Source organism: Methylorubrum salsuginis, from assembly GCF_900114375.1.
In the GTDB taxonomy this organism is placed as follows: Bacteria; Pseudomonadota; Alphaproteobacteria; order Rhizobiales; family Beijerinckiaceae; genus Methylobacterium; species Methylobacterium salsuginis.
On the sequence record NZ_FOSV01000005.1, the window covers coordinates 1 to 113,104 of the forward strand.

Annotated in this window: 103 protein-coding genes, 6 tRNA genes and 1 rRNA gene (1 of these 110 cut by a window edge); 44 read left to right on the top strand and 66 right to left on the bottom strand. The window is 69.1% G+C overall.

Features of this window, described 5'->3' with window-relative positions:
- A 16S ribosomal RNA gene (locus tag BM140_RS08030) occupies positions 1–132 on the bottom strand; the annotation flags it as partial.
- A gap of 521 nt (positions 133–653) precedes the next feature.
- Here BM140_RS08030 and BM140_RS08035 point away from each other — a divergent pair.
- Positions 654–1,103: a GNAT family N-acetyltransferase gene (locus tag BM140_RS08035; protein ID WP_091944466.1), complete on the top strand. Its 450-nt coding sequence runs from the start codon at positions 654–656 to the stop codon at positions 1,101–1,103.
- Positions 1,104–1,118: 15 nt separating this feature from the next.
- Here the strand turns inward: BM140_RS08035 and BM140_RS08040 are convergent, their stop codons facing one another.
- Both BM140_RS08040 and BM140_RS08045 read right to left on the bottom strand, forming a co-directional pair.
- Positions 1,119–1,481 carry a hypothetical protein gene (locus BM140_RS08040; protein ID WP_091943839.1) on the bottom strand — a complete coding sequence of 121 codons (363 nt, stop codon included), beginning with the start codon at positions 1,479–1,481 and terminating at the stop codon, positions 1,119–1,121.
- 17 nt (positions 1,482–1,498) lie between these two features.
- Complete coding sequence (locus BM140_RS08045) at positions 1,499–1,780, bottom strand: hypothetical protein (RefSeq protein WP_091943841.1); 282 nt, start codon at positions 1,778–1,780, stop codon at positions 1,499–1,501.
- A gap of 218 nt (positions 1,781–1,998) precedes the next feature.
- On the opposite strand from BM140_RS08045, the gene BM140_RS08050 reads away from it, so the two are divergent.
- From BM140_RS08050 to BM140_RS08060, 3 genes are all read left to right on the top strand, one after another.
- The gene (locus BM140_RS08050; protein ID WP_091943844.1) at positions 1,999–2,253 is read left to right on the top strand and encodes a PilZ domain-containing protein; all 255 of its coding nucleotides are present in this window, start codon (positions 1,999–2,001) and stop codon (positions 2,251–2,253) included.
- 708 nt (positions 2,254–2,961) lie between these two features.
- Entirely contained in the window at positions 2,962–4,602 is a 1,641-nt protein-coding gene (locus BM140_RS08055; protein ID WP_207549443.1) for an ATP-binding cassette domain-containing protein, read from the top strand.
- Positions 4,586–5,641, top strand: coding sequence for an efflux RND transporter periplasmic adaptor subunit (locus BM140_RS08060; protein WP_091943847.1), 1,056 nt, complete (start codon positions 4,586–4,588; stop codon positions 5,639–5,641). Before BM140_RS08055 ends, BM140_RS08060 begins: the two co-directional genes overlap by 17 nt.
- A 37-nt stretch (positions 5,642–5,678) precedes the next feature.
- On the opposite strand, the gene BM140_RS08065 is transcribed toward BM140_RS08060, so the two are convergent.
- The 5 genes from BM140_RS08065 to BM140_RS08085 all read right to left on the bottom strand — a co-directional run bounded on the left by BM140_RS08065 (position 5,679) and on the right by BM140_RS08085 (position 17,563).
- On the bottom strand, positions 5,679–7,709 hold the full coding sequence (locus BM140_RS08065) for an O-linked N-acetylglucosamine transferase, SPINDLY family protein (RefSeq protein ID WP_091943849.1): 2,031 nt from the start codon (positions 7,707–7,709) through the stop codon (positions 5,679–5,681).
- Between the two features lie 274 nt (positions 7,710–7,983).
- Positions 7,984–12,657, bottom strand: a complete 4,674-nt coding sequence (locus tag BM140_RS08070; RefSeq protein ID WP_091943851.1) for a beta strand repeat-containing protein — start codon at positions 12,655–12,657, stop codon at positions 7,984–7,986.
- 383 nt (positions 12,658–13,040) lie between these two features.
- Entirely contained in the window at positions 13,041–14,468 is a 1,428-nt protein-coding gene (locus tag BM140_RS08075; RefSeq protein WP_091943854.1) for an HlyD family type I secretion periplasmic adaptor subunit, read from the bottom strand.
- Positions 14,465–16,558 (bottom strand): peptidase domain-containing ABC transporter, encoded by a 2,094-nt coding sequence (locus BM140_RS08080; RefSeq protein ID WP_091944469.1) that lies wholly within the window; start codon positions 16,556–16,558, stop codon positions 14,465–14,467. Before BM140_RS08080 ends, BM140_RS08075 begins: the two co-directional genes overlap by 4 nt.
- A 132-nt stretch (positions 16,559–16,690) precedes the next feature.
- Positions 16,691–17,563 carry an FkbM family methyltransferase gene (locus BM140_RS08085; RefSeq protein WP_091943857.1) on the bottom strand — a complete coding sequence of 291 codons (873 nt, stop codon included), beginning with the start codon at positions 17,561–17,563 and terminating at the stop codon, positions 16,691–16,693.
- Positions 17,564–17,886: 323 nt separating this feature from the next.
- On the opposite strand from BM140_RS08085, the gene BM140_RS08090 reads away from it, so the two are divergent.
- From BM140_RS08090 to BM140_RS08100, 3 genes are read left to right on the top strand one after another with little or no spacing between them, the layout of a single operon-like run.
- A complete protein-coding gene (locus tag BM140_RS08090) occupies positions 17,887–19,770 on the top strand; it encodes an MHYT domain-containing protein (protein ID WP_091943859.1) in 1,884 nt (627 codons plus the stop codon).
- Positions 19,771–19,772: 2 nt separating this feature from the next.
- Positions 19,773–20,219, top strand: a complete 447-nt coding sequence (locus BM140_RS08095) for a response regulator (RefSeq protein WP_056245595.1) — start codon at positions 19,773–19,775, stop codon at positions 20,217–20,219.
- Positions 20,216–21,277, top strand: coding sequence for a sensor histidine kinase (locus BM140_RS08100; RefSeq protein WP_091943862.1), 1,062 nt, complete (start codon positions 20,216–20,218; stop codon positions 21,275–21,277). Before BM140_RS08095 ends, BM140_RS08100 begins: the two co-directional genes overlap by 4 nt.
- A 9-nt stretch (positions 21,278–21,286) precedes the next feature.
- Here BM140_RS08100 and BM140_RS08105 read toward each other — a convergent pair whose 3' ends face one another.
- The 6 genes from BM140_RS08105 to gltX all read right to left on the bottom strand — a co-directional run bounded on the left by BM140_RS08105 (position 21,287) and on the right by gltX (position 26,202).
- Complete coding sequence (locus BM140_RS08105) at positions 21,287–21,448, bottom strand: hypothetical protein (RefSeq protein WP_244535347.1); 162 nt, start codon at positions 21,446–21,448, stop codon at positions 21,287–21,289.
- A gap of 108 nt (positions 21,449–21,556) precedes the next feature.
- The gene (locus BM140_RS25790) at positions 21,557–21,697 is read right to left on the bottom strand and encodes a hypothetical protein (protein WP_165616420.1); all 141 of its coding nucleotides are present in this window, start codon (positions 21,695–21,697) and stop codon (positions 21,557–21,559) included.
- Entirely contained in the window at positions 21,694–22,167 is a 474-nt protein-coding gene (locus tag BM140_RS08110; RefSeq protein WP_244535348.1) for a DUF2243 domain-containing protein, read from the bottom strand. The genes BM140_RS25790 and BM140_RS08110 overlap by 4 nt, the downstream gene beginning before the upstream one ends.
- Before the next feature lie 17 nt (positions 22,168–22,184).
- Complete coding sequence (locus tag BM140_RS08115; RefSeq protein ID WP_091943870.1) at positions 22,185–23,084, bottom strand: MBL fold metallo-hydrolase; 900 nt, start codon at positions 23,082–23,084, stop codon at positions 22,185–22,187.
- A 189-nt stretch (positions 23,085–23,273) separates the two neighbouring features.
- Entirely contained in the window at positions 23,274–24,563 is a 1,290-nt protein-coding gene (gltA, locus tag BM140_RS08120) for a citrate synthase (protein WP_091943873.1), read from the bottom strand.
- Between the two features lie 214 nt (positions 24,564–24,777).
- Positions 24,778–26,202 (bottom strand): glutamate--tRNA ligase, encoded by a 1,425-nt coding sequence (gene gltX, locus BM140_RS08125; RefSeq protein WP_091943875.1) that lies wholly within the window; start codon positions 26,200–26,202, stop codon positions 24,778–24,780.
- A 148-nt stretch (positions 26,203–26,350) separates the two neighbouring features.
- Between gltX and BM140_RS08130 the strand changes: the two genes are divergently transcribed.
- On the top strand, positions 26,351–28,594 hold the full coding sequence (locus BM140_RS08130; RefSeq protein WP_091943878.1) for a ComEC/Rec2 family competence protein: 2,244 nt from the start codon (positions 26,351–26,353) through the stop codon (positions 28,592–28,594).
- Here BM140_RS08130 and lexA read toward each other — a convergent pair.
- Both lexA and BM140_RS26720 read right to left on the bottom strand, forming a co-directional pair.
- Positions 28,588–29,316, bottom strand: a complete 729-nt coding sequence (gene lexA / locus BM140_RS08135; protein ID WP_091943881.1) for a transcriptional repressor LexA — start codon at positions 29,314–29,316, stop codon at positions 28,588–28,590. The genes BM140_RS08130 and lexA overlap by 7 nt on opposite strands.
- Before the next feature lie 194 nt (positions 29,317–29,510).
- Positions 29,511–29,759: a DUF1236 domain-containing protein gene (locus tag BM140_RS26720; protein ID WP_483127899.1), complete on the bottom strand. Its 249-nt coding sequence runs from the start codon at positions 29,757–29,759 to the stop codon at positions 29,511–29,513.
- On the opposite strand from BM140_RS26720, the gene BM140_RS26725 reads away from it, so the two are divergent.
- Both BM140_RS26725 and BM140_RS26730 read left to right on the top strand, forming a co-directional pair.
- The gene (locus BM140_RS26725) at positions 29,727–30,437 is read left to right on the top strand and encodes a hypothetical protein (protein ID WP_483127900.1); all 711 of its coding nucleotides are present in this window, start codon (positions 29,727–29,729) and stop codon (positions 30,435–30,437) included. The two genes, BM140_RS26720 and BM140_RS26725, sit on opposite strands and share 33 nt — an antisense overlap.
- Positions 30,412–30,555 carry a hypothetical protein gene (locus BM140_RS26730; protein ID WP_483127898.1) on the top strand — a complete coding sequence of 48 codons (144 nt, stop codon included), beginning with the start codon at positions 30,412–30,414 and terminating at the stop codon, positions 30,553–30,555. Before BM140_RS26725 ends, BM140_RS26730 begins: the two co-directional genes overlap by 26 nt.
- A 397-nt stretch (positions 30,556–30,952) precedes the next feature.
- Here BM140_RS26730 and BM140_RS08145 read toward each other — a convergent pair whose 3' ends face one another.
- The 15 genes from BM140_RS08145 to BM140_RS08215 all read right to left on the bottom strand — a co-directional run bounded on the left by BM140_RS08145 (position 30,953) and on the right by BM140_RS08215 (position 47,798).
- Positions 30,953–31,777, bottom strand: coding sequence for a 3-oxoadipate:acetyl-CoA acetyltransferase (locus BM140_RS08145; RefSeq protein WP_091943889.1), 825 nt, complete (start codon positions 31,775–31,777; stop codon positions 30,953–30,955).
- An 11-nt stretch (positions 31,778–31,788) separates the two neighbouring features.
- The gene (locus BM140_RS08150; RefSeq protein ID WP_091943891.1) at positions 31,789–32,868 is read right to left on the bottom strand and encodes a tartrate dehydrogenase; all 1,080 of its coding nucleotides are present in this window, start codon (positions 32,866–32,868) and stop codon (positions 31,789–31,791) included.
- Positions 32,869–32,948: 80 nt separating this feature from the next.
- On the bottom strand, positions 32,949–33,386 hold the full coding sequence (locus BM140_RS08155) for a hypothetical protein (RefSeq protein WP_091943894.1): 438 nt from the start codon (positions 33,384–33,386) through the stop codon (positions 32,949–32,951).
- A gap of 121 nt (positions 33,387–33,507) precedes the next feature.
- Entirely contained in the window at positions 33,508–34,404 is an 897-nt protein-coding gene (locus tag BM140_RS08160) for an aldo/keto reductase (protein ID WP_091943897.1), read from the bottom strand.
- 93 nt (positions 34,405–34,497) lie between these two features.
- Positions 34,498–35,046, bottom strand: coding sequence for a hypothetical protein (locus BM140_RS25795; protein WP_091943900.1), 549 nt, complete (start codon positions 35,044–35,046; stop codon positions 34,498–34,500).
- A gap of 67 nt (positions 35,047–35,113) precedes the next feature.
- Positions 35,114–36,358, bottom strand: coding sequence for a hypothetical protein (locus BM140_RS08170; protein WP_091943903.1), 1,245 nt, complete (start codon positions 36,356–36,358; stop codon positions 35,114–35,116).
- A 17-nt stretch (positions 36,359–36,375) separates the two neighbouring features.
- The gene (locus BM140_RS08175) at positions 36,376–37,650 is read right to left on the bottom strand and encodes a hypothetical protein (protein WP_091943906.1); all 1,275 of its coding nucleotides are present in this window, start codon (positions 37,648–37,650) and stop codon (positions 36,376–36,378) included.
- 26 nt (positions 37,651–37,676) lie between these two features.
- A complete protein-coding gene (locus tag BM140_RS08180) occupies positions 37,677–38,687 on the bottom strand; it encodes an OmpA family protein (RefSeq protein ID WP_091943909.1) in 1,011 nt (336 codons plus the stop codon).
- 261 nt (positions 38,688–38,948) lie between these two features.
- On the bottom strand, positions 38,949–40,460 hold the full coding sequence (locus BM140_RS08185) for a Do family serine endopeptidase (RefSeq protein WP_091943912.1): 1,512 nt from the start codon (positions 40,458–40,460) through the stop codon (positions 38,949–38,951).
- Positions 40,461–40,582: 122 nt separating this feature from the next.
- A complete protein-coding gene (locus BM140_RS08190) occupies positions 40,583–41,314 on the bottom strand; it encodes a DUF2459 domain-containing protein (protein WP_091943916.1) in 732 nt (243 codons plus the stop codon).
- Complete coding sequence (locus BM140_RS08195) at positions 41,311–44,031, bottom strand: valine--tRNA ligase (protein ID WP_091943919.1); 2,721 nt, start codon at positions 44,029–44,031, stop codon at positions 41,311–41,313. The genes BM140_RS08190 and BM140_RS08195 overlap by 4 nt, the downstream gene beginning before the upstream one ends.
- Positions 44,032–44,178: 147 nt before the next feature.
- Entirely contained in the window at positions 44,179–44,811 is a 633-nt protein-coding gene (locus tag BM140_RS26565; protein WP_280142585.1) for a PopZ family protein, read from the bottom strand.
- Positions 44,812–44,940: 129 nt separating this feature from the next.
- Positions 44,941–46,365, bottom strand: a complete 1,425-nt coding sequence (locus BM140_RS08205) for a TolC family outer membrane protein (RefSeq protein ID WP_425287052.1) — start codon at positions 46,363–46,365, stop codon at positions 44,941–44,943.
- A gap of 553 nt (positions 46,366–46,918) precedes the next feature.
- Entirely contained in the window at positions 46,919–47,569 is a 651-nt protein-coding gene (locus tag BM140_RS08210; RefSeq protein ID WP_091943928.1) for a protein-L-isoaspartate O-methyltransferase family protein, read from the bottom strand.
- Positions 47,570–47,724: 155 nt separating this feature from the next.
- Positions 47,725–47,798 (bottom strand) — tRNA-Cys (locus BM140_RS08215).
- 234 nt (positions 47,799–48,032) lie between these two features.
- Between BM140_RS08215 and BM140_RS08220 the strand changes: the two genes are divergently transcribed.
- Positions 48,033–48,108, top strand: a tRNA-Asn gene (locus tag BM140_RS08220).
- A 489-nt stretch (positions 48,109–48,597) separates the two neighbouring features.
- Here the strand turns inward: BM140_RS08220 and BM140_RS08225 are convergent.
- From BM140_RS08225 to BM140_RS08235, 3 genes are all read right to left on the bottom strand, one after another.
- Positions 48,598–49,056 (bottom strand): nuclear transport factor 2 family protein, encoded by a 459-nt coding sequence (locus BM140_RS08225; RefSeq protein ID WP_091943931.1) that lies wholly within the window; start codon positions 49,054–49,056, stop codon positions 48,598–48,600.
- Between the two features lie 151 nt (positions 49,057–49,207).
- Positions 49,208–49,486, bottom strand: coding sequence for an adenylosuccinate synthase (locus BM140_RS08230; RefSeq protein WP_091943934.1), 279 nt, complete (start codon positions 49,484–49,486; stop codon positions 49,208–49,210).
- Positions 49,487–49,596: 110 nt separating this feature from the next.
- Positions 49,597–50,388: a TSUP family transporter gene (locus tag BM140_RS08235; protein WP_091943937.1), complete on the bottom strand. Its 792-nt coding sequence runs from the start codon at positions 50,386–50,388 to the stop codon at positions 49,597–49,599.
- Between the two features lie 214 nt (positions 50,389–50,602).
- Between BM140_RS08235 and BM140_RS08240 the strand changes: the two genes are divergently transcribed.
- Complete coding sequence (locus BM140_RS08240; protein WP_091943940.1) at positions 50,603–50,845, top strand: DUF6894 family protein; 243 nt, start codon at positions 50,603–50,605, stop codon at positions 50,843–50,845.
- 76 nt (positions 50,846–50,921) lie between these two features.
- On the top strand, positions 50,922–51,908 hold the full coding sequence (locus tag BM140_RS08245) for a DUF808 domain-containing protein (RefSeq protein ID WP_091943943.1): 987 nt from the start codon (positions 50,922–50,924) through the stop codon (positions 51,906–51,908).
- 106 nt (positions 51,909–52,014) lie between these two features.
- Here BM140_RS08245 and pyk read toward each other — a convergent pair whose 3' ends face one another.
- The 11 genes from pyk to uraH all read right to left on the bottom strand — a co-directional run bounded on the left by pyk (position 52,015) and on the right by uraH (position 66,135).
- Positions 52,015–53,427 (bottom strand): pyruvate kinase, encoded by a 1,413-nt coding sequence (gene pyk, locus BM140_RS08250; protein WP_091943948.1) that lies wholly within the window; start codon positions 53,425–53,427, stop codon positions 52,015–52,017.
- A 52-nt stretch (positions 53,428–53,479) separates the two neighbouring features.
- On the bottom strand, positions 53,480–54,472 hold the full coding sequence (locus BM140_RS08255; protein WP_091943951.1) for a hypothetical protein: 993 nt from the start codon (positions 54,470–54,472) through the stop codon (positions 53,480–53,482).
- 83 nt (positions 54,473–54,555) lie between these two features.
- The gene (locus BM140_RS08260; RefSeq protein WP_091943954.1) at positions 54,556–55,449 is read right to left on the bottom strand and encodes a 2-hydroxy-3-oxopropionate reductase; all 894 of its coding nucleotides are present in this window, start codon (positions 55,447–55,449) and stop codon (positions 54,556–54,558) included.
- A 118-nt stretch (positions 55,450–55,567) separates the two neighbouring features.
- On the bottom strand, positions 55,568–56,347 hold the full coding sequence (gene hyi / locus BM140_RS08265) for a hydroxypyruvate isomerase (protein ID WP_091943957.1): 780 nt from the start codon (positions 56,345–56,347) through the stop codon (positions 55,568–55,570).
- Between the two features lie 144 nt (positions 56,348–56,491).
- Positions 56,492–58,297, bottom strand: a complete 1,806-nt coding sequence (gcl, locus tag BM140_RS08270; protein WP_091943960.1) for a glyoxylate carboligase — start codon at positions 58,295–58,297, stop codon at positions 56,492–56,494.
- A gap of 34 nt (positions 58,298–58,331) precedes the next feature.
- The gene (locus BM140_RS08275) at positions 58,332–59,309 is read right to left on the bottom strand and encodes a LysR family transcriptional regulator (protein ID WP_091943962.1); all 978 of its coding nucleotides are present in this window, start codon (positions 59,307–59,309) and stop codon (positions 58,332–58,334) included.
- 220 nt (positions 59,310–59,529) lie between these two features.
- Entirely contained in the window at positions 59,530–60,834 is a 1,305-nt protein-coding gene (locus BM140_RS08285; protein WP_091943965.1) for a c-type cytochrome, read from the bottom strand.
- Between the two features lie 8 nt (positions 60,835–60,842).
- The gene (locus BM140_RS08290; RefSeq protein ID WP_091943968.1) at positions 60,843–61,388 is read right to left on the bottom strand and encodes a (2Fe-2S)-binding protein; all 546 of its coding nucleotides are present in this window, start codon (positions 61,386–61,388) and stop codon (positions 60,843–60,845) included.
- Positions 61,385–64,219: a xanthine dehydrogenase family protein molybdopterin-binding subunit gene (locus BM140_RS08295; RefSeq protein ID WP_091943971.1), complete on the bottom strand. Its 2,835-nt coding sequence runs from the start codon at positions 64,217–64,219 to the stop codon at positions 61,385–61,387. The genes BM140_RS08290 and BM140_RS08295 overlap by 4 nt, the downstream gene beginning before the upstream one ends.
- 11 nt (positions 64,220–64,230) lie before the next feature.
- Positions 64,231–65,640 carry a nucleobase:cation symporter-2 family protein gene (locus BM140_RS08300; protein WP_091943974.1) on the bottom strand — a complete coding sequence of 470 codons (1,410 nt, stop codon included), beginning with the start codon at positions 65,638–65,640 and terminating at the stop codon, positions 64,231–64,233.
- Between the two features lie 126 nt (positions 65,641–65,766).
- Positions 65,767–66,135, bottom strand: a complete 369-nt coding sequence (gene uraH, locus BM140_RS08305) for a hydroxyisourate hydrolase (protein WP_091943977.1) — start codon at positions 66,133–66,135, stop codon at positions 65,767–65,769.
- Positions 66,136–66,355: 220 nt separating this feature from the next.
- Between uraH and puuE the strand changes: the two genes are divergently transcribed.
- Together puuE and BM140_RS08315 are read left to right on the top strand one after the other, a co-directional pair.
- Positions 66,356–67,780, top strand: a complete 1,425-nt coding sequence (gene puuE, locus BM140_RS08310) for an allantoinase PuuE (protein ID WP_091943980.1) — start codon at positions 66,356–66,358, stop codon at positions 67,778–67,780.
- 271 nt (positions 67,781–68,051) lie between these two features.
- Positions 68,052–68,741, top strand: a complete 690-nt coding sequence (locus BM140_RS08315; RefSeq protein ID WP_091943983.1) for a glutathione S-transferase family protein — start codon at positions 68,052–68,054, stop codon at positions 68,739–68,741.
- A 121-nt stretch (positions 68,742–68,862) separates the two neighbouring features.
- Here BM140_RS08315 and BM140_RS08320 read toward each other — a convergent pair whose 3' ends face one another.
- Positions 68,863–69,795, bottom strand: coding sequence for a LysR family transcriptional regulator (locus BM140_RS08320; protein ID WP_091944472.1), 933 nt, complete (start codon positions 69,793–69,795; stop codon positions 68,863–68,865).
- A 173-nt stretch (positions 69,796–69,968) separates the two neighbouring features.
- Between BM140_RS08320 and BM140_RS08325 the strand changes: the two genes are divergently transcribed.
- The 5 genes from BM140_RS08325 to BM140_RS08345 all read left to right on the top strand — a co-directional run bounded on the left by BM140_RS08325 (position 69,969) and on the right by BM140_RS08345 (position 74,120).
- A complete protein-coding gene (locus tag BM140_RS08325; RefSeq protein WP_091943986.1) occupies positions 69,969–71,231 on the top strand; it encodes a urate hydroxylase PuuD in 1,263 nt (420 codons plus the stop codon).
- Positions 71,228–72,589 carry an 8-oxoguanine deaminase gene (locus tag BM140_RS08330; protein ID WP_091943989.1) on the top strand — a complete coding sequence of 454 codons (1,362 nt, stop codon included), beginning with the start codon at positions 71,228–71,230 and terminating at the stop codon, positions 72,587–72,589. Before BM140_RS08325 ends, BM140_RS08330 begins: the two co-directional genes overlap by 4 nt.
- A gap of 14 nt (positions 72,590–72,603) precedes the next feature.
- Complete coding sequence (locus BM140_RS08335) at positions 72,604–73,443, top strand: bifunctional allantoicase/(S)-ureidoglycine aminohydrolase (RefSeq protein WP_091943992.1); 840 nt, start codon at positions 72,604–72,606, stop codon at positions 73,441–73,443.
- Positions 73,440–73,946 (top strand): ureidoglycolate lyase, encoded by a 507-nt coding sequence (locus BM140_RS08340; protein WP_091943995.1) that lies wholly within the window; start codon positions 73,440–73,442, stop codon positions 73,944–73,946. Before BM140_RS08335 ends, BM140_RS08340 begins: the two co-directional genes overlap by 4 nt.
- 98 nt (positions 73,947–74,044) lie before the next feature.
- A tRNA-Thr gene (locus tag BM140_RS08345) sits at positions 74,045–74,120 on the top strand.
- Positions 74,121–74,181: 61 nt separating this feature from the next.
- On the opposite strand, the gene BM140_RS08350 is transcribed toward BM140_RS08345, so the two are convergent.
- The 4 genes from BM140_RS08350 to guaA all read right to left on the bottom strand — a co-directional run bounded on the left by BM140_RS08350 (position 74,182) and on the right by guaA (position 78,947).
- Entirely contained in the window at positions 74,182–75,297 is a 1,116-nt protein-coding gene (locus BM140_RS08350) for a hypothetical protein (RefSeq protein ID WP_091943998.1), read from the bottom strand.
- A 178-nt stretch (positions 75,298–75,475) separates the two neighbouring features.
- A complete protein-coding gene (locus BM140_RS08355) occupies positions 75,476–76,654 on the bottom strand; it encodes a S1C family serine protease (protein WP_091944001.1) in 1,179 nt (392 codons plus the stop codon).
- Between the two features lie 43 nt (positions 76,655–76,697).
- Positions 76,698–77,027: a hypothetical protein gene (locus tag BM140_RS08360; protein WP_091944003.1), complete on the bottom strand. Its 330-nt coding sequence runs from the start codon at positions 77,025–77,027 to the stop codon at positions 76,698–76,700.
- A gap of 339 nt (positions 77,028–77,366) precedes the next feature.
- A complete protein-coding gene (gene guaA, locus BM140_RS08365) occupies positions 77,367–78,947 on the bottom strand; it encodes a glutamine-hydrolyzing GMP synthase (RefSeq protein WP_091944007.1) in 1,581 nt (526 codons plus the stop codon).
- A 169-nt stretch (positions 78,948–79,116) separates the two neighbouring features.
- Between guaA and BM140_RS08370 the strand changes: the two genes are divergently transcribed.
- Entirely contained in the window at positions 79,117–79,359 is a 243-nt protein-coding gene (locus BM140_RS08370; protein WP_091944010.1) for a hypothetical protein, read from the top strand.
- Between the two features lie 33 nt (positions 79,360–79,392).
- Here BM140_RS08370 and BM140_RS08375 read toward each other — a convergent pair whose 3' ends face one another.
- Together BM140_RS08375 and BM140_RS08380 are read right to left on the bottom strand one after the other, a co-directional pair.
- A complete protein-coding gene (locus BM140_RS08375; RefSeq protein ID WP_091944013.1) occupies positions 79,393–80,409 on the bottom strand; it encodes an alpha/beta hydrolase in 1,017 nt (338 codons plus the stop codon).
- 115 nt (positions 80,410–80,524) lie between these two features.
- Positions 80,525–81,817 carry an RsmB/NOP family class I SAM-dependent RNA methyltransferase gene (locus BM140_RS08380; protein WP_091944475.1) on the bottom strand — a complete coding sequence of 431 codons (1,293 nt, stop codon included), beginning with the start codon at positions 81,815–81,817 and terminating at the stop codon, positions 80,525–80,527.
- A gap of 165 nt (positions 81,818–81,982) precedes the next feature.
- Here BM140_RS08380 and BM140_RS08385 point away from each other — a divergent pair, with 165 nt between their 5' ends.
- On the top strand, positions 81,983–82,165 hold the full coding sequence (locus tag BM140_RS08385) for a hypothetical protein (protein ID WP_091944478.1): 183 nt from the start codon (positions 81,983–81,985) through the stop codon (positions 82,163–82,165).
- Positions 82,166–82,208: 43 nt separating this feature from the next.
- Here BM140_RS08385 and panE read toward each other — a convergent pair whose 3' ends face one another.
- The gene (gene panE / locus BM140_RS08390) at positions 82,209–83,141 is read right to left on the bottom strand and encodes a 2-dehydropantoate 2-reductase (protein ID WP_091944016.1); all 933 of its coding nucleotides are present in this window, start codon (positions 83,139–83,141) and stop codon (positions 82,209–82,211) included.
- A 169-nt stretch (positions 83,142–83,310) separates the two neighbouring features.
- Between panE and BM140_RS08395 the strand changes: the two genes are divergently transcribed.
- From BM140_RS08395 to BM140_RS08415, 6 genes are all read left to right on the top strand, one after another.
- Positions 83,311–83,386, top strand: a tRNA-Glu gene (locus BM140_RS08395).
- Between the two features lie 49 nt (positions 83,387–83,435).
- Positions 83,436–83,861 carry a hypothetical protein gene (locus BM140_RS25350; protein WP_131803764.1) on the top strand — a complete coding sequence of 142 codons (426 nt, stop codon included), beginning with the start codon at positions 83,436–83,438 and terminating at the stop codon, positions 83,859–83,861.
- Positions 83,862–83,993: 132 nt separating this feature from the next.
- Positions 83,994–84,170 (top strand): helix-turn-helix domain-containing protein, encoded by a 177-nt coding sequence (locus tag BM140_RS08400; protein ID WP_165616421.1) that lies wholly within the window; start codon positions 83,994–83,996, stop codon positions 84,168–84,170.
- Between the two features lie 105 nt (positions 84,171–84,275).
- Positions 84,276–86,933 (top strand): DUF3987 domain-containing protein, encoded by a 2,658-nt coding sequence (locus tag BM140_RS08405; RefSeq protein ID WP_091944021.1) that lies wholly within the window; start codon positions 84,276–84,278, stop codon positions 86,931–86,933.
- A gap of 216 nt (positions 86,934–87,149) precedes the next feature.
- Entirely contained in the window at positions 87,150–88,019 is an 870-nt protein-coding gene (locus tag BM140_RS25355) for an HGGxSTG domain-containing protein (RefSeq protein ID WP_131803766.1), read from the top strand.
- 146 nt (positions 88,020–88,165) lie between these two features.
- Positions 88,166–88,729 (top strand): recombinase family protein, encoded by a 564-nt coding sequence (locus tag BM140_RS08415; RefSeq protein WP_091944025.1) that lies wholly within the window; start codon positions 88,166–88,168, stop codon positions 88,727–88,729.
- A gap of 30 nt (positions 88,730–88,759) precedes the next feature.
- Here the strand turns inward: BM140_RS08415 and BM140_RS08420 are convergent, their stop codons facing one another.
- Entirely contained in the window at positions 88,760–89,080 is a 321-nt protein-coding gene (locus BM140_RS08420) for a helix-turn-helix domain-containing protein (protein WP_091944027.1), read from the bottom strand.
- Positions 89,081–90,191: 1,111 nt separating this feature from the next.
- Here BM140_RS08420 and BM140_RS08430 point away from each other — a divergent pair.
- From BM140_RS08430 to BM140_RS08450, 5 genes are all read left to right on the top strand, one after another.
- Complete coding sequence (locus tag BM140_RS08430; protein ID WP_091944034.1) at positions 90,192–91,178, top strand: hypothetical protein; 987 nt, start codon at positions 90,192–90,194, stop codon at positions 91,176–91,178.
- A 9-nt stretch (positions 91,179–91,187) separates the two neighbouring features.
- A complete protein-coding gene (locus BM140_RS08435; protein WP_091944037.1) occupies positions 91,188–92,651 on the top strand; it encodes a hypothetical protein in 1,464 nt (487 codons plus the stop codon).
- Position 92,652: 1 nt separating this feature from the next.
- A complete protein-coding gene (locus BM140_RS08440) occupies positions 92,653–94,722 on the top strand; it encodes a hypothetical protein (RefSeq protein ID WP_091944042.1) in 2,070 nt (689 codons plus the stop codon).
- Positions 94,723–95,009: 287 nt separating this feature from the next.
- On the top strand, positions 95,010–95,762 hold the full coding sequence (locus BM140_RS08445) for a bacteriorhodopsin (protein WP_091944047.1): 753 nt from the start codon (positions 95,010–95,012) through the stop codon (positions 95,760–95,762).
- Between the two features lie 92 nt (positions 95,763–95,854).
- Entirely contained in the window at positions 95,855–96,712 is an 858-nt protein-coding gene (locus BM140_RS08450) for a Brp/Blh family beta-carotene 15,15'-dioxygenase (protein WP_244535349.1), read from the top strand.
- A gap of 37 nt (positions 96,713–96,749) precedes the next feature.
- On the opposite strand, the gene BM140_RS08455 is transcribed toward BM140_RS08450, so the two are convergent.
- Positions 96,750–97,010, bottom strand: a complete 261-nt coding sequence (locus BM140_RS08455; protein ID WP_091944053.1) for a DUF6894 family protein — start codon at positions 97,008–97,010, stop codon at positions 96,750–96,752.
- 122 nt (positions 97,011–97,132) lie between these two features.
- Here BM140_RS08455 and BM140_RS08460 point away from each other — a divergent pair, with 122 nt between their 5' ends.
- The 5 genes from BM140_RS08460 to BM140_RS26080 all read left to right on the top strand — a co-directional run bounded on the left by BM140_RS08460 (position 97,133) and on the right by BM140_RS26080 (position 100,181).
- Positions 97,133–97,381, top strand: coding sequence for a hypothetical protein (locus tag BM140_RS08460; protein ID WP_244535350.1), 249 nt, complete (start codon positions 97,133–97,135; stop codon positions 97,379–97,381).
- The gene (locus BM140_RS08465; RefSeq protein WP_091944058.1) at positions 97,378–97,842 is read left to right on the top strand and encodes a LexA family protein; all 465 of its coding nucleotides are present in this window, start codon (positions 97,378–97,380) and stop codon (positions 97,840–97,842) included. Before BM140_RS08460 ends, BM140_RS08465 begins: the two co-directional genes overlap by 4 nt.
- On the top strand, positions 97,839–99,170 hold the full coding sequence (locus BM140_RS08470; RefSeq protein ID WP_091944061.1) for a Y-family DNA polymerase: 1,332 nt from the start codon (positions 97,839–97,841) through the stop codon (positions 99,168–99,170). Before BM140_RS08465 ends, BM140_RS08470 begins: the two co-directional genes overlap by 4 nt.
- A 22-nt stretch (positions 99,171–99,192) precedes the next feature.
- Positions 99,193–99,837: an SOS response-associated peptidase gene (locus BM140_RS08475; protein WP_091944064.1), complete on the top strand. Its 645-nt coding sequence runs from the start codon at positions 99,193–99,195 to the stop codon at positions 99,835–99,837.
- Between the two features lie 170 nt (positions 99,838–100,007).
- Complete coding sequence (locus BM140_RS26080) at positions 100,008–100,181, top strand: hypothetical protein (protein WP_207549444.1); 174 nt, start codon at positions 100,008–100,010, stop codon at positions 100,179–100,181.
- Here the strand turns inward: BM140_RS26080 and darG are convergent.
- From darG to BM140_RS08495, 3 genes are all read right to left on the bottom strand, one after another.
- Entirely contained in the window at positions 100,178–101,257 is a 1,080-nt protein-coding gene (darG, locus tag BM140_RS08480; RefSeq protein WP_091944067.1) for a type II toxin-antitoxin system antitoxin DNA ADP-ribosyl glycohydrolase DarG, read from the bottom strand. The two genes, BM140_RS26080 and darG, sit on opposite strands and share 4 nt — an antisense overlap.
- The gene (darT, locus tag BM140_RS08485) at positions 101,254–101,898 is read right to left on the bottom strand and encodes a type II toxin-antitoxin system toxin DNA ADP-ribosyl transferase DarT (protein WP_091944070.1); all 645 of its coding nucleotides are present in this window, start codon (positions 101,896–101,898) and stop codon (positions 101,254–101,256) included. The genes darG and darT overlap by 4 nt, the downstream gene beginning before the upstream one ends.
- Positions 101,899–102,518: 620 nt before the next feature.
- The gene (locus tag BM140_RS08495) at positions 102,519–102,767 is read right to left on the bottom strand and encodes a transcriptional regulator (protein WP_425287050.1); all 249 of its coding nucleotides are present in this window, start codon (positions 102,765–102,767) and stop codon (positions 102,519–102,521) included.
- A gap of 63 nt (positions 102,768–102,830) precedes the next feature.
- Between BM140_RS08495 and BM140_RS08500 the strand changes: the two genes are divergently transcribed.
- On the top strand, positions 102,831–103,148 hold the full coding sequence (locus tag BM140_RS08500; protein WP_244535351.1) for a hypothetical protein: 318 nt from the start codon (positions 102,831–102,833) through the stop codon (positions 103,146–103,148).
- A 99-nt stretch (positions 103,149–103,247) separates the two neighbouring features.
- Positions 103,248–103,775: a hypothetical protein gene (locus BM140_RS08505; protein WP_091944076.1), complete on the top strand. Its 528-nt coding sequence runs from the start codon at positions 103,248–103,250 to the stop codon at positions 103,773–103,775.
- A gap of 4 nt (positions 103,776–103,779) precedes the next feature.
- Here BM140_RS08505 and BM140_RS08510 read toward each other — a convergent pair whose 3' ends face one another.
- Together BM140_RS08510 and BM140_RS08515 are read right to left on the bottom strand one after the other, a co-directional pair.
- Positions 103,780–104,139, bottom strand: a complete 360-nt coding sequence (locus BM140_RS08510) for a hypothetical protein (RefSeq protein WP_131803767.1) — start codon at positions 104,137–104,139, stop codon at positions 103,780–103,782.
- Between the two features lies 1 nt (position 104,140).
- On the bottom strand, positions 104,141–105,544 hold the full coding sequence (locus BM140_RS08515; RefSeq protein WP_244535352.1) for a tyrosine-type recombinase/integrase: 1,404 nt from the start codon (positions 105,542–105,544) through the stop codon (positions 104,141–104,143).
- 16 nt (positions 105,545–105,560) lie between these two features.
- Here BM140_RS08515 and BM140_RS08520 point away from each other — a divergent pair.
- Positions 105,561–105,631, top strand: a tRNA-Ser gene (locus BM140_RS08520).
- A gap of 266 nt (positions 105,632–105,897) precedes the next feature.
- Here BM140_RS08520 and BM140_RS08525 read toward each other — a convergent pair.
- From BM140_RS08525 to BM140_RS25800, 3 genes are all read right to left on the bottom strand, one after another.
- Positions 105,898–106,302 (bottom strand): Abi-alpha family protein, encoded by a 405-nt coding sequence (locus BM140_RS08525; RefSeq protein ID WP_165616422.1) that lies wholly within the window; start codon positions 106,300–106,302, stop codon positions 105,898–105,900.
- 500 nt (positions 106,303–106,802) lie between these two features.
- Positions 106,803–107,474 carry a ribonuclease H family protein gene (locus tag BM140_RS08530; RefSeq protein WP_091944086.1) on the bottom strand — a complete coding sequence of 224 codons (672 nt, stop codon included), beginning with the start codon at positions 107,472–107,474 and terminating at the stop codon, positions 106,803–106,805.
- Between the two features lie 129 nt (positions 107,475–107,603).
- A complete protein-coding gene (locus tag BM140_RS25800; protein ID WP_165616423.1) occupies positions 107,604–107,777 on the bottom strand; it encodes a hypothetical protein in 174 nt (57 codons plus the stop codon).
- Positions 107,778–107,859: 82 nt separating this feature from the next.
- Here BM140_RS25800 and BM140_RS08540 point away from each other — a divergent pair, with 82 nt between their 5' ends.
- Entirely contained in the window at positions 107,860–109,161 is a 1,302-nt protein-coding gene (locus BM140_RS08540; protein ID WP_244535353.1) for a site-specific integrase, read from the top strand.
- 89 nt (positions 109,162–109,250) lie between these two features.
- Here the strand turns inward: BM140_RS08540 and BM140_RS08545 are convergent.
- Positions 109,251–109,326: transfer RNA gene (locus BM140_RS08545), tRNA-Lys, on the bottom strand.
- A gap of 266 nt (positions 109,327–109,592) precedes the next feature.
- Between BM140_RS08545 and BM140_RS08550 the strand changes: the two genes are divergently transcribed.
- Positions 109,593–109,850, top strand: coding sequence for a hypothetical protein (locus BM140_RS08550; RefSeq protein ID WP_091944097.1), 258 nt, complete (start codon positions 109,593–109,595; stop codon positions 109,848–109,850).
- Between the two features lie 59 nt (positions 109,851–109,909).
- Here BM140_RS08550 and tgt read toward each other — a convergent pair whose 3' ends face one another.
- Together tgt and queA are read right to left on the bottom strand one after the other, a co-directional pair.
- The gene (tgt, locus tag BM140_RS08555; protein ID WP_091944100.1) at positions 109,910–111,061 is read right to left on the bottom strand and encodes a tRNA guanosine(34) transglycosylase Tgt; all 1,152 of its coding nucleotides are present in this window, start codon (positions 111,059–111,061) and stop codon (positions 109,910–109,912) included.
- Positions 111,062–111,074: 13 nt separating this feature from the next.
- A complete protein-coding gene (gene queA, locus BM140_RS08560) occupies positions 111,075–112,172 on the bottom strand; it encodes a tRNA preQ1(34) S-adenosylmethionine ribosyltransferase-isomerase QueA (protein WP_091944484.1) in 1,098 nt (365 codons plus the stop codon).
- 108 nt (positions 112,173–112,280) lie between these two features.
- Here queA and BM140_RS08565 point away from each other — a divergent pair, with 108 nt between their 5' ends.
- A protein-coding gene (locus BM140_RS08565) for an FAD-dependent monooxygenase (RefSeq protein ID WP_244535354.1) crosses the window boundary here: on the top strand, positions 112,281–113,104 show its 5' portion. Its footprint extends 640 nt past the window's final position; only the first 824 of its 1,464 coding nucleotides appear in the window; the start codon lies at positions 112,281–112,283; the stop codon falls past the right edge of the window.

Below are 113,104 nucleotides of genomic sequence, written 5' to 3' on the forward strand. Positions count from 1 at the left end.
ATTCCGAACCGAAGGGCACGTTCCCACGTGTTACTCACCCGTCTGCCGCTGACCCCGAAGGGCCCGCTCGACTTGCATGTGTTAAGCCTGCCGCCAGCGTTCGCTCTGAGCCAGGATCAAACTCTCAAGTTGAAGAGTTGATCTCAGCTGATCACAACATAAACGGAGTGCTCACATCCGTAGCCAAGGCGTTTCCACCAAGGCCCGGTGAGCTCCGAAACGTCGGTCCAGCTTCATCTCTTAACGGCCCAGCCTCTCAGCCGAACCCGCAAGGACTTGAACAAGCCGTCCGCGTTTCTCTTTCTCGATATCTACTTGTCAAAGAGCTGCACCCGTTTAACCGAGTGCCGATATTGAAGTCAAGTGGCAATTAGCTTTGGTCTGTGCCGTCCGCGTCTTGCCGTTGTCTTCTTTAGTCTTTCCGGGCGGGCCGGTTTGTCTCGGCGCCGCGTCGGGAGCCGTCGTATAGGGGGGGCGGATCGGGGTGTCAACAGCCTGTTTTCCGAGGCTCACGATCGCCGCACAGGCCCCCATAGCCGACCGGCCGAGCGATCCCGGCTCGGGCTCTCCGGGTTGAGGTCGGAGGCGGAAGGCTTCAGGAGCCGGATCGCCGCCGTGCCGGCCTTGGGCCGGAGCGATGAGAGGAGATGGGGGTGGGGCGCCGCTACGGCCTTGAGATTCGCAGCCTGACGGCCGCCGATGCTCCCGGGCTCGCCGAGATGCTGGCGGCAGCCGGTCGGCCGGTGACCGGAACGGATCTGTCCGGGCGTCTGGATCGGCTCCGGCACAGCGCCGGAACGGCGCTCATCGCCCTCGAATGGGGGCCGCCGAGCGGGATCGTCGTGCTGCACTGGTATCCGGCGCTTCTCGATGCGGCTCCGGTCGCGCAGATCACCACCCTCTTGGTCGCCCCCGACGACCGCCGCCGCGGCATCGGGCGGCAACTCCTGAAATCTGCCGCGCAGGCCGCGCGGCTGGCCGGCTGCGACAGCCTTCAGCTTCTGGCCGGGCCGGAGAGGGCGGAGCTCGCCGATTTTTGCCGGGCCACCGGCTTCGTGGATGGGCCCGGCGGGTTCGTCCGGCCGCTGCGCAAGAAAGGGTGAATCAGGGTGGGCCGGTCATGGCACCAGCCACCATCCGAGGCCGATCAGGGCAGCGGCGCCGAGCACGATCCCGGCATAGAGCGGCATCACCCATCGGTTGGGCCCCTGACCCGTCGCCATCAGGGCGGCGCGCAGGCGGCGCGGATGCGCTTCCTGCCGGCGCGCCTCGGCGATGCGGGCCGGCTCCGGCGGACGGCCCGCGGCCTCGTCGTCGGTGCCGAGCGGCGACAGGCCGGGATCGTGGGCCGCGACCTTGTCGCCGGTGACGCCCGCGTCGATCTGCGCCTTCAACTGCGCCACGGTGGGGTGCGCCGAGGCGGGAGGCGCCTCGGGGGCCCGGTCGGCCGGGGGCGGCGGAGTCTCGGAGCGGAACGCCATCGGCGGAGCCTCGGCGATCAGCGGGCGCTGCCGCCGGTTCCTCCACCGCCGCTGCCCTGCGGGATCGCCCGCTCGGGCTGGCCGGCATTGCCGCCCGCCGCCGAGTTGGTCGTGATGGTGTCGGCGCCGGTGGGCCCGGGGGCGATGACGTAGTCGACGCCGTTGCCGGTGACGTTCTGCTGGCGCTGGATGATCGTGCCGGGCGGGAAGCGTCCGGGCGGGCCGTCGAAGGGCTGAGCCTGGGCGCCGGCCGCGCCCAGGGCGGTCAGGACGGCGGCGGTGAGAACCGGGAGACGCATCGGTCTATCCTTGGCGTGTGCAGGGATGGGGCCGGCGCGGAGGCGGCGGCACGCGCATCGTCCCTGAACAATCCCGCTCGTCCCGGCCCAGTTTCCGCACGATGTCGCGATCCTTACCGGCGAAAGGCAGGAGATGCGTGCAATTCGAGCGAAGCCGTCAGTCCGCCGTTCAATCGATGCTGCCAGCCTTGGATTCTGGATAATGGATCGAGCGGACCATGCTGATAGGCGTAGAGCGGCGGATCGACCCGCGCCATCGGGTCGGCGAAGGCGGCACCGTGGCGCTCGACGAGCACACCACCATTGGCTGCCTCGTCCACGACATCTCGGCGAGCGGCGTGCGCATCACCCTGCCGGATGCGTCCGCGATCCCGGAGGTGTTCCTGCTCAGCGCTTCGTGCCTGCCGGAGGCCGCGGTCTGCCGCGTGGTCTGGCGCGACGACGAGACCGTCGGCGCGCGCTTCGAGGGCTGAGGCGAGAGCGCGACCGGCTTTTCGGGACGAGCCGATGTACCGGGAGGGGGCGTTTCCGGATGCTCTTCATCGCGCGCCGGCGCCGCGTCTCTCGATGCGGATCGCGTCGAAGGGATCCGACCTGCCATCTGCACCGTCGCCGCGCAGGCCCGCCGCCATGGCTTCGCAGCGGCCGATCCGAGGCGCAGGACGTGAACGCATCCTCGCCTTGCCGGCGCCGGGGACAATACTGCCTAATTTCTACGTAATTTTGTATTAAGCCAGATATCGACGACGATAATCAAATTTATTCCATCCCAGCGCGTGCGGGTCGGCACTTTGTGTTCGGGCGGCGCGTCCCACATCTCCTGGCGTCCGGATTTATTCTTTCAGCGACCAGGGAGCGCCGATGGCCGAACCACGCCGTCAATCCATTCGTCGTCTCGACCGTCGGGCGGTCGAGTTCGTCGCACGAGCTCACCGACCGAGACGGGAAGCCACCGAGACGGACGGAGGGCTGAACGGCCGATCCGGCTCGATCCGGGCAGGGTTCGCCGTCGAGACGGGGCGGGTCGCCGACATCGGACGCGATGAGGCGACACGGCGTCCTTCGCTCGCACCGAATGCCCGTCGCACGAGCCTGCCGACCGGGAGGCGGATCTGACGATGGGCGCCGCCGATCACCGTGATTTTTCGGCTTCGAAAGCCTGGAAACTCGTTGTCCGGATCTTGAAGCCGGAGGCGGGCTTCGTCTGGATCGCGATCATCTACGGCGTGGCCATCGCCCTGTTCGGCCTCGCCACGCCGGTTTCCGTCCAGCTTCTCATCAATTCCGTCACGAACACGGCGCTCCCCAAACCGCTGTTCGTTCTATCCGGCTTGCTGCTTCTGCTACTGGTCATCGCGGCCGGCCTGAGCGCCGCCCGCGTCTACGTGATGGCCTTGTTCGAGCGCCGCGCTTTCGCACGCATCGTCGCCGAGATCACCCTGCGGGCCGTCCATGCCCGGGATCTCCGTTCCGACGAGGCTCGACGCGACGATCTGTTCAACCGCTTCTTCGATGTCGTCACGGTGCAGAAGGCCGTCCCGTCGCTCTTGACCGGCGGCTTCGCGATCATCCTGCAATCCGTCATCGGTCTCGTGCTGACGAGTTTCTACCACCCGTTCTTCCTCGCCTTCAACGGCGTGCTGATCGTCCTGCTGTTCCTGATCTGGTCGCTCTGGGCCGGGCCGGCGGTGCGGTCCGCCGTCGATGTCAGCCATGCCAAGCACGAGACGGCCCGCTGGCTCGAAGGCGTCGGCGACGCCAAGGGGCTCTACAACAACAGCCGCCAGCTGGATTTCGTGATGAAGCGGTCCGAGGCGATGACCTCGGCCTACGTTCGGGCGCACCGGCGGCACTTCCGCCACACCTTCGCGCAGACGCTCGGCTTCCTCCTGCTCTACGCCCTGGCCAGTGCCGGCCTGCTGGCGCTGGGGGGATGGCTGATCCTGCAGAACCAGCTGTCGATCGGGCAGCTCGTTGCGGCCGAACTCGTCCTGTCGGGCGTGTTCTATGGAATCTCGCAATTCGGCCGGTACTTGAAGACGTACTACGAACTCGTCGCCTCCGTGCACGAGCTGTCGCTGTTCTACGAGATCGAGCAGGAGAGCGACGACCCCGGGCGATCGGTCGGCGGACCCGTCAGCGGGGCTTTGCGCCTCAGGGATGTCGAGGCCGGGCCGTACCGCTTCGACTTCTCCGTGGCGAGCGGCGCACATCTCGCGGTGCTCGCCAGCGTCGAAGCCGAGCAGGCGTTCGCGGCCCTTCTGGAAGGCTCGGCACGCCCGCAGCACGGGATCGTCACCATCGGCGGGGCCGATCTGGGCGCCTACGCCATGCATCGTCTGCGATCGGAGGTGCAGGTTCTGGATCGCCTGTCGATCGCCGGGACGACGATCCGGGAACATCTTTCCCTCGCGGACGACGCGGCCGGATCGGCGCCCCTCGACAGCCTGGAGGTGCTCGGCCTGTCGGAGCGCATCGCGCGCCTGCCGCACAAGCTCGATACGCCGCTGGCGCCTTCGGGCCTGCCCCTGTCGACCGGTGAGATGCTCGCCCTCAAGCTCGCGGCCGTCCTGATCCGACCGCCGAAGCTTCTGATGCTGTCGGCGCTCTACGACCTTGTTCCTCCGGACCGGCTGAGGGCCGCGCTGGAGAAGCTCCGGCAGAGCGGAACGACGGTGCTGCACTTCACCCGCAGACCCGAGGCCCTGGCCTGTGACGGCTACCTGCTGGTCTGCCCCGACGAACAGATCCGCTTCGCGGACATCGAGAGCCTCATGGACCGGATGAAGAAGGAGGGGACGAACCATGCTCTCGCGGCCTGAGCATCTGCGCCATTTTCCCACCTTGGGGGCGATCAACCCGCCGCGCGCAGCCATCGTGCTGAGCTGGATGCTGGGGATCGGCATCGGCCTCACCCTGGCCCTGCTGCTCACCGTGCCGTGGGTCCAGACGGCGGCCGGAGCGGGCCGGGTGATCGCACCGAACCCGGCCGACCGCGTGCAGGCGATCACGGCGCTCGTTCAGGGCCGCGTGGAGCGGTGGTACGTCGAGGACGGGCAGGAGGTGCGCGAAGGCGACGAGATCGTCCAACTCGTCGATAACGATCCGCTTCTGCTGAAGCGGCTCGAGGCCGAGCGCGAGCAGGTCGAGGCGGAGATCACGGCGGCTCAGAAAGCGGTTCGGGTCGCCGAAGGCGAGGTCGACCAGATCAAGGGGGCGGTCGAGAAGGGTTATGTGACGCGCCGCAATTTCGAGGCGGCGCAGATCCGCGTGGCCGAGCGCCGTGCGCGGCTGGCCGAGGCGAAGGCGAAGCTCGCCCGCCTCGAAGTGTCGATGAACCGCCAGTCGGCGCAGCTCGTCCGCGCCCCGCGCGACGGACGGATCCTGCACATCAATGCCGCGACCGGGTCCACGCTGGTCAATCCCGGCGAACCCCTCGCGACGCTGGCTCCGCATGCGCCCGACCGCGTGGTCGAGTTGATGGTCAGCGGCCTCGATGTGGCGCTGATCCGACACGGCTACCCGGTCCGTCTCGCCTTCGAAGGCTGGCCGGCGATCCAGTTCAGCGGCTGGCCCTCGGTCGCGCACGGCATGTTCGACGGGCAGGTGCGGTCGGTCGATCCATCCGCCCAACCGAACGGCCTGTTCCGGGTGCTGGTCGAGCCGGTTCCCGGACGACCCGAGTGGCCCACCTCGGCCTTCATTCCCCTCGGCGCCAAGGTGCGGGGCTGGGTCCAGATGGAGACGGTTACGATCGGCTACGAACTCTGGCGCAAGCTCAACAACTTCCCACCCGAGTTCGGCCGCTCTCGACAGAACGAGCACGGACCGATCCCCCCGAGCCGGCCCGGAACGACCTGATCGAGCCCGCCAACCGTTCGGGCGCCGCCCCCTCCCCTCACCGCAGGCCGGCGAGCGCGTCCCCGCCATAGGTCGCCGCCGTCGCCCGCAGGTGGCGGTCGTACTGGGCGCGGTAGGCCTCGTCGCTCAGGATCTCGCTGTCCGGCAGGTCGAGGCCGGTGCCGAATTCATGGACGAGATCGAGCCCGCGCAGGCGCGGCACCGGCAGCACGTCGCCCGCCGCCGCCTGCGCCATCTCGCCGTAGAGCCCTTCGAGGCGGCGGACCAGCAGCGGGGTGTCGAACAGGAGGCAGCTGTCGCGGCCCGCAAGCAGCCGCTCGCGCGTCGGGCGTAAGGTGGACGGATCGCGGCCGTAGGCGACGGCGCGGGCCACGTAATCCTCGCCGGTATGGCAGACCATCTCGCCGATGCCCGCCGCCCGCACGAGGCTGGCGCAGACCCGGGCGGCGAAGCTGCGGCCCAGCAGCGTCAGCACCGGCACGCCCATCCAGAGGGCGTCGGCGGCGGTGGTGTGCGAGCCGTAGGGGAAGGTGTCGAGGAAGAGGTCCGCCAGCGGATAGCGGGCGAGGTGGTGCGGGTTGGCCCGCTTGTCGGCGAAGACCAGCCGCTCCGGCGCGACGCCGCGGGCGGAGGCCGCCTGACGGAGGCGGTCGTTGGTCTCGTCGGTGCCGGTGAGCAGCCAGAGCACGCTGCCGGGGACCTGCGACAGGATCTCCATCCAGCGCGCGAAGACGCGCTCGGTGATCTTCTGCATGCCGTTGAGCGAGCAGAACACGAAGCCGTCCTCGGGCAGGCCGAGATCGGTCCGGCTCGGGCGCTCGGCCGCCACCGTGCGGCGGCGGTCGTTCGGCTGGTAGCAGGGCAGCCGCAGCACCGATTCGGAGACGGTGTATTCCAGCTCGCGCGGAAGGATCGTGTCGTCGGCGATGAGGTAGTGGTGGAACGGCGAGGCCATGGTGCCGGGGAAGCCGAACCAGTTCACCGAGACCGGTGCGGGCCGCAGGGCGAAGACGCGGGTGCGGGCATCCTTGGTGTAGCCGTTGAGATCGACCAGGATGTCGATCTCGTGGGAGCGGATCAGCCGGGCGGCCTCGATGTCGCTCACGCCGGTCAGGTCATGCCAGTGATCGACCCCGGCCTTGGTCCGCTGATGGGTCGCGTCCGAGGCCGGCACGCCGCAATAATAGCCGAACACCTCGCAGACCGTGCGGTCGTGCTGCTCCACCACCTCGGTCATCGAGAAGCCGACCGCGTGCTCGCGGAAATCGGACGAGACGTAGCCGATCCGCAACGGGCCGGGGCGGCGGTTGCGCGGATCGAGCGGCGGCAGCGCCTCGGCCGGATCGACGGTGAGCCCGATCGAGGTGCGGCAGTAGCGGTGGGAATTGGCCAGCAGGAAGACCGGGTCGTCGGTGTAGCAGGCGGCCGAGAGCGGCGAGATGCCGGCCACGAGGTCGGCATGCTTCATCGTCCCGACATCGGCCATCAAGGGCCACTTGCACTGGCGCTGGCGGAGCGCGATCCAGTGCTGGACCACGTCGGGCTGGTGCGGGTTCAGCTCCAGCGACTGGCGCAGGGTGTCCTCGGCGAGCGCGTCGCTGTTGGAGGTCTCCAGCACCCGGCCGATCTGCTTGAGCGCGATGGTCTTGAAGTTCAGGTTCTCGCCGTTCAGCGCGGGCAAGGCGGTCGCCACGCCGTTCCAGGCGCTCACCGCGGCGCCGACCTGGCCGAGCCGCTCCAGGGCGCTGCCGAGATTGATCTGGGCGGCGTAGAAGTCGGGCTTGAGCCGGGCGGTCTCGCGCAGGACGTTGACGGCACCGGTCACGTCCTTCTGGTCGGACAGGGCCATGCCGTAGTTGAACATCGCCGCATAGAGCAGCGGATGGTCGGGGTTCAGCGCGATCCAGCTCTTGTAGAGTTCGATCGTCAGCTCGGGCCGGCCGGCCTGCTTCAGCGTCTCGGTGGCGTGGACGAGGCCGGCGAGGTCGAGCTGCCCGGCCCGGATGCGCGCCAGTTCCCGCTCTTGCAGTTCGGCTGCCTCGAGAGTGTCCGCCCGTCCTGCCGCCATGATCGTGCCCGCTGCCGCGATGTTCGCCGAGGCCTCCGCCCGTTCCCGCGCGTCCGTTCCAGCGGGACGTTCCGCGAGGTCTGTCGAGGGCCCCGGCCCATCAGGTCAGGTTTTGGTTAATGGGCGGTTTCGACCGGTACTGAACAGGTTTCGAGCGGCCCGACCCAAAAGCCCCCATGGCAAAACCGCCGACCGCGACCCTCTCGGATCGCGACCGGCGGCTTCGCGGTCGCTTCGGCCCCGGCGCCGGAGCGCCGGGAGGGCCGCCTGTGCGTCAGCCCATCAGGGTCACGAGGGCGTTCACCTGCGAGTTCGTCATGCCGGCGATCTGCGTCTTGGTGAAGGCGCCGCCCTGCGTCGTCGTCAGCGAGGCGATGTCGGTCGTGTTGAGGCCCGCGATCTGGGTCTTGCTCAGGCCACCGATCACCGTGGTCGAGAGGCCGTCGATCTGCGTCGTCGTCAGGGCCGCGATCGCGGTGGAGCCGAGGCCCTTGACTTGGGTGGTGGTGAGCGCGCCGACCTGGGTCGAGGTCAGGCCGCCGATCTGGGTGGTCGTCAGCGCAGCCATCTCGGTCGAGGTCAGGCCCCCGACCTGGGTCGTCGACAGCGCGGCGATGTCGGTGGAGGCCAGCCCCTTCACCTGGGTGGTGGTCAGCGCCCCGAGCAGCGTCGAGGTCAGGCCGCCGATCTGGGTCGAGGTCAGGTCGGCGATGTCGGTGGAGGAGAAGCCGACGATCTGGGTCGTGGTCAGCGCCCCGAGCTGGGTCGTCGTCAGGCCGCCGAGCTGCGTGGTGGTCAGCGCGTCGAGCTGGGACGACTTGAAGCCGACGATCTGAGTCGTGGTCAGCGCCGCGACCTCGGTGGTGGTCAGGCCCTTCACCTGGCTCGAGGAGAGGCTCCCGAGCTGGGTCGTGGTCAGGCCGCGCACCTGGGTCGTGGTCAGCGCCCCGAGATCCGTCGAGGAGAAGCCCTTGACCTGGGTCGTCGTCAGCGCCGCGAGCTGGGTCGTGGTCAGGCCGCCGAGCTGGGTCGTCGTCAGCGCGTCGAGCTGGGTGCCGTACAGGCCGCCGAGCTGCGTCGTGGTGAGCGTGCCGATCCCGGTCGAGGTGAGGCCGGCGACCTGCGTCGTGGAGAGGTACTTGATCTGGGTCGCCGTCAGGCCGCCGACCTGGGTCGTCGTCAGGTCGCCGAAATCTGTCGAGGACAGGCTCTTCATCTGCGTCGTGCTGATCGCGCCGAGCTGGGTGGTGGTGAGCGACTTGAGCTGGGTCGAGGTCAGCGCGTCGAGCTGGCTGCCGGAGAAGCCCACGAGCTGGGAGGTGGTCAGCGCGGCGACTTCGGTGGTGGTCAGGCCGCCGAGCTGGGTCGTGGTCAGGCCGCCGAACTGCGTGGCCTTGAGGCCGCCGACCTGGGTGGTGGTGAGACCGCCGAGCTGGGTCGTCGTCAGCCCCTTGAGCTGGGTCGTGTTGAGGCCGCCGAGCTGAGCCGAGGTCAGACCGCCGACCTGGGTGGTCGAGAGCGCGCCGAGCTGGCTCGAGGTCAGGCCCACGAGCTGCGTCGAGGTCAGCGCGCCGAGCCCGGTCGAGGTGATCGCCCCGGCCTGCGTCGTGGAGAGCGCGGCGAGCTGGGCCGACTTGAGGCCGCCAAGCTGGGTCGTGGTCAGCGCGCCGAGATCGGTGGTGGAGAGCCCGCCGACCTGCGCGGTCGAGAGCGCGCCGATCTGGCCCGAGGTGAGACCGCCGAGCTGGGTCGTCGTCAGCGCGCCGACCTGCGCGGAGGTGAGGCCCGCGAGCTGGGTCGAGGTCAGACCGCCGACCTGCGTCGAGGTCAGGCCGCCGATCTGCGTCGTGGACAGGGCCTTCAGGTCGGTCGAGGTGAAGCCCTTGACCTGGGTGGTCGTGAGCGAGCCGAGCTGCGTCGTGGTCAGGCCGCCGAGCTGGGTCGAGGTCAGGGCGTCGAGCTGCGTCGCCTTGAAGCCGTCGAGCGAGGTGGTGGAGAGCCCCGCGACCTGGGTCGAGGTCAGGCCGCCGACCTGCGCGGTCGAGAGCGCGCCGAGCGCGGTCGTGGTCAGGCCGTTGAGCTGCGTCGTCGAGAGCGCACCGATCTGTGCGGTCTTCAAGCCGGCGAGCTGGGTGGTCGTGAGGGTCCCGAGCTGGGTCGTGGTGAGGCCGCCGAGCTGGGTCGTGGTCAGGGCGCCGAGCTGCGTCGTCTTCAGGCCGCCGAACTGGGTGGTCGAGAAGGCAGCGAGATCGGTGGTCGAGAGGCCGCCGAGCTGCGCCGTCCCGAGCGCGCCGAGCTGCGTCGTGGTGAGGCCGCCGAGCTGCGTCGTCGTCAGCGCGCCGAGCTGGGTCGAGGTCAGGCCGCCGACCTGGGTGACCGTCAGCGCACCGAGCTGGGTGGTGGTGAGACCGCCGACCTGCGTCGTGGTCAGGCCCTTCAGATCCGTCGAGGACAGGCCGCCGACCTGAGTGGTCGTGAGGCCGCCGAGCTGCGTCGTGGTCAGGCCGCCGAGCTGGGTCGAGGTCAGGGCGTCGAGCTGCGTCGCCTTGAAGCCGGTCAGCGCCGTGGTGGTCAGGCCCGCGACCTGGGTCGAGGTCAGGCCGCCGAGCGCGCTGGTGGTGAGGCCGCCGACCTGCGTTGTGGTCAGGCCGTTGAGCTGGGTGGTCGAGAGCGCGCCGAGTTGCGACGTCTTGAACCCGCCGAGCTGGGTCGTGGTGAGATTCGACAGCTGGGTGGTGGTCAGACCGCCGACCTGGGTGGTGGTCAACCCGCCGAGCTGGCTCGTCTTGAGGCCGCCGAGCACGGTGGTGCTCAGCCCGCCGAGGGTCGTGGTGGTGAGGCCGCCGAGCTGCGCCGTCGAGAGCGCGCCGAGCCCGGTGGTGGTCAGGCCGTTGAGCTGCGTCGTCGAGAGCGCCGCGAGCTGGGTCGAGGTCAGGCCGCCGAGCTGCGTCACCGTGACGGCGGCGAGCTGGGTGGTGGTGAGGCCGCCGACCTGGGTGGTGGTCAGGGCCTTCAAGTCGGTCGAGGTGAAGCCCTTGACCTGGGTGGTCGTGAGCGAGCCGAGCTGCGTCGTGGTCAGGCCGCCGAGCTGGGTCGAGGTCAGGGCGTCGAGCTGCGTCGCCTTGAACCCGGTCAGCGCCGTGGTGGTCAGGCCCGCGACCTGGGTCGAGGTCAGGCCGCCGACCTGCGTGTTCGAGAGCGCGCCGAGCGAGGTGGTGGTCAGGCCGTTGAGCTGCGTCGTCGAGAGCGCACCGAGCTGGCTCGACTTGAACCCGCCGAGCTGGACCGTGCCGAGATTCGACAGCTGCGTCGTCGTGAGACCGCCGAGCTGCGTCGTCGTGAGACCGCCGATCTGCGTGGTCTTGAAGCCGTTGACCTGGGTGGTCGACAAGGCGGCGAGATCGGTGGTGGAAAGGCCGCCGAGCTGCGCCGTGGCGAGCGAGCCGAGCTGCGTCGTGGTCAGGCCGCCGAGCTGCGTCGTCGTCAGCGCGCCGAGCTGGGTCGAGGTCAGGCCGCCGACCTGGGTGATCGTCAGCGCACCGAGCTGGGTCGTGGTGAGACCGCCGACCTGCGTCGTGGTCAGGCCCTTCAGGTCGGTCGAGGTCAGGCCGCCGACCTGGGTGGTGGTGAGGCCGCCGAGCTGCGTCGTCGTCAGCCCGCCGAGCTGGGTCGCGGTCAGGGCGTCGAGCTGCGTCGCCTTGAAGCCGGTCAGCGCCGTGGTGGTCAGCGCCGCGATCTGGGTCGAGGAGAGGCCGCCGAGCGAGCTGGTGGTGAGGCCCCCGAACTGGGTCGTGGTCAGGCCGTTGAGCTGGGTCGTCGAGAGCGCGCCGACCTGGGTCGTCTTGAACCCGCCGAGCTGGGTCGCGGTGAGGTTCGACAGCTGGGTGGTGGTGAACCCGCCGATCTGGGTCGTGCTCAGGCCGGCGAGCTGGCTCGTCTTGATGCCGCCGAGCACGGTGGTGCTCAGCCCGCCGATGGTGGTGGTGGTGAGGCCGCCGAGCTGGGACGAGGCGAGCGCGCCGATCCCGGTGGTGGTCAGGCCGTTGAGCTGGGTGGTCGAGAGCGCCGCGAGCTGGGTCGAGGTCAGGCCGCCGAGCTGCGTCGCCGTAACGGCGCCGAGCTGGGTCGTGGTCAGGCCGCCGAGCTGGGTCGTCGTCAGCGTCTTCAGGTCGGTCGAGGACAGGCCGCCGAACTGGGTCGTGGTCAGCGTGCCGAGCTGGGTGGTGGTGAGGCCGCCGAGCTGCGTCGCGCTCAAGGCGTCGAGCTGCGTCGCCTTGAAGCTGCCGATCTGCGTGGTGGTGATCGCGCCGACATCGGTGGAGGACAGGCCGCCGAGCTGATTGAGCGTCAGGGCGCCGATCTGGGTAGTGGACAAGCCCGCGATCTGGGTCGAGGTCAGGCTGTCGATGTCCGTCGAGGTCAGGCCGAGGAACTGGGTGGTGTTGAAGCTCGCCAGCTGCGTCGTCGAGAGCGCGCCGAGCTGGACCGAGGTCAGGGCGTCGAGCTGAGCGGCGGTGAGGCCGGTGAGCTGCGTCGTGGTGAGCGCGGTGACCGCGGTGGTGGTCAGGCCCGTGATCTGCGTCGAGGAAAGGCCGCCGAGCTGCGTGGTCGAGAACCGGCCGAGCTGCGTCGTGGTGAGCGTACCGATGTCGTTCGACTGCAGGGCGGAGAGCTGCGTCGTGGTCAGGTTGCCGATCTGGGTGGTCGTGACCGCCTGGAGCTGGGTGCTCGACAGCGCGTCGAGCTGGACGCTGGTCAGGCCCGCCAGCTGCGTGGTGTTGATCGTCTGGAGGTTGGTGGTGGTCAGCACGCCGAGCTGGGTCGAGGTCAGCACCTCGATCTGGGTCGCGGCGAAGGCGGCCATGTCCGTGGTGGTGAGCCCGGCGATCGTCGTCGTCGAGAGCCCCATGACCTGGGTGGTGGTGAGATCGGAAATGATCGAGGCCACGGTCCGCTCCAACACCCGATAAACGCTGCCGCCGGCGGGCGGCCGAAATCCGTCGCCTCGGTCGGGTCGAGGCGGAGCGGTTCTGATCCTGGGGAGCAGTCTCGAAGGCGGCGATCCGGCCCGGGCGGGGATCGCTCGCTCGGGAGGCGACGGCCCCTTGCGGTGCCTGCTCGCGTCGTCCCGAAGCCCTTGAGCCCCGCGTCCGGCCTTTTCGGCGCATTGGACGCCCTTTGGTCCGATATGCGCGGCGACGTGTTAAAGCCTGTTTAAGTCCTCCGCCCAAACCGGGCGTTTACAGCCTTTGTCGGGTCCGCTCGCGGGATTGATGAATCGCTGGATAACGATGTCAGTCGAGAGCGACCCTTTGGCCGGCCAAGCACGGCTCACGGCTCGCGAATGCTCTCGTCGAAGCCGCGGATCAGCGGATAGATGAAGTAGGAGATGACGCTCCGGGTGCCGACCTTGATTTCGGCCGTCACGCTCATGCCGGGGATCGGCCGCGTGCCCTCGGGCAGCGCGCGCAGATGGTCGCCGGTGAGCTCGACCTGCCCGCGATGGGTCAGGACCGAGGCGTTCGGGCCGGCGCCCGGCGCCTGCGCCGTCTCCATCCGCACCGAGCGCAGGCGGCCCGACAGGGTGCCGTGGCGCTGGTAGGGGAAGGCGTCGAGCTTCACCATCACCTCGTCGCCGGGCTTGGCGTAGCCGGCGTCGCCCGCGCCGATCATCACCTCGGCGAAGAGCGGAGCATCGAGGGGCAGCAGCGTCAGCACCGGTTCGGCCGGCTGCACCACGGAGCCGACCGAGCGCCGGGCGAGATCGAGCACCACGCCGTCCTCGGGGGCGGTGAGCACCACGAGGTCGTTCATCCGGTTGGCCTTCACGAGGCTCTCGGCGACGCCCTTCGCCTCCTTGCGTGCCTTGACCAGGGCCTCCATCAGCTCGCTGCGCCAGCGATCCGCGAAGACCTGCCGCTCGGCCCGCTTGGCCGCGAGCTGATTCTCCAGCTCGTTGCGGCGGTTGCTCTCCTCCTGGCGGTCGCGCTCGGCCTTGAGGCGGCTCACCGAGGCGCCGAGATACTGCACCCGCGAGGCGACCGTCTTCCGGTAGAGCTGCGAATACATCTGTTCCAGTTCGGAATAGACGTCGAACTGAAGCTCGGCCGAGCGGGCGTTGATGCCCGCCGCCGCGAAGCTCCCCGTGAGCCGGGCGATCTCGGCATCGAACGAGCGCAGCTGCGCCTCGAATTGCGAACGGCGCTGCCGGTACAGGCTGGTCTGGAGCGCCACGTCCGGCCCCTCACCGGTAAAGCGCGGCGGCTGGTCGGCCAGTTCCGCCTCCAGCCGTTCGAGTTCGGCCCGCAACGCCTCCTGCTGCGCCACCAGCGCACCGCGGTCGGCCTGGGCGAAGGTGGGGTCGAGGCGGGCCAGCACGTCGCCCTTGCGCACGGTGTCGCCGGCCTTCACCCGCAACTCGCGGATGATCGAGAGCTGGAGCGGCTGGAGCACGACGTTCGGCGCGTCGGCGAGCAGGCGCCCGGAGGACGAGACGATGATGTCGACCTTGACCAGGCTGGCGGCGAGCGTCAGCGCGGCGACGAGGCCGACGACGCCGTAGAGGGTGCCCCGCATGGCGCCGGGCGGGCGTTCGGCGAAGAGGGCGTCGAGATCCTGGGGCTCCTCGCGCAAGGCGGCCCGCGCCCGCACGGCCCCGTCGACGGTGCGCCGGGTCCAGGCGGCGGCGCCCGACAGCCGCGCGCGGCGGGCGGGGGGCAGGCTCGGCACGTCCGGCGGCTTCGGGCGGCGCAGCCTCACTGGAAATGCCTCGTCTGCTGGTGCCAGAGGCGCTGATAGACCTCGCAGCGTTCGACGAGTTCCGCGTGCGGCGCGCAATCGACCACCCGGCCGCGATCGAGCACGAGGATCTTGTCGGCGGAGACCAGCGAGGTCAGCCGGTGCGAGACGATGACCATGGTGCGCCCGTGCGCGATCTCGTCGAGATGCTCCTGCACGATCGCCTCGCTCTCGGGGTCGAGGGCGCTCGTCGCCTCGTCGAAGATCAGCAGGCGCGGGCGCAGCACGAGGGCGCGGGCGATGGCGATGCGCTGGCGCTGGCCGCCGGAGAAGTTGGCGCCGTTCTCCTGCACCAGCGTGTCGTAGGAGGCGGGCAGCCGCTCGATGAACTCGGCCGCGCCCGCCATGCGGGCGGACTCGACGATCTCGGCGATGCTGGCGTCGGGCCGCGCGGCGGCGATGTTCTCACGGATGGTGCCGCGGAACAGGAAATTCTCCTGCAGCACGACGCCGATCTGGGTGCGCAGATGGGGCAGGTCGATCTGGCGCAGGTCGATCCCGTCGAGGCGGATCGCGCCGCCCTGCGCGGTCTGGATGCCCTGGATCAGCCGCGTCACGGTGGTCTTGCCCGACCCCGAGCGCCCGACCACGCCGATCACCTGACCCGGTTCGAGCCGAAAGCTCACGCCGTCGAGGGCGGGCGCGGCCGCCCCCGGATAGCGGTAGGTGACCTCTTCGAATTCCATGCGGCCGGTCAGCTCCGGCTTCATGCCGGACTGGGCCGGATCGCGCTCCAGCGGGTGGGTCATCACCGTGCCGAGCATCTCGACGGCGAGCCGCGTCTCCTGCGATTCGTTGACGAGCGCCACGATCTGGATGAGCGGGCCGGTGACGCGGCCCGCCACCATGTTGAAGGCGATGAGCGCGCCGATGCTGAGCGAGCCGTCGAACACGTCGAGCGCGCCGAGGCCCAGCACGCAGAGCTGCATGCTCTTCTCCAGCCCCGTGGTCATCACGTTGGCGAAGGCCGCGAGCCGTCCGACCGCGGCCCGGCGGGCGACGCCCGTGGCGACCGTCGTGTCCCATTCCTTGAGCCGGGCCGGTTCCAGCGCCAGCGACTTCACGGTGCGCATCCCGTGGATCGTCTCGACGAGATGCGACTGGCGCGAGCCTTCCGCCTGGTAGAGCCGCTGCAGGTGATGGCGGAAGATCGGCACGATGACGCCGATGACGCCGGCGATCGCCAGGGAGAACAGCAGCACGACGATCGTCAGCTTGCCGCTGTAGAAGGCCAGCAGCCCCAGCGTCAGCGGCAGCGTCACCGCGTCGAGCGCCGCCTGGAACAGCCGGCCCGTGAGGAAGTGACGGATCGTGTCGGTCTGCTGGAGGTTGCGCGTCAGCGCGCCCGCGCTCTGCCCCTCGAAGAAGTGCAGCGGCAGGTGCAGCATGTGCCGGAAGGTGCGGGTGGCGAGCCGCGCATCGACCTTGTTGGTCACGTACAGCATCAGGTACTGCCGCACGTAGGAGAACAGGCCGTCGAACAGGATCAGGATCGCGGCGATCAGCATGATCGCGCCCAGCGTCCGGTAGCTCTGATGGCCGAGCGCCTTGTCGATCAGCACCTGGAAGGTGAGCGGCGTGGCGAATCCGATCACCGTCGCCATCACGGCGGCGACCGCGACGTCGCGCAGGTAGCGGCGCTCCCGCAGGATCTCGGGGACGAACCAGCTCAGGCCGAAGGTCTCGGGCTCGGACGCCTGCGTCCTGGCCGGGCGGCACAGCAGCAGCGTGCCCGACCACGCCTCCATGAAGCGCTTCTGCGGGACGGGGACGCCGCCCTGCGATTCGGTCTGGGGATCGAGCACCATCACGCCCGGCCCTTCGGGGCCGTCGGCGGAATCGGTGACGAGAACCCAACTGCCGCTCTTCTGCAGCGCCATCACCGGCCACGCGCCGCCCATGGCGGCGAGGTGCTTCCAGCGCCGCTTGTGCAGCAGCTTGCCCTCCAGCCCTGAGGCGGCCAGCACCCGCAGCATCGAGCCGGCCGGATCCTCCTCGCTGATCCCGGCGATGGCTTCGGGCTTGAGCTGCACGCCCCGGTGCAGCGCCATCACGAACAGGCAGCGGATCGCGGTGTGATGGCGCGAGAGCAGGAAGGAGGCCGGCGCGTTCACGCGATGCTCCTGTCGGGCCGGTGCCGGTTTCGGGCCGCTTCCTCGGACATGACGTTAAGCGCCCACCCCTCAGGCCGCCTGCCGAGCGGCGGCCCGGTGCAGGCCGGTGAGGTAGGCGTCGAGCAGCCTGCCGCCGGTGCGGCGGTCGTGCTCCTGCAGGAGCCGCGCGCAGACATCGAAGGACTTGTAGCAATCGTGCAGGATGCGCGCGGTGACGAGCAGCTGCCGGTCCGAGTAGCTCTCCGGCTTGGTGAAGTCGCGGATGAACAGCGCGTCGGCCCAGACCGCCTGGCTCATCTCGGCGTAGATGTCGCCGTCGAGCATCATCGGGCGGACCATCCGGCTGCGGATCGGGTAGAATCGGTGGAAGACGAAGCCCTGCGCCCGCAGGAACTGGTCCACGTCGGAGAACAGCGGCTGATCGACGTAGAGGGGCAGGAACTCCACCTCCGTGTGGATCACGCAGGCGTCGCGCAGGCGCTCGACGCCGTTGCGGAACACCATCAGCTCGCCGCCCTGGATGTCGATCTTGAGGTAGTCCATGCCCTCCGTGGCCGCCACGTCGTCGAGGCGCACGGTCTCGACCTCCCGGGTCTCCATCACGGTGCCCCAGGCCGAGAAGCCGTGGAAACAATCGAGCACCACCGGGTTCGGCTGCAGCAGCGAGGTCATGCCCTGCGCCCAGCACACCTTCAAGGAATGGCGCCCACCATCGGCGACGGCATGCGGCAGGTAGGTCTCGTGCGGGCCCCTGGCGGCCTCCAGGCGCGCGAGCGCGTCGGGGTTCGGCTCGAAGCCGACCACCTCGGCATCGCCCCCGGCGAGCAGGCCGGCATAGGGCGCCTCGTCGTCGATCGGATTGGCCCCGATATCGACGATCTTCACCTGCGGGGCGAGACCGGTGAGCTGGCGGAAAGCGAAGGGATCGAGCGGAGCGGACATCGGCGGGACCGGTCGTGCGAGGGGGACGGCGTCGGAGGGCCCGGCCTGTCGGGTCGGCGGCGCGCTCGAAGGGCGGACCGGTTCGGCTGCCTGCTCCACGGTTCACCCCTCCGGAGCGGGATCGCTCCGGGACGGACCTTGACCCCCATGGCTCAACATTCGGTTAACCTTGCCGCTCGGATGCGGTGGACCGAAACCGGCCGCCGCGCGGACGCTCTGGCGCCGCGACGAAAGGGAAGGAAAATGCCGAAGGCGATGGCGCCCCCCGCCGTGACCGGGTAGCCTGAGGCGGCGCATCCGGCACGCGCCCGAAACCCGAGACGATGGTCCCCACAGGCTACAATCCGGCGCTGGTCGCCCTGTCGATCGCCATCGCGGTGTTCGCCTCCTACACCGCCCTGGATCTGGGCGGGCGGGTGCGGGGGGCGGTCCCGACGGCGCGGCTCGTCTGGCTCGGAGGCGCGGCGCTGGCGATGGGCGGCGGCATCTGGTCGATGCATTTCGTCGGCATGCTGGCCTTCGAGATGGGCCTGCCGGCGACCTACCATCTCGGGCTCACCGTCCTGTCGTTCGCCATCGCGGTCGGTTTCACCGGCGCGGCGCTCGGCTACGTCGCCCGCGACGGCGCGCGCGACCGGGATGTCCTGGTCGCCGGCCCGCTGATGGGGCTCGGCGTCGCCGCGATGCACTACACCGGCATGGCGGCGATGCAGGTGCACGGCAACCTCGCCTTCAGCTCCGGCATCGTGATCCTCTCCGTCGCCATCGCGATCGTGGCGGCCACCGCCGCCCTGTGGCTCACCGTGCGTCCGGGCAGTCCGTGGCAGCGGCTCGGCGCCGCCTGCCTGATGGGCGCCGCGGTGGCCGGCATGCACTATACCGGGATGGCCGCGGCGACCGTCACGGCGGAGGAAGCCGGAGCGCACGCCGCCCACATCGCCGCCACCAGCGTGGACCAGCAGAACCTCGCGCTGGCGGTGGCGGGCGCGACCTTCGTCATCCTGTTCCTGGCGATCCTCGCCGCCTCGATCGACCAGCAGCGGATCGGCGGCGAATTGCGCGCCAGCGAGGAGCGCTTCCGCGCCGCGGTGCAGGCGGTGCGCGGCGTGCTCTGGACCAACGACCCCACCGGCCGCATGACCGGCGAGCAGCCGGGCTGGGCGGCGCTGACCGGCCAGACCCGGGCCGAGTATCAGGGCTACGGCTGGGCCGAGGCGGTCCACCCCGACGACCGGCAGTCCAGCATCGACGAATGGAACCGGACGGTGGCCGAGCGGCGCACCTTCATCCACGAGCACCGGGTGCGGGCGAAGGACGGCACGTGGCGCCACTTCGCCATCCGGGCGATCCCCGTCCTCGATGAGGGCGGTTCGATCCGCGAATGGGTCGGCGTCCACACCGACATCACCGAGCAGCGCGAGGCCGAGGCCGAGCTGCGCGAATCGAACGAGGAGATCCAGCGCTACGCCTACATCGTCAGCCACGATCTGCGGGCGCCTCTCGTCAACGTGATGGGCTTCACCAGCGAATTGCAGGAGACCCGCGCGGACATTCGCGCGGCGCTCCAGGGCCATCCGCAGGCGGAGCGCATCGACACCGACATGGGCGAGGCGCTGGGCTTCATCGGCGCGGCCATCACCAAGATGGAAGGGCTGATCGCGGCGATCCTCAAGCTGTCGCGCGAGGGCCGCCGCCGCTTCGATGCCGAACCCCTCGACATGAGCATCTTCCTGCAAGGCATCGTCGACGCGCAGCGCCATCAGGCCGAGCGGAAGGGCGCCCGCGTGAGCGTGGCGTCCGATCTGCCGACCATCACGGCCGATCGGCTCGCGGTGGAGCAGATCTTCGGCAACCTGATCGACAACGCGCTGAAATATCTCGACCCCGCCCGGCCGGGCCTGATCGAGATCGCGGCGAGACCCGCGCCGGGCAACCGGGTGCGCTTCACCGTCGCCGACAACGGCCGCGGCATCGCAGAGCGGGACCATGCCCGCGTATTCGAGCTGTTCCGCCGCTCCGGCCAGCAGGACCAGCCCGGCGACGGCATCGGGCTCGCTCACGTCAAGGCCCTGGTGCGGGCGCTCGACGGGCGCATCGAACTCGCCTCGAAGCTGGGTACCGGCACCACCTTCACGGTGACGCTGCCCCGCGGGACCGCTACAGCCAATCGGCCGGAGCCCCCCGCGACGCGGCTGGCCGCCGAATGACGATGGAGACACCCATGCACCCCGTCTGCATCGTGATGATCGAGGATGACGAGGGCCATGCCCGCCTGATCGAGCGCAACATCCGCCGCGCGGGCGTGAACAACGAGATCGTGCCGTTCCGCGACGGCACCTCGGCGCTCGAATACCTGCTCGGGCCCGACGGCTCCGGCGAGGTGAGCGCGCGGCGCCACCTCCTCGTTCTGCTCGACCTTAACCTGCCGGACATGACCGGCATCGACATCCTGGAGCGGGTCAAGGCCAATCCCCATACCCGCCGCTCGCCGGTGGTGGTGCTGACCACGACCGACGACGCCCGCGAGATCCAGCGTTGCTACGATCTCGGCGCGAACGTCTACATCACCAAGCCGGTCAACTACGAAGGCTTCTCGAACGCGATCCGCCAGCTCGGGCTGTTCTTTTCGGTGATGCAGGTGCCCGAGAACCCATGACCGAAGCCCCCGCCCCGGCCGCGGCCTCGACCCTTGGCCGCATCCTCTACATCGACGACGATCCGGGCCTCGGCCGCCTCGTGCAGCGGGCGCTGCAGACGCGCGGCTACGCGGTCGAGGTCGTCCTCGACGGGGAAGCCGGGCTGGCGCGGCTGCGCCAGGGCGGGATCGATCTCGTCGCCCTCGACCATCACATGCCGGGACAGACCGGGCTCGACCTGCTCCCCGAGATCCGCGCCCTGCCCGAGGCCCCGCCGGTCGTCTACGTGACGGGCTCCGAGGACAGCCGCGTCGCCGTCGCCGCGCTCAAGGCCGGCGCCGTCGATTACGTCTGGAAGGACGTCCAGGGCCAGTTCCGCGAGCTCCTGGGCGAGGCGGTCGACACGGCCCTGCGCGCCGAGGCCCTGCGCCGCGACAAGGAGCGGGCCGAGGCCGCCGTGCGCGAGGCCCGGGACCGGGCCGAGTTGCTGCTGCGCGAGGTGAACCACCGCGTCGCCAATTCGCTGACCCTGGTGGCGGCGCTGGCCCGGATGCAGACCAGCGCGGTCAAGGATCCGGCGGCCAAGGAAGCCCTGGAGGAGATGCAGGCGCGCATCTCGGCCATCGCCGGCATCCACCGTCGGCTCTACACCTCGCAGGACGTCGAGGCGGTGGAACTCGACGCTTATCTCAGCGGCCTCGTGGAGGAGCTTCAGCTCGCCATGAAGGCCTCGGGCCGGGACCACGCCATCCGGCTCAAGGCCGAGCCGATCCGGCTCGCCACCGACAAGGCGGTGTCGCTCGGCGTCGTCGTGACCGAACTCGTCACCAACGCCTACAAATACGCCTACCCGGCGCAGGCCTCGGGCGAGATCCGCGTCACCGTCGAGCGGCAGGATGCCGACACCCTCTCCCTCACCGTCGAGGACGACGGCATCGGCTGGACCGGCGAGGGCGCGGCCAAGGGCACCGGCCTCGGCTCGCGCATCATCCGGGCCATGGCCTCGAACCTACGCTCCGCGCTGACCTACGCGCCGGGCATCTCCGGAACGCGGGCGGTGCTGTCGTTCCAGGCCTGACCGGCGCCCTTAGCCGCCACCGATCCCGGTAGTGACCTTGCCGGTGCCCTTGCAATCCGGGCATTCACCGCCCTCGGTCCGACCCGAGCCGCCGCAGGACCTGCAGAGATTCTCGCCGGTGCCGGGTGCGCCGGGCGGGGCTTCGTCGCCGGGTTTGGTGGGTTCGCTCACGGGTGTTTCCTCTCGACCGGCCATTTCCACGCCATCCTCCGCTCGCCCGCCGGTCAGCGCTACGGACAACGTTCCCGCGCCGACCGGCGCGGATCTCCGAGCCAACCCTCACGGCGGTGCGCAGCGCAGGGCCAGCAGTTGCTCGACGCTCGGGTTCGCCCCCACCCACATCACCCGCCACGCCGGCATCGTCGCGAGGCTGAGCGCAGCGGCGAGCCCAAGCCAAGGCAGGAGGCGGGCACCGCTCATGCCGCCCTCCCCCGCCGGAGGAGCCGGAGGCCGCCCCCCAGCATCGCAAGCCCCCAGGCCAGGAAGCCGAGATCCCAGTAAATCCAGTGCGCCCGATCGACCCGCTCGTTGACGTGATGCACGCCGAGCCATTGGTGATCGACCCACCCCTCGATCAGGTTGAACAGCCCCCAGCCGATGAGCAGGCTGCCGATGAGCGCCCGGTTCGACCAACGCAGATGTTTTCGATGGGCGCGCCGCCACAACACGAACAGGCCGAGCACGACGAAGACATAGGTGCCGCTGTGGAAGATTCCGTCCCACAGGGTGTTGCGCTCAAGGTTTTCGATCGAATCGATCGGGTACCAAGAGCTGAGCATGTGATGCCATTGCAGCAGCTGATGCAGCACGATGCCGTCGAAGAAGCCGCCGAGGCCGAGCCCGAACAGCACCCCGGCGGCGATCGGGAACGATCCGCCCCGCGTGGGCACCCCTGGCGCGGTCATTGTCACGGCGCGCGATAGGCCGAGCCGTCGGCGGCACGGGCTGGGTGTTCCACGTAGCGCCCGCCCTCCGGAACGGCGACGCGCTCGAAATCTTGCGCCAGGGCATCGAGCCCCCGCCGCAGCTCCGGTCCTTCGAGCGGACGGCCGTGGCCGGTGATGGCGCGCTCCGGCTTCAGTGCCGCGAGCGCACGCACCGAGGCGGCGGCGGCGGGCCAGTCGAGGGTCAGGTACATCGGCGGCCCGTGCAATTCGGGCGCCTGGGTCGCGACGGCGTAGGCCGATTCCTGCGCCGTCGTCACGAAGGCATCGCCGACGATCAGGCTGCCGTCCGCCTCCCGCCAGAACGAGACGTGGCCGACCGAATGACCCGGCGTGTGGAGCCAGCGCCAGCCCGGCATGGGCGGCACGCTGCCGTCCGCCGGCAGGATTTTCAGGCGGTCCGACACATCGACCGGGCTGGTGGGATAGAGCGGCGCGATCCGCGCCATCAGCCCGCCGCCGACGCTCGGATCCGGCGCCGGATAGGCCGCGCTCCCGTCGAGATAGGGCCGCTCCAGCGCGTGGGCGTAGACGGGAGCGTCCCATTCCCGCGCCAGTGTCTCCAGCACGCCGACATGGTCGAAATGGCCGTGCGTCAGCACGATGGCTGCTGGGCGCGCACCCTGGCCGAACCGCGCCTCGGCCGCCGCGCGAATGGCGGGCGCCGAACCCGGAATGCCGGCATCGACCAGCACCCAGCCGCGGTCGCCCGCGCCGGGCTCACCGACGAAGACGACGTTGACGAGGACGAGGCGGCGATAGGCGAGATCGGGCGCGAGTGCGTGGGTCTGATCGCCGCGCGCGGCATCCGCGGCGGGATCGTCGGCCCGGGCCTGCGGGTCGATCGGGATCTGCTGCGCCACGGCCGTCTCCTTCCGCAGGCGGCGCGTGGGGCGCCGTCATGCCGGGGAAGGCGAGGATCGGGCGGCCAAGTTCCCGACGGAAAGTTTGAGAGGGTGATCGTATCGCAGCGCCGGTTCGTGCGCCGGGTCGAATCCGTCCGCCGTACCGACCCCCAGGGCCGGTACGGCAAAGTCGCAAGAAGAAAAGAATCAGCCGCGCTGGCCGATGGCGACGTAATCCCGACGGTCCGGGCCGACATAGAGCTGGCGCGGGCGACCGATTTTCTGGGACGGATCCTCGATCATCTCGGCCCACTGCGCGATCCAGCCGACCGTGCGGGCGAGCGCGAACAGCACCGTGAACATCGAGGTCGGGAAGCCCAGCGCCTTCAGGGTGATGCCCGAATAGAAGTCGATGTTCGGGTAGAGCTTCTTCTCGATGAAGTACTCGTCCTTGAGCGCGATCTGCTCGAGCTGGACCGCGACCTCGAGGAGGTCGTCCTTCAGCCCGAGTTCGTTCAGCACCTCGTGGGTGGTCTTCTGCATGATGCGCGCGCGCGGGTCGTAGTTCTTGTAGACCCGGTGGCCGAAGCCCATCAGGCGGAAGGGATCGTTCTTGTCCTTAGCCTTGGCGACGTATTTCTGCACGTTCTCGGGGTGGCCGATCTCCATCAGCATCTTGAGCGCCGCCTCGTTGGCGCCGCCATGGGCGGGCCCCCACAGGCAGGCGATGCCGGCGGCGATGCAGGCGAACGGGTTGGCGCCGGACGAGCCGGCCAGCCGCACCGTCGATGTCGAGGCGTTCTGCTCGTGGTCGGCGTGCAGGATGAAGATCTTGTCCAGCGCGCGGGCGTAGATCGGATTGATGACGTACTCCTCGCACGGCACCGCGAAGCACATCCGCAGGAAATTCGAGGTGTAGTCGAGGTCGTTCTTCGGATACACGAACGGCTGGCCGATGGTGTACTTGTAGGCCATCGCGGCGAGCGTCGGCATCTTGGCGATCATGCGCAGCGACGCGACCATGCGCTGGTTCTCGTCCGAGATGTCGGTCGAGTCGTGGTAGAAGGCCGAGAGCGCGCCGACGCAGGCCACCATCACCGCCATCGGGTGGGCGTCGCGGCGGAAGCCCTGGAAGAAGCGGTTCATCTGGTCGTGCACCATCGTGTGGCGCGTGACCCGGTAGTCGAAATCGGCTTTCTGGGCGGCGGTCGGTAACTCGCCGAACAGCATCAGGTAGGCGGTCTCGAGGAAGTCGCCCTGCTCGGCGAGCTGCTCGATCGGGTAGCCGCGATAGAGCAGCACGCCCTCGTCGCCGTCGATATAGGTGATCTTCGATTCGCAGGAGGCGGTCGAGGTGAAGCCCGGATCGAAGGTGAACTTGCCGGTCTGGGCGTAGAGCTTGCCGATATCGACCACGTCGGGGCCGATGGTGCCGGACTTGACGGGGAGATCGACGTGTTTGTCGCCCACGATGATGGTGCTGGCGGAAGCGCTCATGGGAACGCGGACCTTTCTCGCGACGGGGACAGCACCGAACCGGAAGCCGAAGCCGCCTCCCGGTCCGTTGTGGCGCCGCAGCGGAAAGCTGCGCCTGCTCACTGGAACTCCGGGTTAGCGGATCGGCTCCCGCCCATCAACGGGCGGGTGCCAGCCGTCCTTCGCAGATGCGAGAACCGGGCCGATTTGTCACCGGCAGCGCAACGATCCGGCGTCAGCCCGCGATGCGATCCCGCAGGCGCGCCAGCGACTCGTCGCGGCCGAGCACGGCCAGCACGTCGAAGACCGGCGGCGAGGTGGCCCGCCCCGTCAGCGCCGCCCGCAGAGGCTGGGCGATCTGGCCGAGCTTGACCCCGGCCTCTTCGGCGAAGCGGCGCACTGCGGCCTCGGTGGAGGCGGCGTTCCACTCCGGCAGGGCCTCGAGTGCGGGAATCAGGCCGCGCAGCCGCTCCGGGGCGTCACCCGCGAGCAGGGCCTCCGCCTTGGCGTCGAGCGCCAGCGGGCGCGGGGCGTAGAGGTAGAAGGCGCTGTCGAGGAGTTCGACCAGGGTCTTGGCGCGCTCCTTCAGCCCCGGCATCGCCGCGATCAGCTTATCGCGCAGTTCCGGCGTCAGGTGTGGGGGCAAGCCGCGCTCGGGGCCGCGGGCCGGAAGGATCGCGTCGATGGCATCCGCCAGGGCCGCGTCTTCGCTGCCGCGGATGTAGAGGCCGTTGAGGCTTTCCAGCTTGGTGAAGTCGAAGCGGGCCGCCGAGCGGCCGATCGCCTTGAGATCGAAGGCCGCGACCATCTCCTCGGTCGAGAAGATCTCCTGGTCGCCGTGGCTCCAGCCGAGGCGCACGAGATAATTGCGCAGGGCCGAGGGCAGGTAGCCGCGGTCACGGTACTCCTCGACGCCGAGCGCCCCGTGGCGCTTCGACAGCTTGGCGCCGTCCGCCCCGTGGATCAGCGGGATATGGGCCATGGCCGGCACGTCCCAGCCGAGCGCCCGGTAGATCTGGCTCTGGCGGGCGGCGTTGGTGAGGTGGTCGTCGCCGCGGATGATCTGGGTCACGCCCATGTCGTGGTCGTCCACCACGACGGCGAGCATGTAGGTCGGCGTGCCGTCGGAGCGCAGCAGCACGAGGTCGTCGAGGTCGCGGTTGGCCCAGGTGACGCGGCCCTGCACGCCGTCCTCGACCACGGTCTCGCCCTCCTGCGGGGCGCGCAGGCGGATCACCGGTTTGACGCCGGCCGGCGCCTCGGAGGGATCGCGGTCGCGCCAGCGCCCGTCGTAGCGCGGCGCCCGGCCCTCGGCGCGGGCGGTCTCGCGCATCTGCGTCAGCTCTTCGGCGGTGGCAAAGCAGTGATAGGCGTTGCCCGAGGCCAGCAGGCTCTCGGCGACCGCGCGGTGGCGCTCCGCGCGGGCGAACTGGTAGATCACCTCCCCGTCCCAATCGAGGCCGAGCCAGCGCATCCCGTCGAGGATCGCGTCGATGGCTCCCTGCGTCGAGCGCTCGCGATCGGTGTCCTCGATCCGCAGCAGCATCTTTCCGCCGAAGCGGCGGGCGTAGAGCCAGTTGAACAGGGCCGTGCGCGCGCCGCCGATATGGAGATAGCCCGTGGGCGAGGGCGCGAAGCGCGTGACGACGGGTGCCGACATCGATCTTTTCTTGGAAAACCTGGGATTTCGGGAGGGCAGCCGCGGCCGCTCTGTCGCGGGCGTGTAGCACGAGGATGCGGATGCGTTAAGGAATCGTCATCGGTGCCGCGCAGGTTGGCACCGCGCCGGAAGCGGGGCAGGCGGCACCATGGCGAAGGACGGCGGCAGGGCGGTGCGGGGCGCGCTGCCCGCGCTCGCCGCCGGCCGGCTCCCCGCCCCCGCACGGCTCTTCGAAATCGCCACGGCCGAGTTGCGCGGCGGGCTCGCCCGCGAGGCGGAGCAGCGGCGGCTGTTTCCCTGGCTCGCGGTCGCCTTCGGAACCGGCATCCTCGTCTTCTTCACCGCCACCGACGGGGCGCCGTCCCTCGCCGCGCCCCTGATCGCGGCAGGCTTCTGCCTCGGATCGACGCCGTTGCTGCGGGCGCGGCCGGTCGGGCTCGCGCTGATGCTCGGCCTCGCCGCCGCCTTCCTGGGATTCGCCGCGGGCGTCTGGCGCGTGGCGTCGGTGGCCGGGCCGGTGCTCGCGCGCACCACCATCGCCCCGCTCGCCGGGACCGTGGAGGCCCTGGACGAGCGCGAAGGCGGCGCCCGGCTGATCGTGCGGGTCGAGCGCTTCGGCGATCTCGCGGAAGCCGCGCGCCCGCGGCGGGTGCGGGTCTCCTACCGGACCGTGCAGGTCGTTCGGCCGGGCGACGCCATCCGCGCCACCGCCCGCCTGCTGCCGCCGCCGGAAGCCGCGCGGCCCGGCGGCTACGACTTCGCCCGGGACGCCTATTTCCGCGGCATCGGCGCGGTCGGCTCGCTCACCGGCAAGGTGGAAATCGTGCCGCAGACCGTGCCGCTCGCGACCGACCTCCGTCTCGCGGCCTCGATCGACGAGGCACGCAACACGCTCACCCGCCGCATCACCGAGGCGATCGGCGGGCAGGCCGGCGCGGTCGCCGCCGCCCTGGTGACGGGAAAACGCGGGCTGATCTCGGAGGAGACGAACGCCGTGCTGCGGGCGGCCGGCATCTACCACGTGGTCTCGATCTCCGGACTGCACATGGTGCTGGCCGCGGGCGTGGTGTTCTGGCTGGTGCGGGCGGGCCTCGCCCTGGTGCCGATCCTGGCGCTCGCCTTCCCCATCAAGAAGGTCGCGGCGGGCGCCGCGATGCTCGGCGTGACGGCCTATTGCGCCTTCTCCGGCTGGGACGTGGCGGCCGAACGGGCCCTTATCATGACGCTGGTGATGCTCGGCGCGATCCTGGTCGATCGTCCGGCGCTCAGCATGCGCAACCTCGCGCTCGCCGCCATCATCGCGCTCGCCCGCGAGCCGGAGGCCCTGCTGGGCCCGAGCTTCCAGATGTCGTTCGGGGCGGTGGCCGGGTTGATCGCCTGCGCCCCGCTCCTCGACGGGCGGCTGTTTGCCCGGGAGGGGGGCTCATGGCTCACCCGCGCGCTATCATGGCTTATGGCGGTCAGCGTCGGCACGTTGGCGACGACGCTGGTCGCGCAGATCGCCACCGCGCCCTTCGCGACCTATCACTTTCAAACGGTGCAGCCCTTCGGCCTCGTCGGCAACGCGTTGACGCTGCCGCTGGTCTCGCTCGCGGTGATGCCCGCGGCGGTCGTCGGGATGCTGGCCTATCCCTTCGCCCTCGACAAACCGGTCTGGTGGCTGATGGGGTTGGCGGTCCGTGGGATGCTCGACATCTCCACCTGGATCGCGAATTTCGGCCAAGCCAACGTGGTCTTGCCGGCTTTCGGCACAGGGGCGCTGACGCTGCTGGCGCTGGCCTTGCTCGTCGCAACGCTGCCGGTCTCGCGCCTGCGAGTCTTCGCCGTCCTGCCCGCTGCGCTGGGCCTCGCTCTTGCGGCGAGCCCGTCGCGCTTCGATCTCTACATCGATCGCGACGGCGCCGGGGCGGCGCTCCGTGGGGCGGATGGGCGGCTGGCCGTACTCGGGCGCCCGCCGGGCTTCGTGCTGGAGCAGTGGCTCAAGGCCGACGGCGATGACCGCCGGGCCGCGGCGGTGAACGGCGGCCCCGGTATCCGCTGCGACCGCCTCGGCTGCACCATGGCGGCCCCCGACGGGCGCAAGGTCGCCCTGGTCACCGACAAGCGCGCCTTCGCCGAGGATTGCGCCCGCGCCGACATCCTGATCAGCCGCCTCACGGCCCCGTCGGGCTGCGCCGCGCCGCTGCGGATCGACCGTGCCCATCTCAGCGCGCACGGCGCCACCGCGATTTGCCTCGGACCGACCGGCCCCGAAGTCGTCACCGCCCGCGGCGCCGGCTCGCCCAAGCCCTGGCAGGAGCGGACCGCTACGGGACCGCCCGCGACTCCACCCGCCGCCAACACCGAGGCAGCCGCCGAGCCGACCGAGCCCGCGCCCGATCTGCCTCAGTAGCGGCGCACTAGACTGACGAGCTTGCCCTGGATGCGCACCCGGTCGGGCCCGAGCACGCGGGTCTCGTAGGCCGGGTTGGCGGCTTCCAGCGCGATCGAGGAACCGCGGCGGCGCAGACGCTTCAGCGTGGCCTCCTCGTCGTCGATGAGCGCGACGATGATGTCGCCGTTATTGGCGGTCTCCTGCTTGTGGATCACCACCAGATCGCCGTCGAGGATGCCGGCCTCGATCATCGAGTCGCCGCGCACTTCGAGCGCGTAATGCTCGCCCCCAGCCAGGAAGTCCGGCGACATCGCGATGGTGTGGCTCTGGCTCTCGATCGCCGAGATCGGCGTGCCGGCGGCGATGCGGCCCATCACCGGCACGATCACAGGGCGACCCTCGCCGTCCTGAGCCTGGAGCAACGGCGCCTTCGGGGCCGGCGGCTTGCCGGCGAGCCCACCCTCGACCACGCTCGGAGTGAAGCGGCGCGGCTCGGAGGCGGGAGCGGCCGGCTTGGCGGCCGGCGCATCGGGCATGCGAAGAATTTCCAGGGCACGGGCGCGGTTCGGCAGGCGACGCAGGAAGCCACGCTCCTCCAGCGCCATGATCAGACGGTGGATGCCGGACTTCGACTTGAGATCGAGGGCGTCCTTCATCTCGTCGAAGGACGGCGGCACGCCGCTCTCCTGCATCCGGGCCTGGATGAACTGGAGCAGTTCGAGTTGCTTGCGGGTCAGCATGCGGCACCTGAAGTCGAACGCGGCCGAAGCGCGGCCCGATCACGAAAAACAAATCGCGAACAGGCTAGACGTTCCCCACCTGTTCCGCAAGGGCGCGCTCGGCCGTTTCGGTGCTGCGCGGACGCTCGAAACGTCAAAAGAAAAGGGCGGCGGAGCCGAAGCTCCACCGCCCCTCGTGCGGATCCGGAACTGGATCAGGCGGGAATCACGTCCACGATCTCGTAGGTGTCGGGATCGATGATGACGATGTCGTCGCGGACCAGGATGAACCGGAAGCCGCGATAGGCCGGCACCAGGGTCACGATCGCCGGCGGCAGCGTGTGGAGCGTAATCGAGCGCGGGATCGCCGTGCCGACGCTGAGCCCGAAATTCACGTTGGTCACCCGCGTGACGTTCGTGCTGGTGATCGATTGGCGGAACTCGGTGCGCTGGGTGCTGCTCAGGCTGCGCGAGGCGCCGCGGGCCTCGGAGACGTTGCCGCCGCGGCCGCCCCGGTCGGCAGCGCCATCCCGGCCACCGCGTTCGCCGCGCTCGGCCCCGTCACGACCGCTCTTCTCGCCGGCCGCGTCCTTGCCGCCACGTTCGCCGCGCTCGGCGCCGTCACGGCCTCCACGCTCGCCCGCCGCATCCTTGCCGCCGCGCTCGCCGCGCTCGGCACCATCACGGGCCCCCTTCTCGCCGGCCGCATCCTTGCCGCCGCGCTCGGCGCCGTCACGACCGCCCTTCTCACCCGCGGCGTCCTTGCCGCCGCGCTCGCCCGCCGCGCCCTTGCCGCCCGGCTCACCGCCGCGCATCGCGCCACCGGCGCCACCGGCGCCACCGCCTTCGCCGCCGCGCATGGCACCGCCCGCGCCACCGCCTTCACCGCCGCGCATGGCGCCGCCTGCACCGCCCGCGCCGCCGGCCTCGCCGCCGCGCATCGCGCCGCCACCGCCGGCTCCGCCGCCGGGACCACCCGCGCCGCCGCCCGCACCTCCGGCACCCATCCCGGCGCCCCCGCCTGCACCACCTCCGGCAGCGCCACCCGCGCCACCGCCGGCGCCACCGCCCCCAGGGCCGCCCTGCGCGAAGGCCGTCGCGGCGCCGAGCACGAGGATGGCCGCCGTCGCCGTGCTGCGTAAGAACTTGCTCATGGTTCGCTTCCGTCCCCTACGCGACGCTGCCCACAGCGTCGAAACCGGCCTCGCAACGGCCGGTGCGGACAAACCGTTCCGCGAATCGCTCGCGTTTTCCGCGTAATGACTGGACGAACGTGGCCGTGAGCCGGCGTAGTTGCCGTGTCGGCCCACGCGACCAGCATCGACCGAGCCTGATCTTGCCGACATTTCGACGATCATAGATCAATATTTGAAGTGCCGGTGGGGGACGGTGGCGTGGCAGGATGTGCGTTCCTGTCTCGCGTGAGACAGCCGTCGCGGCGGGCCCGCCGCTCGGAGCATGGGCCCGGCGGCCTTCGGAGAGAACCGCAGCCCCACAAGACCCATCGGCGATGATCCTGCTCATCGCCGATGGCCCCCGCGACGGCGGGGCGGCGGGCGTCCGCCGGACGCTCGGAACGGGACCATCGGTCCTGTTCCGTGCCACATGGTATCGGAGCCGAGAGAGCCGGCCCGGATTGCGAACGCGGGACGATTCTTCAGGCGAGATGCAACATGGCCCGCGCCTCGGCCGGCGTTGCCGGGCGGGCGCCGTGTTCGGCGCAGATCTCGACGGCGAGGCGCACGAGCGCGGCATTGCCGTCGGCGAGTTCGGTTTTCGAGAGGCGGATGTTGTCCTCAAGCCCCGTTCGGATGCCGGTGGCGCCGCGCGCCAGCGCCCAGCCGATCGCCTCGCGCTGGAACCGGCCGATGCCGAAGGCGCCCCAGCTGGCCTGCGGCAGCAGACGGCGTGTCTCGGTCAGCAGCAGGTCGAGGCAATGCGGGTCGGCCGGCATGGCGTCCGCGATGCCGAGCACGAATTGAACGTGGGCGCGCGCGTCGATGCGGCCGGCATCGATCAGGCGGCGGGCATTGTGGAGATGCGAGAGATCGAAGATCTCGATCTCCGGCCGCACCCCGTTCGTTCGCATCCGCTCGACGAGGGCGGTGTAGAGTGGGGCCGGGTTCTGGTAGACGCCGCCCGAAAAGTTGGTCGAGCCGGTGGTGAGCGAGGCCATGTCCGGCCGGTGGGCGAGGCAGGCGCCGCGCAAAGCCGCATCCGGCTCCGCGCCACTGGTTGAGAATTGGACGATCATGCCGGGGCAGTGGCGGCGGATGCCCTCCTGCACCCGGGCGAAGCGGTCGGGATCGTGGGAGGGGGTCTCGTCGTCCTCGCGCACGTGGATATGGGCGAGGGCGGCGCCGGCCTCGTAGGCGGCCTGGGTCGATTCGATCTGCTCGGCCGGGGTGATCGGCACGGTCGGGTTGTCGGCCTTGCAGGCGACCGAGCCGGTGATCGCCACCGTGACGACGACGGGCCGCATGATCGTTTCTCCTACCCCAGGGCCTCTTCGACGGCCCGGCCGCAGGCGGCGGTGTCGGCGTTGCCGCCGAGATCGCGCGTGCGCAGGGTCTTCTCCGAGAGCACCCGCTCGATGGCCGTGACGATCTCGGCCGCCGCCTCCCGCTCGCCGAGATGCTCCAGCATCATCGCCCCCGACCAGATCTGGCCGATCGGGTTGGCGAGCCCCTGGCCGGCGATGTCGGGGGCCGAGCCGTGGACCGGCTCGAACACCGAAGGGTACTGGCGCTCCGGGTTGATGTTGCCGGAAGGCGCGATGCCGATGGTGCCGGTGCAGGCCGGTCCCAGATCGGACAGGATGTCGCCGAAGAGGTTGGAGGCCACCACCACGTCGAACCGGTCGGGGTTCAGCACGAAATGCGCCGTCAGGATGTCGATGTGGTATTGGTCCCAGCGCACGTCCGGGTAGCTCTCGGCCACCGCCCGCACCCGCTCGTCCCAGTACGGCATGGTGATCGAGATGCCGTTGGACTTCGTGGCCGAGGTCAGGTGCCGCTTCGGCCGGCTCTGCGCAAGTTCGAAGGCGAAGCGCAGGACGCGATCCGTGCCGTGACGGGTGAAGATCGATTCCTGCACGGCGAATTCGCGGTCCGTGCCGGGAAACATCCGGCCGCCCGCGTTGGAATACTCGCCCTCGGTGTTCTCGCGGACCACCCAGAAATCGATGTCGCCGGGCTCGCGGCCGGCGAGCGGGCTCTTCACGCCCGGCATCAGCCGCACCGGCCGCAGGTTGACGTATTGGTCGAACTCGCGCCGGAACAGGATCAGCGAGCCCCAGAGCGAGATGTGGTCGGGCACCCGGTCCGGCATGCCGACGGCGCCGAAATAGATCGCGTGGTGCGATCCGATCCGCGCCTTCCAGTCCTCGGGCATCATCCGCCCGTGGGCCTCGTAATAGTCGCAGGAGGCGAAATCGAACCAGTCCTGACGCAGCTCGAAGCCGTGGCGCCGGGCCACCCGCTCCAGCACGCGCACGCCCTCCGGCACGACTTCCTTGCCGATGCCGTCGCCGGGGATGACCGCGATGCGATAGCTGCGCTTGCCGTCCGTCACATCATCCTCCGCGGCGCGACCTTTCGGCCTCAGTTGCGCCGCAGGGCCCCGGCGTCAATGCCGGGCGAGGCGAAGCGGTGTCAGTTGATCGAGCCTGTCGTCTCGCCGGGGCAGGTCTCGAGACGCGAACGCAGGACGCGCCGGAGGCGCACGGCCTGAGAGCCCGCGGCGCTGTCGAGGGTCCCGATCAGGGCTTCCGGCCCGGCGGTGCCGTGGAAGCTGACGAGCCCGGCCTCGGTCTCGACCCGGAAGGCGACGTCCTTGGTAGCGTCGTCCACCGTCACCGTGGTGAGAACCGGCGCCCGCAGGCCCGCGCCCTCGTAGATCAGGCCGTCGCCGTTGGGCGAGCGCTTGAGGGTGATGCGCCGCCCCGCCTGCGCCCCGTCCTCCGGCATGGTGCAGAGGTCGGCATAGACCCAGGTGCCGGAGACCCAGCCGGGCCGGGCCTCGGCCGCACCCGAAAGTGCGATGCCGGACCCGACGAGGATGCCGAGGAGGCTACGGTGCAGCATCGTCATCCCGGTCTCATCCTCGATCAGGCGGCACGTCGGCCGCGACGAGAACCGAAGATGCCGGGCCGCCGCGGGTTCCCCCGGCCCAAGCAAGAGCCGTGCGAAACGACACGCACGGGAAGCGGGCTCAGCGCGCGTTCCAGGCGGCGCGGCCCTCCCGATCGAGGGCCTCGAACTCGTCCGCGCTCAAGCGGACCTCGGCACCCGCGGCGTTCTGGGCGAGATGGTCGGGATCGCCCGTGCCGGGGATCGGCAGCATCACCGGCGAGCGCCTGAGCAGCCATGCCAGCGCCACCGCTCCGGCACCGACGCCGTGGCTCCCGGCGATGGTCGAGAGCGCGGAGGCCGGCCCGGCGAGCGCACCCTTGTCGAGGGGCGCCCAGGGGATGAAGCCGATGCCATCGGCCTCGCAATGGGCCAACACCGCCTCGCTGGTGCGATCGACGAGGTTGTAGCGGTTCTGCACGGTCGCGACGGGGAAGAAGCGTTGGGCCGCCTCGATCTCCTCGACGGAGACTTCCGAGAGGCCGACATGGCGGATCAGTCCCTCCTCCCGCATCCGGGCGATGGCCGCGAACTGGGCCTCGCGCGGGCAATCCGGGCCGATGCGGTGGAGCTGCCACAGGTCGATGCGCTCGACGCCGAGCCGCCGCAGGCTCATCAGCACGCATTGGCGCAGGTAATCCGGGTTGCCCACGGGCCGCCAGATGTCCGGCCCGTGCCGGGTCAGTCCGCCCTTCGTGGCGATCACCAGCCCGTCATAGGGGTGGAGCGCCTCGCGGATCAGCTCCTCGCTGACGAAAGGGCCGTAGCTGTCGGCGGTATCGATCAGGTCGATGCCGTGGCCGGGTACGGCGCGCAACGTGGCGAGCGCCTTCCCGCGATCCGGCGGGTCGCCCCAGATGCCGGAGCCGGTGATCCGCATCGCCCCGAAGCCGAGGCGATTCACGGTGAGGTCGCCGCCGATGGCGAAGGTGCCGGAGGCCGTCACGCTGGTCGTGCCGTGTGTCGTGCCGCGTCTCATGCCGCGTCTCATGCCTCTTGCCCTGCCTGTTTCCCTGTCCGGGTCGCGATCCGGTCGTCGAGGCAACCCGGACAGGGGCGGCGAGGTCCCGGATCAGGCCGGCAGCCACTCCCCCTTGTCGGTGCGGCAGACCAGAGCCGTCGGCAGATCGGTGGCCCCCGAGCCGCCGATGGAGGCCGTGGTGTCGAGGGCTCGGCACACGCGACCGGCCTGGGCGGTCTGCGGCGCGGCCGCCTGCGGCCGAACCGTGATCGCGCGCGCCTTGCCGTCGTTGCCGGTGTAGCTGAGGTAGCGCGGCTGGTTGCTCGCGGCAGCGGCGATCTGCGCGTTGCGGATGCGCTCCTTGTCCTGCGCGTCGAGGGCGGTCAGGACGGCGCAGCCGACGCCGCCGACGGCACCGCCGATCAGCGCGCCCGCCCCCGCGGCCCGTCCGCCCCCGGCTGCCGCGCCGATCAGGGTGCCGACCACGGCGCCGCCGATGGTGGCCGCGGCGCAGCGCCCGATCGCGTCGCCGACCGGATCGACGGCGCCGACCGCCGCCGATCCGGCTTGGCGCGAACTCGTGCATCCGGAGAGCGGCCCGGCCAACAGGCCGCCCACGCAGACTGCGATGCCGGCTGCCTTGAAGGACTTTCGCAACATCGTAAAACATGCCCCCGGGCCGTCTTGTCCGATGGACGGCGGCGCGACCCTCACCGCCTCCAAAGCGTCAAAACTGTCCGTCCTCGACCCGCTCGATCTCGAAACGCAGATCCTCGCGCTTCGCCGCGTTCGATCCGCCGAAGACGACGCCGGGGTCCGAGATCCGGCCGGTGGCGGTCGTCCCCTTGAGGGTCAGTTCGAGATTGCGCGCGCCGCCGAAGGGGAGCTTCGTGCGGTTCCTGGGCTCGCCCTGCGGGTCGAGGAACCAGACCTGCGCGAAGCGGCCGTCGCCGCGGACCTCGCAGGTCGCGCCGCGGCACAGCATCTTGCCGAAGACGGGCGTCGCGGTGCTCTTCGAAAAGGTCGTCTCGATCCAGCTGTTGACGAGGTCGCCCTGCGCGGTCGCCGCGAGCCTGAGCTGGAGCGGGATGCGCTGGTCGATGTAGTCGATGAAGCCGGCATAGGCCCGAAGGGTGGCGGGCTCCGGCTGAAGCCGCGGCAGACCGTCGGAGCGGGCCGCGGCGAGGACGCCCTTCGCGCCGAGGACGAGTGCGCGGGCGAATTCGAGGCTCGCCCCCTCCCCCAGTTGCGCACCCGCGAGGTAGACCTCGGCCCGGCCGAAATCGAGGCCGCTGCGCTCGGCCAGCGCGAAGCCCTTCTCCCGTGCACCGGCGGTCTCCGTCGCCTCACCCTTGGGCACGACCTGGAACGGACTGACCACGATGAAGCGCGGCAGGCCGTGGTTCGGATCGGCGAGCCGACCGCCGTTCAGGAGCGCCCGCAACACGCTGCCGGGCTGCACCGGGACCGCCGCGATCGCCTCGGCGCGCTTGGCGACCTGGGCCAGGGCTCGGGCGAGACCGTTGGAGAAGGCTTCGCGGGTCTTCTTGAGTCGGGCGCCGCTGTCGCCTCCGGTGAAGACGTCCCATTGCGTGTCGGCCGCGCGCGCCCGCTCGACCTCCTCGCTCGGGAGGTTGGGTGAGCAACCGACGAACAGCGGCGTCATCTCGCTGCCGTCGCGGCGGGCGACCAGCAGGGTGAGGCGCTCGCGCGGCGCCAGGGTGCCGGTGCCGACCTCGCGGGCATCCGCCGCCTCGACGACGATGCGCTTCCAGAGGGCGTTGCCCTCCGGCTTGCCCTCCACCATCGCCTCGTCGAGGACGATCACGGTCTGGCGGAGCGGCTTCGGCTCCTTGTCGCGCGGGCAGGCCGCCTCCTGGCGCAGGGCTTCGTAGCCGGTGAGCCCTTGGGCCGCGATGCCGGGCGCCGTCGCCGCGAGAAGGGCGAGGATGGGGAGGGCGATGAGGCGCATGGAGGAGCCGTCCCAGGTCAGACGTAGCCGAGGTGGAGGCGCTGGCGCAGGTAGGCCTCCCCGTCGAGTTCGCGCGTCGTGTCGACATCGCCGGAGGTCAGATCCTCGTAGACGAAGCGCGTATGGATTCCGCGCTGGCGCGCCTGCACGAGGAGGCGGCTGCGGTAGTTTTCGAGCAGCGCGAGCACCCGTGCATCGAGCTTGCGCACCTCCTCGAAGCCGGCGCGATAACGGGTGTGGTTAGGCAGGCTCTTGGCCTGGTCCGCCTCGCGGCGGTCGGCCTGATCGCGGGCGCGCTGCGCCTCCTCGATGCGCTGGCGCTGCTTCGGCTCCAGCAGGGTCCGGTAGCGCTTGCGCAGCCGCGCGCGCAGCACCTCCAGCCGATGGCGCTCCTCCATGAAGCTCGGGACCGGATCGTGGAACACGATCGCCCAGGCCAGACCGATCGCGTAGACGAACACGTTCATGATGAGGGCGAGCCCGTAGATCGAGACGGTGCTGGCGCCCTCCTCGCCGAGCGCCTCGGACCGGGCGACCGCCTCGGCCACGAGATAGGAGCGGCTGAACACGATCGCCGCCGCACCGATCACGAGCAGCATGACGCCGACGCCGAGCAGCCGCAGGCTCTCGGCCTTGAGCCGACCGGTCACGTTGTCGCCGAAGCGCTCGTTCCACTGCCGGATCACCTGGCCGATCAGGTGGCTGGAGAAGGCGAGGCCGAAGGCGATCAGGGTGACGCTGATCGTCGCGAAAGCGGGGGTGAGGAAGTCGATCTTGAGGAAGGCCGAGAGGTTGACGGGGTATTCGGCCATCACGAACAGGAACAGGCCGAGAAAGTAGAAGCCCGGCCGCCAGGCCTGGGCGTCGCGCCCGTGCTCGGCGCGCTTGCGCTCGTACTCGGTGTGGAGCCGGCCGATCTCGCTGTTGAGATCGATGATCTCCTTGCGCTGGAAGAAGTTCGCCCGCTCGGTGGCGAGGTGGGCCTGCTTGGACTGCTCGATCCGGTCCTTCTCGGCCTCGACCAGGAAGCCCTCGTTGCCCGACGAGGTCTTCACCTCGGCGAAGGCGCGCCGCACCTCCCCGAGGGCGGATTGCCGGGCGGAGGACACGTGCTGCTGGTACCAGGTTTGCATCGCACTGGTGAGGAGCGCCGGGCACTCGGCGCTCGCCCCTTGAGGCGCGGAGAGCGACAGGAGCGTCTGCTCGGCCTCCGCGTCGAGGCGTGCGCCGAGATCGCGCGCGAGGGCGCCGTCGGTGGAGACATCCAGGGATTGATACTCGGCCAGACTCATGGAGCAGGGACTCTTTGAAGCGGGACTCATCGCTCGAGCGTCTCGACGAGCACGCGCTGCTCGCGCAGGTCGATCAGGACGGGATCGTTGCGGGTGATCGTCACCTCGACCGGCATCCGCTTCGGCGGCGGCTCCACCGGACTGCGCGGCGTCGGGACGGGCTCGATGGCGGCGGGCGACGACTCCGGGAGCGCGACGGTCTGGCGCGTTCCCAGAGGCACGAAGGTGCGATCCTCGATCACGACCGACGCCCGGACGCCGGTCCGGGGCAAGACGGGCGGCGGCTCGACCGCGACGACGGGCCGATCCGGCCGAGAGACCTCGGTTCTGGCCACCGGGTTGGCGAAGACGCCGGGCAGCCGGTCGAAGGCCTGGAGGCAGACCTGCCGCTGCATGTCGTCCGCCCCGGCGCAAACCAGGGAGCGCTGCCGCGACAGCCAGGTGCTGACGGCCTCGGCCTTGCGCCCGAACAGGAACTCGACGCGGCGGTTGCGCGCCATGCCGGCTTCGCTCGTATTGGGCGCAAGCGGGATCGCCTCGCCGAAGCCGACCTCCCAGATCTGCGCCTGCCGCACCTTACGAGCGTGGAGGGATTGGGCGACGCTGTGGGCGCGCCGGACGGAGAGATCGTAATTGTACGCGTCGCCCGCGCGGGAATCGGTGTGACCGGCGACGAACACCGCGGTGTCGGCGGCCTCGCCGCGCAGGGCTTCGGCCACGACCTCGATCACCGCCTGCCCTTCCGGGCGCAGAACGTCCGAATCGGTGTCGAAGAAGACACGCTGGTCGAAGACCCAGCGGGAGACGGGAATATCGACTGGAATCGAGGCGGGCAGCGAGGCCCGGTCGATCCGATAGGTCACGATCCGCGGCGCCCTGCCGAGGCGTTGCAGGGCCAACGCACCCAATCGGCGGACACGATCCTCATGCTCCATCTCGACGGTTTCGGGCCAGGTCAGAACCCGCACCGGCGGTCCGCCCTGTGCGCGGGCCACGCCGGAATCGACGAGGAGGGCGGCAGCGGCCGCCAGCACCATCCCCCCGCCTCTCCACCGCTGCGTCGCCACCGAAATGCCCCGAACCAACCTGAGGTACGGGAATAGTTGCGATCAAAACTCTACGTCAACGATCCGAGCGGCGTTTACTTGAGGTTAAGTCGGGCCGGCGTGTGCCTGTCGCCCTTTTGCAACATCGGACGAGGCGAAAAAAAATGCCCGCTCCGGGGAGCGGGCATCGAGTCGGAGGAGGAAATGCCAGGAGAGCGGCGGGGCCGTCGCAGGTCCCGCCGTGTCGAAGGGTCAGCCTTCCTTGGTGGTGAGCGCGACCGCGACGAAGCGGGTCTGGCCCTTGGCGCTCTTGACGCGCATCAGCACCGCCTTGCGGCCGTTGGCCTGCGCCGCCTTGATCTGCGCCTGGACGTCGGACGGCTTGGAGACGCTGGTGCCGGCGACATCGAGGATCACGTCGCCCGTCTCGATGCCCTTGGCCGCGGCCGGACCCGAGGGATCGACATCCATCACCGCGACGCCGTCGCCGCCGAGCCCGACATCGCCCGCCGGGGCGAGGCTGAGGCCCAGCCGCGGCTGGCCGCCGACGCCGTCGTCGTCGCTGCGGCTCGCGACCTTGCCGTCGGTGGGCAGCGTCCCGAGTTCGACCGTGGCGACGTCGTTCTTGCCGTTGCGCAGGTAGGCGAGCTTCACCGGGGTTCCGGGCTTCAGGCCGGCGATCTTGCGCGAGAGCTCCTTGGCGTCGTTGATCGGCGTGCCGTTGACCGATTCGATCACGTCGCCGGACTTCAGACCGGCCTTGGCCGCCGGGGTGCCGTTCTCGGCATGATCGACCAGCGCGCCCTTGGCCTTGTCGAGGCCGAGGCCGTCGGCGATGTCCTTCGTCACCGGCTGGACCTGCACACCGAGATAGCCGCGCACCACCTTGCCGTCGGTGCGGAGCTGATCGACCACCGCCTGAACCGTCTCGGCGGGGATCGCGAAGGCGAGACCGACCGAGCCGCCCGACGGCGAGGCGATCGCCGTGTTCACGCCCACGACCTCTCCATTGACGTTGAAGGTCGGTCCGCCGGAATTGCCCTTGTTGATCGGCGCGTCGATCTGCAGGAAGTCGTCGTAGGGGCCGGCGCCGATGTCGCGGCCGCGGGCCGAGACGATGCCCGCCGTCACCGTGCCGCCGAGGCCGAACGGGTTGCCGATCGCCACCACCCAGTCGCCGACCCGCGGGGCCCCCTTGCCGAACTGGACGTAGGGGTAGGTACCGCCCTCGTTGATCTTGAGGAGCGCGACGTCGGTCTTCGCATCCTTACCGATCACCTTGGCATCGAGGGTCCGGCCGTCGTCGAGCGTCACCTGCACGGACTTGGCCTTGTCGACGACGTGGTTGTTGGTGACCACGTAGCCGTCGGCCGAGATGATGAAGCCGGAGCCGACCGCCCCGCGCTCGCCGCGCTGCTGCGGCGCGCTGCGGCCCTGCGGCCCACCCTGGCCGAAGCGCTTGAAGAACTCGCGCAGCTGCGGCGGCACCTGCTGCAGGTTGCCGTTGCCGGGGGTCTCGTCGTCATCGTCGCTGGAATCGGCGTTGAGCTTCACCTTCACGGCGACGACGCCCGGCTTCACCTTGTCGACCACGTCGGCGAACGAGCCCGGCGGGTGCTGGGGCGCGGTGATCGGCGTCTGCGGCAGGGCCTGGGCGTAGGCCGGGGTCGCGGGCGGGGTGAGGCCGAAGCCGGCGGCGCCCCCCGCCACGAGGGCGGCCGCGGCGACGGAGGCGAGGGCGCGGCGGCGAACGGTCAGGGTCATGGAACGGTCTCTCTCCGAAAACTCTTGGCCGGCCGCCGGAGCGGCGGGCCGTGACGATGTTTCTAGAGAGGCCCGTCTGACCCCCGCATGGCGCGAAGGTTACGGTTTGGACAGGTGGTGGATCAGTCCGCGAGGCGCGCCAGCGGCGCGGCGCCGGCTCGCCAGCGCAGGTCCGCCAGCAGCCCGAGCGGGTGCGTGTCGAGCACAGGCGTCGTCGGTACGCCCGCCGCGTCGAGCAGGCTCGCGGCCCAGTGATTGCAGACGTTGCTGTAAGAGAACCGGCCTTCCGCCTCGTAGAACAGGCTCGGCCCGTAGAGGCCGGGGCCGAGATCGACCGGCTGGTTGTCCGCGAGTTTGAAGCTCACCTCCAGGCGGGCGAGGAGTCGCGCGAGGCCGGCGCGGGAGATGCGGACCGGGACGATGTCGGCGCTGGGGAAGGAATCGCGGGCCGGACGTTCCAGGCCGACCACTTGGATCACCCCGTCGCTGCCGCCCGGGGTGAACAGGGCGCTGAGCGCAAGGCGCCAGTCGAAGGCCGCGAGCGTCGGCGTGGCACGGTAGAACCGGGCCTCGCCCCAGCCGAATTCCAGCTCCGGAAAATCGCGGAAGCGGGTGGCGATGCTGCGCAAGCCCGCGCCCGCCCCCTCCCCCGTCACGCTCTCGCGCCGAAGCACGATCCCCGAATGCCAGCCGTGGCTGACCAGAAGCACCGTTTCGGCGTCCGGCTCGCTCGTCGGGTAGAGCGCCGGGTCGCCGGGCCGCGCCGTCCACGCCGCGCTCACCCCCACCAGGGCGACGAGCGCGACGAGGAGCCCCGCAAGGAGAAGGACCAGTGCGCGGCCGAGCCGCCTCACGCGTCGGTGAGGCGGGCGAGCGCTTCCTCGATCTTGGCCAGCCGCGCAGCCTCGGCGTCGCGGCGCTCGCGCTGCTCGTCCACCACCTCTTCGGGCGCGCGGGCGATGAAGTCGGCGTTGTTGAGCTTGCCGTCGAGCTTGGCGATCTCGGACTTGGCCTTGCCGCCCTCCTTCCGGAGGCGCGCGACCTCGGCCGCGAGATCGACGATGCCCTCCAGCGGCAGGGCGGCGACACTGCCGCGCACGAGGAGCTGCACCGAATTCTTCGGCGCGGAATCCGCATGTCCAATCTCGGAGAGGCGGGCGAGGCGCACCAGGGTCTCGCTCCAGCGGTCGAGGCGGCTGCGCACGGTGGCGTCGGCCGCGACCATCACCAGCGGGACCTGCGCGCCGGCGGGCACGTTGGTCTCGGAGCGGGCCGAGCGCACTTCGGAGATGAGATCGACCAGCCAGCCGATCTCGGCCTCGGCCTCCGCATCGGCATAGGCCGACAGGTCGGGCCAGGATTCCAGCGCCAGCAGGCCGCGGGTCTCGGGCAAAGCCTCGCCCTTGATCGCCCACAGCTCCTCCGTGAGGAAGGGCATGAACGGGTGCAGCAGCTTGGCGATCTGGTCGATCAGGAAGGCGACGGTTCCTTGCGTCTCCGCCCGCGCGGCCGGATCGACACCCTCGCCCTGCAAGACGGGCTTGGCGAGTTCGAGGTACCAATCACAAAAGACGTTCCAGACGAAGCGGTAGGCGGCCGCCGCCGCATCGTTGAAGCGGTAGACCGTGATGCCCTGGGCCACCTCGGCGACGGCCTTGGCAGCCTCGGTCAGCGCCCAGCGGTTCAGCGTCTCCTTGACGTTCTCGGGGCGGAAATCGGCCTTCAGGGCGCAGCCGTTCAGCTCGGCGAAGCGCGCGGCGTTCCAGAGCTTCGTCGCGAAGTTGCGATAGCTCTCAACCCGCTGCGGCCCGAGCTTGATGTCGCGGCCGGGTGCTGCGAGCGCGGCGAGGGTGAAGCGGAGCGCGTCGGCGCCGAAGCGGTCGATCAGATCGACCGGATCGACGACGTTGCCCTTCGACTTCGACATCTTGGCACCCTTCTCGTCGCGGACGAGGGTGTGCAGGTAGACGGTGTCGAAGGGCGCGCGGTCGGTGAGCTGGAGGCCCATCATCATCATCCGGGCGACCCAGAAGAAGATGATGTCCTTGCCGGTCACCAGGGTGTTGGTCGGGTAGAACCGGGCGAGTTCCGGCGTGGAATCGGGCCAGCCGAGCGTCGAGAACGGCCACAGCGCCGAGGAGAACCACGTGTCGAGCACGTCGGGGTCGCGGGTCAGCGCGACCGGGCGCCCGTGCTTGGCCTGCGCCTGCTCGAGCGCCTCCGCCTCGCTGCCGGCGACGAACCAGTTGCCCTGGTCGTCGTACCAGACCGGGATCTGATGGCCCCACCAGAGCTGGCGCGAGATGCACCACGGCTCGATGTTCTCCAGCCACTGGAAGAAGGTTTTTTCGTAGTTGTCCGGGACGAAGCGGGTCTGCCCGTCGCGCACGGCCTGGAGCGCCCGCTCGGCCAGCGGCTTGACGTTCACGTACCACTGGTCGGTCAGATAGGGCTCGATCACGACGCCGGAACGGTCGCCGTGCGGCACCGCATGGGTGTTGGGCTCGACCGCGCGCAGGCGCCCGCGCTCCTCCATCAGGGCGACGACCTGCTTGCGCGCCTTCTCCCGCTCCAGGCCGTCGAGCGCCATCGCGGCCTCCTCGGGCTCGGCGCCGTCGAGGAAGGCGGCGTTGCCGGCGATCTGGATGCGGGCTTCCGCGTCAAGGATGTTGATGGCGGCGACGCCGGCGCGGCGGCCGACCTCGAAGTCGTTGAAGTCGTGGGCCGGGGTGATCTTGACCGCGCCCGTGCCCTTCTCCGGGTCGGAATAGCTGTCGGCGACGATGGGGATCAGGCGGCCGACGAGCGGCAGGCGCACGCGTTTCCCGACCAACGCGGTATAGCGCTCGTCGTCGGGGTGGACCGCGACCGCCGTGTCGCCGAGCATGGTCTCGGGCCGCGTGGTCGCAACGGTAATGATGTCGCCGGTCTCGGCGCCGGAATCGTCCACGACCGGATAGTCGAAGTGCCAGAGATGTCCCTTGGTCTCGATCTGCTGCACTTCGAGGTCGGAGATCGCGGTCTGGAACTTCGGATCCCAGTTCACGAGGCGCTTGTCGCGGTAGATCAAGCCTTTCGCGTGGAGATCCACGAAGGTCTTGAGGACGGCACGCGACAGGCCCTCGTCCATGGTGAAGCGCTCGCGCGACCAGTCGCAGGAGGCGCCGAGCCGCTTGAGCTGGCCGATGATGGTCCCGCCGGATTCCTCCTTCCAGGCCCAGACCCGGCGCAGGAATTCCTCGCGGCCGAGGGTCCGGCGGTCCGGCTGCTGCGTTTCGGCGAGCTTGCGCTCGACCACCATCTGCGTGGCGATGCCGGCATGGTCCATGCCGGGCTGCCACAGCACGTCGCGCCCGCGCATCCGCTCGAACCGGGCCAGGATGTCCTGGATCGTGTTGTTCAGGGCGTGGCCCATATGCAGCGAGCCCGTCACGTTCGGCGGCGGGATCATGATGCAATAGGGCTCGGCGCCCGCGCGCTCGGGGCGACCGGCGCGGAAGGCATCCGCCTGTTCCCAGGCCGCGGAGACGCGCGCCTCGACGGCGGCGGGATCGAAGGTCTTGTCCATCATGGGCGGAGCGGGCGTTTCGGCGGCGGAAAAAAGCTGCCGCCGCTATCGGCCCGCGGCCCGGCTGCCGTCAACCTCGCGCGGCGGCATGACCGGGCTCTCGCTCACAAGGAGAGCCGGCCGCCAGTGCCGGCATGCGCTGGCGAAAAACTATCTTCCCCGCGCGACGCGCTCGATCTCCACGCTCACGAGGCGCTCGACCATCTGCGGCAGATTCTCGTCGAGCCAGCCCTTCAGCATCGGCCGGAGCATCTCCTTGACGATATCCTCCAGCGTGCGGGCGTTGTTCGACAGCACGGTGTGGGCGAGAAGCTGGAAGCTCTGGCCGACGCTGTCGACGGTGCTCGACGAGACGAGGCGCTCGGTCACTTCCTCTTCGACCGCCGCACGAACCCGCTCGGCCGGGCGCGGCGGTGGCGGCGGCGGCGTGAAGACCGGCTCCGGCTCGAACGCGGGTTCCGGCTCGAAGACCGGCTCGGGCTCGAACGTCGGTTCGGGCTCGAAATCGATCGTCGGCTCCGGCTCAGGCTCCGGCATCCGGAAGTCGATCTCCGGCATGTCGAACGGAAGCGGCTGGGGCTTGCGCACCGGCTGGGCGACCTCGGCGAGGTCGAGGATATCGTCCTCGACCGGAGGTGGCGGCGGGGGCGCGGGCGGCGCGTCCTCGATCTCGGCCGGCTTGGCAGCCTGATCGTCGGCGATGATGCGGCGGATCGAGGCGAGGATCTCCTCCATGGAGGGTTCCTGCGTCTTGTCCTGGACCTTAAGGCTCGCTGCGCTCATCTGGGGCGATACTCGGTGACGATTGACAAGACGACGAAATGGTTAACCAACTATTTCATCGTCTCTTCCGACATCAACCGGCCGCGTGCGACCGCCAACAGGAATCCGCGGCGGGAACCCGTCCCGGGCTCAGCGTCCGTCGGGCGTGCGTACGCCGAACCACAGATCGCGCACCTGATCGAAGTGCTCCCGCGGGCTGTAGGGCGTGACGGGCAGCGAGGTGTAGCGCACGGTGAGCCGGCCCACCGCCTGCACCACGTCGTAGGAGTTCACCACGCGGTTGCGCTGGGCCAGGATCAGGTTGACGCGGGCGTTCAGCAATTCCTGCTGCGCGTTGAGCACGTCGAGGGTGGTACGCTGACCGACGCGGGCTTCCTCGCGCACGCCGTTCAACGCCACCTCGTTGGCCTGCACCTGGGCCTGGGAGGCGATCACCTGGGCCTTGGAGGCTTCGAGGTTGCCCCAGGTCCGCACGATCGAGGCGCGGATCGTGTCGCGGTCGCGGTCGGCCACGAGGCGGGCCTGACCCACATTCTCCTTGGCCTGCCGGATCAACGCGTATTCGGAGCCGCCCTGGTAGAGCGGGATGTTGACGCGGCCGACGATCGAGGCGGTGACGCCGTTGTCGCCGGGGAACTGCTGGTCGTAGCGCTGCTGCACCGCGCCGGTGAGCTGCGCCTGCGGGTAGAGCGCGCCCTCGGCGACCTTCACCTGCAGCTCGGCCACGTCCACGGCGTGGAGCGAGGCGAGGATCTGCGGGTGTTCCTTGAGGCCGACCAGGATGGCTTGGTCGAGGCTGCTCGGCACGAACCGGTCGAGCGGACGGCCCGGGGCGAGCTGGCGCGGCTCGACGCCGATGATCTGCCGATAGATGCCGATCGAGGCGCGCAGATTCGCCTCCGCGGTGGCGACCTGCGAGCGGGCGCCGGCGAGGCGGGCTTCGGCCTGGGCGACGTCGGTGCGGGTCACCTCGCCGACGTTGAAGCGGTCGCGGGTCTGCCGGAGCTGCTCCTCCAGCACCTCGACGTTGTTGCGCTGAAGTTCGAGCGTCGCCGTATCGGACAACACGTTCATGTACGCCTGGGCGGCGTTGAACAGCGTGTTCATCTCCGTCTGGCGCAGCGACTCGCGGGTGCTGAGCACGGTCGATTCGGCGGAGCGGACCCGGTTGTCGGTCTGAAAGCCGTCGAACAGATTCTGGTTGACGGTGAGGCCTGCGCCGGCGGGAACGGTCGAGCCCCGTCGCCCGCCTACCTGGATCCCGGAGATCGAGCCCTGGAACTGCTGGATGCCGATATCGGCCGAGATCGCGGCATTGGGGCGATAGCCCGCCTGGAAGCGGTTCACGTCCTCGTCGGTCGCGCGCAGGTTCGCCCGCGCGGCGTTCAGTGCCGGATTGGCCTGGTAGGCGCGCGACAGCGCGCTCTCGAGGGTCTCGGCGCCGGCCGGGCTCGCGACCACCAGTGCCGTGACGACAGCACCGGCCAGCCGGAGCACAGACCGCGCCGCAGGGTTCCGTTCTCTCACGTCGATCAGCCCTTGCGGTTTCTCGATTCGCCGTCTCGCCGTGCCCGTTCGGGTCTCGTCCCCCGCGGTCCCTTCAGAGGGCGTCGCCGGTTCGTAGACCGTCGGGCTCGTCGGCACGGCCTCTCCCGCGCATCAAGCGCCGGGACAGCCTGCCCGCCTCTGGGCGCAGCATAGCCGAGCTTGATCCTGCAGGGACAGGGCCATGCACACCTGCGTGATCGGATTGGCTGTGGGGTGGCTCATAAAAGCGACACCCGAACGGGGTCGCGTCCGGCCTCGGGGCCGGCATCCGTCCGGTTCGGTGCGAGGCCGGTGTCGCAGGCGCGATCGTCAACCGGCGCAGCGCCGTGAGCTGCACGAAAATGCACCGATCCGGTGCCGTTCTGCCCAACGATAGGGCAGATACGATCCACAGGGTTAAGGAATCGTTTCGAGCCCTAGGCGGCCCGCAGGAATCGGGGCGGCGGGCTCGCGTGGTCCGAGAGCATCGTCCCGAAAGGTGGCATCCGGCTTTCGGAACACGACGATGCGGCCCAAGAACCGAAAGGATCGTCCCGGATCCGATAGCCGGGATGCTTCTCTAGAACGCGAAGCCGGGCTCGGCCGCGAAGGCCTTGAGGGCCGGCAGGTTGGCGTCGAACAGCGGGCGCGCGCCGAAGGCGTCGCCGGCCCGAACGAACAGGGTGGCCTTGGCGTTGCGGTCGGGGCCGAGCACGCAGACGAGGCGGCCATCATCCTGAAGCTGGTCGAGCAAAGCCTGCGGCCGGGTCTCGACCCGGCCCTCGACGAGAATCGCGTCGAAGGGGCCGCCCGCGACCGTCTCGGCGAGGCCACCCTGCACCGTCGCGACCCGGTCGCCGAGCCGCTCCCTGGCGGCGTTGGCCAGGGCGGCATCCGATTCCAGCGCCGTGACCTGCGCACCGAGCCGATCGAGGATGGCGGCGGCGTAGCCGTAGCCGGCGGCGACATTTAGCACGCGGGTTCCGGGGCGCACCTTCAGCGCCTGGACCATGCGAGCCAGGATCATCGGCGCCGCCATCACCCGGGGGCCGTCGTCCGGCGTCGTCACGGTCAGCGCCTGATCGATATAGGCGAAAGCCTCGCGGCCGGCGGGCACGAAGCGTTCGCGCGGCACCGCGTCGAAGGCATCGAGAACGGCGTTGTCGTTGACGTCGAAGGTCCGGAGCTGACAATCGACCATGAGGCGTCGCGCCTGCGCATAATCGAGCATGGAGCCGTCTTTCCCTCGCCGCCGGGCCCGGTCTGCACCGGGCCGCCCTGAGCGGCAGGGGTTTTCACGGATCGTCCGGGGAATTGCAAGGCTATTGCCTGGCTTTGCGGACAGCTCGGCGCCGTTCGTTTCGATCTGCCGAGAAATGTCCGATTTGGAGGCCTCGCCCGGAATCGAACCGGGGTGCAAGGATTTGCAGTCCTCTGCGTAACCACTCCGCCACGAGGCCTCTTTCGCGGCTGGCGCGAAACTCCGGCGGGGCGGCCGGCCCGGAGCGAGGCGCTCTTAGCAGAGCCTCGGGTCGCTCGGCAACGCCCTTCTCGACCGGATCGTCATCGAACCGTCGCGCGGCCGGCGATCCGCCGCCCGCCGCAAAAAAAGCGTCGCCGGAATCGTCCGAGACCCTTGCGCCGGCAATCGAGCAAGGCTAATGACCCCCAGCGCCGCCGAGGCGGCCCGGTGATCCCCGATAGCTCAGTTGGTAGAGCAAGCGACTGTTAATCGCTTTGTCGCAGGTTCGAGTCCTGCTCGGGGAGCCAAACCTTCCATAACATTATCGATATGCGGCAAGCTTGGCCGCGAGCCCCGCACCCGGGTCGGGTTGTGGGGTAATGTCGGCGTTTGCTGAGCGCGGCTCGGTTTGTCGAGCGCGGCAGGATCGCGCCCGTCCGACGGACATTCGCCCCGCAGCCTCGAGCCTTCGACGCGCGCTCGATCACTTCCTCGCCAGCGGCCCGCTGGGCCCCTCGCCTTGCGCAGGCCGCGGGTGCCGTGCAGGCGGGCCCGGCCCCGCGTTGCCTGAGCCAAACCCCTTCAACGCGCGCGCATCCGAGGGACCAAACGCGTCGTCGTCCCAGGGATGAACCGAAATCAGAGGCGGCCTTCGCCGCCTCGATGGGCGGCAACCTCCTGCCGCGCCCGAACCAAACGAGCGACGTTCGTCAGCGGGGCCGAGCGACCCGCGGCACGACGTCGGGCCATGCCGAGCCGCCCGCCTCGTCGCCCAGCCCTGTCGCGATCGACCGCCCTCAGGCTCCCGCGTGCAACGGTCCCCGGAAGGCCCTGACGGATCGGATTCGCCCGTCCGGCGCGAAACGGAACAGGTCGATCACCTCGAGTTCGCCGGTGCCCTCGATGCTGATGACGATGTCGGCAGCGGCGCTCGGCTCGGACACGAGAATGTCTCGCACCGTGATCCGCAGGGACGCGCCCGACACGATGCGACCGGTGGTGGCGAGCACCTCGGCCCTGCCGGAAGCCGACACGTCCCAATCGACGAGCGTGACGTCATCGGTCAGCGTGCGACCCAGCGCGTCGAGATCCTTGCCGTTGAAGGCGTCCATGTAAGCCGAGATCGTCGCCCGACACCGTGTCTCGAAATCGCTCGCCATCGTCTCACCCTCTGTTTCGTTGAGTCGGCCTGCGCCTTCTAGATCATCGTGCCGGGTATGGCATCCGACACGATGCGCTAAGTGAGTGCGCTGCATCGGCTTTTTCCGAAAGCCCGCTGTCGCCGTTCGGACCGACGCCACGGCTTCAGGGGATCCGAACGCGACCGTCGCCGAAATTCTCCGCGCCCGATCGCGCGCTCCCCTCACGCCCGGGACCTTGGGCAGACTCTGGACCTCGGGCAGCCTCTCACGCCGCCTGCTCGATCGTGAATTCCATGCCGCGGCCCGGCCCCTGGTCGGCGTAGTCGGCCAGCATCAAGCCGCGCTCGGCCAACGTCGCCTCCACGGTGTCACGCTGCTTGCGCACCATCTGCCCGATGGCCAGCGGCGTCAGGCGCGGGCTCGCCCGGCGCAGGTCGTCCACGCCGATGCTGGCCGGCACGCCCTCGCTCTCGGCGATGCGGGCGAGCGCCAGACCCAGGTCGCGGGCCTTGGTCTCTGCGGCGGATTTCGGCTTGAAGGCCATGAGGGTCTCCTCCCTGGGCGAACCGCACCCATCCATACTTGTACTTCTTTTGTTCTATAGCTGGCGGGCGAGCCGCGCCAGTCCGCATCGCGTCGCACAAGGCAGCCCGCTCAGCCGAACAGTCCGGCCACGGCCTGTCGCAGCGGGTTCTCCGGGTTCGACAGGAGGCGAATGGCCATGGCGCAGGCGATGACGACGAGGAGCGGGCGGATCAGCCGGGCGCCGAGGCGCACGGCCAGGGCCGAGCCGATCTGCGCCCCGAGGAAGGCGCCCGCCGCCATGGCGAGGCCGACCGGCCAGACCACGACCCCCTGGAGGGTGAACAGGGCGAGGCTGCCGATGTTGCTCGCGGCATTCGACAGCTTGGTATGGGCGGTCGCCCGCACGACGCCCAGGCCGAGCAGCGTCACGAAGCCGATCATGTAGAACGAGCCCGCGCCGGGGCCGAACACGCCGTCGTAGAAGCCCACCGCGGGGGCGAGCGTCAGGGCGAACAGGCCGGGCCCGATCCGCGCGGTCGCGTCCTCGTTGCTCATCCGCCGGGCGGTGGCGAAGTAGAGCGCGATGCCGACGAGCAGCACCGGCACCATCGCGTCGAGCACCGGACGCGGCAGCAGGCTGACGCAGAGCGCGCCGGCCACCGAGGCGAAACCTGCGGCGAGTGCGGCCGGGCCCGCCTCCTTCCAGCGGATCAGGCCGCGCCGGGCGAAGGCTAGCGTGGCCGAGGTCGAGCCGGCGGTGCCCTGGAGCTTGTTGGTGGCGATGGCGCTCACCGGATCGAGGCCAGCGAGGAGCAGGGCGGGCAGCGTCATCAACCCGCCGCCGCCCGCGATGGCATCGACCGCGCCGGCCACCACCGCGACGCCGAACAGGGCGGCGATCGTTTGGGGATCGATCACCATGTGCGCTCCCCCGCCGGCGGGCGTCGAGAAGCCGAATCAACGGGGGCGGGCATCGGGAGCCTGTCGCGGGATTGGGGAGGGACAGTGCCTGCCCTATCGGTTCCCCCCTGCGGACACCATCCCGCCCACTGCAAGGCTGCGACGTTGCCGCCACTGGCGGAACGGAGATTTCCGATGATAATATGTGGGATAAATTCCCACAACCTACCGACGCATGCCTCTCTACTTCTTCGATCTTCACGACGGCACCAACTTCGTCAAGGACGAGGAAGGCTTCGATCTGGAAGGCCCGGACGCGGTGCGCGAGCGTCTAGCCCGGATCATGACCAAGGTCATGCGCGGGGTGACGCCCTCCGCCGACCGCCAGGACTTTTTCGCGATCGCCCGCGACGAACAGGGCCGGGTGCTGTTCCGCGCCCACCTCTCCCTCGACATGGAGGCGGTGGAGAGCGCCTGACGGTTTTCCGCGAAGCCGCGGATCAAAACACGCGCTCGCTCGTCTTCACAGCGAAGCTGTGCCCGGAGAGCCTGCGTTGAGTATCGGACTGATCGCGCTGCTGGACGATGTCGCGGCGCTCGCCAAGATGGCGTCGGCCTCGCTGGACGACGTCGCCGGACAGGCCGCCAAGGCCGGGGCCAAGGCGGCGGGCGTGGTGATCGACGATGCCGCGGTGACGCCGCGCTACGTCGTCGGCTTCGCCGCCGAGCGGGAATTGCCGATCGTCGGCCGGATCGCCCTCGGATCGCTGCGCAACAAGCTTCTGTTCCTGCTGCCGGGCGCGCTGGCACTCAGCGCCTTCGCTCCCTGGGCGATCACGCCGCTGCTCATGCTCGGCGGGGCCTATCTCTGCTACGAGGGCACCGAGAAGGTCTACGAGGCGCTGTTCCCCCTCAAGGCCCACGGCCACGAGGAGGAGGTCGCCGCCGCGGCGGACAGCGCGATGGAGGACCGCCGGGTCGCCAGCGCCATCAAGACCGACTTCATCCTCTCGGCCGAGATCATGGCGATCACGCTGGCCGCGATTCCCGAGGGGAGTTTCTGGACCAAGGCGGCGGTGCTCGCGATCGTGGCGGTCGGCATCACCGCGGCGGTCTACGGTGCGGTCGCCCTGATCGTGAAGGCGGACGATGCCGGCATGGCGCTCGCCGCCAACCGGAACCCGTCCTTCATCGGCGGCCTCGGCCGCGGCATCGGCCGGGCGGTGGTGAAGGGCATGCCGTATCTGCTCAAGATCCTCGCCGTGGTCGGCACCGCGGCGATGATCTGGGTCGGCGGCGGCATCCTGATCCACGGTCTCGAGGAGTACGGCGTGAAGGCGCCGGCCCACGCGATCCACGATGCGGCGGCCTCCGTGGCGGGGCTCGTGCCCGTGGCCCACGGCTTCGTCGAGTGGCTCGTCACGGCGGCCGCCTCCGGCCTCGTCGGCCTTGTCGTCGGCGCGCTGCTGATTCCGGTGACGAGCTACGTCATCGCGCCGGTGTGGCGGGGCGTGGCCGGGCTGCGGCAGAAGGCGGCCTAGAGCGCTTTCCGACGAAGTGGATGCCGGTTCGGCGAAAGAAAGCGCGGTTTAACAAAAGCTTAGAGATGCGTCCCGACCCAACGCGGTCGGGCGCAGCTCTGACGCCTCACATCTGAATGACGCGGATATTGTTGGTGTTGCCGATTGTGTGGAAGGGGATGCCCGCGGCTGCTACGATCATGTCGTGCTCCTTGGCAAAACCCTCCTCGCGGGCGTGACGGGCGGCCTCGCTCGTCATCTCCTCGTAGGAATCGACGTCCGCCGTGTGGACGCTGTGCGTGCCCCAGAGCAGGCTGAGGCGGCGTGAGGTCTCGCGGCTCGGGGTCAGGGCCAGGATCGGCACCGCCGGGCGCTTGCGCGCAACCCGCGCCGCGGTGGTACCGCTGGTGGTGTAGGCCGCGATGGCGCGGGCCTGGATCGCCTCGGCCAGCAAAGCGGTCGCGGTCGCGACGGCATGCGGCGGGGTTTCCTCCTCGCCCGGCTCGGAGGCCGCGACGATGGAGCGGTAGAGCTTGTGCCCCTCCACCGAGCGGATGATGCGGTCCATCATCGCCACCGCCTCGACCGGATAGCGGCCGGTGGCCGATTCCGCCGAGAGCATCACGGCATCCGCCCCGTCATAGATCGCGGTGGCCACGTCCGAGGCCTCGGCGCGGGTGGGTGCGGGGGCGCCCACCATCGAGTCGAGCATTTGGGTCGCCACCACGACCGGCTTCACCGCGAGCCGGCAGGCTCGGATCAGCTCCTTCTGTCGGCCCGGCACGTCCTCGTGCGGGATCTCGACGCCGAGATCGCCGCGGGCGACCATCACGGCATCCGACAGGCGGATGATGTCCTCGATGCGGTCGAGCGCCTGCGGCTTCTCGATCTTCGACATGATGCCGGCCCGGTCTCCGATCAGGCCGCGGGCCTCCAGCACGTCGGAGGGCGTCTGCACGAAGGACAGCGCCACCCAATCGACGCCGAGTTCGAGGCCGAAGGCGAGGTCGGCGCGGTCCTTCTGCGTGAGCGGCGAGAGGTCGAGGAGCGTGCCGGGCAGGTTCACGCCCTTGCGGTTCGAGATGATGCCCGCGGTGACGACCTCGGCTTCGATCGCCCGCGCCTCGACGCCGACGACGCGCACGCGCACCCGGCCGTCGTCGATCAGCAGGTCCTGGCCCGGCACCACGGCGGCGAAGATTTCCGGGTGATGCAGGGGGATCGCGTCCTTGCCGCCCTCCACGCCGTCGAGAACGAAGCGCACGCGCTCGCCCGCTGCCAGGTCGAGCCGACCGTCGCGCACGGTGCCGACGCGGATCTTCGGGCCCTGCAGATCCTGTAGGATGCCGATGGGGCGCCCGACCTCCGCCTCCAGCGCGCGGATGGCGGCGTGGACCCTGGCGTGGTCGGCCTGGACGCCGTGGCTGAAATTGAGGCGGAAGGTATCCACGCCGGCCAGGAACAGGGCCTTCAGCTTCTCCGGCGTGTCGGTCGCTGGGCCGACGGTGGCGACGATCTTGGCGTAGCGGTGACGGCGCATGGTTCGCTCGGCCGGGGGGCCGCCTCTCGCGATGATGGAGTCGTAGGGCGTCTCAGAACACGTGGAACGACACGCCCGCCAAAAAGCTCTTCTCTTCCGTGCCCTTGAAGTCGACGCGCTCGATGTTGCCGAACTTGTTGTGCCAGTACTGGAAGCCGACGAAGACATCGACCCGGTTGGGCTGGTCGTAGAACAGCTGGCCGAGATCGAGCACGAGGTTGGTGCGCGACAAGAATTCGAGGCCGGTCTTCGGGTTGAAGGCGAAGGCCGCCGGGTTGGTGACGCCGCGCCCCTTGGGCAGCACGACGTTGTTGAAACCCGCGATCCGCAGCGGCAGGCCGGTGAAGGTGAGCGGGAAGCTGTAGACCAGTTCGAACTCGGGCACGGTGTCGAAACTCACCGAACGGTCCGGGCCGAGGTTGAAGCCGTTGCGGTTCCATTCCTTGTAGGCGTGGACCGACAGGTTGAGAAATCCGGCGGGCACGTCGAAGGCGAAGTTCAGGCCGCCGACTACGTCGCGCTTCTTTGGGCCGAACGGCGAGTTCTGCGCGTTGGCATCGAACCCGAAGGACAATGAGACGTCCTTCACGATCCCGGGGATCGTGAAAGCCTTGGTGCCCGAGAGCGCGTTGAGGCTGAGCGTGCCGCGATAGAGCCCGTAGGCTTCGGTGTTGCCGTAATCGTAAGCCGCGAAGCCCCCCGGCGCGTTGGTGGTGCCGGCGGGGAATTGCGAACCGGATTTCAGGATGTCGAGGGCGAAGAAGTTGGTGCCGTAGGCCCAGGCATCGGCGTGTGCGATGCCGAGGATGTGCTTCGGCGCGTCACGATTGCGGAAGCGCCCGTCCGCCTCGCGCACCTGGCTGCCGGGGTCTGCCGACGGGTATTGATAGCGGTAGCTGATCTGGGTGTCGCTGAAGACGAAGAACGGGATTTCCTTCACCGGGGCTACGTCCGGCGGCACGATCCCCGAGGGGAGATCGGCGGCCGAGGCCCGGCCGACCGAGAAAAGCGCGAGCGAAGCGGCCGCGAGCCAGCGTGCGAGCATGAAATCCCCCTCCCGTTGTGCCGGCTTTGCCGGTCCCCCCTCTCCGCTCGAACGGCGTCGTCACGCCGCCCGAGCGGTCTCGATCACTTGCCTTGACCGATCTCGTGCGCGGCCATGCGCTCCAGCGCGCGCACCATCGCCGAATGGTCCTGATCGCCCCCACCGTTCGCCGCGCAGGCGTTGAACAGCTCCAGCGCGGTCGCGGTGTTGGGCAGCGCCACGCCGAGCGTGCGCCCGCCCTGGAGCGCGAGGTTCAGGTCCTTGCGGTGCAGGTCGATCCGGAAGCCCGGATCGAAGGTGCGCTTGACCATCCGCTCGCCGTGCACTTCCAGGATGCGCGAGGCGGCAAAGCCCCCCATCAGCGCCTCGCGGACGCGGGCCGGATCGGCGCCGGCCTTGGAGGCGAAGACCAGCGCCTCGCCGACCGCCTCGATGGTGAGCGCGACGATGATCTGGTTGGCGACCTTGGTGGTCTGGCCGTCGCCGTTGGCGCCGACCAAGGTGATGTTTTTGCCCATCGCCTCGAACAGGGGTTTGGCCCGCACGAAAGCATCTTCGGGGCCGCCGACCATGATGGTGAGGCTCCCGGCCTTGGCGCCCACCTCTCCGCCGGAGACCGGCGCGTCGAGATAGGCCGAGCCGAGTTCGTTGATGCGCTCGGCGAATCCCCGCGTGGCGATCGGGTCGATCGAGCTCATGTCGATCACGATCTTTTGGGAGCTGCCCAAGCCCTCGGCGACGCCGTCGGCCCCGAACAGGACTTCGGCCACCTGCGGCGTGTCGGGCAGCATGGTGATGACGATGTCGGCCCGCTCCGCGACCTCGCGGGCGGAGGCGCAGGCGGTGCCGCCGGCCGCGATCAGGTCGGCAGGCACCTCGCGGCGGCTCTTGAGGAAGAGTTTGTAGCCGGCCTTGATCAGGTTCTCCGCCATGGGCCGGCCCATGATGCCGAGGCCGATGAATCCGATGGTCGCCATGTGATAGATCCTTAAGATTGGGGCTGCCGTGTCCGGCCGATCTGTTCGGGGGCCGTTGGCCGCGCTCCTCCCCCTTGTGGGGAGGGGAACGCGTTGCGCCTTCCGCGAGCGTGAACGCTTAGTCCCGATACGGCGCGAACCAGTCGAGGCCGTCGCTCGTAGTGGTGGCGGGGCGGTATTCGCAGCCGATCCAGCCGCGGTAACCGATGGCGTCGAGGTGGCGGAACAGGAACGGGTAGTTGATCTCGCCGGTGCCGGGCTCGTGGCGGCCGGGATTGTCGGCGAGCTGGATGTGGGCGATGCGCGGCAGGTTCTCTTGAATCGTGCGCGCGAGATCGCCCTCCATGATCTGCATGTGATAGGCGTCGTACTGCACGAACAGGTTGTCGGAGCCGACCTCCTCGATCAGCGCCACGGCCTGAGCCGTGTTCGTCAGGAAGAAGCCGGGGATGTCGCGGGTGTTGATCGGCTCGATCAGCAGGCGGATGCCGGCCTTCTTCAGCTCCCCGGCCGCGAAAGCGAGGTTTTCCCGAAGCGTGTCGTGCAGACGGGCACGCTCCACACCCTCCGGGCTGATCCCGGCGAGGCAGTTGATCTGCCGGCAGCCGAGCGTGCCGGCATAGTCGACGGCGCGAGCCACGCCCTCGCGGAATTCCTGCCTGCGTTCCGCTAGCACGGCGATGCCGCGCTCGCCCGCCGCCCAGTCGCCCGCGGGCAGGTTGTGCAGCGCGAGGGTGAGTTCGTGGCGCACCAGACGTTCGTGGATCGCCTCCTTGGCGTGCTCGTAGGGGAACAGGAACTCGACGCCGCGAAAGCCCGCGCGGGCGGCCTGTTCGAAGCGGTCGAGGAAGGGGTGTTCGTTGAAGAGCAGGGTGAGGTTGGCGGCGAAATTGGGCATGGGACTTTCGATTCCTTCGTCGCACCGGCCTCGTCATTCCGGGGCTCGCCGAAGGCGAGAGCCCGGAATCCAAGACTGGGCACAGTGCTTGTCCGTGGATTCCGTGTTCCGCTGCGCGGCCCCGGAATGACGGGGTTGGTTTGTTCACGCCGCGACGGGCGCGGGCAACGTCTGGCTGGACTTCAGCGACAGCTCGGGGTCGAGGCAGAGGATCTCCTCGAACTCGTTGATGCCGTCGACCTCGGTGCCCATGCTGATGTTGGTGACGCGCTCAAGGATGAATTCGAGCACGACGGGGACCTGATGCTCCGCCATCAGCGCCTCGGCGCGGGCGAAGGCGTCCTTGAACTCGTTGGGGCTCTTCACCCGGATCGCCTTGCAGCCGAGCCCTTCGGCGACCGCGACGTGATCGACGCCGTAGCCCGGCACCGCGTCGCCCTCCGGCCGCGCGTTGATGTTGTCGAAGGCCAAGCTGACCTCGAAATCCATCCCGAAGCCGCGCTGCGACTGCCGGATCAGGCCGAGATACGAATTGTTCACGACGACGTGGAGGTAGGGCAGCTTGTGCTGCGCCCCGACCGCCAGTTCCTCGATCAGGAACTGGAAGTCGTAATCGCCCGACAGCGCGACGATCTTGCGGTCCGGGTCGGCGGCGCGGACGCCCAGCGCCGCGGGCAACGTCCAGCCGAGCGGGCCGGCCTGCCCGCAATTGATCCAGTGGCGCGGATGGTGGACGTGCAGGAACTGCGCGCCCGCGATCTGCGACAGGCCGATGGTGGTGACGTAGCAGACGTCGCGGCCGAGCGCCTCGTTCATCTCCTGATAGACCCGCTGAGGCTTGAGCGGCACCTGATCGAAGTGGGATTTCCGAAGCATCGCCCGCTTGCGGTGGGCGCAGGCCGAGGCCCAGACCGCGCGGTCGCGCAGCTCTTCCCTCGCCTTCAGATCGCGGGCAACCGCGATGAACTCGCGCAAGGCCGCGCCGGCATCCGAGACGATGCCGAGATCGGGGCCGAAGACGCGGCCGATCTGGGTCGGCTCGATATCGACGTGAACGAAGGTGCGGCCCTTGGTGTAGACCTCGACCGAGCCGGTGTGGCGGTTGGCCCAGCGGTTGCCGATGCCGAGGACGAAGTCGGATTCGAGGAAGGTGCGGTTGCCGTAGCGGTGGCTCGTTTGCAGCCCGACCATGCCGGCCATGAGCGGGTGGTCGTCGGGGATCGCGCCCCAGCCCATCAGGGTCGGGATGACCGGAACGCCGGTCAGCTCGGCGAACTCGACCAGCAGCTCGCAGGCATCCGCGTTGACGATGCCGCCGCCGGCGACGATCAGCGGGCGCTCCGCCGCCTGGAGCATGGCAATCGCGCGCTCCGCCTGACGGCGCGAGCAAGCGGGCTTGTAGGGCGTCAGCGGCTCGTAGGCCTCCGCGTCGAACTCGATCTCGGCGACCTGAACGTCGATCGGCAGGTCGATCAGGACCGGGCCGGGGCGCCCGGAGCGCATCAGGTGGAACGCTTGGCTGAAGACCTGCGGGACGAGCGCCGGCTCGCGGACCGTGACGGCCCACTTGGTGACGGGCTTGGCGATCGACTCGATGTCGACGGCCTGGAAATCCTCCTTGTGGAGCTTGGCCCGCGGCGCCTGACCGGTGATGCACAGGATCGGGATCGAGTCGGCCGAGGCCGAGTAGAGCCCGGTGATCATATCGGTGCCGGCCGGGCCGGACGTGCCGATGCAGATGCCGATATTGCCGGCCTTGGCCCGGGTGTAACCTTCCGCCATGTGCGAGGCGCCCTCGACATGGCGGGCCAGCACGTGGCGGATCGTGCCGCGTGCCCGTAACGCGGAATAGAGCGGGTTGATCGCGGCGCCGGGAACGCCGAAGGCACAATTCACGCCCTCGCGTTCCATGACGAGAACCGCAGCATCGATCGCGCGCATCTTGGGCACGGCGTCCTCCTTTTTGTGATTTTTTGTTTTTACTCTACTTGGAAGCGTCGTTGAATACAGGCGGTTCGATTTGATTTATTCCGCCAGAGAATAACCGAATATTGTCATCCCGCTCCTGCCACCATGCGCCCCGCAGGCGCGGGGCGAGGTGGCGGATCAGCGCCGTGACCTTGCGCGGCACGAGCTTGGGCGAGGGGAACACCGCGTAGAGTTCCTGATCGGGCAGGACGTAGCCGGGCAGGCACTCGGTGAGGTCGCCGGCCTCGATCGCGCCCTGCGCGACGTAGCGGGGCAGGATCGCTACGCCGAGGCCGGAGCGCGTCGCCGAGAGCAGCGTCGGCAGGTTGTTGGAGCGCAGACAGCCGCGCACGCTCGCCGCGTGCGTCCGCCCGTCGGTGCTGCGCATCTGCCAGACGGCGTCGCCCTGGACGCTCGAATAGACGATGCAATCGTGACCCGTGAGGTCGTCGGGCGTGGTCAGCGGCTTGGCGCGGGCGAAGTAGGCGGGCGCGGCCACCATCACCCAGGGGTTGGCGCCGAGATAGCGCCCGCCGAGCGACGAGTCGGTGAGGCGGCCCATCCGCAGCGCCACATCGATGCCCCGCGCGATGAGATCGACGTAAGCGTCCTCGCAGGTGAGATCGACCTTGAGCCGCGGGTTGGCCGCGATGAACGGCAGCAGCATCGGCCCCAGCACCGCCTCGCCGAAGGCGACCGAGGTGGAGATACGCAACGTGCCGTCGAGTTCGGCATCGTGCCGGCGCACCAGCCCCTCGGCCTCCTCGATCTGGCGCAGGATGGCGCGGCAGGTCTCGTAATAGAGCTTGCCCGCCTCGTTGAGGGTGAGGCCGCGGGTGTTGCGGTTGATCAGCCGCGTGCCGAGGCGGTTTTCCAGCCACGCCACCGTCTTGGTGACGGTGGATTGGGCGATCTCCAGATCCTCGGCGGCGCGGGAGAAGCTGTTCAGCTCCGCCACGCGGACGAAGACGCGCATGCCGGTCAGTTGGTCCATGGGGCGCTCCGCGCTGGGCGCGAACGCGCCCTCCCCTCTCCCCTCCGCGGGAGAGGGTGGCCCCCGAAGGGGGTCGGGTGAGGGGAGCGACGGTTCAGCTTGGCCGCGCTCGATCCGGACTCTCCGGAAGCGTGGTTCCCCTCTCCCGCCCCGCATCCGCGGGGCATCCTCCCCCGCGGAGGGGGGAGGGTTGCGCGTTGAGTTTTTCTCAGAGACGACATCACTCGCCCGCCGCGTGGCGCGTGGTCAGCGTCGCGCGCACGCTCGCCACATCCTGCGCCCGCACCGTCGGCGCCTGGCCGCCCCACTCCGCGCGCATCCAATTCGTCAGATCGACGATGGCGGCATCGTCGAGGTCTGCGGCAAAACCCGGCATCGCCTCCATGCGCTCGCCGTTCGGAAAACTCTGGGCCGGCAGGCCGGCGAGCACCGCGCGGACGAAGCCCGAGGCGCTCGCGGTGCGGAGCGAGGCGTTGCCGCGCATCGGCACCGAGACGTGGGGAATCCCCTCCCCCTTCGCGCCGTGGCAGCCGGCGCAGAGGCCGGCATAGGTTTTTTCCGCCCGCGCGGTGACATCGGCCGCCACCGGTGCAGGGGTCGGCGGGGCGGGGGGCGCTTCCTCCGCCAAGGCATCGCGGTCGAACAGGTAGGCCGCCATCGCCGTGAGGTCGGCCCGGTCCATGTGGCGGGTGGAGAAATGCACCACGTCGAACATCTGGTGCGTCGCCGAGCCCTGCGCCGAGAGGCCCGAGCCCATGAAGGTCGCGAGGCTCGCGGGCGAGAATCCCATCCGGGTCAGGCCGGTGGGAGTGATGTCGGGCGCTTCCAGCCCCTCGATCACGGCGCCGGTGAGCGCTTGGCTCTGGCGAAGTCCCTGGGTGAGGTCGCGCGGGGTGTGGCACTCGCCGCAATGGCCGAGCGCCTCCGTGACGTAGCGCCCGCGATTCCACAGCGCGGAGCGTTCAGGATCGGGCTCGGCCACTGAGGCAGGGAGATGCAAAAAATTCCAGGCGGCGAGGGTCCAGCGCTGGTCGAACGGGAAGGCGAGGCCGTTCTTGGCATTTGCCACCGGCATCGGCGCGCGGGTCGTCATGTAGGCGAAGAGCGCATCGACATCGCCCTCGCTCATCCCGCGATACGAGGTGTAGGGCATGGCCGGGTAGAGGTGGCGCCCACCCGGCGCGATGCCGTCGCGCAGGGCCCGGTGGAACGCCGCCCGGCTCCAGCCGCCGATGCCTTCCGGGCTCGGCGAGATGTTGGTGGCATGGATCACGCCGAAGGGCGTCTCGAACGGCATGCCGCCGGCCCAGGGCGCGCCGCCGCGGGCGGTGTGGCAGGCATAGCAATCGGCCGCCGCCGCGACCTTGGCGCCGTGAGGGGCGAGTTGCTTGATCTGCTCGGCGGTCAGCGGCGTCTCGACCTTGCTCGAGACGACGCTGCGGTTGAGCGCGCCGGAGAAGACGAGGCCGGCCAGCGCCGCGCCGCCGACGGCGAGGCCGGCAAGAGCGATGAGGGGTTTGCGCATCGCTCGGCTCACGCGGTCACGAGGCCGGGGGTGGCGAGCACGAGGTCGCGCACGGCCGCGTGGTAGCGGACATATCCGGTGCAGCGGCAGATATGCGGGTCGAGCGCTTCGGTGACGACGCGCTCCACCGCCTCGCGCGGCACGGGCGCCGCCTTCAGCCGCTCGATCAGCACGGTCGCAGCGGTGACGAAGCCCGGCGTGCAGTAGCCGCACTGGAACGCGAACCCTTCCACGAAGGCCTGCTGGACCGGCGAGAGTGTGAGGCTGCCGTCGGCGTTCTGCCGGGCATGGCCCTCGACGGTGCGGATCGTCTTGCCCTCGAACCAGTGGGCGCCGGTGATGCAGGTGCGCACCTCCCGCGGCAGCTTGCCGGGCTCCTCGACCATCACGGTGCAGGCGTTGCAGATGCCCTGGCCGCAACCCATGCGGGCCCCGGTGAGGCCGAGCCATTCGTGCAGGAATTCCTGCATCGAGACGCCCTGCGGCACCGGCATCGCAACCGGCTTGCCGTTGACGGTGAGCGAGAGGTTTTCGGATTTCGGCAGGGCGGTCATGCCAGCACCTCGCGGATGTGCTCGGGGCGGATGGGCAGGCTGTGGAAGCGGTGGCCGATGGCGTGCGCGACCGCGTTGGCGAGCGCGGGCACGACCGCGATCATCACCACCTCGGCGATGCCCTTGGGCGGATCGGTCTCGGAGAGCGGGGGGAGGATCTCGACGGTCTGGTTCCAGACCGCGACGTCCTTCGAACGGGGCAGCTCGTAGCGGTTCCAGTTCCACGTGCCGTCGCCGGGCCCGCCCTCGTAGAGCGGCAGGAACTCCTTGAGCGCGTGGCCGATGCCCATGGCGAGCCCGCCCTGGATCTGGCCCGAGACCAGTTCGGGCACGATCTGGCGCCCGCATTCGAGGATCGAGTGGTGCGAGAGGATCGTCACCGTGCCGCTGCCGGTATCGACGGCGACCTCGGCCAACGTCGCCATCGGCGCGTAGTAGGTGGTGCCGACATTGTTGCGCTGGGTCGGCGGGTAGAACACTGCCGACCGCTCGACGAAGTGCCAGCCGCCGGTCGTCATCAGAGCTTGCCGTTCGGCGGAAGCGCCCGCACCGTAGCGCAGCGCCAGGGCGTCGATGGGAAGCCGCGTGCGGCCCGTCCCCGGAAGCTCGAACTCGCCTTCCGTCCATTGCCAGCGGTTGAAGGTGTGGAGCGTGACGCCGACCGGCAGGCCGAGCCGTTGTGCTTCGGCCGCCACCGCTTCCAGCGTCAGCGGGGGTAGGCCCGCGCCCGAGACCTTGCCGTCGGCGAGCCGCAGCTCGTCGGCCCGCATCGTGTGGTACGAGGCGAGCGAACCGCCGCCGAACCCGCGGCCCCAGAGCGAGCGGGCGGCGGGCCAGAGGGCGTGATCGCGTAAGATGCGGGCAGCGCTGCGGGTGGCGTGGCCGAGATAGTAGGCCGAGTTCGTCGCGCTCATCGGCGAGGTGAAGCGCGGCGTCCAGCGCGGGTTCTTGGACAGCCGGTCCTCATCCGCCTGCGGCGTGGTGTAGGGCTGGTCCTCGGTCTCCAGCGGCATCTGCGGCCAGCGCACGACGCCGAACTCGGTCGTCTCCGGCACGCGCCCCAGGATCTCGCCGACCATCACGGCCTGCGAGGTGGTGACGCCCGGCCCCATCTCGTGGGCGACGTGGCGGAGCGTCAGGCGGCCTTGCGGGTCGATCTCGAGCGAGGCCAGTGCGGCCTCGGCGCCGGTGCCGTAATCCTTGTGGACCTGCGCGAAGCCGACGCCGTAACGCTTGCCCGGATTCTTCGCCTCAAAGGCCGCCTTCTTCGCCTGCCGCTCGCGCCAGAGCGGGTGCGCGGCGGCCTTTTCCAGGATTTCATCGTTGCGCAAGGCGCCCGCCGGCACCGCGCCCTGGCTGTTGCGCTGGCCGGAGCGAAAGACGTTGGCGAGCCGCAGCTCGATCGCGTCGCGCCCGAGCAGCTCGGCCGCCTCGTCCACCAGCATCTCGGTGGCCGACATGGTCTGGAGCGTGCCGTAGCCCCGCGTCGAGCCGGCCTCGACCGCGCGGGAGGCGAGCGCCACCGCCTGGAAGTCGCTTTTGGGCAGATAGTAGATCGACTGCGCCGCCGTCGCGCCGACGAAGGACACCGACATCGAGAAGTTCGGGCGCCCGCCCCCGTCGCAGACGTAACGCCCGGTCATCGCCCGGAACCGGCCGCTGGCGCGGTCGATCATCAGGGTGGTGTCCATGGTGAAGCTGTGGCGCTTCAAGCCGTTCTGGAACTGCTCGAACCGGTCGTTGGCGAGCCGCACGGGCCGTCCCCCGCCGTAGAGTCCGGCGAGGATGCAGAGCAGCGGATGGAGGTGGTGATCCTTGGTGCCGTAGCCGACGGTAGTGCCGGCCTTCAGGTCGATCGCGGAAACGGGGAAGCGCGAGGCCTTCACCAGGGCGGCGGCCTGCTCGGCCACCTCGTAGGGGCCCTGCGTCGCCATCATCAGGTGGAGCGTGCCGGTGTCCGCATCGTACCAGACGTTGCCGTTGTCAGCCTCCATCGCCGAGGCATCGACCGATTGCGAGACGTAGGAGCGCTTGAGAACGAGCGCGTCGTCGCCGGCCGCAGCGATCTCGGCGGCGATCGCGTCCGCTGCCGCCATGCCGCGGGCGAAGGGGCCGTCGGTCCCGGCAGCGGGCCAGGCCGGTTCATCGCCCTTGAAGCCGGAAAAAATCGGCGCGTCGCGGTAGGGCGAGAAACGGTCGTCGCCCTCCGGTCCGTCGCCCTCGATCCGCACCCAGCGGGTCGCGCCGTAATGCGCCGGCGTCGCGTAGGCCGTCGTCTCGCCGTAGCGCACCACGTCCTCGTTGAAGCGCACCGCCCGCTTGGCCGCGGCGTAGCGCGGGTAGTCGTGGTAGATCAGCAGCGCCACCGGCTGGCCCAGCAGCCGCGGGGTCTCGCCCGCGGGCACCAGGAAGCGGTCGCCGAAGAAGTCGGGATGGGGCGGCACGGCGAGCCCGTCCTTAACGAGATCCTCGTGCAGCACCAGCCGGTCGGGCTGGAGCCCCTCGCCGAAGCTCGACAGGTCGAGCCCCTCGAAGCGGCGATCCGCTTTTGTCGCGGCGATCAGGAAGGCGTGGGCCTGAATGTCGGGCCAGCCGGCGATGTCGCGGGCGCGGTAATCGCGGGTGAAGGTCTTGGCGCCGGTCACCTTGGCCACCGCATCGAGCCGGGTGCGGGGTTTGCCCCCCGCGATCCAGCCGGGGCCCGGCGCCGCCTCGACGAGGCGGGCCTCCGCTGGGGTGCCGCGCAGGAGCGACACCTTGATGGCGATGCCGGCGGCCGCACTTCCGCGCAGGAAGCCCCGGCGCGACAGGTTGGGGGTCGAGGCTTCCATGATGCTCTCCCTCAGGCCGCGCGGCCGAGCGCGGCCGGGCCCGGCGTCGCCGCGTTGGCGGGCGTCGGTGCGCCGTCCGCATCGTGGGTCTTGGCGGGCTGGCCGAGGCGGTCGGAATTGAGGAACAGGTTCAGCAGGATCGCGCTGATGCAGCCGAGCGTGATGCCGCTGTGCAGGATCGGCCCGGTCCAGGCCGGCATGGTGGCCGAAAAGAAGTTCGGCGCCGCCATCGGGATCAGCGACAGGCCGATCGAGACGGCCACGACGATCTGGTTGCGGCGGTCGCCGAGGTCGGCCTCGCCGACGATCTTGAGCCCGGCCGAGGCCACCATGCCGAAGATCACGATACCGGCCCCACCCAGCACGGCGGGCGGGATCGAGGCGACGACGAAGGCGAGCTTCGGGAACAGGCTGACCGCGAGGATGATGAAGCCCGAGGCCGCGGTGACGTAGCGGCTGCGCACCCGCGTCATGTTCACGAGGCCGACGTTCTGCGAGAACGAGGTGTGCGGGAAGGTGTTGAACACGCCCGCGATCAGCGTCGAGAGCGAATCGGCCATCAGGCCGCGGGTCAGGGTCGGCTTGTCGACCGGCTTGCCGACGATGTCGCCGACCGCGAGGAACATGCCGGTGGATTCGACCAGCGTGACCATCATGACGATGCACATCGCCACCACCGCCGAGAGGTGGAAGGTCGGCCAGCCGAACTTGAACGGCGCCACGAGTTCGATGACCGGGCGGGCGGCGAGGCCTTCGAGGTTGAACAGCCCGAGCGGCCACGCGACTAGGAGGCCCGCGACGAGGCCGATCAGCACGGCGACGTTGGCCACGAACCCGCTGGCGTAGCGGCTCACCAGCAGGATCACGCCGAGCACTAGGCCCGCGACCGCGAGATGCACCGGCGCGCCGAAATCGGTGGCCGCCGCGCCGCCGCCGGCCCATTTGATGCCCACCGGCAGGAGCGTGACCCCGATGATCAGGATCACCGTGCCGGTCACGAGCTGCGGGAAGAACGCCGCGAGGCGATAGAAGAACGGCCGCATGGCGAGCCCGAACAGGCCGGCCGCGATGGTGGCGCCGAAGATGCCCGGCAGTCCGATGGTCGGGTCCTGGGCCATGGCCACCATCGGCCCGACCGAGGCGAAGCTGACGCCCATGATGATCGGCAGACGCACGCCGAAGCCCGGCAGCCCGAGGCTCTGGATCAGGATGGCGAGGCCGGTGACGAAGAGATCGCAGTTGATCAGGAAGGCGACCGTCTCGGCCGAAAGATTGAGCGCCGCGCCGATGATCAGGGGCGGGGCCACCGCGCCGGCGCTCATCACCAGCACGTGCTGCATGCCGTAGGCGGCGAGCTTGGGGATCGGCAGCATCGCGTCGACCGCATTGGTCTCCGCTGCCGCCTTCGGGGCGTCAGTCATGGGACGTTCCTCGCTGTGGGCCAAGGGTTTCGCGGCGTCTTGGCGTCGTGCATCCCGAGCGGGATGCGCGGAGGATCGTCGGGCGTCTTCTGGTCCGCGCCTCTGGCGATCCGGGGGAAGCGGCTTTCAGCTTCCGCGATAGGTGCTGTAGCCGTAGGGGGAGATCAGGAGCGGGACGTGCAGGTGGTCGGGCCCGGCGTCCTGCGGGGCGATGCGGAAGCGCACCGGAACGATGTCGAGGAAGGGATCGCCCCGGTCGAAGTAGTTGCCGACCTCGAAGGCGATCTCGTAGGTGCCGGCCGTCATCTCGGATCCGGCGAGCAGGGGCGCGTCGCAGCGCCCGTCCGCATTGGTCGTGACCGTCCTGAGATGGGTGCGGGTCTCGCCCTCGATTCGGGTGAGATGCAGCCTCAACCCCGCGGCGGGGCGGCCGGTCGAGGTGTCCAGCACGTGGGTCGTGAGCCGGCGGGGCGGACTTTGCGTCTCGGTGGTCATCGGCCGGTTCCCCTTGTGGTGGCCGCCCGGCGGCGGCAAGCTCGGCAGGCATGCGATGTCGGCTAACCTGCTCTGCGACACTTGCAGATCGGGCCGCGCGCACCATCCCGGCTTTTCGGGAACAGCTTCGAAAAACTCCGAACAATACGCGTCATCCGTCGGCGGTATCCTGCTTGCACGCACAAAGGCCGACCCGCCGGTTGCAAATTCGGGGCCCCTCATGCACGCACCGCTTCACACCACCCGCGATATGATCGGCTACGGCCGCAACCTTCCGCAGGCGGATTGGCCCGGCGGCGCCCGGATCGCGGTGCAGATCGTGCTCAATTACGAGGAGGGGGCCGAGAATTGCCTCCTGCACGGCGACGCGGCCTCCGAGGCGTTCCTCTCCGAGATCGTCGGCGCGCAGCCCTGGCCGGGGATGCGCCACATGAACATGGAATCGCTCTACGAGTACGGCGCGCGCGCCGGCTTCTGGCGGCTGTGGCGGCTCTTCACCGAGCGGAAGGTGCCGGTCACCGTGTTCGGCGTCGCCACCGCGCTCGCCCGCAACCCGGACGCGGTCGCGGCCATGCGCGAGGCCGAGTGGGAGATCGCCAGCCACGGCCTCAAGTGGATCGACCACCGCGACATGACCCGCGCCGAGGAAGCCGCGCAGATGGACGCGGCGATCCGGCTCCACGAGGAGGTCACCGGCTCCGCCCCGCTCGGCTGGTACACCGGGCGCTCCTCGGTCAACACGCTCGAACTCGGCCTGGAGCGGGGTTTCGCCTACCTCTCCGACGCCTACGCCGACGACCTGCCCTACTGGCTTCACGGCAAGGCCGGTACCGGGCTCGTGGTGCCCTACACGCTGGACGCCAACGACATGCGCTTCGCCACCCCGCAGGGGTTCAACACCGGCGAGCACTTCTTCACCTACCTGCGCGACACGTTCGACGCGCTCTACGCCGAGGGCGCCACCGCGCCGAAGATGATGTCGGTCGGCCTCCATTGCCGGCTCGTCGGACGGCCCGGCCGAATCGCGGCGATCACCCGCTTCCTCGACCACGTCGCGGCGCATGACGGCGTGTGGCTGACCCGCCGCATCGACATCGCCCGCCACTGGGCCGAGCGGCACCCGGCGCCGGTTCTCAAGCCCAGCACGATGAGCGCGTCGCAATTCCTCACCCGCTTCGGCGACATCTTCGAGGACACGCCGGAGATCGCGCTCCAGGCCTGGGCCTCCGGCCTCACCGCCCGCGAGGACACGGCCGAGGGCCTGCACGCCGCCCTGGTCGCCGCGCTCCGCCACCAGCCGCCCGAGAACCAGCGCGCCCTGGTGCTCGCCCATCCCGAACTCGCCGGCCGCCTCGCCCAATCCGGCGGCCTCACCGACGCCTCCACCGCCGAACAGAGCAGCGCGGGCCTCGGTGCGCTGACGCCGGACCAACTCGCCCAGTTCGAACACCTCAACGCCGCCTACCGCGACCGCTTCGGCCTGCCCTTCGTCATGGCGATCAAGGGCCGCTCCCGCGAAGAAATTCTAGCCGCCTTCGAAGACCGGTTGCGGAATGACGCGGATGCGGAACTGGTTGAGGCGTTACGTCAGATCGAGCGAATTGCTTGGCTGCGGTTGAAGGATCGGCTGCCGGCGGCGGGGTGATTTCCGGTTTGGTTGGTCGCCTGATTCCTGGTCACGCCATTCACGAACACCCTGACGGCGGGCGGCACCCGTGGACAGGACCTTGCCCTTTCCCGCGAATCGGCCGCGGACAGCACGTGGCACTCCGTTGACCGAGGGCTGCGCGCAACCCGCGTACCTTGAGGGACAAAGCATGTTTGCTCATAACGCGGACCGTACTGTCGCCCACTGGGTCTGCCCCTAAATCAGTGCCGGTCGCGGCAATGTCGTCGCCGGACCGAATTGAGGGATCATGGACAAGCTCATCCTCTACACCTCGCCGTCAGCCTTTCCGAACCCGCAGCGGGTGCGCCTACTCGTGCAAGAGAAGGGCATCGCGCAGCACGTCGAGGAGCGCCTGCTCGACATGGCGTCGGTCGGCGAACAGCGCGGCTGGAGGCACCTCAAGCGCAATCCCTGGGGTGAGACCCCGACCCTCGAACTGCCCGATGGCGGTTATCTCGCCGAAAGCGTCGCGATCGCCCGCTATCTCGACCTGAGCTTTCCGGGTCGCAAAATTCTGGGTGAAGGGGCGCTGGAGCAGGCGCAGGACGTGATGTGGAACGACCGGATCTGGGTGCAGATCCTGTATCGTCTCACCACGCTGTTTCACGTGTCCCACCAGGGTCTCGGGCCGAAGCTGGAACTGACGAACAACCCGCAATGGGGTGAGCATTGCCGAAAGGAGGCGCTGGCGCATGCGGGCCTCGTCGAACGGCATCTGTCGGACGGGCGAGACTGGCTCCTCGGCGGCGAGCATCCGACCTTCGCCGACATCACGCTGTGCACGGCGATCGCGTTCTCCAAGTTCGGTCCGGTGGCGACCCCGCTGGACGAGCGCTACGAGCAACTCGACCGGTTCTGGCAGCGCTGGAAGGCGCGCCCGAGCTTCCGCCTCGCCTACGCGGACGGCGGCGGCCTGGAGGAACTGCAGACCGCCTGATCGGCGCACGGCCCGGCGGAGAAGCTACGCCCTGCGCCGGGCTGCCATCCTCGCACCCGGCAGCGCGACGTGCCCAGCAAGGCGGCTGCAACCACACAGACCAGCGCGCGAACGGCGAACGCTACCGCACCGCCCGCTTTCCCACCAATTCCAACTGACCCCCGACGTAACCCCGCAAAGCCTCCGTCGTCATCTCGACGAACGTCTTCGCCCGGTTCGGCAGCATCTTTCGCGACGGATACACCACCCCGAGCGTCACCGAAGTCGGCGGCGTCTCCGGCAGCACCGGCACCAGCCGCCCGTCGGCGAGATACGGCGCCACCTCGTAGACCGGCTTGAGCACGATGCCCTGGCCCTGGAGCGCCCATTCGGTCAGCACGTCGCTGTCGTCGGCGTCGATGCGGCCGGAGACCGGGATCGTCAGCGCTTCGTCGCCGTCGAGCAGGGTCCAGCGGAACTGCTCCGAGCCGGGGAAGCGCAGGAGCAGGCAGGAATGATCCAACAGGTCGGCCGGGGCCTCGAGGGCAGGATGCGCGTCGAGATAGGCCGGCGCGGCGCACAGCATCCGCTCGACATCGGCGACCTTGCGCAGGGTGAAGGTCGAATCGCGCATCTGCGAGAGGCGCACCGCCACGTCGACCGCCTCCTGCACGAGGTCGAGCAGATGGTCGGACAGGCGCAGGTGCACGTCGGCCTCGGCGTGGCGTTCGCGGAAGGCCGGAATCAGCGGCGCCACCACGCGGCGCCCGAGGCTCAGGGGGGCCGTGACCTTCAGCGTGCCGCGCGGGGCGGCGCCTTGCGTCTCGACGCTCTTCTCGGCGCGCTCGACGGAAGCCGCGACGTCGAGGCAGCGGTCGTAGAAGACGCGGCCGGCTTCCGTCAGGTTCATCCGCCGGGTGGTGCGCGTCAGCAGCAGGCAGCCGAGATGCTCCTCCAGCGTCTGGATGCGGTAGCTGATCACCGACGGCGACAGCCGCAGCGAACGCCCGGCCGCGGAAAAACTGCCGGTCTCAGCCGCGCGCATGAAGATGCGGATGGATTCCAGCGACAGCATCGCGAGGCCCAAAAAACGCGAACGGCGACAAGCCGTGGCAGGACAATCGCATGGCGGCGCCGTCCCGACCCCGGGTCAGCTTACGAAAAATTCGAAAACTGACAAGGAATTCGGCGGGCATACAAGCGGCCCGGCATCGCTAGGATCGGGGGAAGAATTCGGAGGGACCGGCCGTGGAGAGCTTCGTCTGGGAGTGGGGCAGCCTGCTGCTGCGCTGGCTTCACATCGTGGCGGCGATGGCCTGGATCGGCTCGTCGTTCTTCTTCATGCATCTCGACGCCTCGCTGAAGCGTACGCCCGACATCCCGGCCGGCGAAGGCGCGGCCGCCTGGCAGGTGCATGGCGGCGGCTTCTACGAGATGCGCAAGTATTTCGTCGCGCCCGAGCACCTTTCGCCCGATCTCACGTGGCACAAGTGGCAGGCCTACACCACGTGGCTGTCGGGCTTCGTGCTGCTCGCCTGGATCTATTACGCCCAGTCGAAGCTCTACCTCGTCGATCCGGCGGTGATGGATCTTTCCGCCCCCGCCGCAAGCGCGGTCGGAATCGGCGCCCTGGCGCTCGGTTGGCTCATCTACGACCGCATCTGCCGTTCCCCCATCGGAAAAAGCGAATCCGGCCTCGCCGCCATCGGCCTCCTCGTCATCACGGCGGCGGCTTTCGGCTTCGCCCAGGTGTTCAGCGGGCGCGGCGCGCTGATCCATACCGGCGCCCTGATGGCGACCTGGATGGCCGGCAACGTCTTCCTCGTCATCATCCCCAACCAGCGCAAGGTCGTGGCCGCCCTCATGAAGGGCGAGCGGCCGGACCCGAACCTCGGCAAGCAGGCCAAGCAGCGCTCGGCGCAGAACAACTACCTGACCCTGCCGGTCGTGCTCCTGATGATCTCCAACCACTACCCGATGCTGTTTTCCTCGAACGCGACGATCCCGCTGATCGTTGCCCTCATCACGGCCTCGGGCGCGGTCATCCGCTTCTTCTACAACGTGCGGCATGCCGACCATGCCCGTTCGCCCTGGTGGGCCTGGGCCGCGGCTACCGCAGGCCTCGGGGCCGCCTTCGCGGTGGCGCTCGCCGGCAGCGCCGGGGGGCGCTCGATCCTCGGCCTGCCGCCGCAGGCGGCGGTGTCTGAGACCGTGAAGCTCGCCTCGGCCGATCCCGCCCTCGCGCTGGCGAAGGCGAGCCCGCCGGACCACGTCGTCGAACTGGTGGCCGGGCGCTGCGCCATGTGCCACGCCGCCGAGCCGGCCTGGGAGGGGATCGGCGTCGCGCCCAAGGGGGTTCTGCTCGACAGCGGGCCGGCAATCGGCCGTCAGGCGGAAGCGATCCGACGGCAGGCGGTGCTGACCCACAACATGCCGCCCAACAACATCACCGAGATGACATCGGAAGAGCGGCAGGTTCTCGCCGATTGGCTCAAGGACACCACGCGATGAGTTCGCTGCTTCTGAAGAACGCCGATGTCCTCGTGACCATGGACGAAGGGCGGCGCGAGATCCGCGGCGGCGGGGTCTATATCGAGGACAACCGGATCGTCGCCGTCGGTGCCATGGACACCCTGCCGGAGACGGCCGGCGAAGTGATCGACATGGCCGGCCACGTCGTGCTGCCCGGTCTCGTCAACACCCACCACCACATGTACCAGACGCTCACCCGCGCGGTGCCGGGCGCGCAGGACGCCGAGCTGTTCGGCTGGCTGAAGGCCCTCTACCCGATCTGGGCGCGGCTGACCCCGGAGATGATCCGGGTCTCGACCCAGACCGCGATGGCCGAACTGATCCTGTCGGGCTGCACCACGTCGAGCGACCACCTCTACATCTACCCCAACGGCTGCCGGCTCGACGATTCGATCGAGGCCGCCGAGGGGATCGGCATGCGCTTCCACGCGGCCCGCGGCGCCATGAGCGTCGGCGAGAGCAAGGGCGGCCTGCCGCCGGATTCCGTCGTCGAGGACGAGGGCGCGATCCTCACCGAGACCCGCCGCCTCATCGAAAGCTGGCACGATGCCGAGCGCTATTCCATGCGCCGCATCGTGGTGGCGCCGTGCTCGCCCTTCTCGGTCAGCCGCGATTTGATGCGGGAATCGGCCGTGCTGGCGCGCTCCTACGGCGTCGGCCTGCACACGCATCTGGCCGAGACCGCCGACGACGTCGCCTATAGCCGCGAAAAGTTCGGGATGACGCCGGCCGAATACGCGGCCGAACTCGGCTGGACCGGGCGCGACGTGTGGCACGCCCACTGCGTCAAGCTCGACGAGGCGGGGATCAAGCTGTTCGGGAAGACCCGCACCGGCGTCGCCCACTGCCCCTGCTCGAACATGCGGCTGGCCTCGGGCATCGCCCCGGTCGGGCGGATGCGCTGCGAGGGCGTCAGCGTGGGCCTCGGCGTCGACGGTTCGGCCTCCAACGACGGCTCGCACATGCTGGGCGAGGCGCGCCAAGCGATGCTGCTCGCCCGCGTCGGCTTCGGCCCCTCGGCGATGACCGGCCGCGAGGCACTGGAGATCGCCACCCGCGGCGGCGCGCAGGTGCTCGACCGCGACGATATCGGCGCGCTCGCTCCCGGCATGGCGGCGGACGTGGTGGCCTTCGACATGCGCGGCCTCGAGACCGCGGGGGCCCTGCACGATCCGGTCGCCGCTCTGGTCTTCTGCGCGCCGCAGCGGGTGGCCTGGAGCGTCATCAACGGCCGCGTGGTCGTGCGCGAGGGGCGGCTGACCACCGTCGACACCCGCACGCTCGCCGCCCGCCACAACGCCCTCGCCGCCGCCCTCGTGCGCGACGAGGCGCGGTAATGGGAGACCGTCCGATGCCCGCTTCCCCCTACAACCCGCCCTGCGGCGGCCTCCCGCCCCAGACCGCGCTGATGACCGGCCGGGCCGTGTTCACCGAGGCCTACGCGGTGATCCCCAAGGGCGTGATGAGCGACATCGTCACCAGCGTGCTGCCCTTTTGGGAGGGCACGCGGGCCTGGATGCTGTCGCGCCCGCTTTCGGGCTTCTCCGAGACGTTTTCGCAATACCTGATGGAGGTGGCGCCGAACGGCGGCAGCGAGCGGCCGGAGCCCGATCCGAGCGCGGAGGGCGTGCTGTTCGTCGTCGGCGGGGCGCTCCGCCTCGTCCTCGACGGCAAGGCGCACGCGCTGCAACCCAGCAGCTACGTCTACCTGCCGCCGGGCGCCGCCTGGAGCCTGCGCAACGACGGGTCCGAGCCCGCCCGCTTCCACTGGGTCCGCAAAGCCTACGAGCGGGTGGCGGGCATCGAGGTGCCGCCGGCTTTCGTCGTCGACGAGCGGGAGATCGCCCCCATCGCGATGCCGGGCACGGACGGGGCTTGGGCCACCACCCGCTTCGTCTCGCCCGACGACGTGCGCCACGACATGCACGTCAACATCGTCACCTTCCAGCCCGGCGGCTCGATCCCGTTCGAGGAGACGCACGTGATGGAGCACGGCCTGTTCGTGCTGGAAGGCAAGGCGGTCTACCGGCTCAACCGCGACTGGGTCGAGGTGGAGGCCGGCGACTTCATGTGGCTGCGCGCCTTCTGCCCGCAGGCCTGCTACGCCGCCGGCCCCGGCCCGTTCCGCTACCTGCTCTACAAGGACGTGAACCGCCACCCCGCCCTCAGCCCCTTCCGGTCGGCCCGATGAGCGCGCGCGATATCCTCATCGCGCCGCTGACCCCAGAGGCTTTCGCCCCCTTCGGCACGGTAATCGACAAGGCCGCCGTCGCGCCCCGCCCGATGAACGCCGGCAAGGCGCGCCGCTACCACGACCTCGCCGAAGTGCCGGTGGCGGGCGAGGGAAGCCGCGTGGTGATCGGCCATGTCGAGGCCGAGCCCTACGCGCTGCCGCTCTCCTTGAGCCTCGTCGAGCGTCACCCACTCGGCGCCCAGGCCTTCGTGCCGCTGAGCCCAGCGCCCTTCCTCGTCGTGGTCTGCCCCGACGAGGATGGCCGCCCCGGCCGACCGCGCGCCTTCCTCACCGCGCCGGGCCATGGTGTCTGCTACGGCCTCAATGTCTGGCACGGCGTGCTCACGCCGCTGAACGCCCCCCAGGACTTCCTCGTGATCGACCGCGGCGGCCCCGGCTCGAACCTCGAAGAGCACGTTTTTGAGGAGCCCTGGACCATCCTCCCGCCGAACGCCGCCTGACCCGCCGAACCTCACGCCGAGGCTTGCCAAGATCGCCCCATCCGTCTAAGACCCGCCCACGATCGCGGACCGCCGCATAGGCCCGTCCGACCATCGACGCCGCAATAGCTCAGCTGGTAGAGCACCTCATTCGTAATGAGGGGGTCGGGGGTTCGAATCCCTCTTGCGGCACCACTTCTCCCTTTCAAAATCGTTCTTTCCGACCAGCGGCTTACACGTCGGAATGAGGGGGCGATCACACCGCCGATCGATGCGCCGGAGCCGGTCCCCAAACCAGGCGCCCGAGCATCAGCCCCAGCCTGCGCGCGGCCAGTGCGGCCATCACCATCCAGCCCACGGCGAGCCAGACGGCTTGAAGCAGCAGCCCCACCACGTCCCCCAGGACGAGCGCAGCCGTTCCGAGCAGCTTGAGCGTCGCCCGCGTTCTTCTGCCCATGGCTTCGGCGAGACGGCGGGCGCGTCCCAGCTCTCCGGCATTGCGCGCGACACCGAGAACCTGAGCCGCGCCGCGCTGGCCGATCCGCGCTTCCAGCGCGACGACATCCTGCCCCATGGCTGAAATCGTGCGGACGGCGCCCGGCCGGAGCACCCGCTGCGCCGCCGACCGCATCGCGGGAAGGTCGAAGACGCGGGCGCCCGCAACGGCTTGCCTGAGGGCGGCCTTGTCCAGGGCCGTAACCGCCAGCCCGCCCATCTTCTCGATCAGCTCACGCGACAGAAGGCCCGCCCGACGCGCGCCCTTGAGCAGGCTCAAGCCCCGTGTCACGGGCGCCTTGGCCGCGAGGCTGGTGCCGCCGCTCGGCAACAACGCAGCCACCGTCAGGCCGGTCAGGGCGAGACCGGCCGTCGAGAGCCCGAGAATGACGGTGTCGTAGGGCTGACCCTGGATCAGCTTGCCCCCCTCCTGCCAGAGGTCGCGCACGTCGCCGATCCCGACAAGGTCCGCCGAGAGCGAGCCCGCCGCCCCCATCCACGTGTCGGAGGCGCCGGTCGCGGCACCGTCGAGAAACGCCGCTGCGGGGCTGCCTTCGGCCGGCAGGGCCAGAGCCGCGACCCGGGCGCGGCGATCCGCATCGACCGTCGCGCCTTGAGCGGCGGCGAGTTCGAGGAAGCTGCGCGCGAGATCGCCATCGCCCCGGCTGACGGCGTCGTCGATCTCGGCGGCGATCCGCTGTTCGGTGGCGACGGCGGCGAGGCGAAGGGTCGAGAGGCGGGCCGGGTCGTCGGCGGCCTGAAGCTGGCCGACGCTCGAGGCGGCCTGCGGCAGGGTCCAAGCGCCGCCCGCGATCACGGCCGCCAGGAGAGCGCCCGTCGCCGCGAGACGCAGGGATGCCGAACGTGCGACGATCATGGAGCGGGTCTCATCGAGCGGCTGCTGTCGTTCGACCTCAGGGACTGCCGGTCTTCTTGTAGCGGCAGCGACCGAGCAGGGCCACGGCCTTCGCCCGGTCGAGCGCCGGCGCTTCCGGCCCGGTCACGCCGGCTCGAAAGGGACGTGGGCCGAATGCCGGAGCGCGCGCCGGTCCCTATCAGCGGCAGGTGACGTGGACCGTGAAGAGCTTGGCCTGTTCGGCGACGCTGGCGGCGTCGAGCGGGGTCGGGCTCTTGATGCCGACAGTGGTCGGAATGCCGTTGGCGTCGAGGAAGTTGAGGGCTATCATCGTCTTGATCGCGAAGTTGACGTTCTGCGGGATGTCGCCCTTGCCCGCCAGCGCGACGTTCAGGGCGTTCAACTTCGATTGGATCACGCCCACCACCGCCCCGTACTGATCGACGAGCGGACCGCCGCTGTTGCCGGGCTGGACCGGCGTCGAGATCTGCAGCATGCGCGTGTCGTCACCGAGGCCCGCCGACGCCGTGATGTTGCCGACGGTGAAATTGCCCGACGCCGCGAGCAGGCTCGGGAGCGGGAAGCCGTAGGCGTAGACGCTCTCGCCGATCCGGGGGCGCAGCGACATCGCCGGAACCACCGGCTTCTCGATGCCTGTGCTGAGCACCGCTAGATCGTTCTGCGCGTCGGTCGCAACGAGGCGGGCGCGCACCGACGGCACGCCGAACTTCGCCACGCTGATCTCGGTGCAATTCCCGATCACGTGGTGATTGGTGAGGACATGTCCGGCGTCGGACACGAAGAAGCCTGTACCGGACGTGACGCCGTCCTTCTTCGGCGCGGCCTCGGCCTTGCCTCCCTCCTTGCCCGCCGTGGATTTGGCTTCGACCACCGCCTTCTGACAATCGATCATCGCGCTGATCGCATCGGACGAGCCGGACAGGGACAGGCGGGCGATCGATTTCTGCTCGAAAATCACATCGACGCCGCCCGCCCGGGCGATGTCGAGGACGAAGCCTTTCTTGAGGCCGGAGGCGTACAGGCCGCGCTCGTTCGTCCGCTCGACGCCGGTGAACCGGCCCTTCCACCGACCGCGACCCGTCATCATCGCCAGATGATAGACGCGGTCGGGCTCGATCGACTTCCAGCGCGGATTGGTGAAGGCAAGGAACGCTTCGTCCTTGTCGCCGTCGAACCCCATCCAGACCGTCGTCTCATCCTGATAGGTGGCGGCGGCGAGGCAGCCGTTCAGCGCCTTGCTGACGCCGATCGACCAGCCGGCGACCTTCTCGATAGACTTGTCCACGCTCAGGACCGGACCGGCCTGCGCGGCGCCCGCGACCAGGAGGCCGAGGGCGGCGGCGATTGCGCTGCGCATGCGTGCGGGTGCCCGTGAGCGGGATTGCAGGGTGAGGCGAGGCTCAGTTGCCGCGCACCGGGATCGGCTGGGCCGAGCCCGCGAACGGGTCGGACGCGGTGTTGATGCGCGCCGGGATCACGCCGGCGCCCTGACGTCGCGCCGGGGCGGAAGCATAGGTGCCGCGCGCGCGCCGGTTGCGATAGACGACGACCGTTCTGGGGCGGGCAGAATAGTATCGCGGGCGTGGTGCAGCCACCATCGCGCCGAGCGCAAATCCGACGGCGGCGCCGGCAAGTCCATCGAGAGGTCCGGCCGCCGCGCGCGGCATTATCCCGATACCGACGAGCAGAGTCGCTGCGACGGCGAAGAAAGACTTCGACACGATGCTCATGGTGGCTTTTCCAAATACGGGAAATGCCGAGGAGCCGCAGCATCGCGCGAATTCGCTCGCCCGCTCAAGACGGGGCCTGGTCGATTCGCCCGCGGCCGATTCAACCTTGGCGCGGGATCGACCTTACTTGAAGTGTCAGGCTTGTGAAGCGCCGTGCCCCATTTTTTTCACAATCCGGCCAAGCTCGTCGTGATTAAGGTTGAGCGTGTGTGATCCGGCCGGTTCAACGCGTGCGGGATCGCGGATTGCGCGGTTCCCCGCAGGCCGTTTCATCGAAGCCGCCGCCGGTCGGCGGGGCTTCGTTCGATCGCGAAATCGTCTCGGTCGAGCGCTGCGCGCTCACTCCCACTCGATCGTCCCCGGCGGCTTCGAGGTGATGTCGTAGGTCACCCGGTTGATGCCCTTCACCTCGTTGATGATGCGCGTGGCCACGCGGCCGAGGAAGGCCATGTCGAAGGGGTAGAAGTCGGCGGTCATGCCGTCGACCGAGGTGACGGCGCGCAGCGCGCAGACATGGTCGTAGGTGCGTCCGTCGCCCATCACGCCAACGGTCTTGACGGGGAGGATCACCGCGAAGGCCTGCCAGATCGTGTCGTAGAGGCCGGCCTGGCGAATCTCGTCGAGATAGATCGCGTCGGCCTTGCGCAGGGCCTCCAGCTTCTCACGGGTGATGACGCCGGGGCAGCGGATCGCCAGCCCCGGGCCGGGGAAGGGATGGCGGCCCACGAAGCTCTCGGGGAGACCGAGTTCCCGGCCGAGCAGGCGCACCTCGTCCTTGAACAGCTCGCGCAGGGGCTCGACGAGCTTCATATTCATGCGCTCGGGCAGCCCACCGACATTGTGGTGGCTCTTGATCGTCACCGACGGCCCGCCGGAGAACGACACGCTTTCGATCACGTCGGGATAGAGCGTGCCTTGCGCCAGGAACGCCGCGCCGCCGATCTTCTTGGCTTCCGCCTCGAACACGTCGATGAACAGCCGGCCGATCGTCTTGCGCTTCACCTCAGGATCATCGACGCCTTCGAGCGCGCGGATGAACAGATCCTGCGCCTCCACGTGGACCAGCGGGATGTTGTAGTGGTCGCGGAACAGCCGCACGACCTCCGCGCCCTCGTCCATTCGCATCAGGCCGTGATCGACGAAGACGCAGGTGAGCTGGTCGCCGATCGCCTCGTGGATCAGCACCGCGGCCACCGACGAATCGACGCCGCCGGACAGGCCGCAGATCACCTTTTCCTTGCCGACCTGGGCGCGAATCTTGGCGATGGCCTCCTCGCGATAGGTCCCCATGGTCCAGTCGCCGGAGCAGCCGGCGATGTCGCGCACGAAGTTGCGGATCAGCAGCGCGCCGTGGGGCGTGTGATGCACCTCCGGATGGAACTGGACGGCGTAGTACTTCCGGGCTTCGTCCGCGACGGCGGCGAAGGGCGCGTTGCGCGACATCGCCACCGTGGTGAAGCCCTCCGGCAGCTTGGTGACGCGATCCCCATGGCTCATCCAGACCGGGTACTTCTCGCCGACATGCCAGACGCCCTTGAAGAGCGGCGAGTCGGAGAGGATTTCGACCTCGGCGCGGCCGAACTCGGCATGGTGGCCACCCTCGACCTGACCGCCGAGCTGGGCCGCCATGGTCTGCTGGCCGTAGCAGATGCCGAAAACCGGAACGCCGGCCTCGAAGATTTTTTGCGGGGCACGCGGCGAGAGGTCGGTGGTGACGGATTCAGGCCCGCCGGAAAGAATCACGCCCTTGGGCCGGTGCGCCTCGAAGGCAGCTTCCGCCTTGGTGAAGGGCACAATCTCGCAATAGACCCCTTCCTCGCGCACCCGGCGCGCGATGAGCTGCGTCACCTGGCTCCCGAAATCCACGATCAGGATCTTGTCGTGGTGGGAAGTGTCGACGGCGGAAATGTCGTTGGTCATGCGATCGGGCCCTTTGCGCACGGGTTAGACGACGCGTCCCGGCGGCGCAACGCGTGCGGCGTCGTGTCCCCCGTGCGGTTCGTGCGGCACCAATTCGATGAACCGGACGTTCACGCCCCCGGGGCGATATCCCGAAGCCCCTCGCAACGGACAGGAGTCACTTCCGACCATGAGAGCCGCTCTCTTCGGACTTGCCGTCACGCTCGCAGGCCTCGGCGCCGCCGCGCCGGCTTCCGCCCTCCCCCTCGCCGGCGCGATGCCGGGCGCCGCCCCGGTCTCGGACGGGCTGTTTCAGCAGGCCCGGGTCGTGCGCCGCGAGGTGATCCGTGGCCCCCGCTGCAAGACCGTCATCACCAAGCGCCGCGGTCCGTTCGGCCGCGTGACTGTGGTGCGCAAGCGCCGCTGCTTCTGATTTGTCGACAGGGGCGGCCCCGCGGGGCCGCCCTCACGATTTCAGCATCCCGTGGCCGCGCATCCAGGCCATGAACAGGCCGGGCCAGGCCGAAGCCGGACTGCCCGGTACGCCGAGGCCGAAGCCGTGGCCGCCGCGCTCGAACAGGTGCATCTCCACCGGCACGCCCGCCTGACGGAGCGCCGCGTGCATCAGCAGCGGATGGTCGGTCACCGCGATCCGGTCGTCGGAGGCCTGCACCATGAAGATCGGCGGCGTGCGCGCATTCACCTGCACCTCCACCGAATAGGCTCGGCGCCGCGCGTCCGGCGGGTCGTCGCCGACCAGAACCTTCCGGCTCGAGATGGTGCGGTCGTAGGGCGCCCGCATGGTGATGATCGGGTAGATCAGCCCGGCGAAGCTCGGCCGCGCGTTCAGGCCGTCGGCCTCGTCGAGATCGTCGTAGAGGTCCTGCTCGGCATCCGTCGCCGTGGTGCCCGCCAAATGGCCGCCCGCGGAGAAGCCGAGGACGCCGATGCGGTCGGGGTCGATCCCGAATTCCTCCGCCCGCCAGCGCACGAGCCGCATGGCGCGCTGCGCATCCTGGCGTGGGGCGTCGGCGCCGTCGCGCCAGCCTTCCACGGGCAAGCGATAGATCAGGACGAAGGCGGTGAGGCCGCCCTTGGCGAGCCATTGGCCCACCGGAAGCCCCTCGTTGCCGATATCGATGCGTCTGTAGCCGCCGCCTGCCGCCACCACCACCGCGGCCCCGTTCGGCCGCTCCGGGCGGATCACGAGAAGGCAGGGGCGCACCACCCCGGTGACGACCCCGGTCAGCGTCTCGTCGAAGCGGTATTCGGAGCGGTACGGCCCGCCCCCGCCCGGCGGCCGTTCGGGCCAGAGGTCGATGACTTCGAGGTCCGAGCCCGGCGCCGATTTCGGCAGGGGCTGCACCACGTCGTCGGAGACGCGCACGGGCGGCCGTGCCCGAAGCGTTCCCTGGGCGAGTGCCCGCTCGCCGGTGAGGGCCGCCGCGGTGCCCGCGAGCAGCGCGCGCCGGTGAAGCGTCATGGACAAAGCCTCGTCATGGTCGGTCCCGTCACGGCAGAAGCCGCGCGGGGTCGTCCGCGAGGCACGCCGTCACGCCATCAACGAGGCAAGCGCCGGGCCGATCCCGGTGCGACGATCACGAAGTGCGCGTCATCGTCGCGACATAGAAGCCATCGGTGCCGGTGAGCGCCGGACTCATCTGCACTCCGCGCCCGGTCCGCCGGATTTTCTCCGAGAGGCCCGGCACGACCGAGAGGTCGGTCGCGACCGACGCGATGGCGCCGCCGCTGCGGGCGAGCAGACCGTCCACCGCCGCGTCGTTCTCCTCCGGCAGGACCGAGCAGGTGACGTAGACGAGGGTGCCGCCGGGCCGCACCAGCCTGGCCGCGCGGTCGAGCACCTCGGCCTGCTCGGCGACGCGGTTCGCCAGACTTCCCGGGCGCAGCCGCCATTTGGCGTCGGGGTTGCGCCGCCACGTGCCTGTGCCGGTGCAGGGCGCATCGATCAGAACGCGATCGACGGTACCGTCGAGATCGGCCAGCACGTCGGCCCGCGCCTTGCCGGTGCGCGGCGTGCGCACCTCCACCTCGGCGCCCGAGCGGCGCAGGCGCTCGTGGATCGGCGCCAGCCGGCGCGGGTCGGCATCGGTGGCGATCAGCCGGGCGCCGTTGCCCGTGAGGCTCGCGAGCGCCAGCGCCTTGCCGCCGCCGCCCGCGCAGAGATCGACGAGCGTCTCGCCCGCCTTCGCGCCCGCCAGAAGGCTCGCGAGTTGCGAGCCCTCGTCCTGAATCTCGAAGCCGCCCTCCAGGAACAGGGGATCGACGTGCAGCGCCGGCCCCCGCCCGTCCTCTCCGGTCGGCACGCGCAGGCCGAGCGGCGAGAGCGGCGTCGGCGCGGCGCCGAGATCGGCGAGCGCGGCCGCCGCCGCCTCGCGGGTCTGCTTGAGGGCGTTGACGCGGATGTCGAGCGGGGCCCGCCGCCCGAGCGCCCGCAGCTCCTCCGCCAGGGCGTCGCCGAACGCGGCTTCGAGCGAGGGCAGCACGAAGGCCGGGGCGTCGCCTGCCACCTCCGGCGGGGCGTTCCCGAGGCTGCCCTGCTTCAGCCGGGTGCGCTCCTCGTCGGTCAACGGTTCGGGGGCGAAGCGGGCGCCGTCGAACAGGCTCGCAATCGTCGGCTCGGCCAAGCCTCGCTGCAGCCGCAGCATGCCGATCGTCACGGCGCGCCCCGTCTCGGCCCCCATCACGAAAGCGGCGGAAGCGCGCCGCCGCAAGCCGTCATAGACGAGGCTGGCGATCGCCGCGCGGTCCCCGGAGCCGGCGAAGCGGTGGGCGAGGCCCCAATCCTTCAGCGCATCGGCGGCGGGACGACGGCGCGCGAGGATGTCGTCGAGGATCTCGATGGCGGCGGAGATGCGGGCGGAGGGGGTCAGGATCGGCTCCGAAACAATGCGTTCAACATGCCGCCTTACGGCCACGCTTCGACCCGAAGACCGTCACGATAAGGCCGAGCTTCCGGCGGGTTGGCCCTTCAGAACGACACGATGGCGCCGTCCGTCAAGAAGAGCCTTCCGGGACGGCGATGGAGATTCGAAGCCATGTCGACCCTGAAACTCATCGCGGGCGCCGCCCTGCTCGCCGTCACCACCGCCGCCTGCGCGACGGCGCCGGCGGCGCCTGCCTACGATCCGGTCCCGCCCCCGGCGCGCCGCCCCGACGCCAAGACCCAGCTCGAATACGGCAACCCGCCCCCGCCCCCGCCTCCGCCGGGCCGCTACTGAGGCGACCCGGCCGCGGGGCGGATCAGACCGCCTCGCGGTGGGTTCAGGCCGCCTCGCGAGCCTTGCGGTTCTCGTAGGCCTTCAGCCCGGTCAGCACGCGGGCGAGGATCGGCGTCTCGATGCCGGCCTTCCGCCCGCGCGCGATCAGGTCGCCGACGATGTGGTCGGCCTCGATGCGCGCACCGCCCTCGATGTCGCGCAACATCGAGGCAGTCATCGGAGACTTCTCCGCCGTCAGGGTCTTGCGCGCTCCCGCCAGCACCTTCTCCCGCGAGCCGTAGCCGTTGGCGACAGCCACCGCCTGGCACTCGTCGAGCAGCCCCTCCACGAAGGCCGGGCCGCCCGGCGCCGCGACGATGTCGCCGATGCTCGCGCGCATCAGCGTGGTCGCGCCGGCCAACGTCGCCAGAAACACCCACTTCTCCCACATCTCCAGCACCACCTTGTCGCTGGACCGGGCCTGGAAGCGCACGCCCTCCATCTGCGCCTCGATGGCCGCGATGCGCTCCGAGCGGGTGCCGTCGCGCTCGCCGTAGGTGAGGCTGTGCAATTCGCTCATCTGGCGGATCTCGCCCGCCTTGGTCAGCGTCGCCACGATGGCGCAGGTGCCGCCCAATACCCGCTCCGGCCCGAAGGCGGCGTCGAGCACGTCGAGATGGCGCATCCCGTTGAGGATCGGCAGAACGGCGGTCTGCGGCCCCACCGCCGGACGCAGGTCAGCCACGGCGCCGTCGAGGTCGTAGGCCTTGGCCGAGAGGATCACGAGGTCGAACGGCTCGCTCAGTTTGTCCGCCGTCACGGTTTTCGGTGAGGCGATATGCACGTCGCCGACCGGACTTTTCACCCGCAGGCCCTCCGCAGCGAGTTTCTCGGCCCGCGCCGGACGCACTAGGAAGGTCACGTCGCGCCCGATCTCGGCGAGCCGCGCCCCGAAATAGCCGCCGGTCGCCCCGGCCCCGACCACGAGAATCCGCATCGTTCCTCCCACGCCCCGCCTCCCGCGGGGTTCTGCGGCATCTGCGCGCCGGACGTGCCCCGCGCAAGGGTGTCGGCGCACGCATTTTCGCATCCAGAGCCCGAAAGACCGCAACACGGCCGTTGCCGTCGCGATCCAACCCGATTATAGAGCCGCAGGCCCAGCGCCAGCGCCCTTCGTCTAGCGGTCCAGGACGTCGCCCTTTCACGGCGAAAACACGGGTTCGATTCCCGTAGGGCGCGCCACTCGCTTTTTCGGTTTCGTTGTCGAAATCGTTGCTGCGATAGTGGCGCAATGAGCGACCGACCTTCCTCCCCTCCCCTGACAGTGCCGCAAGACGCGCTCGCCGCTGTCCAATCCTGGGACGACCTCGAACGCTTGGTTTCTGCGGGCGCCGAGCGAGCAAGGAGGAGCAAGGCTGCTGCTCTGAAGGATCTGCGCCAAAAGGGGCCCGCAGTGCGTGCGTTGTGCGCGGAGCTAGGCATTCAGGTTCCTCCCAGGAAGCCCCCCGGCCCGACACCCAAGCCAGGCCTCGACGATTGGATTCTGCAATACAAGGCGCATGGCGAGGCAAAGCTTGGAAAGCGCGGTCGTGAGCTTTGGAAGTACGTTACGGATCAGGTCGCTTGTGAAGATTCTCTGATCGGCGAGTATCTCAACATCACGGAAAGTGCCGTCAAAAAGCGCTACTACCGAATGATGGACAAGCGAGCGGAGTGACGAATCCCAGAGCTTGAATTCGTCACCAGACGGCGATCCATTCGGCGCTGTAAATCTCCGACTGTTACCAGCCAGTTGGAGCCGCCGATGCCCAGAGGTGTGAGTGAAGCCCTTCCTGCCGAGTCGGCCGTCATGACGGTGAACGAGCTCGCGCAGTATTTTCGAATTTCCCGGGTCAGCGCCTACAAGCTTTTCAATACCGGCGCCCTCACGCCGATTAAGATCGGCGGGCGCACGATGGTGAGGCGGGCGGATGCGGACGCCTTCCTGGCGGGCTGCCCGCGCCGGGTTCCGATGGCCGCGGCCTAGCCCCTGAACGCGAAAACGGCGGTTCGCTCCCACCAGAGCGACCGCCGTTTCCGTCTCGTTCCATTGCCACGCGCCCTGCCAGGGGCGCCCAGCGGAATCTCTCAGATGTTACGCATCGAATATGACGCCGGCGAGCCCGACGGGCAAGCGGTCGATCTGCCGCTCGCCGCCGAGGCGGCGCCTTTGGAGCCAGATCCGGTTGAGGCAGAGCGCTTTCTTCGAGCCCTCCGCCCAACCGGGCTTATCGCGCTCGCAAGCATCGTCCCTGACGGCCCATGCCGGGGAGCAACCTTCGTCGCGCAGCAGGATGCTCTGGCGATGCAGGATTGGATCGCGCTCTGCCAGGGGAGGGAAAACAATTACTTCACCCTGAACGAGCCAGTCGCAGCCGAGCTGCAGAAGGGCGTGAACGGCCGCGTGCGCGAAGAGGATATCGCGTTCTTCCACGGCATTGTGGTCGATATTGATCCGGACCCAGTTGCAGAGAGCCAGCCCGGCGGCTTCGAGCGGGAGCGTAGGCGCCTGCGTCCGACCGCAGAAGAATGGCTTACTGATGCCGGCGGCGCGTCTGCCGTGGTCAACAGCGGGGGCGGCTATCAGGGCATCTGGCTGTTTCGGGAAAAGATGCCCGCAACAGCGGAAAACAAGGCTCGCATCAAAGCGCTGTCGCGGTCCATGGCTCGCGCCTACGGTGGCGACACGACGTTCAGCGTCGAGCACCTGTTTCGCACCCCCTGGACCATCAACCTGCCCAACGCCGCGAAGCGCCGGCGCGGCCGGACTGCGAAGCTCGCAAAGGCTCAACTCGTAGAGCCGCGCCGCTGGCACAACCTGGAAGACTTGGAGGCGCGGTTTCCGCCGGCGGCCGAGCCTGACGATACCGCACCCACGGGCAGCCTCGACGCCTACACCGCGACGGGCGTGCTCGGCGCGCCGGATCTCCTCGATGCCGAACTCGCGGAGCGCATCCGCGCCGCCCGAGCGGTAAATCCGGTGTTCGACAAGGCGCTGAGCGGCGACGGGCCTACGGCCGACCGCTCGGCGCGCGACTACGCCCTGGCAGCGGCGTGCATCGAAGTCGGCATCGACGATCCGCTCGAAGTCGCCCACATCGTGGCCGCCTACTCTCCGGACAAAACAGAGGATCACGGCACCCGCTACCTGGCCCGCACCGTCGAGCAGGCCTTTCGGCGCGTGCGGCCCGCGCACCCCGAAGACCATTTCGAGCGCATCACCGAAACGGCCCCAGCCGGTGTGGGGGCTGAGAGCGCCGCGACCGTCGAGCCCGCCGACATTTTCGGCGACGACGATCCAGGACACCTCGCGGCACCGCCGCCCGGCTGCCTGCCGGACATCATGCAGAGGTTCGTCGCCACCGAGGCGCAGCGCAAAGGCGTGCCGGAAAGCTTCGTCCTCGGGGCTACCCTGGCGGCTGTCGGTGGTGTGATCGGGAACGCCCTGAGGATCAGGCCGAAGCGCCATGACAGTTGGGATGCGCCCGGCGCCCTGGCCGTTGTCGTGGTCGGCTCGCCGGGCCGGAAGAAGTCGCCCACCATCAACGCCGCGCTGGCGCCGTTACGCACCATCGACCGGGAGCAGCACGCGCGCTGCAGCCAGTTGCGCCGGGCGTGGGAGACGGCGAACAAGCCTGGGCGCGGCGGTCGGGTGGCGTCGGCAGCTACGCCCATGCCCCCGATGCGCCAGATCATCGTCGACGACGCGACGCTCGAAAAGCAGGTTCGCATCCACGCCGACAATCCGCGCGGCGTCCTGCGGTCGACGGATGAGCTCGCGGCCTTCCTCGGCAGCTTCGGTGCCTACAAGCGCAGCGGCGACGGCGACCGTGGAACGGTCCTGCGCATGCTCGACGGGGGCGAGATCAACGTCGATCGTGTGAGCGGATCGGTGCGGGCGCCGAGCGCCCTGATGGGCCTGATCGCCTCGACCCAGCCGGACAAGATCCGAGAGCTGACGCGGAATCTCGGAAGCGACGGCCTCCTGCAGCGCCTGATCTTCATCGTCGATGACGGCTCTGACCGTGTCGGCCTGGACGTACCGCCGGACGCCGCTGCGCTCGCCGATTACGAGGCGGCGATCCGGGGCCTGTACGCGCTCGACGAATGCACCGGCGGCACTGTGCGGCTGTCGTCCGAGGCCTACGAGATCCTTCAGAAGTCGTGGCGGCGGGTCCGCGCCTTGGGCAGCTTGCCGGGTGCATCTGCGGCCTGGGAGGGGCACATCTCGAAGTGGGAGGGCCTGCTGTTCCGCATCGCCCTGATCTTCCACAGCCTGGACGTTTGGTCGTTCTGGGGATCGGCGGATTGGATCGCCCGCACGGAGGTTTCAGCGGCCACAGCTCGGAAGGTGTCGCGCTTCGTCGACTTTCTTATGCGCCACGCGCTGCGCTTCTACGGCGAGTTCTACGAACCAGCCGCCCACACGCGCGAGGCTCGGGAACTGGCCGGATGGCTGCTGACGCGGCCGGACAACGCGACCGTGACGCCGCGGGACATCGAGAAAACGCGCCGGTCGCTGCAGGGCAACCGCCACCTGACGCTCGCGGCCATGTGTAGCTTGGAAAACGCCGGATGGGTTTCCGTCGAAAAGCGCGGCGCCGACGGGCCGTCGAGTTGGACCGTAAACCCGGAAATTCATCGCCGTTTCGCTGAACGTGCGGAACGGGAAAAAGCACGCCGAGAGCGTGAAAGGGCGAGAATGCTAGCGGCAATGTCGGCGCGGGAGGCCATTCGCGATGCCCGGTAGACCGCCTCTGCCGGCTCCTCGGGCCGGTTTGCCGACAATGCCGCTCGCGTACGCGAGATCCAGATTGCATTTTCAATCAATTAATTACCTTCTATTCCACACCCCCTGTTTTTGTAGAACTATCTCACACGCACGCGAGCGGCATTGTCGGCGCTCGGTTCCGGGCGAGCCCACCCCCTGTGGTCGCTTCAACAGCTTAGATTACGGACCCGTGCGATGAAGAAGCGGCCGCCACCCGCCCGCCCGGATTCGCCTGCGCGCCGAGCGTGGGAGCTGTCGCCGGAGTTCCGCGCGATCGCCCTCGATACCCTCCGGCGCGTGAACGCTCGGATGCACCTAATTCCCCGCTGTGGTGCCAAGGCGCGCACGACCGGTCAGCCCTGCAAGCGCATTCCAGCGCCCGGCCGGAAGCGCTGCCTGTTCCATGGCGGCGCGACGCCGCGCGGTGACGGTCCCGCGGGATGGCACACGCCGGGCTTCCCCGACGGACTGCCGCCGCGAAAGGCTCGCAGCGCCAGCTTCAAGCAGAAGCGCCGCCGCGAGCTGCAAGAGCGCCGGGACGCGCTGACCCCGGAGGAGCAAGCCCGGCTCGATGAATGGCGCCGCACTCACGAGGCGGGCAGCAAGAGCAAACGTGCGCGCCGGCGAACCGACCGGGCGGCGGCCGAATGGCTGCGCGACCTCATGGACCAGCAGAACCGACCTTCCCACCCCCAATCCGCAGAATCGGCCTGTGAGCCGACCACACTCAGTGAAATGGAGCACGAGGACATGGGTAAGCCGAACATCGACAGCGAGGACCGCGCGGAGCTCACGAAGCGGCTTCATGACGAAGGGGCCAGCATCGGCCTGGAGACCCTGATGCTCATCGCCCGCGACAAGGATTTTCCGGCCGGGGCGCGTGTCCTGGCAGCGCGGGAACTCGTGAAGCTGTCTGGGATCGGTGTCGCTGACCAGGATGAGGAGAAGTCGCCGGACCAGATGAGCCGGGCCGAGCTTGAGGCCGCGGCGCGCACGATCCGGGCGAAGATCGCCGAACTCGAACAGCAAGACCAGCCGTTGGGCAGGCCGAGCGTGTTCGATTGACCGGCTGGGCGTTCCGCTAGGGCCTGCTCTAACGGAACGTTCCATCGACCAATCGAGGCGGTTCCGCATGAATGGTATTGCAATTTGGAACGGAAGCTGGTTCTATGTCTAAGAACCTAACGGAACGCTCTGTCCGGAACGCCCCCATGCTCATTGGTTACGCGCGCACCTCGACCCTTGAGCAGGAAGCTGGCTTCGAGGCGCAGCTTCGCGAGCTGACGGCACATGGATGCGAGAAACTGTTCCGGGAGCAGGTCTCGTCCGTGGCCCCTCGCAAGCAGCTTGAGGCCGCCCTGGAGTTCGCCCGCGAAGGTGACGCGCTCGTGGTCACGAAGCTGGACCGGCTGGCCCGCAGCGTCGTCCACCTGGGCCAGATCATCGGGACGCTGGAGGCCAAGGGCGTCACCCTGCGCATCCTGAACCTGGGCGTGGACACCGCGACGCCCACCGGCAAGCTGATGCTCAACGTGCTCGGCGGCGTGGCGCAGTTCGAGCGGGAGATGATGCTGGAGCGGCAGCGCGAGGGCATCGCCAAGGCCAAGGCGGAAGGCGCCTACAAGGGCCGCAAGCCCACCGTCCGGGCTCGATCGGAAGAGATCAGGGCGCTCGCCGCGGAGGGGCTCAGCATGGGCGCCATCGCGACGAAGCTTGGGATCGGCAAGGGGTCCGTCCATCGCGTGCTCAATCCGGCGATGCCAGTGCGCACCTGACGCGTCGCGCCGCCCCTTGTAGCCGACCCGTCAGCGCTTGGTCTTTTCCTCGCGCAGCATCTGCATCTTGAGCCAGATCCAACGCCCATGCTGTTCCGGTGTCATCCCGCCTTTCGGCGGCGGGGGCTCCGGCGGAAGGAATTTCTTGGCGCGCTTGCGGCGCCGGCCGGTCAGTGAGTTAGCGTGCTGCCGCTCCGTCACAACGAACGCCTCGAAGTCGGCTTCCGTGATCAGCACGGGCCGACCGGGCAGGAAGGCCAACCGACCCGCCGCGCGTAGCTTGCGGATCCTGGCGACCGAACAGTTGAGGCGCTCGGCGACCTCGGCCTCGGTGAGGAGCTTCGTCGTCATAGGCCACGTCTCCGGCGAGGGCGAGGGGCTTCCACGATGTCGCTCTCCCCGTATCGGCCAAGAATCCACCGCGCCAAGGCGATCAGCGCGGCCCGCTGCTCGTCCGTCCTGGTCGATTGGCGCATGCTGCGGCGCCCAACGGTCCAGTGGATGTAATACTTTCCGTTCCTGTGCCGCTCTAGGTGAGGGAAAGACATCGGCCAGCCTTGTCGTTCAAGGGCGCCCCAAGTGGGACGCCCCGCTTAATAAGGTCGATTTCACTTTTCTCGGATGATCTGCTGCCAACACGCTAATAAACGTAGAGCTTGCTGCGCCGTCATTTCGGAGGCGAAAAAAGAAAAGCACGTAGTGCTTGGATCTTCGCCCTCGGACTTTACGCTGACGCCTGACAGAGTTTCGCCGTCGGCCCCGTTTAGTTCCGAGTTAAATAGTCTGAGCCCCGCGGCCATGCTTGGCGGCTGCCGCCCGGATTTGGCGCGCCGAGATGCTGGAACGATAGCGTTCATGGGAAGTACTCCTGTCGCCCCGCGTTTCAGGCGGGAAGGTAAAGTCCAGGGCTGAAAGCGCCGCGACAGTCGGCCCTCTACGTCTTTAGGCATTGCCTTGGACATGCACGTAGAGACCCTGGACGATCGTCCAAAGCTATAGTCTCACCGGACACTATAGGAACGGCTGTCAGGCGGGCTTTCAAGCCTGCGCCTAGAAAATGATTGCGCCTTGCAAGGCTGTCAACCGGGCAAATAAAATAAATTTCCGTCCAAAATACAGGACATTCCGTCTGTTTTGCTTGAAAATATCAGACGGAAATCAGACAAATCAGACGCCGCAGCTCGATGGCCATTCGCATCAACTGCTCGCCAGGGTGGGGTGCCCAGGCCCCGGGTATACCCCGATCGCACTGCCGAAACCCGCGGCCGGTGCGCGTACAAAAATTCTGCCTGAAAATCGAAACGGACAACTTGTCCGATGAAAACCTGCCATACGCGAACAAATCGGACAGGTTGTCCGACAACATGCACAAGACCGCATCGCATTTTTATTGCTTTGGTGCAGTTGATGCGAGTGCAATTCCGCCATATACTCACGCGGGCGCCGCGCGCGAGACTTGAGCATGTCCAAAACGATAGACCCGCCGATCTTCGTCTACCTCATCCCGTCTCTGATGGGGTTTCTCGAAAGGGCCACCGCGGCGAATGAGCCTCGACAGTTCACCTTCGACCTCATCAGCGCCATCGACGAGCTGCTCCTCTACTTCAAGCCTGGGCGCTCATACCAACTCAGCGAACAGGATCGCCGCCTGCTGCGCTCCTTGACGCTGCAGGCGTTTCAGATCGGACGCTCGATGCAGCTCGCCGGCTGCGATGCGACCGTGCTTGAGTTGGGTCTGCGCGCCTTGGGCGGCCTCGTCGATATCCTCGCTCTGCCCGAAGAAGAACGAGACGGTCAGCAGGCGCGCGAACGCGCGTTCATTCGGACACTCAGGCGTCTCCGACACGTCGTCTATGGGGCACAACTCGCCATCGACGAGGAGCAATTCGACGCGGACGTTGAACTGCCCCCGCTCTCGGACCAGGGCCACCATGCCGGCCCCCAGGCCGCCGTCCTCCCCTTCCGGCAGGAGACGCCGGCAGCCGTCGAGCGGCAGAAGGCGCGCGGGTCGCAAGAGGCCGCTGCCCTGTGGAAGCGCGCCGAGGACTATTTCCGTGCCGCCGACAATCTCGACGACCCGGCCACGCCCTACGCCACCGCCCTGCGCCTGCTCTCCGAGGGCCTCGCCGCGGGCTACCAGCTGTCGATCGAAAGCCGGGTGAGAATCGGGATTGCGATGCTCGGCGCGCGCGGCGCCATCGGCCGCGTCTTCGTCCCGGACATCCTGCCCGCGGCCGAATTCGAGATGTTGCGCGCTCGCGCACATCACATCCTCGACGCCCTGGAGACGGATACCACCGTCCGCGCCCAGGCCGAGCCCGAGTGGATCGCCGGCATCTGCGCCGAGGCGAGCCTGCACGCCAACGTCATCGCCAACGTGGCTCACATGCGCACGTACCAGACCGCCGAGCTGTCGGCGCGTCGCTACTTCGCTCAGCAGGCCGGATAGGAACCGCCCATGCCCCGCACTCGCACGGCCCTGATCGACCCGACGCAGCTCCGCGAGGGCTTCAGCAACCTCGCCCAGGCCTTCGCCCCGCCGTCGGCGCAGGAGCTGCTGGCGGGGTCGAAGATCCGCGAGACCAACCAGCGTGTGGCGCAGATCGCCGACCTCTACGCGATGGCGGGCGATCCGAACGTCAACGGGACCGTCCTCGCCAACAAGGCCGGGATCGCCGGCGCCTTCAACCCGAGCCAGAGCCTGGAGGCCGTCGACCGCAACAACCGCACGTCGGTCTTCAACAACGCCGCCGACAACACCCGCGCGCTGCAGCAGACGCGGATGCAGCAGGACGGCGAGCTGACGCGCGCCATGCTGGCGCCGCTCGGCACGGGCCAGACCCGCATCGTGCCGGGCTCGATCGCATCGGCCTTCGGCGTGCCCGAGCGCCAGACCGGCATCGTCTCCCTGAACCAGGGTGATCGGGCCTTCCTGCCGGACGGCCGCACCCTCGACGGCGCCCCCAAGCCGATGTCCGACGACCAGCTCAAGGCCTCGATCATCGCCGGGCTGCCGCAGGCCGAACAGCGGGCCTACGCGCTGGGCGGAACGCCCGTCGAGAACGTCGTCACGCCCAACGGCCCTCGCGTGGCCTTCCGCGCCGACGCCGTCGGGCAGGAGCCGATGGCGCCGCAGGCCGCGCCGACCAACCTCGCCCGCCTCCAGGCCGAGCGCGCCGCGCTGCCGCCGGGCGATCTGCGCGCCGCCGAATACGACGCGGCCATTGCCGCGGAGGGCCGTGGTGTCACCGCCGACCCGTACCGCAACACCACGGAACAGGAACTCGCCAAGCGCCACGCCGAGATCGTGAAGGTCGGCAGCGGCGCTGCGGCGATGTCCGGCAATCTCGACCGCCTCGAAACCTTGCTCGCCGCCGTTCCGACCGGCGCGCTGGCCGAGCGCAAGGCACAGCTTGCGGGCTATGCCAGCGACCTCGGCCTGACCGACGTCGCCGCGGCCCTGACGGGCGGCAAGCTCGATCAGATCCAGGCCGTCGAGGCGATCGTTCAGCGCCTCGCCCCGGGCCTGCGCACGCCCGGCTCTGGCGCGCAGTCCGACCGCGAGTTGCAGAACTTCCTTCGCAGCCTGCCGTCGCTGCGCAACACGCCCGGCGGCAATCGGATCATCATCGACACGCTGCGCGCCGCCGCGGGGCAGCAGGCTCAGGCCGCGGACCTCGCGCGGCAGGCGCAGGCCGGGACGCTCGACAAGTTCGAGGCCGAGCGCCGCATCGCGGCGCTGCAGTCGCCCTTCGCGCGGTTCGGTTCGGGCGACGGGCCGACCGCACAGCCCGCACCCTCCCCTGCGCCGGGGGGAGGGACGGCCGAGCCGGTTGCGGTGTCGACGCCGGAGGAAGCGCGGCGTCTGCCGTCGGGCACGCCGATTCGCCTGCCCGACGGTACGGTGGGAAGGGTGCCCTGACATGGCCGACGCTTGGGCCGAATTTCGCGTTGCTCCGGCCAGCGCACCGCCCGCGCAGCAGGCCGACGAATGGGCCGCGTTCCGCACGACCGCAGCCGCGTCGGCCCCGCCCCCGCCGGTGCCCGCGGCGAAGCCGAGTGTGGCCGCTGATGTCGCCAAGGCCTTGCCCACGGGCGTGGCGAAGGGCGCGATCGGCCTCGCCGGCTTGCCGGGCGACGTGCAGGAGATGGGCGGCAGCCTGATCGACCGCGGGATGCTCGCCGTCGGTCACATGGTCATGGATGCGACCGGGCTCGGCCCCCGGGCCGGAACGCCGGATCGAGAGGAGTTTGATCGGATGTATCTCGGCATCGGCTCGGGCGGCGGGCTGCCCGGTTCCGGCGCCATCCGCCGCGGCGTCGAGACCGTCACCGGCCCGCTGTACGAACCGAAGACCGTGCCGGGCCAGTACGCGCAGACGGTCGGAGAGTTCGCCCCCGGCGCGCTGATCGGACCCGGTGGTGTGGCGCGGCGCGCCGCTGAGACCGTCATCCCGGCCGTTCTGTCCGAGACGGCGGGCCAAGCCACGAAGGGCAGCGCGGCCGAGCCGTTCGCGCGGCTGGCCGGCGGTGTAGCCGGCAACCTCGGCACGGCTGCCACCGCGGCCAGGGCCGACGCGCCGGCGCGCGCTGTCATCGCCGCGACGCGCGGTACGACCGAAGTCGACCTTGCGGCGGCCCGCACGCTCGGCGAGACGGCGCAGCGCGTCGGCGTGCCGCTCACCGGCGCCGAGGCGATCCAGGGCGCCACGGGCAACGCCACCAAGCTGGGCGACCTGCAGCGGGCCGTGGAAGGCTCGCTCGACGGCGGCGCAATCCTCTCGCGGGTCTACGCCGAGCGGCCGCAGCAGATGCGCAGCGCCGCGGAACAGGCCCTCGACGCCATCGCAGCGCAGAGCGCGGCGCCCTCGACGCTCGGCCCCCGGGCGGCCCGAGCCGCCGAAGCAGCCATCGAGGATCTGCGCCAGAGCATCAACCGGACGACCCGCGCCGACTACGCGGCGGCCGGCGCGCACAGGATGGACCCGGCCGACTTCGAGTTGATGGCCCAACCAGCATTCCGGGAAGTCCTGCGCCAGTTGCGCGCCGACCCGGTGCTCGGCCCGACCTACCGCGATCTGCCCGACAGCTCGATCGCAGTCATCGACGCGGTGACGAAGGGGATGCGCGACCGCGGCGTCGCCCTCGGCAACCGGGCGAATCCGGGGTTCAGCTCGGAAGCCGCCGGCCTCTACGCCGGGGGCGCTGCCGAGGCGCGCGCCATCGCCCGCGATCCGGCGCGCGGCGGCTCCCAGGCCTACGACGACGCCCTCACCGCCCAGGCGCAGGCGCGGCGGCAGAACCTTGAGCCCCTGGAGCAGGGGCCGCTGGGACAGCTCGCCCAGGCCGGCGACACGGCAGCGGCAACGCAGGCCGTCCTGCCGTCGCGCCCGCACGTCGGCGGCGAGACCGAACTTGCCGACGCGGTGGCGCGGCTGCGGGCCCGCGATCCCGACCTGACGAACGAGTTGATCCGGCAGCGGCTGGCCGATCAGTTCGATGCCAGCGCGACGCGGCTCGTGGGCGGCGAGGCCCAAGGCGGCGGGGCGCGCTTCGCCAAGGACATCGCCGGGACGGAGCAGCAAGCGCGCAACCTCGATGCAGTCCTGGAGGCGATCGAGCGGCCAGCGGCCCGAACGGCTGTGGCCGACGTGCTCGACGTGTTCCGCGCCACGGGCACCCGCAAGCCGCAGGGCAGCCCGACCGATCTGAATCAGCAGATTCGCGAGGCGGTGGGCGAGATGCCGTTGACCGCCCAGGCCACGACGGCGCTACGCACGGGCGGCGCCTCGTTGCTGACGCAGGCCGGCGACACGGCGCGGCGGGCGTGGCTCGGCCGGAACAACCACACGCTCGGTGAGCTGCTGACGGCGCCGAACAGCGTCGAGCAGATCGGGGCCATCCTGCAGCGGGGCGCCGCGACGCCCTTTGCAGACGCGGCTCTGCGTCAGGCGCTGCAGTCGCGCGGCGCCGACGTTGCGGCTTCGAGGTAGTGCGACGCGCCGAACTCGGCGCGCCGGCAACGATCTGCTGGCTGCGGGCATCTCTCTTGAGGCCGCCTGCCCCATGGGCGCGGCGGCGATGCCGGGGCCATTAGGCTACAGGCCTTGGGATAATGCTCCAGACGAGTTGGCTCCTCAGGCCCGAAGTCCTGCCCGCTCAGGGCGTCGTTCTCACGCGACTGTGAACACAGTCCTAGAAACATCCCTTCCCGGCCGAGATTGCCCGATGCGCCGCTACGTTCACTGCGCGCCTTTCATCCCAAAACGACGAGAAATCGATGACGCCTCAGTTCTGGCTCTGGCTGGGCTTCGCCGGCATGGCCGTGGGTGCCGCCGCCATCCTGGTCCTAGGTAAACGGCGGACCCATGCCGAGGAGGCGGACACGATCATCCACGGGATCGTGCCGATCATCGCCGCCTGCTCCTACTTCGCCATGGCGACGGGGCAGGGCAGCCTCACCCTACCGGCCGGGCCCGATGCGATGGAGGCCGCGCGCCAGTTCTACTTCGCCCGTTACATCGACTGGACCTTCACCACCCCCCTGCTGCTCGTCGGCCTCTCGCGCACCGCGATGCATTCGGGCCTGCGCCGCCCGGCGGTGGTGTGGGGTTTGATCGGCTCCGACCTGATCATGATCGTGACCGCTCTGGCCTTCGGCCTTTCGCAGGTCGCCTGGGTGAAGTGGACCTGGTTCGCCATCTCCTGCGGCGCGTTCGGGGCGGTGTTTTACGGCATCTTCGTGCAGTTGCGCGAGGAGAACGCGGCGGAGCGCGCCGACGTGCGCGCGGCCTTCCTGCGCAACGCCGTGTTCCTCACCGTGGTCTGGTGTGCCTATCCGGTGGTGCTACTCGTTGGGCAGGACGGCCTCGGAATCCTCTCGCCGGCCCTGGCCCTGGCGATCGTCGCTATGCTCGATCTCACCGCCAAGGTGGCCTACGGCCTGATGGCGACGATCCAGACGACCCGCGCCGTTGATCGCGATCTGGCCGAGACCCGCTCTTCCGCAACGCCGCTGCGCCGGGCGGCCTGATGGCCGGCGCGGCTCGCCCCCTTGCTCCGCCCCTCGGGGCGAGCCGCGCCCTCCCGGCAGCAGGGGCACGGCTCCCGGACTCGGCCAGGATCGTGGTCGCCGCCCTCGTTGGGCTCGGCCTGATTGCCTCGGCTCTCCTGCCGCGGGACGCGTCCTGGCTCACTGCGCTGGGGGCTGTGATCGTGCTCGGCGTCCCCCACGGGGCGCTCGACGGAGCGGTGGCCGTGCCCCTGCTGCGCCCGCGCTTCGGCCGTCTGTGGTTCGGCGTCTTCGCCCTGCCGTATCTCGGCCTGTCGGCGCTGGTGCTCATCGCATGGCAAGTCGCGCCACTGGCCACATTGGCCGGCTTCCTGGCGCTGTCGGTCCTGCATTTCGGCGAGGAGGACGCGGGGCCGGGCCGGCCCGTCGAGGCGCTCGTGCGCGGCGGTCTGCCGATCGCGCTCCCGGCACTGCTGCGGCCCGAGGAGACCGCCGAAATCTTCGCGCTCGTCGCACGCGTGCCGATGCCACAGCTACCCGCGTGGTGGAGCGCCGCGGCTTGGCTCTGGCTCGCTCTGGCCACCCTCTGGCTCACCATTTACCGGCCGCGCCGCGCGCTGCTGGCCGAATGCGCGGGCCTTGCCGCCGCCTTCTGGCTGCTGCCGCCGCTCACCGCCTTCGCCCTGTACTTCGTCGGCCTGCACGGCCCCCGCCACATGCGCGCCCTGGTGCGCGATCCCGTGCGGGCACCCACCATCGACACGATGGGCCGGGCCGTCCGCGCCGCGCTGCCGATCTTCGCCCTAACCCTCGGGCTCGGCGCCGGATTGTGGCCGCTCTACGCACCGGGCTCGCCCGACCCGACGGCAACCCTCCTGGCGCTGACCCTGCAGATTCTGTCCGCGCTGACGCTGCCGCACGTACTGCTCGACCGCGTAGCATCATGCTGGCAGGGACCATCTCCATCCTGAACCTGTAGTTATGCGCCGACGCGGCGGACGGCTCCCATCATCGGCCCCTTTGCGTACTCGTGCTGTCGAAGCGCACTTCAATGAACGGACGCGTCAGCGCCCGCCGGCCCCGCGCATCGTGGACATCGACCAGCCAACCCGACCAATCGGTGTCCGGCGCCCCATCCATGAGCGTCCGCGCGACGCGATCAGCTTGCGGGCCGAGCGCCTGCAGTCGCGGAACCCACCGGCCGGTCAGGTCGAAGACGGCATCGCCACCACAGCCGACGCAATGGAAGTGGTAACGCTGGACCGTCACTGCGCTTTTCGCTCCGGGTTCACAGCGCTCCCCACACCATTTCGGCCCGGCTCCGATCGCCGTTGAACCGGGTCCGTGCATCGGGTTTGTTCCTGTTACGTTCTACAAGATTCGGAGGCTCGATGCACGCGATCAGCGGGCGCAGGACGATGCTGCGCGACGATCTGACGACCGGCCAAGATGCGCGGCGCGCCGAGGCCGAAGCTCTCGCGCAGGCCTATCGAACCGCACACCGCGGGGACGATCAGGCCGCACTCGTCGCGGCGATCAGCGATGCCCTGGCCGACCTCGACGCCACTGAAGAGCGCGCAGCGGCGACCCGGCGCGCAGTCTCTCATGGCTTCGTGCGCGGTCGGATTGGCGCACCATGAGCGCCGCGGGCCTTTTTCGCGTCGAAGAACTGCCCGCCGATGGAACCGGCACGGTGCGCGTGCCCGTGATGGGCCAAGCACTTTGCGCCGGCTTCCCGTCCCCGGCCGACGATTTCCAGGAGCAGGCGATCGAGCTGCCGCGCTGGCTCGTGCCGAACCCGCCCGCCACCTTCCTCTGGCGCATCGCCGGCTTCAGCATGCGCGATGCCGGCATCCACGACGGTGATCTTGCCTGCGTCGATCGCAGCCTCGCGCCGGGCCACGGCAGCATCGTCGTGGCGGCCGTCGATGGTGAGATGTCGATCAAGCGCATGGTGGTCGAGGGCAACCGCACGCGCCTCGCCTTCGACAACGCCGATCTGCCCGTCTACGCGCTGCAGGAACTCGCCGAGGCCGCGATCTGGGGCGTGGTGCGCTTCACCATCCGTTGGCATTTGGCCAAGGCTGGGCTGCCCCGGTGAGCGGGCCCGCGGCACGGCTGCGCGACCGGATCGGCGGCGGGCGCGCCATCGCCCTCATCGACGGCAACTCGTTCTACTGCTCGTGCGAGCGGGTGTTCGATCCCAAGCTCGCCCGCGTGCCGGTGATCGTGCTGAGCAACAACGATGGATGCGCCATCGCCCGCACGGCCGAAGCCAAGGCGCTCGGGATCAAGATGGGTGCGCCCTACTTCATGATCCGCGAGATGTGCCAGCGCCAAGGCGTGCGCGTGTTCTCGTCGAACTACACCCTCTATGGGGATATGAGTGCGCGCATCAACGCGATCTACCGCGACGCCACGCCCGAGGTCGAGGTCTACTCGATCGACGAGAGCTTCCTCGATCTCACCGCCTTCACCCGGCGCGACCGTGTCGCGCTCGCCCGCGACATCCGCGCGACGGTTCGGGCCTGGACCGGCATCCCGACCTGTGTCGGGCTGGGGCCGACCAAGACGCTCGCCAAGCTCGCCAACCACATCGCCAAGACCGTGCCCGAACTCGACGGCGTGTGCGACCTGACCGATCCGGCGGCCTATGATCACTGGCTCTGCCGCATCCATGTCGGCGAGCTGTGGGGCGTCGGCCGGGCCTCGCTGGCGAAGCTCGAGGCGCTCGGCGTCGACACGGTGGCGGACCTGCGCGACATCGATCCCCGGCCAGTGCGAAAAGCGCTCACCGTGGTGGGCGAGCGGATGATCCACGAGTTGCGCGGCGTGTCCTGCCTCGGGCTCGACCTCGTGCCGGCGCGCCGCAAGGGCTGCGCGGTGACCCGCTCGTTCTCCGGCCGGGTGACGGAGCGGGCCGAACTGGAGCAGGCGGTCGCCGCCCATGCGACACGTCTCGGCGAGAAGCTTCGGCGGGAGGGGCTGGCGACCTCCCACGTCACCGTCTTCTACCACACGAGCGAGCACGACCGCGGCGAGCCGATGCGCTCAATCTCGACGGTGGTGACGCTAACGGAGGCGACCAACGACACGCTGGCGCTGATCCCGGCGGCGCTGCACGGTGTGGCGCGCACATGGCGCGAGCAGGGCACCCCGCCCTGGCGCTACTCGAAGGCTGGCATCGTCACGACCGATCTCGTGCCGCTGGCGGGCTCGCAGCGGGCCTTGATCGGGCAGCTCGACCGCGAGCGTTCGGCGAGCCTGATGAGTGCGCTCGACGCCTGCAACGCGCGCTGGGGCCGGGGCGCCGTGGTGCCCGCGAGGGCCGGGCTGGAACGGCAGCGGCGCGGCTGGGCGACGAAGTTCGAGATGCGCACGCCCCGCTACACGACGCAGGTGGAGGAACTGCCGGTCGCGCACGCGTGACGGCTTCGTCTATGCTCGTGCCATGTGCAACCTCTACAGCCTGACGAAGAGCCAGGACGAGATCCGGCGCGCCTTCCGGATCGACGCCGACCGCACCGGCAACCTGCCGCCGCTGCCTGGCATCTTCCCGAACACCGCCGCGCCGATCGTCCAAGTCGCGGACGGACAGCGCGTGCTGTCGATGTACCGCTGGGGCATGCCCTCGCCGGCCTTCGCGCTGGAGGGCAAGCGCGTCGATCCGGGCATCACCAACGTGCGCAACACCGGCTCGCCGCACTGGCGTCGCTGGCTCGGGCCGGAGCACCGCTGCCTCGTGCCGCTGTCATCGTTCAGCGAGTTCAACAAGGCGGCCGGCGGCGACATCTGGTTCGCGCTCGGAGCGGATCGTCCGCTCGCCTGCTTCGCCGGGATCAGGACCGAGGCCTGGACCTCGGTGCGCAAGCTCAAGGATGGCGAGACAACGGACGACCTCTATGCCTTCCTGACCTGCCCGCCGAACGCCGAGGTGGGCGCGGTGCATCCGAAGGCGATGCCTGTGATCCTGACGACGCAGGATGAGCGCGACGCGTGGCTGCGCGCGCCGTGGTCGGAGGCGAAGGCACTGCAGCGTCCGCTACCGGACGAATCGCTGATGGTGGTAGGGCGCGGAGCGAAGCACGACAGCTGAAGGTCCGGCAGCTGCCCGCAGCTGCCGGACCTTCCAGACCGTAAGGGTGAGCGCTCTGCCGAGCCGCTCCCGGTCGCACTATTCATTCGAGGGCTACAACTCGCGCCCTGCGCCTCTCCTTCGCGTCGGTCGTCGGAGACCTCGGCCTCAACGACTCGACGATCGGCGCAATGCTCGGCCATGCCGGCAGCACCGTCACCAGCCGCTACGTCCACCACCGCGACGCGGTGCTGATCGCCGCTGTCGATCGTGTGGTGGAGAGGGTCGCGGCTGTGCTGAACGTGGCAAGAGTCAGGTATGGAAAGCTCGACCGCTATTGGCTACCGAACCGCAGACGGCTCTAACTTGCCCGAGGCTCTTTGTGGCTGGATAGACGCTCTACCGCTAGTCTTACCACGCGCTCGTCAAATATCCGCGCCTTGCGCGCAGCAGACCCAGATCCTCCCGGCCAAGTTTTAATACCGTGCATAATCGCCTCAACTTCAGGCCTAAATCCCCCTCTGTGCATGAGCCAATGCACCGTAGCGAGCAATTCCATTCCGTAAGGAGATTCAAAGCCATCTATCAAGCTGGCCGTTGCCTCAAGAACATCTATATAATCTTTTCCTTCTGACTTGAGATAGGTGGCCACTCGATCTCGCTGGCTATCTTCAAAGCGAACAATATCCAACGGACCTGCATCGGCCAACCGTTTCTCACAGTGCAGATAAGTGCCGTCTATGCCGTCTAGCAAATGTCTGAGGCGATCTGCGTAGGGGCCGTACCTATGCGCCTTGAAGGCAAGCTTCAATGGATTCGAGATGGAAGCCATCTCAATCTCGGACTCTAACAAGTAAGCAAGCTTTTGCACTTCGAGCAAAGAGCACTCGAAGCCAAGCACTGCGTAACGGCGCACAAGCTCTACAACTAGAGCACGCGCCGGAGTCAAAGACTTTTTCCCGCTTCTCTTCGAAACATTTTGATACGCAGTCGTTGGCTCGTAAACGATTACCTCCACGTCGGGCAGGTTTCCAAGAGCAGCCTCAATGCGGGGTCGTACATCTTCCCAGTTTAAGCCACCATTTCCGCTTCCAAGCGGAGGGACCGCGATAGATCGAATGCCATGTGCTTCGATCACTCTGCGCAAGTCAGCCAAGCCCTCCTCGATCCAAATCATCTTGGACGGGAAGCGCCAGTTAGCCTTGGTCGGGAAATTGATGATCCAGCGCGGGCCGGTTAGATGCCCGCGCTCGGTAACGAACATGCGGCCGGTCTGAACCTCGCCCGCCTTGCAGGCAGCCGCATATGCCCGGAAGTTCTCCGGGAAGTGCTCCTTGAACATCAGCGCGATGCCCTTGCCCATCACGCCCACGGTGTTCACCGTGTTAACCAACGCCTCCGCAGGAGCGTCGAGAAGGTCGCCCTGTGTGAAGGTGATCATGAGAAATACCAACTCGGTAAGGTGCGCACCTTCAACGGTGTTCCCGATTTGTCCACATCTTTTTGCACGTCCGCCTTAATCCCGTCGCTGTGAACCGCAACCCCTAGCAGGCCGGTGAGGGGCACATGCCGGTGGATCAACGCTTCAGCTTGATAGCGCTCAACTCGTTCTGGATCGCGAGGATCCTTCTTGAAGTTTTTCGATCTTAAAATTTCCCAATCAATCTTGTTCAATCGTGTAGCGTCTCGATAAAATTTTGCGGTCGTTAAGTATGCATGTCGGTCAGTAAAAACGAAATCCAATCCTTGGTTGGCAACATGATATATACTTGACACAAATATAAGAATGTCATCGTTCGCGCGTTTAGTGATCCCGTTCCAGCCAGTCTTGATATTAAGTGCCATAGGTGAGTACGGCGTGAAATAGAACGGAACGTAATCGTTTAGCACCCCTCCCGGATTCAGGGGAACATCCCGGCTACCACGGCGGCCAATAAGGTCGAGATTGCCGATATTTACGTAGGCTGGGTCAGATCCGCTAGCGTTGCGTGCGAAAAGGCCGCGGGAAAGCACAGTACGCAGATTCTCCCGATGCACGATGCGGAAGATGTAGCCCTTCTCCTGGTTCAGAAACCCCGTCATCGCAGAAGCCCGCCAGCCTCCTATCCCGCAGCTTCAGCTCGAGGCGGTCCATCCAACGTTCGGAGAGGGCCTGAGCATCAGCTGGGATCATACTGCCCAGCGGTTAGCGATTTACCATCTTTCCCGACCGAGGTGAGGCCAGCCTGCAAAGCCCTACCCTGAGCCCCTGCCGCTCTCCGCGATGAGCGGGGCGCCAGCCGTCTCTCTCATCGCCTGCAACGTGGCGTAGCTGGGTCCATCAAGGTCGATTCTGCCCTCTGCTTCTGACCGTCGCGCTTCGAGGGCAGCCTCGTCCTCGCCTCTCGACAGAAGCCCGGAAAGCCGGTCGAGCGCCCGGTCTATGGCCTTTCGATCCCAGCGGTTCGTCCCTCGCACCGGACCCGGCACGATGCCCTGCCAGCGTCAGTCGTCGGACGTGCTCAGGAACTCGCAGCCTCAGTAACCGGTGGCCTGTTTTCGTGAGAGCCCGCGCGAGATGATGCCGAGCCGCAGACTTCTTCCACGTTCAGCACGACAACACGATCAGTCACGTGCCCGAAGTACCAGCGCACCAAGGCGTGGCCGGCTTCATGGTGGCATGTGAGGCGACGACGCCCCTTCGCTCGGCTCATGGTCGCCTCTCAGCCTTCGGTTCGATCACGTAGGCGCACACCCGGACCGCCGCCGTTCTCAGGGATGAACTCCAGCCCGGCGGCTTCAAGCGCTCGCCGTATGGCCTCGGCGTTGGCTTCGGTGACGCTCAAAGGACCATCCTGCAGCTCGGCCCTCCGGACCGTTGCCACGCCCAGGCGTGCGGCGTCGGCGACATCCTGTGCCGTCCAGCGCAGGAACGCGCGGGCCGCACGTAGCTGGCCGCTAGTGATCTTCAAAATATCACCTGATAGCTGATTGACAAGCGCTGCTGCGGTGATATTTCTAATATCACACGGTCAGTGAGCTATCAATCGATATCCGCCCGCCGCACCCTCTCCTGGTCCTCCGCCCTCCGCGACATACGCAACGATCGCCAGCCGAACCCGGCGGGCTTCCTCGGCGCCCGCGCTCGCATCGAAGCCGCGGTGCGCGTCGGCCGCGCCTCGCTCGTCACCCCGACCGGCGCTTTCGACCGCGCCGGCATCATGACCGCTGCCGCTGCCGCCGCGAAGGCGCATCAGCTCTCCTACGGCTCGACCTGGGCGACCGCGATGTCCATCAGCCTCAAGGCCGCGTGGCAGCTCGCCAAGTCCCTCCGCTCCCGCATCGCGCACTGATCTAGCCCCGGCCCCGCCGGCTGCCGAGCGGCGCCGAAACGGACCCCACCCCCTTCACATCTTGACCCGCCGCAACGAGCCCGCACCGGAGCCCGAGCGATGACGCACGCCCTGACCCTGCCCGACTTCAGCAGCAGCCCCGCCGGCGGCGACCGCGTGCCGTTCCACGCCGATCCCGTCCTTGCGGCGATCGAGCGCCACAGCGAGGCGTGGGCCGTCTTCCAGGTCGCGCGGCCGGGCGTTGGCAGTGGGCGGGCCGACGATGAGACCCACGCCGCGCTGATGGAGATGCTCGGCACAGCCTGCGCCACGCGCGCCGGGGCATTCTGCCTGATCCAGCACCTTCGATGGTGGCTCGCGGAGGAAGCGCCGTACGCTGGCGACTACGGCGACGCATGGGCCGTCGCGCGGGCTCGTGAGGCCGACCTGTCGAAGTTCCTCGGCGTCGAGCCGATCGAGCGGCGCGCCGTCGCGCTGCCGTCCGGCCGGATGCTCGCCCCCGCGGTCGACCCGCGCCCGGCGCCTGCCGCGGTGGGCGGCAACCGAGCTGTGGCGGGCGAGGCGCTGGCGGCTCTCATCCTCGTAGCCGGCAGCGCCTTCCTGACGGGATTCTCCACGCTGCTGTGAGGCGTCAGCGCGGCGCCGTCCAAGTACGAAGGGGCAGGCCTGCATAGAAGCGCTCGGCACCCTGGACCAACAGCGCCGTGGGGTGTTGGGTGCAGAACGCCCGCAACGAGCCCACCACCAGATCGGCGTTGAGGCCGGAGAGGTCGCGGAACTGCCGGTCCCGCACGATGAGCACGTTGTTGATGCCGGTGGCGAAACCGAGCGTCCAGGTCATGAAGGCCGTTCGGTAGTCGCGTTGATCGAACACCGGAGTGGCGTCGGCGCAGGACATCAGGCCGAAGCCGCCAGCATTCAGGCCCTCGGCTCTGCAGGGCGCCGCGGCGAGGCAGCCGCACAGAGACAGAATCGCGAGACATCGGCCCATGCTAGGCCCCCACGCGCGCAGCCGCCGACCGGGCGAGCGGCACGACAGCCGAAGGCCCGACCTCGAGATCGGGCGCCGTGCGGCGGATCGTGTCGGCGACGAAGCTCGGCGCGAGATGCGCATAGTGCTTCTCCGCCATGCGGGTGCCGGAGTGGCCGAGCGCCTCGGCGACGACGATCAGCGGCGCGCCGTTGCGCACCATGGCGCTGGCGTAGGAGTGGCGAAGCTCGTGCAGGCTGATGCTCTCGAGCTTCGCCCGCTCCAGCGCCGCCTTGAACCCGCGCTGGTACTGCGCAGGTTTCCACGGGTCGCCGTCGTCACGCCGCAGCAGCGGCTCCCGCGGTGCGCGGCCGGCGGAGAGGCGATCGAAAAGGGCCGCGCTGCCGGCGGTCAGCGGGACGTGGCGGGCCTTGCCGTTCTTGCTGCGCTCCACGAACACGGTGCCGTTGGTCCGGTCGAAGTCGCGCACCGTGAGGCGGGACAGCTCGCCGAATCGAGCGCCGGTCATCAGCGCCGCGGCGACCAGATCGCGCAGGGCGCCCTCCGAGGCGTTGAGCAGGCGCTGTTGCTCCGCGGCGTCGAGGAACCGGACGCGGGCCGCGCCTGTGTCCCGGAACGGCTTGAGCAGGCGCCACGCGCTATCGCTCTCAACGAGCTGGTGCTGGTAGGCCCAATTCAGCGCCGCCTTCAGCAGCGTCAGCGTCCGGTTGGCCGTGTCGCGCCGACGGCGCAGCGCCTCCGGGTCCGTCACATCGACAGCGCGGGTGTTCCGCTTCGTCGCCAAACGGGACGTGCGCACCAACTTGGGTGCCGTCACCATCGCGTCGCGCCAGCGCCGGAGCTTGTCGAGGGTCAGGTCGGCGACGCGCAGGGATCCAAGCTTTGGCAGGATGTGGGCCCGAGCCCGCGAGCGGGCGTCATAACCCGACTTCATCCCCTCGGCCTCGCGGGCTTCGAGGTAGCGTTCCAGCGCGTCGCCGACGGTCAGGGCAGGCTGTGCGTCCGGCGCCGAGCGCAGCGACTTCACCCACGCCCGCGCCGCGTCCTTGGCTTGCTCGTGCGTGAGGATCGATTCGCCATCCGCTGGCGAGACGTCATCGGCGCGGCCGAGCCGGATCTGCACCCGCTTGCCGGCGGGCGTGCGGGAAGCGGCCAGCCATGCGCCGCCCTGCCCTCTCGTGCCGCGTCCGGCCCGGTAGCCGAGCCGGACACCTGGGCTCAGCAGCTCCCACTCCGGCGCGTCGGATGCCGGGAGCTTCTCGCGGCTCGCCCGGCTCTTGAAGGCGCTCGCTCGACGGCCCAAAAGCCCCTCCCAATTCGTTGTCGAAATCGTTGCCTTGAATGCCATCGAATCGATTTTGACGCAACGGAACGGAATAAGACAAGTTACTGTGTTATATGGCATTCACTCCTGTTCGAACGCGTTTGAGGCTGTCAATGATGTCGCCCTTTCACGGCGAAAACACGGGTTCGATTCCCGTAGGGCGCGCCAGCTTGCCATGCCACTCGATTGCATAATGATTGCAACGAGTTAGAGAGCGGCAATCTGGCGCGTGAACCCCAGTCATATGCGGTGATGGACCCCAGCCCCACGAGTGGATTTGCTCCCTGCCAGTCGGTGAAGCCGCCTATCTACCTCGCCGGCTTGGGTTCGGTGTCCTTCGAGTCAAAGTGTTACTAGGGCGCATCCGGCACGTCCCCCCTCACGAAGCTCAGCAGGTCGTGAGCGGCAGTGATGGCCGACGCGGTGCCGTGCCCTCAATTCCTCCTGACGATGCAGGCCCTAACTAGAAGCTTTCCGAGCGCCGTGGGTGCCGCTGCGTTCACAAATGTCCCTCCAAATCCAGAGACAAGTTCGACGCATCCCAATCGGGACAGATTCCATACAGCCACTTGCACATGCTCTGGCGGTTCCGCGCCCATGGCATCGTTTGGCAAACGAACATACTCGTCAGGAATCTTCTGAGTTTTGACGTACTTCTCGGCGTGAATAAAATCTTTCGTTGCGCTGGCGATCTTGTTCAGTATTGCAGCATCAATATTACCCATATCCTTTAGGACGTTGATTAGTAATTGGCGAACCTCTACGCCGCTATCCTTGTTGGCGGCATTTGCGAGCAATCTTGCCCATATATCTTGGAGTTCGTCGTCTTCCTCTAGCACCGCCGCTTCGATCTACGGTAGCGCGATATTGGGAGGAAGACGCCGCGTTGGGTACTCAACTCCCATCTCCTTCAAAAAAGCATCTGCCCTAACTGTCAGGCGGACTTGGTGCTCCCATCGCCAATATCGTAGGCAGTCTTCCAATGCACCTGACATTTGGCCCATCGGTCCGTCTATAAATTTTGCAAAAAACCTCCCGTTTTCTCAGCGTTTTGCATCGCTTGACGAGCGGTATTTGCCATCTCTTACGCTGCTTTTGACTCTTCGTCGAACGCCATACTTCGTTATCCAGCTATAAGGAATTTTTCGATATATTAGGGTGCTCATAGGGGTCTGCGAGTAGTCGGCACGACAAAATTCGGTAGCGGCGTTGTGATGCTCGCGGCTCATGTCGATTTCCAAGTGACTGTTCGGTGCTTCCTCACCGCCGCGATGAGCGCCTCCCAAATCTCCTTGTGCTCGACGCGTTTCTTGCTCGAATTGCGCCAGCCGTTCGCCTGCTACTTCGCGACCCACTCGGTCATGCCCTGGACCACGTACTTGCTGCCGACCATCGTGACGTTGGCCCCAGCCTTCACACGCAGCACGCCCTCCAGGGCTGCCGTAAGCTCCATTCGGATGTTGGTGGTGTCCCGGACGTCGCCCCTCAAGGTGTCCTGCTTACGCGTCGCCGGCTCCCATAGGAGTGCGGCGGTCTCCTCCCGCACGCCTTCGGTCGCCCGCACCTGCCTGTCGCCCGAGTCCTTGGCGACGCGGGTGAGGGCCTCGACCAGCACGGTTCGCACCCGCATCTGAGGGCCGCGCAGCTCATCGGCGCTGCGACCTGCCCGGTTGGTCGCCCCCACCACGTACCAAAGCCTGCCGTCGGCCCGTTGGGTCGCATAGAGATGAAGGCCGAGGTCGTAGTCCTCTTCGCGGAAGAACAGCGCGCTCGGCACCTCGGGTATGCTGACATCGACCAACTCCGCAGCGGCGTCGTTGGCCCGCATGAAGCCGGCGTCCGTCAGGATCCACCGCTCCTTGAGGGCGAGAAGTACGGCGTCGGGGTGGGCTTCGGCGGCAAGTGCAGGTCGCGGGACGAAGGGGAGCGCTGCGGCGGCGGCAAGCAGGAGGCGCCGGCCTGGATCGTGCTCGCGCTCGACGGCGCGGATGGCGAGGGTGACCGCCCTCATCGCCCGCGCCGAAGGAGGCGAGCATGGCCAGTGAGATCGAAGAGATCCTGCGGGCGGCGCTCGCTAGCAAAGAGATCGAGGGAGGGCGCCGTGTCACGTAGCGTGCCACGCGCGCCCGCTGTGCGGTTCTCAGTCGACCCGGGCGACATCCCGCCGGATAAAGTCGCGCGCCGCCTGCACCTCACGCTGGCGCAGTTCGACGCTGTCCGGACGCGGCTGTTCATGCGCGGCTTCCCGCGTCCAGACCCTGACACGGGGATGCATTGTCTTGAGGCCATAGACCGGTGGCGCCTGCATCGCCACCCAGGCCAGTTCCCCGAATTGACGACGGCCGACTCGACGGTGTCTGGTGCAGCTCCGAAACAGGACCTCGGAGCGATGACCCGTGAAGTCTTCGGGCGGAAGGCCGAGGAGCGGCGCCGGAATGGTTGACCTCCCGCGCCATGTGCGCGGCAGGCCCAACCCGACGGGGCGCATGTATTTCAGCTTCGAGAAGTTCCGGGGCACCCCGCGCGCATGGCCGGTGGTGCCTCTTCTCGATTTCGTGCAGGACGGCCTCTTTTGGCGCCGCTGCCGGCAATGCGAGGCGCTGGCGGCCAAGCGGGCAGCCGATGGCTGGGAACGGGCTTGGGTGAGCGCCTCGGGCCGCTCTTACCCACTGCCGCAGCCGCGGGGCGATGGCGGTCCTGCGGTGTTTTGGGCGGCTGTGGACGCGGCAGAAGCCCGAGACCGAACCGACGACGGGCAGGCTCGGAAGACGTTCGACGCCCTGATCGATTTCTACAAGACGCAGCCCGCCTACGAGAAGCTCGCGCCGCTGACAAAGCGGGACTACGATCGCCATCTCGCAAAAATCGGCCAAGCCTGGGGCAGCGCTCCGGTGGCCTCGCTGACGACCGTGCTCGCACAGGAGGCGATCGACCTCCAGTCTCACACGCCGGCCGGCGCCCGATATTTCCGCGCCGTCCTGTCCAAGCTGCTCTCGTTCGGCGCGGCCCGCGGCTACTGCGAGACGAACGTCGCCCGCGTCACCGAAAAGGTCGAGCACGCGGTCGAGCCGCACAAGCCGTGGTCAGACGGGGCCTTCGAGGCATTCTTCGAGCACGCGCGGCCGGGTCTGCACCTGCCGGTCTACTCGGCCCTCTACACCGGCCAGCGCTCGGTGGACGTGTTGCCGATGATTCGACCGGCCCGCGGCGCCAACGCGATCGAGCTGATTGCCCGGAAGACGGGGGCTGAGGTCTTCGTCCCGATCCACTCGGAGTACCAGGAGATCCTGACCCGAACCCACATCGACCATCCGGCGCTCCATCTGCGCGAGGATGGGCAGGCCTGGACGCTTGCGGCCTACAGGACCGCCTGGCAGCGAGAGTTCACTTCCAAAACGAGTAAGGGCGCACCGGCCCAAGTCTCGAGCGAGAAGGCGGCCGCGATGAAGACGCTGCGCGATGGCGCCTTCGTGTTCCACGGCCTGCGGAAGAACGCCGTCAACATGCTGCTCGAGGCCGGCAACACCGAGGCTGAGGTGTCGGCGATCGTCGAGATGTCCGAGCAGATGGTGCGGCACTACTGCCGCGATGTGAACAAGCGACGGCTCGCGATCAACAGAATGCGGAAGCTCGAAGAGTGCTGGAAGGAGACCAGAGCGAACCTGTTCGGGCCCGGTGCGGCGGCCGCTGCGAAGTGAGGTTTGGACACAGGTCGCGAAGGCTTGGACACACGAGGCCGCTGGTCACAGCCTATATGGCAGCTATATATATGTAATTGTGAAGGTTTTGGTGAGCGCGCTGGGACTCGAACCCAGGACCTACAGATTAAAAGTCCGTTGCTCTACCAACTGAGCTACGCGCTCGCACGAAGGCGCCGGGCTGTCCGGCGGGGCCGGGGCGGGCGATGTGCGTGGCTCGCAATAGGGGGTCGGGGCGGGAGGGTCAACACGGTGCGCCGATGATCCCACAGGGCGTGCGGGCGGCCGGTTGCCGGCGGGGCGGGCGTCGCGCGCATTCCGGCTCGGCGGGGCTGCCGAGGGGCGCGCTGCCATGCCATGGCCGCACTGTCGTCCAGATCGGAGCGTCTACCGGCCCCGGCCCGGCTCGACCGGGTGCAGGAGACGACTTGATGATCGGACGCAGCTTCTTCGCGCTTCTTCTCACCTCCGGCGCAGCGTTCGCCGCCCCCGCCCCGAGCCAGCCGGCCGACCGCGACGCCCTGCGGCAGCACTGCACCGGCGATTACCTGAGCTTCTGCGGCGATTTCGCCCCCGACAGCGCCGAAGTGCGCGCCTGCTTCAAGACCAACAAGGCCAAGCTCTCGCCCGGCTGCCAGGCGGCGATCACCAGCTACAGCAAGGCCCAGAAGCGCGCCGACCTGCGCTGAGGCCTCGCGCCGCATCGGCTGTCTCCGATGCGCCGGCACCCTTCTTGTCGGAGCGATGCTCAGGCCTTCTCGGCGGCCTCGGCGCGGGCCCAGCCCTCCTTCGTCTCACCGACGAAATCGACGAGCCGCCCCTCGGCAATGGCTGCCCGCATGCCCGCCATCAGCGCCTGATAATAGGCGAGGTTGTTCCACGTCAGCAGCATCATCCCCAGGATCTCGTCCGAGCGGACGAGGTGGTGGAGATAGGCGCGGGAATAGTCGCGGGCCGCCGGGCAGTCGGAGGCCTCGTCCAGCGGGCGCACGTCCTCGGCGTGGCGGGCGTTGCGCAGGTTGATCCGGCCGTGGCGGGTATAGGCGAGGCCGTGGCGGCCGGCGCGGGTCGGCATCACGCAGTCGAACATATCGATGCCGCGCAGGACCGACTGCATCAGGTCGTCGGGCGTGCCGACGCCCATGAGGTAGCGCGGCTTGTCCGCCGGCAGGTGCGGCTCCACCGTCTCGATCATGGCGAGCATCACCGCCTGCGGTTCGCCCACCGCCAAGCCGCCGATGGCGTAGCCCTTCAGCCCGAGATCGGTGAGCGCACGCGCGCTCTCGACGCGCAGCTCCGGCACGTCGCCGCCCTGGACGATGCCGAACAGCGCCTTGCCCGGCTGCTCGCCGAAGGCGACGCGGCAGCGCTCGGCCCAACGGAGCGAGAGGTGCATCGCCTTCTCGATCGCCGGGCGCTCGGCGGGCAGGCGCACGCATTCGTCGAGCTGCATCTGGATGTCGGACCCCAGGAGCCCCTGGATCTCGATGGAGCGCTCCGGGCTCATCCGGTGCGCCGATCCGTCGACGTGCGAACGGAAGGTGACGCCGTCCTCGTCGATCTTTCTGAGCGCGGAGAGCGACATCACTTGGAAGCCGCCGGAATCGGTGAGGATCGGGCCGTCCCAGCGCATGAACTTGTGGAGCCCCCCGAGGCGCTCCATCCGCTCCGGGCCGGGGCGCAGCATCAGGTGGTAGGTGTTGCCGAGCACCACGTCGGCGCCGAGTTCCCGCACCTGCTCCGGATACATCGCCTTGACGGTCGCCGCCGTGCCGACCGGCATGAAGGCCGGCGTACGGATGGTGCCGCGCGGCATCGCGATGGCGCCGGTGCGGGCCTGCCCGTCGCGGGCGTGAATCGCGAAGTTGAAATCAGGGCTGGTCGAGCGCGGATCGGTCATGGTCTCGAGAACTCTAAGGGGCGGGCGGCGCCGGAAACAGCAGGCTCGCATCGCCGTAGGAGTAGAAGCGGTAACCTTGCGCGATCGCGTGCGCATAGGCCGCGCGCATGGTGTCGAGGCCGGAGAATGCGCTGACCAGCATGAACAGGGTCGAGCGCGGCAGGTGGAAGTTCGTCACCAGGGCATCGACCGCGCGGAAGCGGTAGCCCGGTGTGATGAAGATGTCGGTGGCGCCGGCGAACGGGCGGATCGTGCCGTCCGGGTCGGCGGCGCTTTCCAGCAGGCGGAGCGCCGTGGTGCCGACCGCGACAACCCGCCCGCCGTTCGACCGCGTCGCGTTGAGCCGCTCCGCCGTGGCGGCGTCGAGGGTGCCGATCTCGGCATGCATCCGGTGGTCGGCGGTGTCGTCGGCCTTCACGGGGAGGAAGGTGCCGGCCCCGACATGCAGCGTCACGTGGGCCCGCCCGATCCCCGCCAAGTCGATGGCGTCCAACAAGGAATCCGAAAAATGCAGGCCGGCGGTGGGGGCGGCCACCGCGCCGGGCTCGCGGGCGTAGACGGTCTGGTAGTCGGTCGCGTCCTGTGCGTCGGTGGCGCGCTTGCCCGCGATGTAGGGCGGCAGCGGCAGGGCGCCTTGCGTCATGATCGCCTCGTCGAGCGCCGGCCCGGCGAGGTCGAAGCGCAGGGAGACTTCGCCGCCCTCGCCCTTGGCCTCGACGGTCGCTTCCAGGCCGGTCATGACGCAGACCTCGCCCGCCCCCTCCCCCTCGGGGCCGAAGCGGATGCGGTCGCCGACGGTCAGGCGCTTGGCCGGCCGGGCGAAGGCGCGCCAGCAATCGGGCGCCTCGCGCAGGTGAAGCATCGCCTCGCAACGCTGACCCGTGCCGCCGGGGCGATGGCGGATGCCCGCGAGCCGGGCCGGGATCACGCGGGTGTCGTTGAAGACCAGCACGTCACCGGGGCTAAGCAGGCCGGGCAGGTCGCGCACGCCGCGGTCGAGCGGGGTTTCGCCCGGCCGCACCACGAGCAGACGGCTCGCGTCGCGCGGGCTCGCCGGGCGCAGGGCGATCAACGCCTCGGGGAGATCGAAGTCGAACAGGTCCACGCGCATGAACCGGGCTTTGCCGCGGATGGGGCCGGGAGGCAAATGCGGGTTGCCCCGGTCCGGGGCGAGGCGCATGCAGGGCCCGAGGGATGCGCTCGACCGGAGGGACCACCGGTGCTCGGAAGAATCCTCATCGTCGGGGCCGGGCCCGTCGGCCTGACCTTGGCCTGCGAACTGGCGCGGTACGGCGTCGGCGTGCGCCTGATCGACCGCAGCCCGGAGCCGACGCGGACCTCGAAGGCGCTCGTCATCTGGTCGCGCACTCTCGAACTCATGGACCGGATGGGCTGCACGCCCGCTTTCCTGGCCGCCGGTCTGCACGCGCGGGGCGCGACGCTCCGCAGCGGCGGGCAGGTCCTCGGCGGGACGCGCTTCACCGAGATCGCAAGCCCTTATCCCTTCGCCCTGATGATCCCGCAGGCCGAGACCGAGCGGCTTCTCACCGAGCATCTGGCGGGCTTCGGTGTCGCCATCGAGCGGGAGGTGGCCCTTTCGGACTTCTCGCAAGCGGCCGGCGCCGTCACGGCGCGGCTCTCCCACGCCCACGGGCGCGAGGAGGTGGTGTCGATCCCGTTCCTGATCGGCTGCGACGGGGCGCATTCGCGCGTGCGCCATGGCCTCGACCTCGCCTTCGCGGGGCAGGCCCAGGGCGACGAGTGGCTGCTCGCCGATGTCCGGGGCGCGGGGCCGGGCGCGCCGCCGCCGGACGAGGTCGCGGTCTATCTCCACCGGGACGGGCCGCTCGTGCTGTTCCCCATCCCCGGCGGGCGGGCGCGGGTGGTGGCGACGGTGGGCCGGCTCGATCCGGAGCACCCGCGGCCCGACCCGAGCCTCGACGCGGTGCAGGCGTTGGTCGAGGCGCGCGCGGGGGCCGGCCTCCACCTGTCCGATCCGGTCTGGCTCAGCCATTTCCGCATCCACGAGCGCAAGGTCGGGCA

Excerpts from the sequence above, each read along its gene's own strand:
- BM140_RS08040 (WP_091943839.1), bottom strand. The coding sequence starts at position 1,481 with ATGGCGTTCCGCTCCGAGACTCCGCCGCCCCCGGCCGACCGGGCCCCC.
- BM140_RS08045 (WP_091943841.1), bottom strand. The coding sequence starts at position 1,780 with ATGCGTCTCCCGGTTCTCACCGCCGCCGTCCTGACCGCCCTGGGCGCG.
- BM140_RS08050 (WP_091943844.1), top strand. The coding sequence starts at position 1,999 with ATGCTGATAGGCGTAGAGCGGCGGATCGACCCGCGCCATCGGGTCGGC.
- BM140_RS08060 (WP_091943847.1), top strand. The coding sequence starts at position 4,586 with ATGCTCTCGCGGCCTGAGCATCTGCGCCATTTTCCCACCTTGGGGGCG.
- BM140_RS08065 (WP_091943849.1), bottom strand. The coding sequence starts at position 7,709 with ATGGCGGCAGGACGGGCGGACACTCTCGAGGCAGCCGAACTGCAAGAG.
- BM140_RS08080 (WP_091944469.1), bottom strand. The coding sequence starts at position 16,558 with ATGGCGCTGCACCGGGGCGTGCAGCTCAAGCCCGAAGCCATCGCCGGG.
- BM140_RS08085 (WP_091943857.1), bottom strand. The coding sequence starts at position 17,563 with ATGTCCGCTCCGCTCGATCCCTTCGCTTTCCGCCAGCTCACCGGTCTC.
- BM140_RS08090 (WP_091943859.1), top strand. The coding sequence starts at position 17,887 with ATGGTCCCCACAGGCTACAATCCGGCGCTGGTCGCCCTGTCGATCGCC.
- BM140_RS08095 (WP_056245595.1), top strand. The coding sequence starts at position 19,773 with ATGGAGACACCCATGCACCCCGTCTGCATCGTGATGATCGAGGATGAC.
- BM140_RS08100 (WP_091943862.1), top strand. The coding sequence starts at position 20,216 with ATGACCGAAGCCCCCGCCCCGGCCGCGGCCTCGACCCTTGGCCGCATC.
- BM140_RS25790 (WP_165616420.1), bottom strand. The coding sequence starts at position 21,697 with ATGAGCGGTGCCCGCCTCCTGCCTTGGCTTGGGCTCGCCGCTGCGCTC.
- gltA (WP_091943873.1), bottom strand. The coding sequence starts at position 24,563 with ATGAGCGCTTCCGCCAGCACCATCATCGTGGGCGACAAACACGTCGAT.
- gltX (WP_091943875.1), bottom strand. The coding sequence starts at position 26,202 with ATGTCGGCACCCGTCGTCACGCGCTTCGCGCCCTCGCCCACGGGCTAT.
- BM140_RS08130 (WP_091943878.1), top strand. The coding sequence starts at position 26,351 with ATGGCGAAGGACGGCGGCAGGGCGGTGCGGGGCGCGCTGCCCGCGCTC.
- lexA (WP_091943881.1), bottom strand. The coding sequence starts at position 29,316 with ATGCTGACCCGCAAGCAACTCGAACTGCTCCAGTTCATCCAGGCCCGG.
- BM140_RS26730 (WP_483127898.1), top strand. The coding sequence starts at position 30,412 with ATGGCCGCCGTCGCCGTGCTGCGTAAGAACTTGCTCATGGTTCGCTTC.
- BM140_RS08145 (WP_091943889.1), bottom strand. The coding sequence starts at position 31,777 with ATGCGGCCCGTCGTCGTCACGGTGGCGATCACCGGCTCGGTCGCCTGC.
- BM140_RS08155 (WP_091943894.1), bottom strand. The coding sequence starts at position 33,386 with ATGACGATGCTGCACCGTAGCCTCCTCGGCATCCTCGTCGGGTCCGGC.
- BM140_RS08160 (WP_091943897.1), bottom strand. The coding sequence starts at position 34,404 with ATGAGACGCGGCACGACACACGGCACGACCAGCGTGACGGCCTCCGGC.
- BM140_RS25795 (WP_091943900.1), bottom strand. The coding sequence starts at position 35,046 with ATGTTGCGAAAGTCCTTCAAGGCAGCCGGCATCGCAGTCTGCGTGGGC.
- BM140_RS08170 (WP_091943903.1), bottom strand. The coding sequence starts at position 36,358 with ATGCGCCTCATCGCCCTCCCCATCCTCGCCCTTCTCGCGGCGACGGCG.
- BM140_RS08175 (WP_091943906.1), bottom strand. The coding sequence starts at position 37,650 with ATGAGTCTGGCCGAGTATCAATCCCTGGATGTCTCCACCGACGGCGCC.
- BM140_RS08180 (WP_091943909.1), bottom strand. The coding sequence starts at position 38,687 with ATGGTGCTGGCGGCCGCTGCCGCCCTCCTCGTCGATTCCGGCGTGGCC.
- BM140_RS08185 (WP_091943912.1), bottom strand. The coding sequence starts at position 40,460 with ATGACCCTGACCGTTCGCCGCCGCGCCCTCGCCTCCGTCGCCGCGGCC.
- BM140_RS08195 (WP_091943919.1), bottom strand. The coding sequence starts at position 44,031 with ATGATGGACAAGACCTTCGATCCCGCCGCCGTCGAGGCGCGCGTCTCC.
- BM140_RS26565 (WP_280142585.1), bottom strand. The coding sequence starts at position 44,811 with ATGAGCGCAGCGAGCCTTAAGGTCCAGGACAAGACGCAGGAACCCTCC.
- BM140_RS08210 (WP_091943928.1), bottom strand. The coding sequence starts at position 47,569 with ATGCTCGATTATGCGCAGGCGCGACGCCTCATGGTCGATTGTCAGCTC.
- BM140_RS08225 (WP_091943931.1), bottom strand. The coding sequence starts at position 49,056 with ATGCAGCGCACTCACTTAGCGCATCGTGTCGGATGCCATACCCGGCAC.
- BM140_RS08230 (WP_091943934.1), bottom strand. The coding sequence starts at position 49,486 with ATGGCCTTCAAGCCGAAATCCGCCGCAGAGACCAAGGCCCGCGACCTG.
- BM140_RS08235 (WP_091943937.1), bottom strand. The coding sequence starts at position 50,388 with ATGGTGATCGATCCCCAAACGATCGCCGCCCTGTTCGGCGTCGCGGTG.
- BM140_RS08240 (WP_091943940.1), top strand. The coding sequence starts at position 50,603 with ATGCCTCTCTACTTCTTCGATCTTCACGACGGCACCAACTTCGTCAAG.
- pyk (WP_091943948.1), bottom strand. The coding sequence starts at position 53,427 with ATGCGCCGTCACCGCTACGCCAAGATCGTCGCCACCGTCGGCCCAGCG.
- BM140_RS08255 (WP_091943951.1), bottom strand. The coding sequence starts at position 54,472 with ATGCTCGCACGCTGGCTCGCGGCCGCTTCGCTCGCGCTTTTCTCGGTC.
- BM140_RS08260 (WP_091943954.1), bottom strand. The coding sequence starts at position 55,449 with ATGGCGACCATCGGATTCATCGGCCTCGGCATCATGGGCCGGCCCATG.
- hyi (WP_091943957.1), bottom strand. The coding sequence starts at position 56,347 with ATGCCCAATTTCGCCGCCAACCTCACCCTGCTCTTCAACGAACACCCC.
- BM140_RS08275 (WP_091943962.1), bottom strand. The coding sequence starts at position 59,309 with ATGGACCAACTGACCGGCATGCGCGTCTTCGTCCGCGTGGCGGAGCTG.
- BM140_RS08285 (WP_091943965.1), bottom strand. The coding sequence starts at position 60,834 with ATGCGCAAACCCCTCATCGCTCTTGCCGGCCTCGCCGTCGGCGGCGCG.
- BM140_RS08290 (WP_091943968.1), bottom strand. The coding sequence starts at position 61,388 with ATGACCGCCCTGCCGAAATCCGAAAACCTCTCGCTCACCGTCAACGGC.
- BM140_RS08295 (WP_091943971.1), bottom strand. The coding sequence starts at position 64,219 with ATGGAAGCCTCGACCCCCAACCTGTCGCGCCGGGGCTTCCTGCGCGGA.
- BM140_RS08300 (WP_091943974.1), bottom strand. The coding sequence starts at position 65,640 with ATGACTGACGCCCCGAAGGCGGCAGCGGAGACCAATGCGGTCGACGCG.
- uraH (WP_091943977.1), bottom strand. The coding sequence starts at position 66,135 with ATGACCACCGAGACGCAAAGTCCGCCCCGCCGGCTCACGACCCACGTG.
- puuE (WP_091943980.1), top strand. The coding sequence starts at position 66,356 with ATGCACGCACCGCTTCACACCACCCGCGATATGATCGGCTACGGCCGC.
- BM140_RS08315 (WP_091943983.1), top strand. The coding sequence starts at position 68,052 with ATGGACAAGCTCATCCTCTACACCTCGCCGTCAGCCTTTCCGAACCCG.
- BM140_RS08320 (WP_091944472.1), bottom strand. The coding sequence starts at position 69,795 with ATGCTGTCGCTGGAATCCATCCGCATCTTCATGCGCGCGGCTGAGACC.
- BM140_RS08330 (WP_091943989.1), top strand. The coding sequence starts at position 71,228 with ATGAGTTCGCTGCTTCTGAAGAACGCCGATGTCCTCGTGACCATGGAC.
- BM140_RS08335 (WP_091943992.1), top strand. The coding sequence starts at position 72,604 with ATGCCCGCTTCCCCCTACAACCCGCCCTGCGGCGGCCTCCCGCCCCAG.
- BM140_RS08340 (WP_091943995.1), top strand. The coding sequence starts at position 73,440 with ATGAGCGCGCGCGATATCCTCATCGCGCCGCTGACCCCAGAGGCTTTC.
- BM140_RS08350 (WP_091943998.1), bottom strand. The coding sequence starts at position 75,297 with ATGATCGTCGCACGTTCGGCATCCCTGCGTCTCGCGGCGACGGGCGCT.
- BM140_RS08355 (WP_091944001.1), bottom strand. The coding sequence starts at position 76,654 with ATGCGCAGCGCAATCGCCGCCGCCCTCGGCCTCCTGGTCGCGGGCGCC.
- BM140_RS08360 (WP_091944003.1), bottom strand. The coding sequence starts at position 77,027 with ATGAGCATCGTGTCGAAGTCTTTCTTCGCCGTCGCAGCGACTCTGCTC.
- guaA (WP_091944007.1), bottom strand. The coding sequence starts at position 78,947 with ATGACCAACGACATTTCCGCCGTCGACACTTCCCACCACGACAAGATC.
- BM140_RS08370 (WP_091944010.1), top strand. The coding sequence starts at position 79,117 with ATGAGAGCCGCTCTCTTCGGACTTGCCGTCACGCTCGCAGGCCTCGGC.
- BM140_RS08375 (WP_091944013.1), bottom strand. The coding sequence starts at position 80,409 with ATGACGCTTCACCGGCGCGCGCTGCTCGCGGGCACCGCGGCGGCCCTC.
- BM140_RS08385 (WP_091944478.1), top strand. The coding sequence starts at position 81,983 with ATGTCGACCCTGAAACTCATCGCGGGCGCCGCCCTGCTCGCCGTCACC.
- panE (WP_091944016.1), bottom strand. The coding sequence starts at position 83,141 with ATGCGGATTCTCGTGGTCGGGGCCGGGGCGACCGGCGGCTATTTCGGG.
- BM140_RS25350 (WP_131803764.1), top strand. The coding sequence starts at position 83,436 with ATGAGCGACCGACCTTCCTCCCCTCCCCTGACAGTGCCGCAAGACGCG.
- BM140_RS08400 (WP_165616421.1), top strand. The coding sequence starts at position 83,994 with ATGACGGTGAACGAGCTCGCGCAGTATTTTCGAATTTCCCGGGTCAGC.
- BM140_RS08405 (WP_091944021.1), top strand. The coding sequence starts at position 84,276 with ATGTTACGCATCGAATATGACGCCGGCGAGCCCGACGGGCAAGCGGTC.
- BM140_RS25355 (WP_131803766.1), top strand. The coding sequence starts at position 87,150 with ATGAAGAAGCGGCCGCCACCCGCCCGCCCGGATTCGCCTGCGCGCCGA.
- BM140_RS08415 (WP_091944025.1), top strand. The coding sequence starts at position 88,166 with ATGCTCATTGGTTACGCGCGCACCTCGACCCTTGAGCAGGAAGCTGGC.
- BM140_RS08420 (WP_091944027.1), bottom strand. The coding sequence starts at position 89,080 with ATGACGACGAAGCTCCTCACCGAGGCCGAGGTCGCCGAGCGCCTCAAC.
- BM140_RS08430 (WP_091944034.1), top strand. The coding sequence starts at position 90,192 with ATGTCCAAAACGATAGACCCGCCGATCTTCGTCTACCTCATCCCGTCT.
- BM140_RS08435 (WP_091944037.1), top strand. The coding sequence starts at position 91,188 with ATGCCCCGCACTCGCACGGCCCTGATCGACCCGACGCAGCTCCGCGAG.
- BM140_RS08440 (WP_091944042.1), top strand. The coding sequence starts at position 92,653 with ATGGCCGACGCTTGGGCCGAATTTCGCGTTGCTCCGGCCAGCGCACCG.
- BM140_RS08445 (WP_091944047.1), top strand. The coding sequence starts at position 95,010 with ATGACGCCTCAGTTCTGGCTCTGGCTGGGCTTCGCCGGCATGGCCGTG.
- BM140_RS08460 (WP_244535350.1), top strand. The coding sequence starts at position 97,133 with ATGCACGCGATCAGCGGGCGCAGGACGATGCTGCGCGACGATCTGACG.
- BM140_RS08465 (WP_091944058.1), top strand. The coding sequence starts at position 97,378 with ATGAGCGCCGCGGGCCTTTTTCGCGTCGAAGAACTGCCCGCCGATGGA.
- BM140_RS08475 (WP_091944064.1), top strand. The coding sequence starts at position 99,193 with ATGTGCAACCTCTACAGCCTGACGAAGAGCCAGGACGAGATCCGGCGC.
- BM140_RS26080 (WP_207549444.1), top strand. The coding sequence starts at position 100,008 with ATGCTCGGCCATGCCGGCAGCACCGTCACCAGCCGCTACGTCCACCAC.
- darG (WP_091944067.1), bottom strand. The coding sequence starts at position 101,257 with ATGATCACCTTCACACAGGGCGACCTTCTCGACGCTCCTGCGGAGGCG.
- darT (WP_091944070.1), bottom strand. The coding sequence starts at position 101,898 with ATGACGGGGTTTCTGAACCAGGAGAAGGGCTACATCTTCCGCATCGTG.
- BM140_RS08505 (WP_091944076.1), top strand. The coding sequence starts at position 103,248 with ATGACGCACGCCCTGACCCTGCCCGACTTCAGCAGCAGCCCCGCCGGC.
- BM140_RS08510 (WP_131803767.1), bottom strand. The coding sequence starts at position 104,139 with ATGGGCCGATGTCTCGCGATTCTGTCTCTGTGCGGCTGCCTCGCCGCG.
- BM140_RS08515 (WP_244535352.1), bottom strand. The coding sequence starts at position 105,544 with ATGCCATATAACACAGTAACTTGTCTTATTCCGTTCCGTTGCGTCAAA.
- BM140_RS08530 (WP_091944086.1), bottom strand. The coding sequence starts at position 107,474 with ATGAGGGCGGTCACCCTCGCCATCCGCGCCGTCGAGCGCGAGCACGAT.
- BM140_RS08550 (WP_091944097.1), top strand. The coding sequence starts at position 109,593 with ATGATCGGACGCAGCTTCTTCGCGCTTCTTCTCACCTCCGGCGCAGCG.
- tgt (WP_091944100.1), bottom strand. The coding sequence starts at position 111,061 with ATGACCGATCCGCGCTCGACCAGCCCTGATTTCAACTTCGCGATTCAC.
- queA (WP_091944484.1), bottom strand. The coding sequence starts at position 112,172 with ATGCGCGTGGACCTGTTCGACTTCGATCTCCCCGAGGCGTTGATCGCC.